We start from the raw sequence: 115,343 nt of genomic DNA, 5'->3' as shown, positions 1-115,343 counted from the left end.
TCCGGGCGCCGGGTTCTGCTGCAACATATTCAGTACCAGCCAGGCACTTTCCGGGCTTAATAACCGCCGACTGGCTGACTTCAACTCGCTGGCATTGATGTCAGAATCCAGCACCGTATTTAATGGTCGTAATTCTCCTGCCGATGACAACATCGTATACAGCTGCGCCAGTTCAAGCATGCTGACATCCAGTCCACCCAATACCAGTGACATGCCATAGTGTTTTTCAGTTTTAAGATGGGCAATGCCGACCTGCTGTAGCCATGGATAAAACCCTGGACTGGTTAGCTGCGTCGCCAGCGATACCGCCGGTACGTTACGACTGGTAATTAATGCATCAGTGGCCGTCACTGGTCCGGCAAATTGTTTGTCGTAGTTCTCCGGCGTATAGGCACCATACCGCTTTGGAACGTCTTTCAGTAGCGTTTGCGGGTGTATTAATCCCTGATCCATCGCCAGACCATACACAAACGGCTTCAGGGTCGAGCCTGGTGATCGTTTTGCGGTAACAATATCAACCTGACCGAGGATATCGCGGTTATTAAAATCTGCCGAGCCAACCCAGGCTTCAATATTATGATTGTGGTTATTCACCAACACCGCTCCGGCATTGTGAATCCCCAAATCATGCTGAGATTCGACCCAGGCATGAATGTGTTTTTCCAGTTGTTGCTGGTGTGCCAGTGTTAATGTGGTTTTGATATTTCCGCTTAAATAGCGATAACGCTGATCAAGGTAACGGATAAAGTGTGGTGCACGAAATGGCAGATCTGCACTGCGGTATACCTGTAAGGGTAACGACATCCACAATTTTACCAACCGTATTTTCTCTGAGTTTTCGTGGTTATTTTCCTGACTTTTTTCAATCGACTCTTCCGCTGTTTGGGACGCAATAGTCAGCCAGCGCCGATAGAGAATATCGCGCGCCCGCAACATATTACGATAACCACTGGTCGTCTGAGGATTACGTTTAACTGGGTTTTGTGGCACCACTGCCAATGCCATGGCTTCACTCAGATTCAGATCACGTGCGTGCTTATGAAAATAAATCAGACTGGCAGCACCAATACCTTCGATGTTACCGCCATAAGAAACTGAATTCAGATAAGCCGCAAGAATTTCAGCTTTGTTGTAATGTAATTCAATCCAGATCGCAGCAACAATCTGCTGAATTTTCCCGGCGATAGTACGGGACTCAATCCGGAAAGCATGACGGGCAACCTGCATGGTGATGGTTGAACCGCCAACACGTCGATCATTATTTACATAAGTGGTAACAAATGCCCGCCATAACGCAACTAGGTTAACGCCAAAGTGATGATCAAAATACTGATCTTCGTACAGGGTAGTAGCCTCGCGAATCTGCGGACTGATTTCATCCAGCGCCAGCGGCAGACGATAGCGATCGTCGTCTGCCAGTGTTAGCTTCAGCAGTTCATTATTCTGATCATAATAAGCCGTTGACCAGCTTTGCCAGGCAAACAGCGTCGGTTTAGGCAATAACACCAGAGCCAGCCATAACAGCATAGCGACTGACAAACTGCCCGTCACCGCAACCCGGAAAAAACGTTTCACGGATTTAATCCAACCGATTATTCATCGTTAACGACGGTGATGTTTGCCGGTGCTGATTGCGACCAGATATCCGGATTGTACATAGATTCAGCGTAAGCCGGCGGTACCACAAATTCACCCGCAGCAGTCGCTTTAACACGATATTCCAGTTCCGTAACGGATGAATCGAATCCACCATAAAAAATCACTCGATCTTCACGAACATCCACATAATCGCTGTTCCAGTTATTGCTCTGACGGGGTACGGATTCACGGATCACTTCAAAACCACCCGGCAATAAATCAATCACTGCAATGTTATCAACCTGTCTGCCGTTAAGAGTACGGATGCGTAAACGTACCACGGCTTCTTCACCCTGTTTCAACGAGGTAATTTCATCACCGTTCTTATTCAGCAGCTGATGCAGCACTTCCAGATTGCTGTTTTCTGCAGCCGGTATCACTGCCGGGAAGCCCGATTGGCTGGCCTGGTAAAACACCGGGTTATCACCACGAATTAAGATCTCGCCAGATATTGGCGCGCTCTGGTTCAACGGAATATTCGCAGTTGGAAAAATCACCGTCGAAGATAGCGCCAGATTATTCAGCTGAATATCCTTGCCATTATGATCCTTAACCATAAAACGGAATATATCTGCGTTTTCATCCCCATAACGTCTGCGATTCTGGCGACTGTAAGCTTGTAACGCCATAATGGTATACGAGGCACTGATGGTATTAAAACGACCACGCATCAGCGGTTGTAACAAAGGCATAATGGTATTTTTTACGTCCAGCTGTTGCTGAATTTCCGGGAAATGGGCCGACACCAGATACACATACTGTGCGTTAACCGTCAGGTCTGACTGGAAATCGGTTGGTTCTTCCACTTTATTGTCAAAACCAAACTGCTCCACCATCGCAGCCGCTTCATCGTGTTTTTGTAGTAACTGGTAAGTGGCTGCTATATACATCGCCGCTATATCTTTTTGCCAACTCTCGCCCTGTGACTTCAGAGTGTCGTGCAGATCAATCAGGTAATTAGTTGGCATTTCTTGTGCCCGGGCCAGCAGATAAATTGCCATCGCACGGTGACGTTGTGCCACAAGACCATCAGCCTGCTCACGGGCAATACGCCGCAGGTATTCCACAGTAGAACGGATCAGTTCATTCTCTACCGCATAACCATACGCTTTGGCATCCAGTAAAAAGTGAGTTGCATACAGGCTGGCAAAATGACTGCCATAATATCCCGGCCACATATTAAATCCGCCTGCACCGGTCTGACGTGAATATAACGTGCCAATCACCCGCTTAACATGATCGCGGGTATTCTGTTGCATCTCGGCATTGGTTTGTGATGCTGCCAGACCAAGCCAAGGAAACACCCGACTGACAATCTGCTCGGTACAACCATGCGGATAATTGTCGAGGAACTGGCTCAAGCCTCCCGCCATGACCATCGGGCTGGATGACGCCGAAATGCTCTGCGAAGCGAAGTCCGGGTAAAGGGTATATGGCAACTGTGTTTCAGCATGACCACTGTCGTCAAACCCGGAACTAACGCGGGTACGGAACGTTTGCGCGGGTCTGACACTTAATGTTGCCGCACGGCTGGTTTTTCTGCCCGCTACACCCTGTTCATCAATGTATTGAGCAGTAAATACCAATCGCCCTTCGCCGGGATTATTCAGCGCTTTAATGCGGAAATCTGTACGCCCCTCGTTGCCTTCCGTGATGTTTAATTCGGTTGTTAAACCCGCTGTCGCATTACTATCAGCTAACGCCAGATTGTCGGATAACTGCAGCGATACACGAACCTTCCCGTTATCCGCTGCTCCCGGAACAAGGTTCGCGACGCCGAGCGTAACATCAAATTCGTCACCCGGTGCTGCCACCGAGAGTACATTCGGTGACAATACAAACGATCCGCGCACCAATGTATCTTGTTGGGCAACACCCAATGACGATTCATTAGCTGCAACGGCCATAATTTTCAGATTGCCGCTAAATGAATCCGGTACCGTAAATTCGGTACTGCGGGTTTTACCATCAACGCCCAGTACTCCTGACCAGAACACCGCAGGCTTATCCAAAGTGCGGGCAAATGGGTTAAGATTGGCGCCTAATAAGTCGGCCACCGGCGAACCACCACCGACACCGGCAAGGTCGCGGAATACACTGTATTCCGGCAAAATCATATCGAGAATCTGGAAACTGCTGACCTGCAAAGCTCTTTTCTTCATAAAGTGGTTCAGCGGTTTAGGCTGCTGATAATCGGCCACCTGTAAAATCCCTTCATCCACTGCAAACACAATAATATTGCCTGGTTTATCAGAGCTGTAGTTAACAGTAACTTTCTGCCCCGGTTCTACACGACTTGGTGCCTGCAACTTGATATCCATTACCCGGCTACTGCGATCGATATTGAATGGCACGACAGCATAGCTCAGCGGGCTGGTGAATATTTCCTGTGAATCCAGAGAACGCACAAATGCCACATTGACATAAGCATTGCCTTCTAGACCCGGTGGAACCTGAATGGTTTGTACCGAGCTATTGGTGGTGGAAGTAAACCATTTCTGCGCGTGCACTGTATTGCTTTCGATACTGATCAGACCAGAGCCGGAATAAGGCGCAATGATATTGACTTCGATTTCTTCTCCGGCCTTGTAATCCTGTTTATTCAGGCGGATCGAAAGCTCAGCATTTTTCTCCAGCCGGCCGGCCAAGTTAGCACTGCCAGCGACGTTATATTCAAAGCGCGATAATAATTCATCCTTAGCGGAATACAGCGATAACTGATAATCACCAGGTTCCGACGTGTTCAGAGCGTATTGGCCGCCGTTCTGGTCAAACTCAAAATCTTCGGATGATATTTCAACGTCACGAATCACTGTCTGATAGGCGTACAAACCATTTTTCTGGCGAACCAATGACGAAATGGGTTGTTTCTTAATGCGAACCAGCTTTAACCCCGCCATCGCTTGTTTTTCCAGCTGAGGATTTACCGCAATAAAATGTACGTGGCGTTGCTGATCTTTCTTAAGATAATTAAGTTGTCCATCGGCCTTGTGTCCGACCAGGATATTTAATGGCGACACCAGAATTTCACTTTGGGCGTTGACACTACGACCACCACCTGGCTCGTAACCCTCACCATAGAAGGTCAAACGATAGGTACCTTTATCGAACTGCTGAAGCGAAAGGTCGAACTCCGCCATCCCATCACCATCTGATTGAGCGCCAGGTAAGGTTTGGTTCAGACGACCAGTGCGGGCTTTGTTATGACGTAAGGGGTCGGTAAAACGATAGTCACTGAATTCACGGAAAGCGAAAGTGACGGGCTTCAGTTCTATCGTGGCTTCAATCCGGCGATCTTGTGCTGGCGTTCCGAACAGATTTTTCAGTTGTACCTTCGCCTTCAAATCGGACTTCGGACCAGCCGTCAGGTCGGCATCGGTTGCTGTTTCACTCTGCGCCAGACTAAACCAGCCTTTGCTGATTCCCGGCACCAGTTCCGTGCGAATTTTCATGCTGTCTGGCTGGAATTCTTCCACCGAGAAATTGGTTTGCCCCAAATGTACGGTGGTGTGGCCGCGTTTATTAACCCGATATAAATGCGCCTTATAGTTACCCGTTGGTGTCACAGCAGTGGTTGGCATATCCAGATCAAACAAGCCATTTTCAGGTACTGCCATCCTCTCTTTTAATACCACATTACCTTTAGGATCATGAATACTCAGCTCCAGTGGGATACCGGCTTTTACCTGCATATTTTCCTGTCGCACCATCACACCCAGGTTGACGGTCTCACCCGGTCGATAAATACCCCGATCCGAGAACAGAAATCCTTTCAGGTTTTTGCCACTCTCATTACCACCATATTCACCATCAATATCAAACCCGGAAAAATCAATTCTGCGTTGATGACGGTTATACGGCAGGTAAGCGCTGTCTTTACCATAATTCACCAGATAAGCAACTGGCTGACGCTCCTTGCGGTACCGATCTGCACTGGCAAAAGTAACCTGTCCTTTAGCATTGGTTGTCCTAGAAAATATCGGGATACCGTTACGACCCAATAGCTTTACCCTGGCACCGGCAACGGGTTTTCCGGTTTTAACCGATTGAACATAAATAAATTGCTGACCATTGGTCGCCTTTTTCACCATGATGCCGAGATCCGTAACCATCACAATACGCTTGTCTTTTACGACACTGTAGTCACGGCCCGTCTGGTAACCATCGGCTTCGATGATAAAAATACCTGCCATTCGATTCTTCAGGTATTGCGCCAATGACAGTGATGCATATTTTACTTTTTTAGCTGATGTGCCTGAAAGATAAAGACGCTTTTGAAAGGAGCGGGTCAGATTATATTTGCTGAAGCTGTAATTACTGAATTTCAGCTCATCGATATCTCCGTAAGTTTGCGTCACAAAGTGATTCAGTTGATCGTCTAACAAGCGATAGATACTGACGCGAATCTCATTAATTCCACGCGCACTGAAGCTCAGAGTTTTATCACCGGTCAGTGATAGCAAGCTGCCTTCACCAGCAATATTCAGCTCCTTTGGATATTCTGGGGTCGACAGCACATCTTCATACACATTGGTCATGGTAAAACCACTGACCGACTTCAGACCTTTTTCAACTCGCAGGTAGAGATATTTTCGACCGGCTTCGTTAATACGGAGATTATAAACATCCGATGTTGGCTCAGCATTGGGAATCAGTTCATAACGAATTTTACGGGCATTACTGTAACCGTTTTCACGGATATAACCCACTGAACGGTGACGCGGCAAGCTATACATATTCAGGCGTTGCTTAACTTCATCTTCTGACACATGGTCTGTCAGAGAAACGGTGATAACCTGCTCTGGTTCGTTATCCTCGTTGCGAACAATCTGGCTGCGTGCATCGCGTACTTTCATAAAGCTTGAAGTATCGGGCAACAGCATTTTTTGTGTGACTTGTGTGCCTAGTGTGGTGGTCTTTGCTGCATTAGTAACATCATTACTGATAGTCAGGAATACATACGCTTCCTGCTGGGGTAATTTAATCGGCGCTGATTTGATATAAGCGTCGTAACCATTATCGCTGAAGGTCACATCAAAGTTAAAACGACGGCCAGCAGTCATACCATCGTGTTTTTCCTGCAAACTGATTAATTCGTGAAGTGCTTGTTGCTGCACCGGATGAGAGAAAGACACAGTGGCAACCAGATTTTTCACTGAACGATCTAACGGATCGTTATACAGCTCCATATCTTTAATTTTGGCGGTGAACTTGTGGGTCTCGAAACTGTACTCAGTTTTAGCCAGCTGAAGATCTTGCTGAATCAGTTGTGGGGTTAAGGTAATCTCATATTCCTGCCCGGCAGGCCAATGCTGTTTTGGAGTGAAGATCAACGTATTCTGACTGTCCCAATGCCAAACACCGGCTTTCTCCGGAAATATACGGATACCACGGGTAACTTGTTCACCGATACGATTCAGTGGCGCAGTGGATGGGGACCAGCTGGTTTTATCTTCACGCTGACTGAGGCTACGTTTATCGAAACGGAAATCTAGCCGCAGCGTTTTCGGTTCAGCACTGTGATGACGACCGGGTAATTCCGGAACTGAAACCTCAGCATACACCGACAAAGGTTGTGGCCAGAATTTATGATAAAGCTCATAGAAGTACTGATGCTGATAACCAGTAAAGACAATAACCAGTAAAAAGTAGAAAGCCAGAGGCTTTGCACGGCGAAATTCATTGATCCATTGCAACCAGGTTGGTGCGCTCCAACTCACCGAACCCAATAATATCCTGAACAGCATTCGCAGAGGTGCGGTCAATATCAGAAGAAGTCGGGTTACAATGCCCTTTTTTCCGGAATCGCCATCCTTTTTTTGGGTTGCGCTATCAGTCATATCCGCACTTTCCTAGTTAATCAGTAACGGGGGGAGTATAGCCGTTTAGGGTGTTGATAGAAATAACACCAAAGAGGCCCCATCACTCATCGAAACCCAGGTAGTCATAACAGATAACGGATGGCGTCATAAAAATTCGTATTAAATAGTTTGACTTAGCGGTTATCAGTCTATACTGTGTCCATAGTTTGAAAGAAAGCCTCCTATTTATACTCTTCATCTCGTAGCATTCCAGTAGTTCTTCGTCCTGTAGTTTTTAAATCTTAGTCTGTTTTTCCCTCTATTCATGCCTCATGAAGGCACACTTATACTTTATCTACAGGATATTATCTTATGTCTACTACAACTACCGGCACCGTAAAATGGTTCAACGAGGAAAAAGGCTTCGGTTTTATTGAACAAAAATCTGGTCCTGATGTTTTTGCACACTTCAGTGCGATTGCCAGTGAAGGCTTTAAAACACTGGCCGAAGGTCAGGCTGTTGAGTTTAAAGTAACTCAAGGTCAAAAAGGCCCTCAGGCTGAGAACATTGTCGCAATTTAATCACTGCGACAATCTCCGGACACACGGCTCATAGCCGGGTGCCCGGGTATTTCCTGGCTTTCAGCAGAAGATCCTCTGTTCCCTATCTTTTGTAACACATCCACACAATTCCCGTCGCTTTCTGTGACAACAGCCTACCTTTCTTGTTTCACCAATCTGATTGGTGCACTAATTACCTTTGTTATCGTACAAGTTTCTGGCTGACTTCCTGAGAAAAATAATATGAATACTGCCATGAAACCAGCAATAAGCTTGCTGGATCGTCAAACCTATCAACATCCCATTCCGAATCGTGACTATATCCTAAATATCCTGAAGAAAAGCCCGACAGCACTGAGTCGAAAGCAACTGGCCAATCTTCTTAATTTATCCGCCAGTGAAGAGGTTCATGCACTGAAGTTACGCTTGAGAGCAATGGAGCGTGAAGGTCAGGTTGCTTTTAAAGGGCGTCAGGGATACAGCGCTCTGCAAGAAAATGAATTAATAAGTGGTCGGGTTACTGGTCACCCGGATGGCTTTGGTTTTCTTATCCGCGACAACACCGATAGCACTAAGAGTGACGACCTGCTTCTGTCTCAGAAAGATATGTTACAACTCTTTGATGGTGATCGTATTCAGGTTCGTTTGAACGGATCCGATCAGAGAGGTCGCGATAAGGCAGCATTGGTGAGAGTAGTAGAACGGAATACCTCTCAACTTGTCGGACGGTTAAAAAAAGACAATGACTCATTTTACGTCGAGCCAGAAAACAGTCGTAATTCACACGACATTGATCTCGATGAAAGCCAGCTGAATGGAGCTAAAATAGGACAATATGTTGTCGTAAAAATTACTGACTACCCCTGTCATCGATACAATGCCTATGGTGTTGTTACTGAGATTCTGGGTGATCCCCAAACTCCTGGGATAGAAAGCGATATCGTGATGCGTAAACACAATATCCCGAACCAATGGCCTGATAGTGTCACTAAAATCCTACATTCCCTTGACGATGAGGTGACGGAACAAGACAAGTTACATCGTCATGATCTGAGAAGACTCCCCTTTATAACCGTTGACGGTCAGGATGCGAAAGATTTTGATGATGCGGTCTACTGCGAAAAGCAGCGCGATGGCTGGCGTCTTTGGGTAGCGATTGCTGACGTATCACACTATGTTCAGCCCGGTTGTCCACTGGACCAGGAGGCACAAAAACGCAGTACATCTGTGTATTTCCCGGGAAAGGTTGTTCCTATGCTGCCGGAAAAGTTATCCAATGGCCTGTGTTCATTACTGCCGAATGTTGATCGTTTAGCAATGGTATGTGAGATGGACATTAACGCTGCCGGAGTTATGGAAAGCTACACATTCTGCGAAGCGGTAATACGGTCACATGCGCGATTGACCTACGACCAGGTTAATTTTATACAGTCCGAGCCCAACTCTGTTCAGGGTAAAAAACTGCGTCGGCAATACCAGGCACTCACTCCGCATATCTGCTCTCTGTATCAACTCTATGGCGCATTAAAACAGACTCGGGAAAAACGCAGTTCAATTGATTTTGATACTCAGGAAGTGACTTTCCACTTTAATACAAAGGGGAAAGTAGACGGCATTCTGCCCATCAGTCGTCATGATGCTCATAAGATGATTGAAGAATGTATGTTATGCGCGAATGTCGCAACCGCACGTTTTTTGCAAAAAATGGGAATGCCAGCACTGTTTCGTAACCATAAAGGTCCCAGCGATAAAAAACTGACAAGCCTGCGCGAATTCCTTAGCGGTAAACAACTTCATCTGCAGGGGGGTAAAAATCCCTCGCCAAAGGACTATGACAGACTCTGTCGTGAAATTTGCCAGCGATCTGATGCCGGGGTTATCCAGGCTATGATGTTACGTTCTTTTAGCCAAGCAGAATACAGTGCAATCAATAAGGGGCATTTCGGGCTTGCTTATAGTACTTATGCGCACTTCACCTCCCCAATCAGGCGCTACCCCGATTTATTAACCCACAGAGCGATCCGCTCCGTTATTCGCAGAAAAGAAAGCGGTAATTTTTTATTCAGTGTATTTAAATCTCTGACAGGCAAATCGAAAGACCCGGTTTTACGGATAACATCTTCTGAACGAATCAATCCTGAAAGCAGTTACCCCTATGACAAGGCCGAGGTAAATTTACTGGCAGCGCAGTGCTCTGACTTGTCTCGTCGTGCAGACAAAGCCAGCAGGGACGTAGATGCCTGGCTCAAGTGTGATTACATGAAACAATCAGTTGGCAAATCATTCAGAGGTACAATTTCTACCGTTACCGGGTTCGGCCTATTTGTTGAGTTAGAGAATATCAAAGTAGATGGGCTGATTCATATCAGCGATCTGTCGAGTGACTTTTACCGTTTCGATTCCCTCAGCCAGAGCCTTATTGGTGAACGTTCAGGCAAGAGCTACCACCTGGGTGAAAAAATTGGTGTAACCGTTAAGTCTATTGACATGTCACAAAAGAAAATCGCCTTTACTTTATAACGTTGCGATTCTTCATGCACTGTCATTACAACGCTATCTGAACCTAAACCCAGGCTGAACAGATTTATCTGAAACAGTTAAGTCGGGGTTAACCGATACCTCATTAGACTGATGAGAATCTGTATAATCCGCTCGTCAGAGGTTTCATCATGTCGTTCAAGTTATTCATCCCGAAGTTTTTGTCTGCATCCGTATTGGCTGCCGTTGCTGGCGGTTTCACCCTGTCAGCTCTGCCCTCTCATACATATGCCACTAACGAAGGGGCAGTTGCATGGATACTTTCAGGTGACGAATGGAAGACCTTTGAAACAGAACATTTCGTATTTAACTTTCTCTCACAACATCAGGAAATCGCACAACGTGCGGCCACCGTATCCGAAACTCAATGGCCCATTCTTACCAAACGTCTGGGTTGGACACCGAAAGACAAAGTGCAAGTGGTATTAACCGATGATTTCGATGTCTCCAATGGTTGGGCTCACGTTGACCCTTGGAATCAGATGCGGTTATTCCTCAGCCCACCGGATGGTAGCACCACTCTAGAAGCCTATGATGATTGGTTGAATTTATTAATTACTCACGAATTAACCCATGTTATTCATCTTGATATGGCTCGGGGCCTGCCAGCCACCGTGCGTCACGTTCTCGGGCGTCATGCTTCAACATTCCCTCACGCCTATCAGCCTGGCTTTTTAATTGAAGGGTTAGCGGTCTACACCGAAACTGATCATGAACTGGGCTTCGGCCGTGGCCAGAGTAAAGCCTACAACATGCAAATGCGTATGGAAGTACTAAATGGCATTGATGATATCAACCAGGTGACCATTAACTTACGCGACTGGCCAATGGGTAAACACTACCTGTATGGCGCTCATTATTATCAGTTTCTGACAGATACCTATGGCGAAGAAAAACTGCGTGCCTATCTGGCTTTGTACTCACGCAATCTGGTGCCGTTTAACTTTCTATTCCTGAACCCGGATGCACGTAAGGTCTTTGGAAAAGACTACGAACATTTATGGGCAGAGTTCCGCAGCTGGTTGGTTAAAAAATTTCAGCCACAAATTGATGAAATTAAATTATTACCCATCACACGTTTAGCATCCGTCAGTAATGAGGGTTATTCGCTGGATGCCAGCACCAGTGACGGCAAAAACTATTATTACCTGTATCGCAATGGCGAGGACCGTCAACGCATTGTGAAAGTGAATGAACAGGGCGAACATCAGACTCTTGCTGAAGTTCAGGATGCCACGAATATCGACGTCAGCTCCGATGGCACACTGATTTATACCCGCTTAAGTCACCGTGCCGACGGCCGCGTCTGGGCCGATATTTATCAGCTCGTCGATGGTGACGAACACCGTAATACTCGCGATCAGCGTTATCGAGACGTCCGTTGGATGCCGACAGAATCCAATCAGCCCAAACGATTATTAGCCAAACGTTTAAAAGATGGCATCAGCCAAATGGATTTATTGACAGCCGATGGCAAGGTATTGCGCACGTTATGGCGCGGCTCGATTGATGATGTACTGGGAGAATACTCCTTATCCGTTGATGGTCAGCGTATTGTGGCAACCATTAAACGTAAAAATCAGGGTTGGAATATCGAAATATTCGATATTAAATCGGCCAGCTGGCAGAAGATTACCAACAGCAAAGCGATCGAAACCGGACCGCAGTTCCTCGATAACAACACCCTGATTTATGCAGCTGACTATGGTGAAACCTACAACCTTTACACTCTGGATTTAACCAGCAAACGGATTAAGCAATTAACGAATCTGATGGGTGGCGCACTGGCACCACAACCCGTTGGCGGAACCGTATTTTTACAGAGCTACGACGCCAATGGTTATGAGCACAGCAAGTTGGAGAACCTCCGAATCGTTAACGAATTTTCTCTGAGTGCAACTGAGGGTCAGTACAACTATCCGGACCCTTACAGCACTCAGGTCAGCCATAGCGAAATTCGTGATTACAGCCCATTTGCTACCCTGGCGCCTACCCGTTGGATGCCAATTTTTGGCAGTGATGATAACGCCACTCTGATTGGTGCATCAATCGACGGGAAAGACGCACTGCTTCGACACAGCTATGTCACCACACTGGCTCACGACACCCAGAACGGATTAAGCTCTGGTGTGTTGCAATATTTTTACGATAACAAATGGCAGTTCACTCTGGAGCGTGAACACATTTATACCGAGCACAATATCGGAAACCAGCAGCGCTTGCAGATTCGTGAATCGGACAACGTCGAAATCGCCCGTATTAATCTGTTTAATGCCTTCGAAAATAAACTTCAATTCAGTTTCGGAGCACGCAGCGAAACAGAAAAAGACGTTAAGGGAAAAAACAGCGATAAAAAGTACGTGCAATATCATGAAGCCAAAAAAGAAGGGTTGCTCGGTGCTCGCCTTGATTTCTCCAATATCGAAGCATTCCTGAATGCACCTGGTATCAGTTGGGGCCAGCGTGCGTCATTAGTTTGGGAAACGAATGATGTGATCGACAGTGATTTCCATGGCGAAGTGATTAACGTTAACTGGAACAGCTATGTCGATCTGCCCGGTACACAGGTTCTGGCGTTTAATACCTCGAACGCTTATGGATTCGACAAACCTAAATTGTTTGGTCTCGGCGGTACTATTCTGCAAACCAGCGACACCTTATTCGGTCGTGATCGCTGGGCTTTAAGGGGATACAGCGATAACGTACAAACTGGTACCCGGATAAACGTTAATACCCTGGAATGGCGTACCACATTAGGCGTCATTGAACGCAACTGGGATATTTTCCCACTTGGCCTCGGTAATATGGGCGCTAACGTTTTTGTCGACCACGGTGCCGCTTGGCGCGAGGGTAATGAGGCCAAATATCTGACCTCTGCCGGTGTTGAATTAAGCACTGAACTGGTTGTAATGTACGCCATACCCATTCCGGTGCGTCTGGGTTATGCCCACGGTTTTGATCAGGAAAAAGGCAAAGACGAAGTGTACATCAGTGCCGGTTTCCAATTCTGATCATTATCTTTCATGCTCTCCTGTGGTGCTTTTACGCAGGAGAGTGTTTATTTCCTCCTCTTTTTTCTGTCACCTGTTACCGATAAATACAAAGGTCTGTTAGCAAGCCCGATATTGTTGCGCTGAGAGTGATAGATCGTTTCAGTTGGATACTCTTGTTGTTGCTATTGCTCGTTCTTACATTATTAAAAACACAACGAGATCAGCTTCAGGAACAAATCTATGTCCAGTATTCCAACCACCCCAAAGTCACTGTTCACTCCAATTACCCTGGGTGACATTGAGTTACCTAACCGTATTATTATGGCGCCACTCACCCGCGTTCGTGCCGAACAAGGTAATATCGCAGGGGAACTCATGACAGAATATTATGCTCAGCGTGCCAGTGCCGGTTTACTCATTGCAGAGGCGACCATGGCGATGGAAAACGGCTCGGCTTTTATTAACGAACCGGGTATTCATTCCGCCGAACAAATCGCAGGTTGGAAAAAAGTGACCGATGCGATTCACGCAAAAGGTGGCCGAATTGTTCTGCAAATCTGGCACGGTGGGCGCGCTTGTCATCCAGATATGAATGACGGCAATGAGCCGATAGCGCCAAGCGCTATCGCCATTGACGACGAAGTCCACACACCGAAAGGCAAAAAACCCTACACGGTGCCACGCGAACTGAGCGATGATGAAATTCCGACCATAGTTGCAGGTTTCCGTAAAGCGGCAGAAAACGCCAAAGAAGCTGGCTTTGATGGTGTTGAAGTACATGGTGCTAACGGTTATTTGCTGGATAGTTTCCTGCGCGATGGCAGCAATCAACGTAACGGAGACTACGGTGGCCCGCTGGAAAATCGCGCACGATTATTATTGGAAGTAATTGAGGCTGTAGTGGGTGTTTGGGGCAGCGGCCGCGTGGGTGTTCGCACCTCGCCGTTAAACAGTTATAACAGTATGAAAGACAGTGATCCGATTGGTATGACGGAATATCTGGCAAAACAATTTAATCGCTTTAATCTGGCTTACTGGCACTTGATGCGTGCTGATTTCTTTGGTGTACAAACCGGCGATGTGGTCACTCCGGCAAGGGCAGCCTATAACGGTAATTTAGTTACCAATATGGGTTATAGCCGTGAAGAGGCCGACGTTACCATTGCCAATCAACAAGCCGACGCTGTTGCCTTTGGTGTACCGTTTATTGCCAATCCGGATTTGGTTGAGCGTTTTCAACAAAACGCAGAATTAAATCAGGCAAATCCAGATACTTTTTATACGCCGGGACCGGTGGGTTATACCGACTACCCAATATTAAGTAATTAATCAAAGGCTGTAATATCAGGCAATCGGTGGCCAGGTATGGCCGTCGGTTGCAGCGCCTTCCGGGTTGCAATTAACGTCATGATAAAAACACACTGTTTTATCGACGGCCATCCAGAGCCTGAATCAGAGTTTCTTCCAGCGATTCCAGTAACAATGGTTTGGATAAATGGAGATTCATACCCGACTGTAAGGCCAGTTTTTTATCTTCTTTACTGGCATTGGCGGTCAGAGCAGCAATTACAACCGGGTTTAGCCGGTGTTTACCTTCCCATTCGCGAATCATCTCACTCGCCTGATAACCATCCATCACCGGCATCTGACAATCCATTAAAATCAGATCATATTTATTGTTCTGGTAATGCTCCACAGCCTGCTGACCGTTCTCCGCAAAGTCCGGTTTCACACCGAGCTTCGCCAGCATCTTTTCTACCACCAAACGATTCACAGAATTATCCTCGGCCACTAAAACCGATAACTGACCAACATCTCCGGAGCTTTGATTCGCCTCTGGTTTTAGTTGTGCCTCAGCCACCGTCGCTTCAAGCGGCAATGAGCACCAGAAAGTTGAACCTTGTCCGGCGCGACTGGAAACCCCAACATCGCCATTCATCAGCTCACTGAGCATCTTACAGATACTCAGCCCCAGGCCTGTACCACCGTATTTTCGGCTAACCTCTGCACCGGATTGACTGAATTGCTGAAACAACCCCTGTTGCTCCTGCTCGCTGAGTCCAACCCCTGTATCAGTGACCCGAAACACCGTCTGATGTCTCTGTTGACTGACATGCAGAATAATTTTTCCGTGTTCGGTAAATTTCACCGCATTATTAATAAAGTTGGTTAGAATTTGCCGTAAACGGGTTGGGTCTCCAGACACCCAGACCGGTACATTGCCATCGGTAATCAGCTCGAAACGGACGTCTTCTTTCAGTTTCAGAGTCATCTGATACAACTCTGTTACGTCGTTTAATAATTGCTTCAGATCAAACGGAACCTGCTCAATGGGCATTTTTCCGGACTGTATTTTAGAAAAGTCGAGCACATCATTAATAATAGCGACCAGTGTTTGCGCAGAACCGTCCATCACTTGCAGGAGTTCTTTTTGCTTATGATCCAGGTTGGTATCGCGCAGCAACTGAAGCATTCCAACCACACCGTTCATGGGTGTACGGATTTCATGACTCATGATCGACAAAAATTCATCCTTAGCCTTGGTTGCTGCCTGTGCTGAAGCGGTTTTTTCTTTCTCAAGGTAGGTTTGTTTTTCAGCAGCAAACTTGGCCTGTCGCTCGGAGTTAATCCGGTCAGCCAAGGCAAAAGATAAAAGCACAACCTCCATCGCCGAACCGATTTTTGCACCGTGTTCGGTAATAAAATTGATGGGTAAAATGCCCAATACCATCAGTGATAACAGCAGACAGCCTAACAGGAAGGTGGTCCAGCCAAGTAAAAAGAAACGTGCATGACGAACGCCACGCTTGAGCAAATAAGCACTGCCTGCAAACATCGCCAGACTGTTCACTATGGTAAAGGTTGCAGCAATAGCAATAATGGAGGCATAGCTGACCCAGAAGCAGGCGAACAACAATAAGCTACAGACCGACAGATCGACCAACACAAAACGATAAAACAGCGTTGTATGTCGTTTCAGATCGAGAAAGCGAATTGCGAACAGCAGCGCTGTAACATTCGTCAGCAGCACGGTGAATGGCACACTCAGATCATTCCAGTTCGGGCTTTCCGGCCACAAAAACTGATAGGACAAGCCGGTGAGCGAGGCCTGAAAAATACAAAATGCTCCAACATACAGGATGTAATACAGGTAACTGACATCCCGAATCGAAAAGTACAGAAACAGGTTGTAGGCGATCATTACAATAATAAAGCCAAAGTACAGCCCGAAACCGAGAGATAGCTCGACTTCGTGCTGATAAAAATCCTGTTCCTGCCATAAAAATGCCGGAAGTAATGCGGCGCTGCTGGTTCTGAGAAAGAAATAAACCTGCACCTTGCCGTCAGCCGGAATATCCACAGGTACAACAAAGCGACGATTGTTCACTTCTCGAACATGAAATGGCATTCGATCGCCCATCACCGCGTGCTTTATGATGTTTTTATCTTGCACCAGAAAGATTTCAAGATGGTCGAGCAACGGGTAATCCACCGTAAGCAATCGTCGCTGCGAAACGCCGGTATCGTTATAAATTGGCGCTTTCAGCCAGAACGATTTCCGGGTGAAGCCAAAGTTGGGTGGCGTTTTATCCGGCACCTGCCAGGGGAGCGCATACTCGAGTGCTTCATCGATCGCCGCACGCTCACTGAACGTTGAAAGGTAAGTCAACTCCAATGCAACCGGATCGGCATGTCTGTTTTCGCTCAACGTCATAGCCTGGGATGAAGAACACCCAAGGAAGAGAATGACGGCTAATGAAAACCAAAGATGCAGCATGAAACGTTGCCAGGCGATGGGTAGATGGGCTAGAAAGACTAGTGACCCACTAATCATAGTCAAATTTATCGGCCAGTCATATACAGATTGGCTCGTTAGTTCAGTTTTCGCGGCAAGTGGCCCGCTCAAGCGCCCCCTTAACTAAGCTGCCATGATCGGTTAAGCGATGAAATCAGCTTATTTCGTACAATAAATTTCAACGTTCCATGGAGCATAAAAAGCCAGAAATGCAGAGGAAAATATTACAGAGTCTATGGCTGCATTAGCTACGCCACCAACCAGACCATTTTTAAAGCGGAACTCTACCGTCGCAGACTTCCATGGCTTGCCGCGGCAATCCCGATAGAGGTTCGCCGGTTCACTGACTTCGACCATGCCGTTGATGATAGTATGATGCCAATGTTGCACTTTTTCCCGCTTCAGCGGCCGATCAGGTACATCCTGAGTAAACTTCATAGTGGCACAGCCTGATAGTGCTGAAGCAAGCAAAGCAACAACGATTAAAGCCGCACTCCGGGCTTTTCTGTTCAATACCATCACCGTTTTTCCTCGCACCAAACTTTGGCTGTACGCGGAAAATAAATCCCAATGGTCAGCGTTTGAAAAATCCAGTCAGATAATGTGCTGACCGACTGCATCTGCATGACCCGACGGCCTTGGCAAATCTCACTGGTGTTAATCTGATATTTATTACGCAGCCCCCACCAGTAATAATCTTTACTACTCTGATAAGTGGGCTTCGTGGTAATTTTTTCGCCACCGTATGGTCGCATAGTGACACTGGAACAGGCGGTGAGAAAACACAGCATCAGCATCGTAATCAGCTTTTTTGTATTATTCGTTGTCATATGTCCTTACCTGCACAGATACTCACTGGGGGAACGTTATTCTGAAGCAGGCCCCTCCTAAGGGTGATTGTTCGATAATAAGTCCGGCCCGATAACTATCAAGAATTTCCTTCACCAATGCCAGACCAAGGCCCTGACCGGCTTCAACAGTATCTAATCGACGACCACGCTGCAATACAAGATTCCGTTGCTCTTCCGGGATACCCCGGCCATCATCCGATACTGTAATGGTCAATTGTTGCGACTCCTGAAACACCGCAATTTCAACGGTCTGGTTACCGTACTTGCAAGCATTATCAACCAGGTTGCCCAGCACTTCCAACAAGTCATTTTCATCGCCATTGAATATGGCTGGTTCCGATACATCAAGGTGAATAGCCATACCTTTGTTGGCATACACTTTATCCATCGCAGAGCAAACCGATTGCAATAATGGCAGCACGTCTATTTTCTGAATACTTAAGCCGGATGACCCCTGCACCGCTCGTTGCAACTGATAACCAATAGTCGAGTTCATTTTATCAATCTGATAACAGAGTTCATTTAACTCTACCGTTTTCTCATGCTGTTGTTGTTCGGTCACAATGCCAGACATCACTGTCAGCGGGGTTTTTAAACTGTGAGATAAATCGGCCAGCGTGTTTCGGTAACGCTCACGCTGTCCGTGTTCGGAGGAAATCAGACGGTTAAGGTTAGATGTCAGCGGTTTCAGCTCTCGCGGATAGTCTCCGGACAATTGTGCTTTCTGCCCATGCTGAATATCTTCCAGATCGGAACTGACCTGGCGCAGCGGCCTTAAACCCCAACGCAAAATTAAAAACTGCATCAATAGAATAAAGCTGGACAAGCTCAACAATAAAATCCCCAGCTTTTGTCGGTAAAGATCAACCTGAAGATGCAGTTCCGACATACTTTCAAGCAGTACAATATTATAAACCGGACCACTGATACCCGATTCCGACCAACTCACACCAAATCGCGCCATAAAAAATTGTTCGTCCGTCCGGGCAACGGTCGAATAGATCCATTGCCCCTGTTCCGCCCAGCGGCTGCTCCCCAGTGATAATGACCGCGCGGACAACGATGACCAGGCCTTAGTGGCATCCGATTTTACGACTTGGGCGTACAAACCCGACTCCGGCTTATTAAAACGGCGTTCCTGCAGAAAAACGGGCAAATACAACTGGCTGCTGTGGTAATCCGCAACCGATAAAATCGAATAACTGTGCAGCTTTAATCGCTCCTGCATTGCACTCAGCTGTGAGCTGTAAAACGAATGCTGCAATAAAAAACCCAGGCCCGTCATTAATACGATCAACGTCAACGTCGAAAACGCCATCAGCCGTCCGATTAATGAGTTGAGCATATCGTGCTTCAGCCCTGCTTCTGAAACTGATAACCGCGACCACGCAAGGTAACGATTGGCGCAAATCCACTATCTCCAGCGAGTTTCTTCCTTAAGCGACCAACCAAAACTTCGATGACGTTACTATCACGCTCAAAATCCTGATCGTATAAATAGTCGGTCAATACGGTTTTAGATATGACCTCGCCACCGCGACGCATCATGTATTCAAGAATTTTGTATTCAAACGCCGTCAGGTCCATCAGCTCGTTATTCAGAGTGACTTGCTGTGTGGTGAGGTCCAGTTGCAGCGGGCCAGCCTCAAGAGTATTACTGTTGCCCGTGGTACGCCGTAATAAGGCCCGGCATCGAGCTGCCAGCTCCTCGATGTGAAACGGTTTTTCCATGTAGTCATCAGCACCGGCGTCAAGTCCCTCAACCCTGGACTTCCAACCATTACGGGCGGTTAAAATCAGGATCGGAAACTTACACCCGTCTGTTCGCAACCGGCGAATTAATTCAATGCCATCAATTTTCGGCAGTCCGAGGTCGATCACAGCCATATCAAACGGGTACTCGCTGGCATGGAAGTATCCTTCCATACCATCTGCAGCTTGCTGGCAATTAAAGCCATTTTGTTCCAACTGCTGCACCAGCTGCTGGCGCAGCAACTGGTCATCCTCAACGATCAGAATTTTCATGACTCATCTCCTTTTCTTGATTTGGCTGTGCGGCTGTCTGTTTTAACGGCGGACGATTCTCCAGTAACGTTCCGTCGGTAGCATCCATGTAAAAACCTGAAATAGACCCCTGCTCCGACAACAACTTAATGCTGTAGGCTGTAGGTTGGGTATTTAATAACTGAACTCGCAGAACCTCTCCGGGAAATAACAGGGTAAGCAGACGAGCTGCCTCAGTGGGGGAGATTACATGTGAGGGTAAGGTGGCAACTTCAGGGGCTTCATGAACAATCGGAGCGCTGTGCTGACTACCCTGAATACGTTGCTCCATCCAGCGACTGACCGGACTAACAACCTGCTCCAGCCACTCCGTTTTAATAACCGGCTCTTCGACCCATTTGCCGTCGGTATTATCGTCGGCCACAGCTATTGGCGCAGCAGCCAGCATCAAAGCAATGATAAAGCTGCGCTTACAATAGCAAATGAACATTAACAGGGTTTGCCAGGCTCCGAACATTACCAGTCCCGAAATTGAAGTACGTTCATAATAACCCATTTATCTGAACTTTCGCTGAATCCTTCGATCAAGCCATTGAAGCGCGATTCAGATTCCGTTCAGCCAACTCATTTATGATAGCGACAATCATGGAGATATTAGGGCTTATTCAGGCTCAGGAGAAACTTATGCAGCACGCCTATTACGATAATCTATTGCAGGTTCAGCAGCAGACTCGCAAGCGGGTTCAACGAAACCTCGCCACGCACAACAGCACCGGCAAAAATACACGGGTACGAACGGCAAACAAGCAGTCGTCCGCTGGCTTACGAATAACCTTAAACTGATAGTGGCTTAATCATTTCCCTGAGCGAAACAAATTATCAGTTACTGCACATACCAGTGCATAGCCGGCACAAGCAGCGGGGAAATCATCGATATTGAAAATTTTATTAGTAGCTTCAGAGGAGGATTGGTCTAGAATAATGATGAATTAGTCAGAAACTTCATGGAATGATCTGGATAACGTGATGCCTGCTCCACAGACCATCAATCATCAATATAAATCTTGTGCCCATGTTCGGATTATATCCATCCTCTTTATCGTAACTTTTCTGATTCTGGTCAACCTCAGCCTATCGACCACACGCGCCATCGACAACCTCAACAACGAATGGCATGAATACAGTGCTCAAACCCAACACAAATTTCACCTGATCAGTCAGATCCGTGCCTCTCTTGGCTATGCCGGTTTTATCCATCACTATAAAAACTACGTGATACGTCGTGATGCCAATTATCTGGTTCAGGCTAAGCAATCGATGACTGACACTCAGAGGCTATTGCGCCAGTACCTTGAACTCCCGATTCATCAGGAAGAAATGCACGCACTGAATGGCCTGGCCACTATTATGGGGAACTACAAACGAAAGCTTCAGGGTATCAATCACGCGCTAGCTACCAGGCTGAGTGTCAGTAAACTTGATGAACGCATCCACGTTGATGACAGGTTCGCAGCGGAAGCTTTGGCAACCCTGAACATACACTTGGAGAATAACTACCACAAAGTAAAGCAACAAACCGATAGCCTACTGAATACAGCGCAGAACAGGGTACAGATTCTGACCTGGCTGGGTATTCCAGCACTGATTGTTTTTACGCTGTACAGCAGCTATCTGGTTATCCGCACCACCTCCGCAAAAAACAACCTGGAAACACTGTTTTCCGTCATCCCTGACGGCTTATTAGTCGTTGATAGCCGCGGAAAAGTCATACGCGCTAACCCTAAAGTGAGCGAAATCTTTGGTTACAGTGAAGACGAAATCAAAAGCCGGTCAATACGTGACCTGTTGGATCACGGCACTATCGGCGATGCACCCAGCAATCCGCTTTCTTTGGTCCGCACTGGCAGCGAGCATTTTTACGGTACCCATAAAAGTGGTGAAAGACTGCCTCTCGATATTGAAGTGGCGACGTTCCCGGACAAAAAGAAGGCTCACACTATCGCTGTCATTCGCTCACGCAAAGAGGAGCTGGAATTAAAACAACGTTCCGAAACCGACCACCTGACAGGCACGCGCAACCGCTCTGGCATCGATCGTCGTTTTTGTAGCGAGATTGAGCGCAGCCGTCGTTATCAGCACGACATGTCGCTCATTCTGATCGATATCGATCACTTTAAACCGATCAATGACATCCTTGGCCATCAATCCGGAGACAATATTATCCGCGTGGTTGCTGAGTTACTGGTGACCAGCTCGAGACCATCCGATGTGATTGGTCGATGGGGGGGGGATGAGTTTTGTATTATCTGTCCGGAAACCAATGCCGAACAAGCCGAAGATCTGGCCCGCCGCCTGCAACTGCAGCTCGAGACATTCCCGATCGCGCACCCAGAAACCGGCAATCCACCCACACTGAGTATCGGTATTTCCGAGTTTCAGCCTGGTGATACGCAAGACAGCATGTTCTCGCGCGCCGATGCTCAACTGTATAAATCGAAGGAGCGCGGTCGCAATACGATCAGCGCCTGATCGCTTTCCCTGGCAATGTCAGCTGAGCACGCCAGGATACATCAAAATTCGATAAATCGGCATCCAGGCGAAATAATGACTGATCACTTAAACGGTATTTACGTTCAAAAGGTGTGATATCTCTGGCATCTCCATTCTCACCTTCAAACGTCAACGGCGAAAACTCACCAGCTAAACCCGCCACTTTCAGCGCCTGCTGGAATTCCTGCAAATACAGTGGGAAATTCGAACGCATCTGCAGCTGCCCACCCAACAGCAACAAATATGGAAATACCGGCGCACCGTGCCAGCGACGTTTCAGGTGAGCTGCCTTTGGCCAGGGATTTGGGTAGAGAATATAGTGATGCGTTGGCTGCCAGCTATCTGCAGCGGCCAAGCGCCAAAAATCATTTAAATCAACACGCGCTAATAAATAGTTATCTGCCGTACGGCGGTAGCTATCGTGCTTTTCAATACGACAACCGGATTTATCTAACCCAAGAATAAAAGCATCCGGATGGCGCTCAGCTAAGTTCACTGTACTTTCGCCCACACCGCAGCAGGAATCCAGGATCAGTGGGCGACCATCCGCCTGCCAGACTTCTTTAATGCGATAAAATGCCTCCACCGTCGCATCATGAAAGGGTTTACGAAACGGCTCTTGGAGGTGTTTTTTCACCACCTGTTCCAGACGCTCATGCAAATCGTGCTGGTTGGTTTCGACCATACGGGAATCCGTTCGGGCTGCAGAGTCAGACATAATACACTCGTCAAAAATCAGCGATAAAAAAACCGCCAATGGGCGGTTTTTTTGATTTTTTTAGGCAAGGCCACCGAAGTGGTCGAAGTAAGGTAAAGTTAGCAATCACACACAACCACCCGATATTAAACGAACGTTGTTCAGCTAACTCTTAACACTCCCTACCAATACTAGACGTGTTCCGTTAAAGCTCGAAGCTATGACGCAGCACAATAGTTTGTACGCGGTCAGGACCTGTAGAGATAATATCAATTGGCGCTTCGATCGCTTTTTCAACAAAACGAATATAAGCCTTAGCATTTTCCGGAAGATCCTCAAGCTTCTGTGCACCCACTGTGCTCTCAGTCCAACCTGGCAGCTCTTCGTATACCGGGGTAATTTTGTCGAACTGATCAGCGCTTGCCGGAACGTTCATGCGGTTACCATTTTCGTCTTCGTAACCAACGCACACCTTAACGGTTTCCAGACCATCCAGTACATCCAGCTTGGTCAGGCAGATCGCGTTGACTGAGTTCACACGGATTGCATGTTTAACCAGTGCGGCATCGAACCAGCCACAACGACGGGAACGACCCGTGGTAGTACCTTTCTCATGACCAACAGTCGCCAGATGTTCACCCACCTCATCGAACAGCTCCGTTGGAAAAGGACCGGAACCAACACGAGTGGTATACGCTTTGGTGATACCCATGATCTGATCCAGATACAACGGGCCCACACCAGAACCACAGGCAACACCGCCAGCGGTAGTATTTGATGAGGTAACAAACGGATAGGTACCGTGGTCAATATCTAACAGAGTACCCTGAGCACCTTCGAACATGATGTCACCGCCCTGCTCGCGGATGGTATGAACCATATCCACTGCATCAACAACGATGTCTTTAATTTGCGCAGCCCACTCATGACAAGATGCCAGAGTGTCTTCGTAGCTGACTTCATCAACACCGTAGTAGTTCTTCAGCGAGAAGTTGTGGAATTCCATCACTTCTTTCAGCTTGTCAGCAAATTCCGGCTGGAACATATCACCAACACGCAGACCACGACGAGATACTTTATCTTCATAAGCCGGGCCAATACCACGACCGGTAGTACCGATCTTAGCGTTACCACGCTTGATCTCACGCGCCTGATCCAGAGCAACGTGGTAAGGCAGAATGAGTGGGCAGGCATGGGAAATACGCAGGCGCTCCATTACCGGTACGCCACGCTCTTCCAGAGAGCGCACTTCTTTTAACAGCGCGTCCGGTGCCAACACGACACCATTACCGATAATACAGCGCACGTTATCGCGCAAAATGCCAGACGGGATCAGGTGCAGTGCGGTTTTAACACCGTCGATCACCAGGGTATGACCCGCATTGTGACCGCCCTGAAAACGCACAACCGCAGTCGCCTTCTCTGTCAGCAGATCAACAATTTTACCTTTACCTTCGTCACCCCATTGGGTGCCCAGAACAACAACGCTTTTGCCCATCTCGGTATCTATCACTCTGTTAGGGCCTTGTTGATTCACTCAACTCGGCCTGTTTTCAATAAAAAATGAATTCTCTCAGGCGTCGACCAGTTGCCACTGACCTGCCTGAAATTGCAGAGTCTGATCCGCCGGGATCGCTTCTGCGTTCAGCTGTACCAGCACACGAACACCCTGCTCGCGCAATTGCTGAATTTTTTCCCACAACAGTGGATCGTCACTGCCAGGGGCGACGACGGTTTGCTTTCTGGCCACCGGCTGAGTGCCGAAACGTGCCAGCACTTTTAAATCAGCACTGAACCCGGTTGCCGGACGCGCACGTCCAAATACGGCACCGGTTTCATCGTAACGACCGCCCTGAGCGACGGCATCACCGTAACCCGGAACATAAGCCGCAAACACCAGACCGGTGTGATAGTCGTAACCACGCAGTTCGGTTAAATCAAAATAGAACGGCGTATTCGGGAAACGCATCGCCAGCTGATCCGTCACCTTCTGAATGTGTTGTAACTCCGCTGAAGTTTCCGGTACCAACTCAGCCAGGCGAGCGATGGATTCATCTAACAGCTTCCGATCGCCCTGCAAACGAGTGAGAAGTTTAAAAGCCTCACACAATTTAGCGTCTTTGATTTCACGATCGGCCCAGGCATCCAGGTCAGAAGCACATTTCAGCTTCAGCAGATCAAATAATTCGTTCTGTTGCTCAGCGCTGATACCCGCTTTATCAGCCAGGGCACGGAAAACACCAACGTGCCCCAAATCCAGGTGGATATCTTTGATGCCGGCCTTGTCAATCATCGCCACCATTAAACTGATGATCTCAACGTCAGCCGCGACACCCGCTTCACCGTATAATTCCGCACCGATCTGGGTTGGCGTTCGGTTGGCAAGCAAGGATGGCGCTTTAGCATGAAAAACCGTGCGGCAATAGCTCAGGCGGCTAACCCCTTCCGGAGCGAGGCTGTGAGCATCAATACGAGCAACCTGAGGCGTGGTATCGGCACTCAGACCCATCATGCGACCCGACAATTGGTCGGTCACCTTAAAGGTACGCAGATCCAGATCTTTGCCAGTACCGGTTAACAAAGAGTCCAGATACTCCAGCGCCGGCGGAATCACAAAGTCATAGCCCCAATGATCCAGCAAATCGAGCAGGTGACGACGTAAAACCTCGATTTGCCGCGCCTGAGGCGGCAACACTTCATCAATACCATCCGGCAATAGCCAACGGTCAGCGCGTGTCATGATTCAGCCTTATCAATTGATCAGATAGAGAAGCCCCAGCCCCAGCAACATGCTGAACAGACCGGTCATTCGCATTGTGCGGTCATCCACTTCGGCAAGCTGCTGTACCAGTGTTCGCCAGCGGGCAGGGTATAAAAACGGTAACGCCCCCTCGAGGATAAATACCAGGCAAACAGCGATGGCGATTTCCCGCCAGAAGTCGAGTTGCACTGTTGTTTACCTTTTTAACCGCACAAAAAAACCGGGCGTGTCGCCCGGTTGCAGGATTCTACCAAAGCCATAAGGCAATGAACATAATTTAGGCGCAATTCCTTTGAATCCGCTTTGCTTGTGTCAATTGGTAAGAACACCCCCGTTGCATATAACTTCAGGTTCTAGCCAGACGAATAAGTAACTCAGAAACAAAAACGCCGGAACCCGCAGAGAGTTCCGGCGCTACGATTACTGACTATGCAACCGCCTATTGGCCTGCGGCATCCTTCATGTAACGGAAGAAGTCGCTGTCGGGCTTCAGCATAATCACGTCGTTCTGCTTGAAGGTCTCTTCATAAGCTTTCAGGCTGCGCGTGAATGCATAAAACTCAGGATCTTTGGTATACGCCTGAGCGTAGATCTTGGCCGCTTGTGCATCACCTTCACCTTTGGTGCGCTCTGCATCACGATAGGCTTCCGCTTCGATAACCGTCTTTTGACGATCCGCATCTGCTTCAATACCTTCAGCAAGCTCTTTACCTTGAGATCGGTGCTCGCGGGCTTCACGCTCTCGCTCAGCCGACATTCGGTTATACACCGAGTTACTCAGATCATCAGGAAGATCCACTGCTTTAACCCGAACATCCAGAACTTCAATCCCCAGATCATCCTGAGTTTCGGTATTCAGCGCCGTGGTCAACTTGGTCATCAATTCGTCACGTTCACCGGAAACCACCTCATGCAGAGAGCGAGCAGCAATTTCATCACGCAGACCTTTGTTTACCAGGTTGGCTAACAAGTTCGAAGCCTGGAAACGATCGCCAGAGGTGGCCTTGTAGTAAGCACGCACATCTTTAATGCGCCATTTAGCGAAGGAATCAACAATCACGTATTTTTTACCGGCCGTCAGGAAGCGCGATGGATTGGTGTCGAGTGTCAGTACTCGTGCATCAAAGCGTTTGACCTCCTGAATCAGCGGACTTTTCCAGTGCAGACCGGGCTGAATATCAGCCTCAACGATTTCACCGAACTGAAGCTTAATCGCACGCTCAGTTTCATTCACCACGTAAAGGCCCTGACTGGCAACCAGTGCAACGATGCCCAGAGCGATGACAGCTAACATAGCTTTAGGAGACATTAGCGACCCTCCCCACGACGAGATGATGAAGAAGAAGAATTCTGACGGGCACGTACTTCATTCAATACGCGATCGGTCAGACGTGAAATTTCATTATCAGAAATAGCACCGGTTTTGCTTTGCGCCGGCATATTTTTAACAATCTGATCTAATGGCAGATACATCATATTGTTACCACCATCAACGTCCACCATCACCTTGCTGGCTTTGTTGTAGACCTCCGTGATCGACTCAATGTAAAGACGCTCACGGGTTACCTTCGGCGCATTTTTGTATTCGCTGTAGAGGTTATCAAAACGAGCCGCCTCACCTTCTGCGCGAGCAATGATACGTTCTTTGTAAGCCGACGCTTCTTCCAACTGACGCTGAGCACGACCACGTGCTTCCGGAACAATCGAGTTTGCATAAGCTTCCGATTCGTTAATAAAGCGCTCTTTATCCTGTTTGGCTTTCTGAACATCATCAAACGCAGCCTTCACCTGAGCCGGTGGGCGGGCATCTTTAATGTTGACATTGGTCAGAACCATACCGGTCTGGTAACGCTCCAGATAATCCTGCAGACGCAGCTGAACTTTCTCAGCCAATTCAGCACGACCGGTGGTCAGAATCGGGTCCATCTCAGTGGAACCAACTTCATGACGCAGCGCACTCTCGGCAGCAGACAATAAAGTACGTTCCGGCGCCTCAACACGCAGTGCGAACGAGACCGGATCAACCACACGGTACTGAGCGTTTAATTCAACTTCGACGATGTTTTCGTCTTCCGTCAGCATCCGTTCTTTGATTTCAGCTTCACGAACTTTGGTGGTATTAACCGGAATCACGCTATCGACCAGCGGGATCTTGAAACGCAGGCCGGGCTGTTCTGTCTTCAGGTATTCACCCAACCGTAAAACCACACCCCGTTCCTGTTCATCCAGGGTGTAAACGGCGTTAAAACCTAACATCACTACCAGCACAACAGCAGCAATGCCGAACATGCCACCGGCACCGCTGCCCTGGTTGTTATTATTGCGGTTGTTGTTACCGCGACCACCGAACATGCCGTTGAGCTTGTCCAGCAGTTGTTTTAATGCTTCATCCAGATCGGGCGGCTGATTACCACCGCGATTGTTATTACCGCGGTTGTCATTTCCACGATCGCCGCGATCGTTGTTACCCCATGGATCTTTGGGGCCATTACCGCCAGGCTCATTCCAGGCCATAAGTCTCTCCAGTCAGGCAGACAGTTCAAAAAGCGCCTCAAAGCGCTCAACAATGATATACGTTTTAGGCACGATAGACAGTCTCCATCGGTCAAAGACTGTCAATCCAAGCAGATTATTTCGTTGCGACTGCATTTATCAGTACGGTTATTGCCAGGGTTCTTTTTGCTGCGGCAAAAATCGGTGTTCTGTTATTCCTGCTTTGGCGATTGCACGACGAAAATCCTGACGTTGCATACGGATTTGCAACAATATATCGCCGTCATCCGTATAAGCCTCTTCACGAATGGCGCCCATGTCATAAAGAATAGCGCGCAACTTGGATTCTGCAGGTCTGAGTCGAATTTCTTCAGCAAATAAATCGTCACCAAGCAGCTCCGCAATCGCTTTATTCAGCAAATCGAAACCTTCGTGTTCACGTGCCGATAACCACACCGCAACAGGCAACCCCTGATCATCACGATCAATACGGGCTTCACCGTGTTCTAATAAGTCGATCTTATTATATACCCGCAACTGAGATACTTCGTCGGCTTCGATTTCGCCCAGCACCATCTCCACCTGTTCAATATTGGAATCACGCTCATCTGCTGCACAGTCAATTACATGCATCAGCAAATCCGCCTCTGCCGCTTCCTGCAAAGTTGCGCGGAAAGCTTCCACTAATTTATGCGGCAAATGACGAATAAATCCGACCGTATCGGCCAGCACCACCTCTCCGATATCATCAACACTATGACGACGCAGGGTTGGGTCCAATGTGGCAAATAACTGATCAGCGGCATACACCTCGGATGTCGTTAACGCATTAAACAAGGTCGATTTACCGGCGTTGGTATAACCCACAATGGCAACCGTTGGAATGGATGAACGCTGACGCGCACGACGGCCCTGATTGCGCTGGGCACGCACCTTTTCCAGCCGTTTATGAATTTGGCTAACGCGATTACGTACTAAGCGGCGGTCGGTTTCCAACTGAGATTCACCAGCACCACGGGAGCCAATACCACCCTGTTGTCGCTCTAAGTGAGTCCAACCACGCACCAGCCGCGTCGATTGATACTGTAACTGGGCCAACTCAACCTGCAGTTTACCCTCGTGAGTTCGGGCACGCTGAGCAAAAATATCGAGAATCAGACCAGTACGGTCTACCACACGGCACTCCAGTGCCTTCTCAAGATTGCGCTCCTGGCTGGGCGATAACGCATGATTAAACATCACAAGCTGGCAGTCATGCAGATTCAGCATGTCGCGAATCTCTTCCACTTTACCCAGTCCAATAAAGGTTTTTGGGTCGGGAGTAGAGCGCTTTGCGGTTACCAGTTCAAGCGGATCAGCACCGGCAGAAATCACCAGCTCACGAAACTCATTCAGATCTTCGCGGTTCAGGCCTTCGGGAAAATCGATATGAACCAGTATTGCGGTTTCGCCACCCTGCTTTTGGCCTGAATTGTTAGTTGGCCGTTCAAAGAACAAAGTCAGCTAAGCCTCTGATAAAAATTCGGAAAGGAATTACGCCGGGAAAGGTCCCGGCATAAAAAAGAACTTACTCTTCCGCCGCTTCAACACCGCTGTCGGCTGGCGCCAGACGAACGTTACGAGATGGCACAACAGTAGAAATCGCATGCTTATACACCATCTGGCTTACGGTGTTTTTCAGCAAAATTACAAACTGGTCAAATGATTCAATCTGGCCCTGCAGCTTAATTCCGTTTACCAGGAAAATGGAAACCGGAATACGCTCTTTGCGCAGTTGGTTCAGATAAGGGTCTTGTAAAGAGTGCCCTTTTGACATGGTTGTCTCCTTGAAATTTAAGGTGTCGTCCAATGTGGGGACGACCGAATAAAAAAATGCCCCATACCGCTCTGACATCGGGCTTAGTGCTAAGGTAAGCAGATAAATCAGGTCGATGCGCTAAATATGGCGTTCGCTTCAAGGATTTTCAAGGCACTTTGCAGAAGTTTTGGATCATTTGTATCCAGCCAGTGCAAATCGGGCCAACTTCGCAGCCAGGTAATCTGACGTTTTGCCAGCTGACGAGTCGCAATGATGCCCCTTTCTTCCATTTCCTCGTAGCTACAATTACCCTCTAGATAATCCCATGCCTGACGATAACCCACCGCTCGAATCGACGGTAACGAAGGGTTGAGATCATCTCGCTGAAACAAAGTTCGCATCTCATCAATAAAACCTTCACGCAACATTTGCTTAAAGCGAATAGCAATACGTTCATGGAGCTGCTGACGTTCTGGCGGACAGACTGCCAAATTCACTACATGATAAGGTAGTGGCTGAGTTTGCTGCTCAGCCCAGAACTGACTCATGGTTTTGCCCGAGATTTCATAAACCTCCAGCGCACGCTCAATGCGCTGAGAATCCATCGGCTTCAGTCGTGCAGCCGATGCAGGATCAATCTCTGCTAACTTGTTATGCATATGTGGCCAGCCAAACTGCTGTGCTTCCGCCACCAGCCTGTCACGCACATCAGCATCCGCTTTAGGCAACTCCGCCGCGCCATCTCGCAGAAATTTGAAGTACATCATGGTACCTCCTACCAACAACGGTATTTTACCGGCGGCGGTAATTTCGGCCATTTCATGCAGCGCATCGTCACGGAAGTTCGCGGCAGAGTAACTTTCAGCCGGGTCAATCAGGTCGATTAACCGGTGTGGCGCACGCTTCAGCATCTCGCCATCTGGCTTGGCGGTACCAATATCCATCCCCTTGTACACCAGCGCTGAATCAACACTGATGATCTCGCAGGGATATTTCTCCACCAGTTCGAGCGCCAGCGCGGTTTTACCCGATGCCGTTGGCCCCATCAAAAAAATCGCCGGAGGCAATGTATTCGGGTTATCGCTCATCATCGGCCTCTTAAAAACAGTTTATCCAGTTCGGGCAGTGTCATTTGCGTCCAGGTCGGACGCCCATGGTTGCACTGGCCACTGCGTTCCGTCGCCTCCATGTCACGCAGTAAAGCATTCATTTCAGGCAGGGTTAATTTGCGATTTGCGCGCACCGAACCATGACACGCCATGGTCGATAATACTTCGTTACGGAAGGCCAGAATGCGGTCTGAACGGCCGTGCTCCATTAAATCTGACAACATATCGGTGATTAGTTGAGCAACGTTTGCCTGCTGCAATAACACCGGAATCTGACGAATTAAAATACTTTCAGGACCTACCCGGGCAATTTCGACACCCAAGTGACGAAACTCGTCGCCATGCTGTTCAGCGGCATCCGCCTCACGTTCACTGACCGCCAGTGTTTCCGGCACCAACAATGGCTGACTTTGCACACCTTGCTCATCCAAAGCGACCTTTAAGCGCTCGTAGGTAATGCGCTCATGAGCGGCATGCATATCCACCACCACCATACCCAGCGCGTTTTGCGCCAGGATATAAATACCGTGCAACTGCGCAATAGCAAAACCCAGAGGCGGCATATCTTCACCGGTGGATTCCGGTAGCGACTGCACCGCCCCATTGCTGAAAGGCTCAACATTATTAACGGCTCCCGCCAGCGGTTGCGCCATGGTTTGATAAGCCTGCAGCTGTTCAGCAACGGCATTCTGACTGATGCCCTCACGAGCCTGACTTGCGCCCGGATGTGTCTGATAGCTATTACTCTGGAAACCCGATGTTTGCGCTGGTGCTGATGTGGCCGCCGATTGCCAGTTTAATCGGGTCTGTTCACTGAACTCTCCTGCTTCCACGCCACTGGCTGGTGTATTTTGTTGCGTCAGGCTCTGACTCGCTGGCCCGCCATCATCGAGACGGCCGCCCGGCGGCAACTGAGCATCCGGACGCACATCCGCCAGAGCTTTGTGTAACGTGCGGAATAAGTAATCGTGCACAAGACGGCCATCACGAAAACGTACTTCGTGTTTGGTTGGATGTACGTTCACATCCACCAGCTTCGGATCAAGCCATAAGTAGAGAACAAAGGCAGGCTGACGGCCGTGATACAATACATCCCGGTAGGCCTGCTTAATGGCATGCACCACCAGTTTGTCACGCACCACCCGACCATTGACGAAGAAATATTGCATATCCGCCTGGGAACGGGAAAACGTCGGCAAGCCAACCCACCCCTGCAAGTTCAGACCGGCGGCTTCTCGTTCAATATGCACCGCACTGTCCATGAAGGTTGGATTTAATAGCTGTGCAACCCGCTTTTCGCGGTCAATCGGTCGTGTTGCCGGACGCAACGAATGAATCACTTTGCCATTGTGACGCAAAGTAAATCCAACATCGTAACGACTCAATGCCAGACGTTTGACTGTCTCTTCAAGGTGGGAAAATTCGGTTTTCTCTGTACGTAGGAATTTTCGTCTTGCCGGGGTATTAAAAAATAAATCACGCACTTCGATGGTCGTACCCACTGGATGAGCAGACGGCGAAACACTGGCGACCATATCCCGGCCTTCGGCAGTCACCTGCCAGGCTTCTTCCGCATCTTTTTCACGAGAGCTTAATGTTAACCGGGTAACCGAGCTGATACTTGCCAACGCCTCACCGCGAAAGCCGAGGCTGCCGACGGCTTCAAGATCGTCCAGGGTGATGATCTTACTCGTCGCATGGCGGCTCAAGGCCAGTGGCAGATCGTCTTTGCCGATCCCATAGCCATTGTCGCGGATACGCAATAGCTTTACACCACCTTGTTCGGCGTCGATTTCAATACGATCTGCACCGGCATCGAGTGAGTTTTCTACCAGCTCTTTGACAATATTGGCCGGGCGCTCGACCACTTCACCAGCAGCGATCTGGTTCGCCAGACGTGGCGATAATAAATGAATTCGGGAGGTCATGAGGTTGGGATTTTCAGTTTTTGTCCGACCCAGACATTGTCAGACTTTAATTTATTCAGGCGGCGTATTTTCGACATGGCAACACGATTCTTAACCGCAATACCAGACAACGTATCGCCTCGACGAACGACATAGGTACGATAGCCAGCTGGGCTATTTTTCTTACCCGAAACCGATTGCCAGTTGTTAATCGGACTGTTTTTTTTCTGTGAGGACGCAAGTAAAGTGCCGCGTGGTGGATAGCTTTTAAAATAGGCTCTAATGCCATTGAAGATCGCCTTAGCCATTTTTTTCTGGTAGCTGCGACCCGCCAGTTTTTTCGCTTCCCCGGGATTGGAAATAAATCCGGTTTCCACTAACAATGCGGGCATATCCGGGGCCTTGAGTACTACAAATGACGCTTCTTCCACTTGTTTCTTGTGCAAGCGCGAGACTTTCCCCATCTGCTTAAGAATACCCGCACCAATTTGTAAGCTGGAGTTGCGTTTAGCCGTCATGGATAAATCCAGTAAGGTCATCGCCAGATGATCTTCTTTATCTTCCAGGCTTACGCCACCAATCAGGTCAGATTCGTTTTCTTTATCCGCCAGCCAACGTGCAGCCTCACTGGTTGCTCCCCGCTCAGACAATACAAAGACCGAAGAGCCATGTGCACTCGGGTGTTTAAACGCATCCGCATGAATTGAGACGAAAAAATCTGCATTAGCTTTTCGTGCCTTGGCCGTACGCTCACGCAGGCCAATATAATAATCACCGGTTCGCACCATAAAAGGCTGAAATCCGGGTTCGTTTTTCAACAGTTTTTCCAACTGTCTGGCAATCGCCAACACAATGCGTTTTTCATAAATTCGGCCAGGACCAACCGCTCCCGGATCTTCACCGCCGTGGCCAGCATCAATCGCAATAATGATGTTACGCTCCGAGGAGCCACTGTGTTTGGTGTGCTTTACCGGGGCAACAACCGCTTTCACCGCCTGTTTATTTTCCAGATCAACAACCAGTCGATGATATGGATATTTCTTATTCGGTTTCAGTGGAAAACTTTTGGGTGACAGTGACTGATTAACGTCCAACACAATGCGCAGATCTTGCTTGTTACGCTTGCCGGAGCGAATGGCTTTTACGTTCGTGCCTTTAACATCGATGGCTGCAACGTTCTTAAGACTTTTAGCCGCCATCAGATCGATCACGACCCGATCTGGATTACTCAGGGTAAAAATTTTATGTTCTGAGGGTTCGGTAAGATCAAATACCAGACGAGTTTTATCCGGAGATTGCCAGACACGCACATCTTTTACGTCAGCCTGAGTCAGGGCTGACATCATCATCGTCAGAATGAAAAGCAGACGTACCATCATAACTTCATTAATAAGGTATGTTCCCGTTACAGCGCGCTCAGTTCAGCGACCCAGCTTTGTGACCGCTCAGAGTCTGACTGCCAGATTAACCTGCGGCTTTCACCCAGATCATCAATGCTCAGAACCAAATCGGCTGCGGGTAAAATCCCCCGCCCCTTGTCGGCCCACTCGATCAGGCATAATGCCCCATCGCTGAGATAATCGCGAATCCCCATAAACTCCAGTTCTTCAGGATCTGCCAGGCGGTACAAATCAAAGTGGCAGACCTTCACACCCGCCAGCGCGTAATCTTCTACCAGAGTGTAGGTCGGGCTTTTTACCGCTCCCAGGTGGCCCAGGCCCTGAACCAGGCCGCGGGAAAAAGTGGTTTTCCCGGCGCCTAGAGTACCTTCGAGAAAAATCACCAGACCAGCATCGGTTAATTGCTGCTGCCTTAAAAACTCTGCCACCTTTGCGGCATACGCCAGCATTTCCGGTTCGCCGGTTAACTCAATGGCAGGTGAATGATTCTTCTCAGCAGGGCACATCAGTTCATTAACTCTCTTAAATAGGGCATTAAATCGGTGGCCAGCAAACCGCGCTGACCATTTATTGCCGCAGCCAGGTCAGCTGCGCCACTGTGGATACAGACACCGTAACGAGCGGCCTGCCAGGGAGACATCCCCTGGGCCAGCAACGCAGCAATGACGCCAGTTAAGACATCCCCCATGCCGCCACAGGCCATGCCAGGATTACCATCTGTGCACAAAGCCACGTTGCCTTCTGGTGCTGCAATCAGCGTTCCCTGACCTTTTAACACGACAACAGCGTCGTAGTCCTGTGCCAGCTGGCGTGCGGCAGCAAATCGGTCTGCCTGCACCTGCTCAATGCTGGTCCCTAATAAACGGGCAGCTTCACCCGGATGCGGGGTAATAATCACGTCACGCTCAGTAAAACTGCGCTTCCAGCCGGGTGATGCCAGCAGGTTCAGACCATCAGCATCGAGTACCAGCGGAGATTCCGCATGTAATACCTGCTGCAGCAACAACTCAGACCAACTGCTCTGACCCAGACCGGGGCCACACGCAATCACGGTGCTTTTTTCCAACAACGGCTGCAATTCGAGCCCAGATTCGACGGCACGCACCATGGCTTCCGGACGACGCACCAGAATAGGCGTCACGTGCTCGCTGCGGGTAGCACAGCGAATCAATCCCGAACCACATCGACCGGCAGCGTCAACCGCCATCGCAACGGCGCCTCCCATACCATGATCGCCTCCCACCACCACGACATGACCAAACTCGCCTTTGTGTGAGTTACCTCGGCGCGCAGGTAAACGCTGCCCCAGACGCTCAAGACGATCCCAACTGATACGCTCACAGTTCGCTCGCTCCTGATGATAAATCAGAGGATCGATCGCCAAAGATGCAAACGCCACTTCTCCGGAAACATCCGGACCATCAGACGTGAGTAAACCCTGTTTCACACCGATGAAGGTCACCGTCAGACTGGCTTCCACTGCACAACCCATAATCTGACCGGAGTCTGCATTCAGCCCCGAGGGTAAGTCGAGCGATAACACATCGGCCAGATGAGCATTCATGGCAGCGATCGCCTGGGCGTACTCACCCTCAACCACTTTATTGAGGCCAGTCCCCAACAGACCATCGATAATGACACCGCCTTCGTACACCAACTCATCGCGAAAGACTTGTGGCTCAACACCGGCTTCCAGCGCCATTTCTCGCGCTTTACTGGCAGTGGCCGACATCTGGCTGTGATCACCCAGGGTATAAAACACAACGTCCAGACCATGATGACAGGCCAGTGCCGCCAACACATAAGCATCACCACCGTTATTGCCCGGTCCGGCAAAAACACAGACCGACCCTTCTTCTGGCCAGCGCTCCAACATGCAGGCAAAGGCGGCTTCTGCCGCACGGGACATCAGTTCGAACCCACCATCATCACCGCTTTCCTGATGAATCTGAGCAATCGCCAGAGCATCCAGCTCCTGTACCTGGGCGGCACTGTAGAGTTCGCCGGGTAAATGATCTTTCGCTGAGTAAGGTCGGTTCATCCCTGCTTGGCCTTCAATGTGGTAAATTTGTCGGAATTATATCGACAAGTACCTTTCAAGTCCTGCACATGACCTCAGATTTACCCCATTTTACTGTTGCTTCAGACCTGCGTGAGCAGATCGAACAATGGGCTCAGGAACTGGGCTTCCAGCAGCTTGGGATTACTGATATCAATCTGGGTGAACACGAACACCGTCTGCAGCAGTGGTTAAAGCAGGGCTACCACGGTGAAATGGCGTATATGGCCGATCATGGCAATATGCGTTCACGACCCGATGAACTGCAACCGGGCAGCATACGTGTCATCAGCCTGCGGATGGATTACCTGGCTCCGGGCATCGAACTTACCAGCCAACTGCAGAATAAACATCATGCCTACATCTCACGCTATGCCCTCGGTCGCGATTATCACAAACTGATTCGCAAGCGCCTGACGCAACTGGGTAAAAAAATTCAGCAAGCCATCGAAGCTGTGAATCAACAGCAAGGTATGAGCTATCGCGCTTTTGTTGACAGCGCGCCACTGCTGGAACGTGCGCTGGCCAATAAAGCCGGACTGGGGTGGATTGGTAAGAATACCATGTTGATAAATCGTCAGGCTGGCTCGTATTTTTTCCTCGGTGAAATTCTGACCGACCTGCCACTACCAACCGACGATAGCTACCAGAAAGAACACTGTGGACGCTGCACATCGTGTTTGGACATTTGCCCGACTCAGGCATTTGTTGGGCCGCACGTATTGGATGCACGCAAATGCATTTCCTACCTGACCATTGAACTCGACGGACCGATTCCGCTGGAATTGCGCAAAGGCATTGGCAACCGTATTTTTGGCTGTGACGACTGCCAGATCGGTTGCCCCTGGAATCGCTTCAGCAAGACCACCGAAGAACCGGACTTTTCTCCTCGTCATCAACTCGACAAAGCAACGCTGCTGGAACTATTTGCCTGGGATGAGACCACGTTCCTGAAACGTACCGAAGGCATGCCAATTCGCCGCACTGGATATGAAAACTGGCAACGCAATATCGCCGTAGCACTCGGCAACGCCCCTGCCAGCCTCGAAGTAGTCGACGCCCTGGAAAAGGCAAGACCGTGCGCTTCCGAGCTGGTTCAGCAACATATCGACTGGGCTTTGCAACAACACCAACTTCGCTCGTAATCTACAATACCAACTGCACTCGTAATCTATCGATACGTTAATACATCACACACCACACCGTCATAACACAAGAAAGACTGTTGCATCCGCTGGTCATAAATCCCTCGATAAAAGACACGTCCGCGTCATCGAATTGCTTTATTCTGACAACGGCTGATATTTATTACAGGAGCAGTTCTTTATGTCATCGCGGGGGCTATCCGGACCCATCGGGTTATCACTGTTATTACGTCATTTCCCACATCAGATAGGGATTACCTGGCTATTAGTCGTGATCGAAAATGCCTTACTGGCGTTAATTCCACTCTTAATTGGCTTTGCAATCGATGGATTACTGCAGCAGAAACACGACGATTTGCTGAATCTGGCCGTGGTATTTTTCGCTCTGATTCTTATTTCCGTCGGTCGCAGAATTTACGACACCCGAGCGTATGGTTCGATTCGCGTTCGGCTCGGCATTGAGGTCGATCAACGTCATCATAAAGAGAGCGTGTCGGTTCGTAGTGCACGTTTGGATATGGCGCGTGAGCTGGTTGATTTTCTTGAAAACAATGTCCCTGAATTATTCACGGCGGTTATTCAGTTAGCGGTCTCTCTGATCATTCTTGCCCTTTTCGACTATCGTCTGGCATTAGCAGCAGGAGTACTGTTACTAGCAATGGTTATTTTATACGCCGGCTTCCACGCTTTGTTTTATCGCCTTAACCGTGCACTGAACAGCCAGATGGAGCGTCAGGTGAATATTCTGAACGGTGTATCTTCGATGCGGCTGATTTCTCATCTGCAGGCACTGCGTCGGCATGAAATTCATTTATCCGACAGCGATGCAATCCTGTATGGTCTGATTTTTACCATGATTGGTGGTTTTATTATTTTCAATTTATGGTTATGTGCGTCAATGGCAGATGCCACTCCCGGCAAGTTATTTTCCATTATCAGCTACTCATGGGAATATGCTGAGGCAGCGATCGCGTTACCGCTGGCGATGCAAACGTTATCGCGCCTGAAAGAGATTAGTCAGCGACTCAACGCCTTCAGTTGAGGTTCAGGCTGAATAACTACACTGACCAACCGACACTTACATTCATAAATCTAACAACAGGAACGTCATGACTATGCCTGCAGCATCAGCCAACCGAAAATGGCTATACTCGTCGATTCTGATTTTTATTACGGTGCTGGCCTGGCTGGTGTTTATGGCACCGGAGCCTGAAACCCCAATCGACGAAGAAAACGTTTTGCTACCGGTTTCTGTCGTATCACTGCAACCGCAGAATTATCAGGTTCAGATAGACGCCAGTGGAATTACTCAGGCACGCTGGCCAACCCGATTGGTTGCTGCAGTAGACGGGCGTATCAGTGAACTGTCTGCGCTCCTTGAACCGGGTGTATTGGTCAGTGATGGCCAGTTATTGTTAAAGATTCAAGACAGTCAGTATCAGGCGCAACTTGACAGTGCGCGCAGCCGTCTGGCGAATGCGCAACTTAATCTGGAAAAAACACTACACGAACAAACCGTCGCTAAACGATCAGGCGGCAAACTCCGAACCCCTTATGCTCGTTATGAACCACAGGTTGAATCAGCACAAGCGGATGTTAAAGCAGCAACCAGTGAGTTAAATAACGCACAACAACGGTTGCAAGACACAGCAATCCACGCACCTTTTTCAGCCATTATTCTGCAGCGTCTGGTGACACCAGGGCAGTGGTTACCCAGCAACAGCGAAACGTTTGTCATTGCTGCCAGTGAATCTATCGATATCAAAGTTGAAATGCCGGAAAGCGATTGGGCGCAGCTGCCGCAACTCAGCAAAGGCGATGCCGTATTGGTTACGACCAATAATGGCAAAAAATGGCAGGGGAATGTGCGCTACATCAGTCCGGTACGAGAAAAAAGTACGCGCCAGCGCAGTCTGATTGTTAAAGTCGATTCACCGTATCAACCCCAACAACAGCAACTGCCATTATTGCCAGACACTCAAGTTGATCTGACTTTTAATGGCAATGAACAACAACAGGCATTTATCGCACCCGCGTCCGTTCTGACAGAAGACGGTAACGTCTGGAGTATCAATGCACAAAACCTGTTACAACTGGAAGAAGTTGAGCTGTTAGCGCAAAGCGTGGAGCAGGTTGTTGTACGTTTTAAACAGCAATCGAGTTTGCCACGACAGATTGTGCTCTACCCTCTGGGTTCAATGATTAATGGTCAGCAGGTTAAACCACAATCAGCAACAGCAGGGACAGCCCAATGAAATGGTTAACCAATTGGTTTATCGATAATCCGGTTGCTGCCAATTTGTTGATGGTGATGATTCTCGCCGGCGGTATTCTGTCGATAGCAACGATTCGAGTGGAAAGTTTCCCTCAGATTCCTCCCAGCCGAATTAACATTTATGTGGTGTATCCCGGTGGTACCGCAGCTCAGGTAGACGAGAGTATCACTCAACGTGTCGAGGATGCGATCAGCTCAATTCCCGGTATTGAAAAAATCACTTCTGTTTCTCAGCCAGGCTTATCGCGCGTTACCGTTAAAAAAACCACAGATACTGATTTAAGTCGCCTGCTCGATGATATCCGCAATAAAGTGAACGTTATTCAGGGATTTCCCCTCGCAGCCGAACAACCACAAGTGGTGCGGGACGAATTCACCAACCTCGCGGCTTATGTGGTGGTTTATGGTGATGTCGATAACAAGACTCTAAAACAATCTGTCATTCGCACGGTTCAAGCGTTAAAAGCGCACCCGGACATTTCTCAGGTCACAAATCTGGCCGATTCCCGCCAATTATTAACCATTGAGCCGGACCCGGAAAAATTACGTCGATACAATCTTGATATCAGTGGTTTGAATCAGCGCATTAAGCAATGGTCACTGGAATATCGAAGTGGTGAATTAAAGACAGCACAAGGGACTCTGGTGCTGCGTAGCGATATGACCGCGGATACCCTACTAAAATTACGTAACTTACCGGTAATTAACACTCAGGAAGGTACCATTTATTTAAAAGATATTGCCGACATTAAACGCGATTTTAATCAGGGAGATTCCGTTGTTCGTTATCAGGGAAAATCTGCAGCAGCGATTCTGGTATCAACCAGCCGTAAGGATAATCTGCTACACGTCAGTGAAGCAATTCAGCAGGTATTGAAAGATGTTAAGCCAGCATTACCGGCAAACGTAGAACTCGACGCCATGGCTGATATGGCACCGTATATTAAAGATCAGCTCAATCGTTTAGGTAACAATGCCTGGCAAGGGCTGTTAATTGTTCTGCTATTACTGGGACTGTTCCTGAACATCAAACTGGCTTTTTGGGTTGCCGTTGGTATTCCGGTGTCTCTGGCTGGTGCGTTGTGGTTAATGGGGCCGTTAAACTACACCATCAATGATATTACCTTATTCGGTATGATTCTGGTTTTAGGCGTCTTGGTTGATGATGCTGTGGTTGTCGGTGAAAGCATTCATACCGCAAGAGGAGAAATTGCTAATCCGCGTGACGCTGCCCGAACCGGCGTTGAAGCCGTTGCCACTGCCACTGTTTTTGGTGTACTGACAACCATCGCCGCTTTTTCACCCATGCTTTGGATTAAAAATGAACTGGCTCAGGTATTGGCTGGATTTTCAGCCATTGTCATTCTCGCGCTGATTTTCTCATTGATTGAAAGCAAATTTATTTTGCCGGCACACCTGGCTCACTCCAAAGCGGGTAAAGACAACAGGTTCAGCCGCATAATTAATCGCGTAAGGGTGGCATGCCTCGCGGCGCTCGACCATTTTGGTGAACGATATTACTTACCCGCATTGCGCTTCTCGCTACATAACAAAGCAGCGGTGTTGCTATTGTTTGTCAGCTTTATGGTATTGGCCTATGGCTTATGGGGTCACGGTACCATTAAAGCCGCATTTTTTCCGGAAATCCCCGGTCGCTTTGCCCAGGTAAAGGTAACCATGAATCTGGATGCTCCGGTACCTCTGGCAGTGAAAGGCAGTGTTCAGTTAGAGCAGGCGTTAAAAGTTACCGACGAGTCACTGCAGCAGGATTATGATTTATCGGCTTCAGCAATTGAGCGGGCGTTTGTGTTTACCGACGCCGCGAAATCGGTTGAAGTCGTAGCTGAACTGACCACAGAAGCGTTATCAGCCATACCCGCAAATGAACTGCTAAAACGCTGGCAGATGAATACCGGCATCATCGAGGGTGCATACTCAAGTCAATTTACCGCAGCGGATGAGCCTGCCGGTGGTACCGCATTATCCATCACCTCCCGCGACAGAGAACTGTCGCGCCGCGTTGCACAGCAATTAAAACCATTATTGCAGCAACTGCCCGGCGTTAATGATGTCTATGACGACAGCCAGGGTGGACAGCGTCAGCTGCGTCTGAGCATCAATCAACAAGGCCGGCAACTGGGTTTAACGCAGGCTGATCTGGCGCTCATCGTTGGCGGTGCGTTCGGTAACCTGGAAGTGCAGCGATTGCTATACCAGGGGGAGGAAACCCGTATTCAATTGCGCTTCCCGGATAATCTGCGTCGTACACAAGAGCAACTGCATGCGACACCGGTGCGGGTTGATGATAATAAATATGTATCGCTGGCGGAAATTGCCGACATTGAGTTCACGCGCGAAGCTCAGGTTCTGTATCGCCGTGACCGAGAGGGTGTTGTCAGTGTTTATTGGCGTCAAAACCGCAATATCGCAGCACCGGAAGAGGTGTTAGATAGGTTGAAAAAAGAGAGCATTCCACAGCTTGAGAAGCAATACCCTGGCGTAAAAATCAAAGCGGCTGGCGAATTTGAGGAAATCAGCGACGTAAAAGGCGGATTCAAAAAAGCCATGCTCCTCACTTTGTTACTTATTTACATTTTGCTCGCCGTGCCGCTGAAATCTTACTATCAGCCCTTTATTATTATGTCGATTATTCCTTTTGGCTACGCCGGTGCCATTTATGGTCATGGACTGATGGGGCTACCGGTAAGCATCCTGTCGCTGTTTGGTATGATGGCGATGACCGGCGTTGTGATTAATGATTCTCTGGTGTTAATGACACGCTTCAATCGAAATTACCATGAACAGGGAATGTCGGTGAAAGACGCTCTCATTGATGCTGGCCGAAGCCGCTTGCGGGCTATTTTTCTGACCACCGTTACAACCGTTTGTGGATTGTTACCGTTATTAATGGAAACATCGGAACAAGCACAGTATTTAAAACCTGCTGCGGTTTCATTAGTGTTTGGAGAGTTATTTGCCACCCCAATTACACTGATCCTGATTCCCGTTCTACTGGCAATGGGAAAATATAAACGCGATCCGCACAACCGTATGAATAACGCGCAGCAGCCAGCAGAAAATTAGGAGGGAGACCCTTTATTCGTCCTGCGCCCTCTCTCTGCGCAGGATAGAGCAAGCATGCTCGGCCAGCTCCATATCTCTCATGGATTTTGGCCGGGCGCCCAGCCAAGGTACAATATCGCATTCTCAACCAGACAATGGCTACCATGAAACTCGACGACATTAAAAAACTGCATCAGAAAAAGTATCGTACTCAGTTCGGTCATTATCTGGTGGAAGGTGAGCATCTGATTCTGGAGTTGGAGAAAACATCCATTGAGCGTTGTGAAATTCTGGTCACAGAGACTTATCAGGATTGGCCAACACGCTTTAAGAAAACATTGATCAGCAGCAAAAAAATGGCTGCTATTTCAGATACCAAATCACCTCAGGGCATTATTGCGATTGTCCCACTGCCCCGAACTGATCACGGCAACAACGAACCAACCCGCAACAAGTCGATCTATTTATATGAAATACAAGACCCGGGAAACCTCGGGACGATCTTGCGCACGTTAGGCTGGTTCGGTGGCTATCGCTGTATTCTGAGTCCGGGCAGTGTTGATCCGTTTAACCCCAAAGTGGTGCGTTCCAGCATGGGAGCCATCTTCCATGTTGAGATTGATCAGGAAGTGACGCTGCAACAACTGCAACAACGCTACCCACGAATTGCAACCCTGGACATGCAGGGATCACCACTAAATGAACCGTCTTTCGGGGAGTTTGAGTGCTATCTGTTTGGCAATGAAGCACGTGGGGTACCGAGGGACGCATTGGCCGGATTCGATACCGTACCGTTCACCATCACCGGCAATGGTGCCATTGAGTCGCTGAACCTGGCCACGGCCGTTAATATGACGATGTATGAACTAAACCGCTAACGCCCAAGCTCAGCCAGTGCTGAGCTGATACCCACCAACGTTAACGACCGTAAGCAGCCTCAATACTCTGCAGTTCACCTTGCTGGCGCAGTGCATCCAAAGCTTGTTGCAAGCTATTGATAACTTTCTCTGGGGTCTCTTTGTTCATTGCAATGTACATAGGCGTGCTACGGAAAGTCAGCACCTCTTTTAACGATTCCATCTCGGTCACATTCGCTGCGGTATAAGGTCCGGTTAGCTGATCGGTCACCCACAGGTCCACCTGATTTAATTCCAGCTTTCGTGGAACCATCTGCGAAGAGTCTGCCAGCACAACCTTAAAGCCCTTACTGATCAGATAATTGCTCATTACATCCCCTTTGTAGCCGCCAATAGTGTATGCACGAGCATCTTCGAGGGTATTTAACGTGATATCAGAACCGGGCTTGGCGAATAAAGTCCAACGTAAGTCCGTGATGGGGCCGACCCAATCGAACAACGCCTCCCGATCTTCGCTGCGCACAGCGCAGAATAACCCGGTGTTGGGTTTACGCGTTGTCCGATCCAAACCGTAGCGCCAGTTACGTAATTTGATACGCGATTGATAAGGCACCTCTTTAAGCACAGCTTTGACAATATCGGTACACAGGCCACTGATATCTTCCGCCTTGTGAGCAAATGCGCTGCCATCGTCGGACATATTGTAAGGCGGATACTGCTCGGTGAAGAAATACAGCTTCTCTTTGGCCTGACTAACACCGTTAAGAGCCAATAACAGTATAAAAGATAGAGTTTTAGATAGAATATTCATGGACATTATCCGGTTAAAAATGATCATCACGCTTTAGCTAAAAGAAAGTCGACCGAGCAGTCAACTCAACAAATGTAATATCTGACCGACTGCCTACACTCGCGTCATCTTCGACCGTCTTGGTAACAACAACGGTCATTCACCAAGTCACCTTCTGACCACCTGTCGGCAACCAGCAAGTGGTATCGACAGAACCTGTGCCAATAAGCTAAAAGCTGTTTGCTGCAAATGCCAATCTGAGCGACAATGGCGCCTTTCTCGATCCGCAACAAAAGACTGATCGTTTTTTGACCGGATTACGGGCTGAAATTTAACGTTCAGCCAGACTAAAACGCATTCTTTATCGTATTATTCAGGAGCCGTACATGACCTCTCGTTCCGAACTGGCCAATGCCATCCGTGCATTGAGCATGGACGCCGTTCAGAAAGCTAAATCTGGCCACCCAGGCGCCCCAATGGGGATGGCCGACATCGCCGAAGTGTTATGGAACGACTACCTAAAGCACAACCCGGAGAATCCCGATTGGGCAGATCGCGACCGCTTTATTCTCTCTAACGGTCATGGGTCAATGCTGATCTACTCGCTGCTGCACCTGGCCGGTTACGGCTTAAGCATCGACGACATCAAAAATTTCCGTCAGCTGCACTCAAAAACGCCGGGCCACCCTGAATACGGTTACGCCCCTGGTATCGAAACCACCACAGGCCCTCTGGGTCAGGGCATCGCTAACGGTGTTGGTATGGCAACCGCTGAAAAAGTTCTGGCGGCTCAGTTCAACCGCGACGGCCACAACATCGTTGACCACCACACCTACGTATTCCTCGGTGATGGCTGCATGATGGAAGGTATCTCACACGAAGCGTGTTCTTTAGCGGGTACTCTGGGCTTAGGCAAACTGGTTGCGTTCTACGACGACAACGGCATCTCCATCGACGGTGAAGTCGAAGGTTGGTTCACTGACGACACGGTTAAGCGTTTTGAATCGTACGGTTGGCAGGTGATCCCACGTGTTAACGGTCACGATCCGGAAGAAATCAAACAAGCAATCGAAACCGCTCGCGCAAACACCGAGCAACCAAGCCTGATCTGCTGCAAAACCATCATTGGTTTTGGTTCGCCAAATAAAGAAGGCAAAGAAGACTGTCACGGCGCACCGCTGGGCGATGATGAAATTGCACTGACCCGTGAACGCTTGGGCTGGAACCACGGCGCCTTCGAAATTCCTGACAATGTTTATGAAGGCTGGAGCGCAAAAGCGAAAGGCGCTGCGGCTGAGCAAAGCTGGAATGACAAGTTCGCAGCATACGAGGCTGCTTACCCAGAGCTAGCAGCAGAATATAAACGTCGTATGGCCGGTGACCTTCCAGCCGATTTCTCTGAAAAAGCCCAAGCTTACATAGAAGAATGTCAGGCAAAAGGTGAAGAAGTCGCTTCTCGCAAGGCCTCTCAGAACACCCTGAATGCATTTGGTCCGCTACTGCCGGAATTCCTCGGCGGCTCTGCTGACCTGGCTGGCTCCAACCTGACACTGTGGAAAGACGCACAAGGCGTGAGCGAAACCGACGCTTCCGGTAACTACCTGTTCTACGGCGTACGTGAGTTCGGCATGAGCGCCATGATGAACGGTATCGCGCTGCACAAAGGTTTTGTCCCTTACGGTGCAACCTTCCTGATGTTCATGGAGTACGCCCGCAACGCCGTACGTATGGCGGCGCTGATGAAGCAACGTGCCATCTTTGTTTACACCCACGATTCTATCGGCCTGGGTGAAGACGGCCCAACTCACCAGCCGGTTGAGCAAGTAGCCAACCTGCGTAACACCCCAAGTCTGGAAACCTGGCGTCCATGTGACACGGTAGAATCGGCAACGTGCTGGAAGGCAGCCGTTGAACGTGCCGACGGCCCAAGTGCGCTGATCTTCTCTCGCCAGGGTCTGCAGCACCAGCAGCGTACTGCTGAGCAGGTAAATAACATCGCTAAAGGGGGTTATATCCTGCGTGATTGTGAAGGTACGCCGGATGCCATCATCATCGCTACCGGTTCAGAAGTGAAGCTGGCGATGGAAGCGGCTGAGCAATTAGCTGGCAAAAACGTACGCGTTGTTTCTATGCCTTCTGCGGAAGTGTTCTGCAAACAAGACGCTGCTTATATCGAATCGGTACTGCCAGCCGCTGTCACCGCTCGTGTAGCCGTTGAAGCACTGCACAAAGACTTCTGGTACAAGTTTGTTGGCCTGCAAGGCAAGATCATCGGCATGGAAACGTTCGGTGAATCGGCACCAGCGGGTGAACTGTTTAAAGAGTTTGGCATTACTACCGATGCTGTGGTTGAAGCTGTAAATAGCCTGGTTTGATCATCCATTAGAACCCGCTGTTTCGCTCTAGCAAACGCTAAAATAAAAGCCGCAATGGTTAACCAATTGCGGCTTTTTTATTTCCCAAAGTCTTGTTAGCATTTCCACAGCAGATTAACACGCAAGTCACTGCCCGCTTCAGAAGCTTATTGATACCCAACCTTTGGGATGCTTCTGAATTCCCTGATACGGGAGTGACGTAAGTGCTGTCCAACCTATAGAACCAGCCTCGTCATTCCTTAACCTTTATTGTGAGGAATTGATATGTCGACGAGCGCATCTGAATCAAGCGTTACAAAACAAAACCTGTGGATAAAACAGCCACTGTCCTGTTTTACCGCCAATAACAATGATGCCGCAAACGGCGTTGTCATTTGTGGTGATCGGATTATTGAGCTGGTCGCCGAAGGCCAGCAACCGACATCTGACATTCATCAGATATTTGATGCCAGACAACATGTATTACTGCCCGGTTTAATTAATACCCATCATCATTTTTACCAAACTCTGACTCGTGCCTGTCCACCTGCGTTAAATAAAAAGTTATTTCCCTGGCTTCAAACTCTGTACCCGATCTGGGCCAAGCTCACACCGGAAGCACACGCAACGGCAACAGAATTAGCCATGGTAGAGCTGATGTTATCCGGCTGCACTACGGCAGCCGATCATCACTATCTGTTTCCACACGGAATGGAGCACGCCATTGATCAGCAAGCAAAAGTCGCCCTGAAATTAGGTATGCGTGCCACGTTTACCCGCGGTTCAATGACATTAAGTCAGAAGGATGGAGGATTACCGCCGGAAACCGTGGTTCAAACCGAACAACAAATTCTTGATGACAGTGAGCGCCTGATTAAGCACTGGCACCAGCAAGATGAAAAATCTCTGGTCGAAATTGCTCTGGCGCCCTGCTCACCGTTTTCGGTAACACAAGACATTATGAAAGCCAGCGCGGTATTGGCTGAAAAATACAACGTTGGTTTGCATACCCATTTAGCCGAAACCGAAGATGAAAATGATTTTTGTCTGAAAATGTTCGGCTTACGTCCATTGGATTATCTTGAGTCCGTCGGCTGGCTGAATAATCGCACCTGGCTGGCCCATGGGATTCATTTTAACGATGAAGAAATTCAGCGACTGGGCAAAGCAGGCACCGGGATTTGTCATTGTCCGTCTTCTAATATGGTTTTAGCGTCTGGTATTTGCCATGTGCGAGAATTAGTTCAAGCTGGCGCTCCGATCGGCTTAGGCGTTGATGGTAGCGCATCCAATGATCACAGCAATTTAATGCAGGAAATACGTCAGGCTTTATTAATTCAGAGACTGCGTTATGAAGCTGATGAATTTACCCATTTTGATGCTCTTACACTGGCAACTAAAGGTTCAGCCTCAGTGCTACGCCGGCCAAACATCGGCGAACTGGCAGTTGGCAAACAGGCAGATTTCGCCTTATTTAAATTGGATGAGCCAAGATTCAGTGGCGCTCACGATCCGCTAGCCGCGCTGGTTTTGTGTGGCGCCTCACAAGCCGATGCAGTAATGATTAATGGCCAGTGGAAAGTGAAGAATAAAGAGTGGTTAGACGGTGATATAGAAGCGCTGATGGCTCAACACCAGCAAGCGGCAAAAACCCTGTATAACTGACAAACAAAAAACGGGTGCCTGTATGCACCCGTTTTTCTCCAGCTCAGTAATTACTTACCAACGCCAGGTTGCGTGGATTGCAGAAGCAAAATCGTCCGCCAGGAAGTAACGGAGCTGAACTTCAGCGCCCTTATTTTTACCGAAGATCGCACCAAACTTAAGGTAAGTAGCGGCGCCCAGTTCAATATCTTCGCTTGGGCAGTCTGAGCAATTAGAAACAGTACGTTCCAGTGAATACTTCACGACACCCGCACCAGCAACGGCACGAACAGACTCGTGAACAGCATAACGGTAGTTTACATCGGCAAAGAGCGATAAACCGGAAACGCTTTCTTTTTTGGTTTCAACCCGTCCGGTAGTGGCATTCACAACACGGACTTCATTTTCTTCATTGTCGTCCCCGCCGGTCAGTCCAAAACCACCACCGAGTGCGATTTGAGAGGCGTCATCCAAGGGCCAGGCCGCTTCACCAGACAAGCCCAGAGAAATCAAACTGGTGCCGATGCGGGAAGCCGTTGCAGGCTCATCTTCAATCGTTACACTCTCCAGATATAAACCACCGGCTAATCGAGCGTCTGAAACAGCTGGAAGTGCGAAAGCGCACAGTGAGATACCAACTAATATCCCTTTCATAATGTACTACCTTAAATGGTCGGTTTTATTGGGGGCGGGATAATACCAACTGACTAAGTATTGACGCAATCCTTACATACTGGCGTTCAGCTGATTTTATTCTTCGTCTGATTCCTGACGTAACTTCTCACGGATATTCATCAGGATCTTTCCGAACTGGTTTTCCCCACGGCGGTCACGGCCACAGCCCCAGAAGTAATCGTAACTGTTGTTTTCCACCAGGGTTTGATCGCCGCTGTTGAGCAAAGCGGCAGCGACTTCCGGGTGAGCCTTACACTTGGTGTACATGGCGCGGGTCATTAACACCTGGCGGCGTTGTTTCCAGTCTTTGCGGCGTTGCCAGAAACGCCACTTGGTCATTTTAATCGCATCTTCCGCAGTTTTAGCGTTGCGGATTTTTTCCTGGAAGGCAGGGTTATCAAACTGCATCGCCTGGAAGTAATGCTCAACACTGGGCCAGTCTTGCTCATCAAGATAGAAACCATGCAACGAGGCACTGCCTAATAACTCATTGGCATCGTGGCGTGAGAAAAAGTGTGAGTTCAGGTTTTCTTCTGGAAACAGTCCCATGGCGGTGTTGTACCTTTGATTGGTAGCGTCTGGTGTTAGAGAAGCATTATGAGGGAATTGAGTTGGGTTTTCATTGCGCGGGAGAGTTCGACAGGCCTTTGAGGTCAATTAGAACCCGCAACTACTTTTGGTTTGAGCCTGATTCTCCATCCAAATTTTCTCTGTATAAGTTAAAAACATTTGAAATAAAAGATGCAAAGAAGTATGAAAAGGAAGCAACAGGAACTACCACAAAGAAAGCAAAAGCCACCTTGCTAAAAACCATATAACTGCGACCTGTATTATTTTCCTTTGACGGCCTAAACTCTTCGGAATCCACAATATTCCATAGAACCACTTGCATAATCACTGCACAGACCAAAGACACAAATTGAGCTGCTATCTCTCTTTTTTTGTACACTACTCCCTTAAGGATTCTCCGATTCACACCGAGACAATAAGGAATTAAAATCAGCCAGGATGCTATAGCCCCCCAGAGCATCGATAACATCATATGAGCATCTGAATTATGCTTATAAATCTCCTTGAACAATAAAAAGTCACCAAGATCGGACATTGGTTTTGTCTCGAAGAACAATCCGACCACAACACTCATTGCAATAACTACAAATATATAAAACTTCATAACTAACTCCCTTTACAAAAAACGCCCAATCAGCTTTCACTGATTGGGCATTTTTTATTTTCTGTAAAGACCGGCTATTAGCCCAGCTCAGAAAGCTTCTTCTTCAGAACTTCCATTACAACCTGCGGGTTAACACCTTTCGCGGCTTTACGGGTTGCACCAATAAATGGTCCCATCGCTTTGCCGCGTTTTTCTTCCGGTGTTGCCAGGTAGGTTTCAACCAGCTTAGCGTTATCCGCTAATACCTGTTCTACGATCGCTTCGATCGCGCCGGTATCAGACACCTGTTTCAGACCTAATGAATCCACTAAGCCATCAACGTCATCACCTTTACCTTCCAGCAGCGCGTTAAAGACTTCTTTCGCGCCACCGTTATTCAGGGTGTTGTCTTTAATCAGCACCAGAATACGACCCAGCTGTTCTGCATTAACTGCCAGCTCAGTGACATCAATCTCTAAACGGTTCAGTGCAGCCGATACATCTGCCTGCACCCAGTTAGCCGCCAGCTTGTAATCGTTAGCCGCTTTTGCTGCAGCTTCGAAGTAGTGAGCCAGATCGCGGTTAGACGCAATTACCGCCGCGTCGGTTGCGCTTAAGCCATGATCTTTCACAAAACGAGCACGCTTAGCATCCGGTAATTCCGGCAATGTTTCACGAACCGCTTCGATGTAGTTATCGTCGATGATAACCGGCAATAAATCCGGGCACGGGAAATAACGGTAATCGTTCGCCACTTCTTTCGAGCGCATAGAACGGGTTTCGTTTTTATCTGCATCGTACAGACGCGTTTCCTGAACGATCACACCGCCGTCTTCCAGTACGTCCATCTGACGTTCGATTTCTACTTCAATCGCACGTTCAACGTTACGGAAAGAATTCACGTTTTTAATTTCAGTACGGGTACCGAATTCTTCCTGACCTTTCGGACGCAGAGACACGTTACAGTCACAACGCATAGAGCCCTGAGACAGATCACCGTCACACACACCTAAGTAGGTCACGATGCTGTGCATTTTACGGAAATACGCAGCGGCTTCTTTGGCGGAACGTAATTCCGGCTCAGAAACAATTTCGATTAACGGCGTACCGGCACGGTTTAAATCGATACCAGAAAAGCCGTCGAAACCTTCGTGTACCGATTTACCGGCATCTTCTTCCAGATGCGCACGGGTTACGTTGATTCGTCTCGTTTCGCCATCGTCCAACTCAATATCGATATGGCCCATACCGACGATTGGGTGGTGCAGCTGAGTGGTCTGATAACCTTTTGGCGAATCCGGGTAGAAATAGTTTTTACGATCAAACACGGATTTTTCACCAATTTCCGCATCGATCGCTAAACCGAATTTCACCGCCATACGCAGTGCTTCTTCGTTAAATACCGGTAAAACACCCGGTAAACCCAGATCAACGGCGTTAGCCTGGGTGTTGGCTTCGGCACCGTAAGCGGTACTGGAGCCAGAGAAAATTTTGGATTTAGTCGACAGCTGAGCGTGGATCTCAAGGCCGATTACAACTTCCCATTCCATGATGTAGCCCCCTTAAATGCCAGCCGGTGTTTTTAAATGCCAGTCGGTTGCTTGCTGGAATTTATGGCCAGCATTTAACAGACGTGCTTCGTCGAAATAATTACCAATTAACTGCAGGCCAACCGGTAAATCCTTCCCACCTTCAACACCCACTTGACCACATGGGATCGACATACCCGGCAGACCCGCCAGGTTTAATGCGATGGTGAAAATATCTTCCAGGTACATTGCCACCGGATCATCACCTTTTTCACCGGCTTTAAAGGCAGGTGTTGGTGTTACCGGACTCATGATCATGTCGACGTCTTTAAAGGCTTCAACAAAGTCATTTTTAATTAAACGACGAACCTGTTGTGCTTTTTTGTAGTAAGCATCGTAGAAACCCGCAGACAGCGCGTAAGTGCCCACCATAATGCGGCGTTTAACTTCATCACCAAAACCTTCACCACGGGAGCGAACGTACAGATCGTTAATGTCTTTTGGATCTTCACAACGGTAACCAAAACGAACGCCGTCCATACGAGACAGGTTGGCCGAACATTCCGCCGGAGCAACGATGTAATACGCAGGAACCGCCAAGTGAGTATTTGGCAAAGAAATCTCTTTCACCTTCACACCCTGGTTTTCGTATTCTCTAATGGCGTTCATTACCTGCTGCTGCATTTCCGGCGATAAATCATCGCGGAAATATTCAGTTGGCAGACCCACCGTCATACCTTCTAACGAATCATTCAGCGTCGCGGTGTAATCCGGAATTTCATGATCAACACAGGTCGAGTCTTTGTTATCAAAGCTCGCCATTACGTTCATCATCATCGCCGAGTCTTCAGCAGTACGGGTCATGGTACCGGCCTGATCCAGACTGGAAGCAAACGCAATCATGCCGTAACGAGAAACACGACCATAAGTTGGCTTCAGACCGGTAATGCCACAAAGCGCTGCTGGCTGGCGAATCGAACCACCGGTATCGGTTGCGGTAGCACCCGGCACCAGACGCGCAGCAACTGCGGCCGCCGAACCTCCGGAAGAACCACCCGGAACACAATCGGTATCCCACGGGTTTTTCACTGCACCGTAATACGAGCTTTCGTTGGATGAACCCATAGCGAATTCGTCCATGTTGGTTTTACCCAAACACACCGCACCGGCTTTATTAAAGTTGTCGGCCACGGTGGAATCGTATGGCGCTTCAAAGTTGCTCAGCATTTTCGAGGCACAGGTGGTTAGTACCCCCTCGGTGCAGAAAATATCTTTGTGAGCCATCGGTACACCGGTCCAGGCTTCGGCGTTACCCGCAGCGCGACGTTCGTCGGCGGCTTTTGCCTGAGCCAGCGCCTGTTCTTCGGTGACGGTAATAAAGCTGTTGTAGTCGCCGTCTTTATCTTTAATACGGCCTAATAAATCCTGCGTGATTTCAACACTGGAATATTCACCAGCCGCTAACTCGCGGGAAATATCAGCAATTGTTTTGTTATGCATGTCTCAATATTCCTTCGCTGATCATTCAACCACTTTTGGCACGATGTAATGGCCCTCAGCCACCTGTGGAGCCACTTTCTGGAAGCGCTCGCGTTCGTTGGTTTCGGTGACAACGTCGGCACGCAAGCGCTGTACCGCGTCCAGAGGGTGAGCCATTGGCTCAACGGCCGAGGTATCGACGGCAGCTAACTGGTCTACCAAATCGAGAATATTGCTCAGGTTTTTCTGATATTCGCTGACTTGCGTATCATCGATTTGTAAACGCGACAATGCCGCGATATCACGAATCTGATCCTGATCCAGAGCCATACGGGTACTCCAGTAAATTAGATAATGAAAATTGGCAACCCTGTTTAAGCGTCTTACTTGATAAAACAACAGAGATACATAAAAGAAAGCGGAGAAGACTAGCACAAATCCCTGTTCCTCTAAATAACTCTGCGCCCTTGCTCTAAATCCCCACCGTTGCTAGAGTTACTTCAATTTTTTTACCCGCCCCAAGTTGGGGATTAGTGCAGGGAAATTTTGGATGTTTAAGAAGTTAAGAAGCATGTTTTCCAGCGATCTGTCGATCGACTTGGGGACCGCAAACACGCTGATTTACATGCGTGATCAGGGAATCGTACTGAACGAGCCATCAGTGGTTGCGATTCGCATGCAGGGCCACGCTAAGAGCGTTGCAGCCGTTGGTGCTGAAGCAAAGCGCATGCTGGGTCGGACGCCGGGTAACATTCAGGCCATTCGTCCAATGAAAGACGGCGTGATTGCAGACTTCGAAGTCACTGAAAAAATGCTGCAATACTTCATCAAAAAAGTACACGAAAGCAGCTTCCTGCCACCCAGCCCACGCGTTGTTGTGTGTGTTCCTTACCAGGCGACCAAAGTAGAGCGTCGCGCGATTATTGATTCGGTGATGGGGGCAGGCGCCTCTCGTGCTTATCTGATTTACGAACCAATGGCGGCGGCCATCGGTGCTGGTCTGCCAGTGGACGAAGCACGTGGTTCAATGGTGGTTGATATCGGTGGCGGTACCACCGAAATTGCCATTATCTCGCTGAGCGGCGTAGTTTACGCAGAGTCTGTTAAAGTCGGTGGTGACCGTTTCGACGAAGCCATCGTGGCTTATATCCGCCGTAACTACGGCAGCCTGATTGGCGAGGCCACAGCGGAGCGCATTAAACAGGAAATCGGTACCGCTTACCCAGGCGGCGAAGTGCGCGAAATTGATGTACGCGGCCGTAACCTGGCAGAAGGTATTCCACGCAGCTTCACACTGAACTCCAATGAAATTCTGGAAGCTCTGCAAGAATCTCTGGCAGCCATCGTTCAGGCGGTAAAAGGCGCATTGGAGCAATCGCCACCCGAACTGGCTTCCGACGTTGCTGAACGGGGCATGGTATTAACCGGGGGTGGTGCCTTGTTGCGCGACTTGGACAAACTGCTGAGTGAAGAAACCGGCTTACCAGTGCTGGTCGCGGAAGATCCGCTGACGTGTGTTGCTCGTGGCGGCGGTAAATTCCTGGAAACCGCCAGCGAACAACAGCTGGAAATGGCAGCGATGGATTAACCCTCAATGTCAGCTTCTGATCGATGGCGTAAATAAACGTACAATCGATTGCTTAAAAAGGCGGAGCTTTTATGCTCCGTTTTTTATGTCTGATGTTCCGGTTCAGTACCGCATTAAGGGAAGTTTAATGGCAATTCGGGTATTAATTATTGGTTGTGGAGATGTCGGCAGCGAATTGGGTAAACAATTACTGAGCGCTCATAATCAAGACATCGAAATCATTGGTGTACGCCGTAATGGCGATAAATTACCAGAGTCTTTTACCCGCATCAGTGCCGACTTTACCGAAACAAGTACTTTTATCGGAATTATAAAACAGCAACCCGCTGATTTTGTGATTTACAGCGCTGCCGCCACTCAACACGACGAGGCCGGTTACCGCAGCGCCTATATCGATGGTTTAAACAACACGCTGACAGCCATCGATTACTGGCCACAAGCGCCACAACATATTTTCTTCACCTCGAGCACCGGGGTCTATCATCAAGCCGATCACTGCTGGGTCGATGAAACCTCCACCACGGAACCCAAGCGTTTTAGTGGCGCCATAATGCTGGAAGCCGAACAACGACTGGAAAACCACGGTATTTCCTCCTCCGCCGTTCGCTTTTCCGGAATCTATGGCCCGGGTCGTAATCGTTTACTGGAAAATGTCCGCAGCGGCAAAGGCGCACCACAACAGCCACTGAGCTACAGCAACCGCATTCACCGGGATGATTGTGCCGGTGTATTAGCGCATCTGATTCAATTAAAAATGGCTGGCAAGGCCCTCGATACTCTTTATCTCGCCAGTGATTGTTTACCGGTCAGCCTGCACGATGTGACGCAGTGGTTGGCTCAGCAGCTGGATGTAGAACTTACCGATCTCAGTATGGGTCGTTTCGCCGGCAGCAAACGATGCAATAATCAGCGCTTACTCGACAGTGGCTACCACTTTAAATACCCCGATTTCCGCGCTGGCTATCAGGAATTGCTCAAAGGCATAAACACTTCTCATAATGACGGTTAACAGCCTATCAGCGAGTCGGTATAGTAAGGTCTTTACATTTAGCAGCGTCAGCTTCATTCGTTGTTCTGGACATCGCTGACGGTAAGGAAAACATCATCAAATCTCAGTTTCAGATCCCCCGGCAACAAGGGCAAAAAGTGGCCATGATTGTTGTGCTTGCGATGGCACTGATCTGGTTAGACAGCCACGCGCCCTGGCTGCAACCGTTGCGCCAGGCCAGCGGTTACCTGATTTTGCCACCGCAAAAAGTGGCCGCTATTCCAGCCACAATGGCGAACTGGTTCGGCGAGTCGGCCGCTACCCATCAAGAGTTACTCAACCAAAACAAAAAACTCACTGCCCGTAATCTGATCCTGGAGACTAAAGCACAACGACTGGCGTCGCTGGAAGCCGAGAATATCGAACTGCGCGAGCTGCTGTCAGCTTCCGAACAGGTGGATGACCGCATACTGGTGACCTCCCTGACCGCCGTCGACCCCGATCCGTTTTCTCAACAAATCCTGATTGATAAAGGTGTTCAAGACGGCGTATTTATTGGTCAGCCGGTGCTGGACGCGTTTGGTTTATTGGGTCAGGTCATCGATGTACTGCCACGCAGCAGTCGGGTATTAATGATTGCCGACCCGAACCACGCTATCCCGGTGCAGGTGAATCGAAACGGCGTGCGTGCGATCGCTGCCGGTACGGGTAGCCTCGATGTGCTGGAACTGATTTACGTACCCAACACGGCCGATATTGAGGTCGGTGATTTGTTGGTCAGCTCGGGGCTGGGTGGTCGTTATCCGAAAGGTTATCCGGTTGCCTCCGTCACCTCGGTCGAAAACATCTCAGGCAAATCATTTGCCACGGTAACCGCTAAGCCCAGCGCTCACCTGGATCGCAGTCGGCACCTGCTGCTGGTATTCCAACAAGGATCCGGCCAGGTACCGGCTGAATCCTTATGGAATGAGAAATAAGAGCCTGTTATGAATATTCGACAATGGCTGGTAATTGCCACCACGTTATTTTTTGCATTTGTACTCGAGCACCTGCCAATGCCAGATATCTTATCCTGGCTACAACCAGCCTGGCTGGTGCTGGCGGTTACCATTCTGGTGCTACGTGCGCCTAATCTGTTCGGCCTGTGGTTAGCAATTCCGCTAGGCTTGATGCTTGATGCTGAAAAGGGCTCATTTCTCGGGCTGCATATGCTGACACTCACCGTTCATATCTATTTACTGCAACGTCTGTATAAGCGGGTATCGATTTTTAATTTTGCCCAACAAATGGCCGTGGTATTTCTGCTGGTTACTTTACAGCAGGTCCTGAGTTTCTGGGCGTTGTCAGCATTGACCGATGAAACCCGCCCCGTTGATATCTGGACGCCCGCATTTACCTCCGCGTTGATGTGGCCATGGGTCTATGCTCTGGTATCCATCGCCATGCGCAAAACCCGTCAACAATAAGGAAGGCACATGTTTTATCTGGCATCGGCTTCCCCGCGCCGACGTGAATTATTAACCCAGATTGGCGTTCAGTTTGAACTGGCTCCGGTGGATATTGATGAAACACCTAAGCCTGGCGAAGGCGCCCAATCCTACGTTGAACGATTGGCACGGGAAAAAGCCGTTACGTCTCTGGCCGCTATTCGTGCTGACGGTGACAACAACGATGCCAGCCGTGCGGTTGTTCTGGGTTCTGATACCAGTGTCATTATTAACAACGAAATCCTGACTAAACCTGAAGACACAGCCGATGCCAAGCGTATGTTGCAACGTTTATCCGGTAACTCACATCAGGTTTTTACCGCAGTGGCAGTGGTCAGCCAGCAAAAACAAAGCATCATCAGCGTGACGACCGACGTGTGTTTCCGTCCACTCAGCGATGATGAAATCGACGCTTATATCGCCACAGGCGAACCCATGGATAAAGCTGGTTCATATGGTATTCAGGGTAAAGGGGCGATTCTGGTCGATAAGATCAGCGGCAGCTACAGTAATGTGGTGGGGTTACCATTAACGGAAACCGCCGCCCTGTTAAAATCTTTTAACATTGAAGTCTGGTCCGGTGATCAGCAGGGTTAATCCATGAATGCAGAAATTCTGATGAACGTCACACCAACCGAAACCCGGGTGGCTGTGGTTGAAAATGGTGTATTGCAGGAAATCGTTATCGAGCGTGCCAATCATCGTGGCATCGTTGGTAATATCTACAAGGGCAAAGTGGTGCGGGTATTGCCCGGTATGCAGGCGGCGTTTGTGGATATTGGTCTGGAGCGTGCGGCGTTTATTCATGCAGCGGAAATTGGTGATGGTGACAACAACCAATCCAATGCCAATACCCCAATCAACCAGTTAGTTCATCAGGGCCAGTCTCTGGTAGTGCAGGTGACCAAAGATCCGATTGGTACCAAGGGCGCTCGCCTGACCACACAGCTGGCGATTCCATCACGCTATCTGGTGTATATGCCGGGCGCAGACCACGTTGGTGTTTCCCAGCGCATCGAGGACGACGAAGAGCGTGATCGCCTCAAGGTGCTGGTTAACAAATGCATGGAAGAGGAAGGTCTGACTGGTGAAGCGGGCTTTATTCTGCGTACCGCTGCTGACGGTGTTGGTGAGGATGAGATCCTGGCAGATACACGGTACCTGCGCCGCTTGTGGCGTAAATTGGAAGAACGCATCAAAGAATTTAATCCGCCCACTCAGATTTATGATGAGCTGCCATTATCGCAACGTTCTCTGCGCGACTTTGTGCGGCCGGAAATCGACAAGATCCTGATCGACTCGCGTGAAACTTCACAAAAAATGGCGACCTTCACTGAGCAATACATGCCAGAGATTGAAGAGAAACTGGAGTACTATCCAGGCCCTCGCCCGATCTTCGAACTAAACAGCGTAGAAGATGAAATTCAGCGAGCACTGGAACGCAAAGTAACACTGAAATCCGGCGGCTATCTGGTGATCGATCAGACTGAAGCGATGACCACCATCGACGTTAATACCGGTGGTTTTGTTGGCCGCCGCAATCTTGAAGAGACCATCTTTAAAACCAATCTGGAAGCCGCCAACGCCATTGGCCGCCAGGTACGGTTGCGCAATCTTGGCGGCATTATCATCCTCGACTTTATCGATATGGTCGACACCGAACACCAGCGCCAGGTGCTGCGCATGCTGGAAAAAGTCCTGGAAAAAGATCACGCTAAAACCAAAATCAGCGGTGTATCTGAGCTGGGTCTGGTCGAAATGACCCGCAAGCGCACTCGTGAAAGCCTTGAGCATATGCTGATGGAACCCTGCTCCGCCTGCGACGGGCGCGGTTCAGTGAAAACCGCTGAAACGATTTGCTACGAAATCTTCCGTGAAATCCTGCGTGAAGAACGTGCTTATGAAGCAGGTACTTATCTGGTTCTGGCCAGTCAGCAAGTGGTTGATCGCCTGCTGGATGAAGACTCAGACGGACTTGCAGACCTCGAAGCCTTTATTGGCAAAGCCATAAAATTGCAGGTAGAAAGCCTGTATACTCAAGATCAGTACGATATTGTTCTGCAATAATCGTTGTTACTGATTATTCAAAGGCAATCTTTTGCGCTGGCTTTCTCAACTCTGGACTCAAATATGGATCACGCTGGTGGTTGCCACCGTGTCCCTGGCGCTCTACGCCAGCTTGGGTCGCCAGCTGATTCCACTGATTGAAACCCTGCGCCCGGATATCGAGCAACAACTTTCAGCCGCGCTGGGGCAACCGGTAATCATCGGCGAGCTTCAGGGTGACTGGCACATTCTTGCTCCCGTCGTGAGATTTCAGAATATTATTCTCGGCGAAGAACAAAGCGGCTTGCGCATTGGTCAGGTTGAAGCCGAACTGGATGTCTCTGCAACCGCTTTTTACCAGCTACCTGTTTTCAAACGTATCGAAATTTCCGATGTCCGTGGCCATGTCAAAGAGCTGCCGGATCATCGCTTTATCGTGGCCGAAGGCTGGCAGTTGGATCTGTCTCAGCTCAACAATAAAAGCAGCGATGAGGTAGCCGATGATACGCCGGACGAATCAAAGAATCGTTCTGAGCGGCCGTTATGGTTGACCTTACTGGAATTGCAGCAATCCATCGTATTCAGCGACTGGCGGATCACCAGTGAGAGCGACGACTACAACGATCAACTGGAGATAGCACAACTGGTGTGGCGCAACCGCGCAGACAGTCATGCACTTGAAGGTACCGTTGCCTGGGGTCTGAACGAACTGACTGAAATTCAGGTGAAAGGTCGAATACAAGGACAACTGTGGCCATGGAAAGATCAGAGTGGCGAGTTGTATTTGTCGGTCGACAATCAGGATTGGATGCGCTGGGTACCCAATAGTCTGGCGGAAAACTATCAGCTGCAGTCGTTCACGGCTGGTATTCAGGGTTGGGCGACGCTACAGAATGGTGGGCTGAGTAGCCTGTACGCCAACCTGACTGTTCCCTCACTGCGCCTTAAAACACCAAAACAACCATTGGTGTTGTCCAACGGCACTATCAGCATGCGGGCACAACGCAATAAAGACGACTGGCATATGCGTGTCGTGCCTGAGTTTGAACAACCCCTGCCACTGGAACAAATGTCCGTCAGCGCCATCAATCTGGATGATCGTAAAGGTTGGCAGTTGGGTATACCGCGAATCAATCTGGCCAGCACTGCCAACATAATCACCGATCATGCCCTGCTGCCAGAGCCGTACCTCAAGTACATTACCCACCTTAATCTGACAGGCCACGCCAATAACTTGCGTGTTTCTCTGATTCCGCCTGCGGATAACCGCGAGCTGCAACTGAATCTCAGTACTGATATCGAAGAAGCCAGCAGCAACAGTTACATTGGCATTCCGGCATTCAGTAACATCAGTGGTGAACTGAGTCTGAACCCTTACGCTGGCAAGCTGACACTGAAAGATGATGCCTTTGGCATCCATCTGAAAGACATCTATGACGAGCACTGGCAGCTGAACCAAACCCGCGGTACGTTTTATTGGCAGATCCGGAAAGACCACTACCGCTTACAGGTCAGCGATCTTAAAGCTGAATTAAAAGGCGTCCCACTCAGTGCCAATGTGGGACTTCGTATTCCGGCAAGAAACAGTGATGTTGAAGCCAACACCAGTGTTCTGGTGAGCTTTAAATCGGCTCCGGATTCTCTGAAACAAGACCTGGTACCGAGCCTGTTAGACGACTCAATTCGAGACTGGATTAACAACAGTATTGTTGCCGGACACTTCAACAATGGAGTCTTTGCTCTGAACGGTCGTCTCGGGAAAGACCGTCCGGAAAGCAGTAACAGTATTCAGTTGTATCTGGATGTCACCGATGGCGAACTGCAATACCTGCAAGACTGGCCGGCAGTGACAGACCTGAATGCCCGTTTGATGATGAACGCGCCGGAGCTGGATATCTGGATTGATCGCGGTAAAACCCTGGGAGGACAGTTTGTACCTCGTTCAGCTCGGGTAAAACTGCGCCCAGAGGGCGATACCACTCATCTGCATGTCGCGGGTCGCTTAACCGGTGAAGCACAGCAAGGCCTGCGCTACTTCACCGAAACACCGCTGCAAAAGGTGGTGAAGAATGCCTTCGATCAGTGGCAGGCCGACGGTGGCCTGGATGTCAGCATGGTACTGGATATGCCATTGGGTGAGGAAGGCAGTGAGCCGAACATCAACCTGGATGCCCACTTTACCGATGCCAATCTGTACCTCGGTGAACTGAAACTGCAGCTGGAAAAGCTGAATGGCATACTGAACTTCAACAGTCAGCACGGTATTACCGCCAATCAGATCAGTGGTTCCGTATTTGGCGGCGATTTTACCGCAGGTATTGAATCGGATGCTTACGCAGACGGCTTTGACATGATGCTACTGGCAGAAGGCGATGCTCAATGGCAACCCTTTAAGCAATGGCTACCGCTACTCCTGCTTGATCCGCTGAATGGAAAACTGAATTATCAAGCCGCGCTATCGATGAAATCGAAGCAACACGGAGGCATCGAGTTCAGTTTGAATACCGACCTGGTTGGCTCGGTTATCAACCTGCCTGATCCGGTTGGCAAAACCGCAGAACAACACCGCCCCCTCAGCCTGAAAATTGTTCCGGGTAACGAAACACGTATCAACATGAACTACGACGGCCTGCTGAAAGCTGCCCTGGCCCTGGATGAGGACGGGATCGATCGTGGTCAGGTGTACCTGGGAGGCCACGATCCGTTTTTGCCGAGTGATAAAGGGGTTTCGGTGCGCGGTAAAATCGACAGCGAGATAGAAGCGCGGGAATGGTGGGCAACCTGGCAACATTTGCGCCGTATCCTGAATACCCAGGAAGCAGCGGAAAACGCCGACAGTATGGCATTTGATACCGCAGACAAAGCCACCAGCAACCAGCAGCAAAGCCCTGCCAGCCATCACCTGCTGCGTAAAATTGAACTGCAGATCGCCTCGGTTGACTCCTGGGGAGTTCCCATGGGGCCAGTAACCATTGACGCCAGTCAGCAGTGGAACGAATGGCAACTCAATCTCACTAGCGACCTGACCAAAGGCCAGATTACGCTCAAAGCTGATGATCAACCAATCGATATGCAACTGGATTACATTCATATGCCTTTCAGCGACGACGACGCTGAGAGTAATGCTGAAGGCGATATTGAGCAATCCGATCCGTTACAAGCACTCGATCCGCGAGACTTCCCACCGATGGATATGCAACTGAAAGAGTTCTACCTTGGCAGTCGTAACCTCGGCAGCTGGAAGGTAAGTTCGCGTCCGGCGTCCGATGGCCTACATATCTCTCTGCATGAAAGTAATATGAAAGGCATGAATATCGACGGGGATGTGTACTGGCGTAAGCAAGGAGAACTGCACAGCACCCATCTGGACACGTTGCAGATACGCTCCAAAAACATCGGCAAAGTACTGCGTGACTTCCGCCAGAAGGACATTGTAAATGCCGACAAAATGAAGTCTGCCGTCAAGCTCCACTGGCAAGGCTCACCCATGAATTTTAACCTGGAAACCCTCAATGGTCTGACCAGCCTGCGCCTGGAAAAAGGTACCGTAAATGCCGAGGGAACGGATGCACTAAAAGCGTTTGGAGCATTAAACTTCAACTCCATTAGCCGCCGTTTACAGCTCGACTTCTCCGACCTGTATCAATCCGGCCTGGCATTTGATGTGATGAAAGCCAAAACCAGAATTAATGACGGTGTCCTTACCCTGACAGAGCCTCTGTCATTAGAGGGACCCGGCGGCAAATTCCTGATGTCGGGCAATACCAACCTGATGAGTCACCAACTGGATATGAAGCTGGCAGTAACCTTTCCAGTCACCGGCACCTTGCCAATGGTTGCGGTTCTGGCAGGTTTAGCGCCGCCCGTTGCCGCTGCTATTTACGTTTCTGAAAAACTGGTGGGGGATGAACTGGAGCGCTTCACCAGTGCCAGTTATACGGTCAAAGGGAGCTGGGAAGAACCGGATTTAAAAATCGACAAAGCGTTTAATAACGAAGTCGAAGGAAAAGAAACCCGCAGCTTTAAAGATCGAATCCTCAGTATTTTTGGCCTTGATGATGACTGATTCCCTCCCCAAAGTAGCCGCCATTCAAATCAATAGCGGTGACGACGTTGATGCCAACCTGAACCAGGTGGAAGCCTTGTTAGCTCAGGCACAGCAACAAGGTGTGCAACTGGCGCTGATCCCAGAGATGTTTGCCACCCTGGATGGTAAACAATACCGCACCATTGCCGACGATGAAGCACTGTACCAACGCATTGCCAACTGGGGAAACCAATACAATTTATGGCTGATTGCCGGTGCGTACCCGCAGCCCAGTCCCGATGGCGACCCAAGAGTCAGCTCTGCCTGCCTGGTATTTGATAATCATGGTGACCTGAAAGCTCGCTACAACAAGATTCACCTGTTTGACGTTGACGTCGGTGATGCCCACGGCAGCTATCGAGAATCGGATCACTTTGCTCCGGGAAATCAGGTGGTCGTGGTCGATACGCCAGTTGGCAAAGTGGGTCTGGCGATTTGTTACGATCTGCGTTTCCCGCAATTATTTATGCAAATGCGTGCAAAAGGTGCGGAGATCTTTACCCTGCCAGCTGCGTTTACCCACAAAACCGGCGAAGCCCATTGGCAAAGCTTGCTGCGCGCCCGGGCCATTGAACAACAGTGTTATGTGATTGCAGCCAACCAATGTGGCTGGCATGACCCTCTAGATCAGCCACAGCAACGCCAAACCTGGGGCCATTCGCAGATTATTGATCCTTGGGGTAGCGTATTAACCGAACTGGAGGAGCAACCCGGGCTGGCGATCGCTACCATCGACAAACACCAGATACAGCAGCTGCGTCAGACCATGCCAGTGTTTGAACATCGCAGATTCACACCCAAAGACTGAAGCCGGTATCGTGAGTGCGCAGAGCAGTTAACTTGTAAAACAGGTTTTACAACATCGCCGCCACGGACCGTATTTTTCGCGGCTCTTCTTAAGCTACCATGCTTTCATTATTCTGATTTTTGCTGGATAACCATTCAGCACACAACCTGATGGAAGCCGCTATGAAAGATTATCTGCAGAATCTCGACAGCGACGCCTTGTTGCAAATGACCTTGCCGCTGGCGACAAATCTGATTATTGCTTTGGCTATATATGTGATTGGCCGCTGGCTGGTGAAACGTTTAATAAAACTGACTGCCGTTATTATGTCGCGCCGTAAGCTGGATGAAGCACTGGTGGAATTTATCACCAGTATTGCATCGGTATTACTCAGCTTTGTGGTTGCCCTGATCGCACTTGAACAGCTGGGCATTGATACTACATCACTGATGGCATTGCTGGGGGCAGCGGGCTTAGCCATCGGCCTGGCATTAAAAGATTCGCTCTCCAACTTTGCTGCCGGCGTTATGCTGATACTCTTTAAACCTTTCCGGCTCGGAGACTTTGTCGAAGCGGGCGGCGTTGCCGGGGTGGTGGAAAAAATCAGCGTCTTCAGCACCCAGTTCCGTACCGGGGATAATCGCGAAATCATTGTGCCCAATTCCGGTATTTATGGCGGCGTAATCACCAACTATTCTGCCAAGGCCACACGCCGTATTGATCTCACCATTGGCATTGGATACGACGACGACATTAAAAAAGCACGCGAAGTACTGCAACACATTCTGCAACAAGACAACCGTATACTGGCAGAACCTGAGCCGGTTATTGCAGTGGCTGAACTGGCTGACTCCAGCGTTAATTTTGCCGTACGTCCCTGGGTACACAGCGCAGACTACTGGGCGGTTCAATGGGATTTACTGGAAACCATCAAGCTGACTTTTGACGAGAAAGGCATCAGCATTCCATACCCACAACAGGACATACATCTGCGAAAACCCAATGAGTGACCCCGATAGGCGCCTCAGCTGATTAGCCTCAGCCGCGCATAACAACAATCGCTTTACCAACCTAACCATGGCACTTTTGACTGAATCACACATTTTGTTCCATTTTTGTCCTCGTGTCCTCTGCAGGCTCATGCTAAGGTTTTAACTGTTGATTAAATAACCAACTACATCTCCCATGGAAAGGGGCCAAATGCGGCATTTGTCGTTATTTGGCGTCGAATGCCAGCAAGCACCCGACACTACGCTAAGCTCAATAACGATACCAACCCATCTATGGGGTGATTAGCCATGCTTTACCGTTTAAATGCGCAGATCATGCATGCCATGCAACCCATGCATGTTATGGCCCGCCAGACCCGACAGTACTTTTATCAGCCCTGGAACCCTCTGAATTACACCTGGTTTTATAAAACCGTTCGTGCGTCGCTGGAACTGTTTGAACGCCTGACCGACTATTATGAAGAACCGGAATGGCAACTGGATTCCACCCGGATTGATGGCCGCGAAGTTGGCATCGAATATAAAAAGGTGCTTGAAAAGCCATACTGCAATTTGCTGCATTTTCGTCGTCGTACCCGCAAATTAGAGTCACAACCTAAAGTGTTGATGATCGCCCCTATGTCCGGTCACTTTGCCACACTGCTGCGTGGAACCGTACGGGAGTTTTTACCGGATCACGAAGTGTATATCACCGATTGGCGCAATGTCCGTGACGTTCCCACCAGTGAAGGCGAATTCCACTTCGACGACTACGTCGAATATCTGATCGAATTTCTTAATGAACTCGGCCCGGATACCCATGTTCTCGCAGTGTGTCAGCCCTGTGTTCCGGCAATGGTGGCTGCCAGCGTCATGGCCACCGATAAAAATCCTAACCTGCCTTCCACAATGACATTGATGGGTGGCCCGATTGATACCCGAATCAGCCCAACAGAAGTGAATGATTACGCTTCCGGTAAAGACCTTGAGTGGTTTGAAAAAAATGTCATCTGCAAGGTTCCTCCAGGCTTTAAAGGCAGAGGACAGTGGGTGTACCCGGGCTTTATTCAGTTATCCGGGTTTATGTCGATGAACATGGATAGCCACATCAGCAAACATTTTAAATTCTTCAATGATTTAATTAAGGGTGATGGTGATAGCGCGGAGGCTCATCGCCAGTTTTATAACGAGTACCTCGCGGTGATGGATATGCCTGCGCATTATTATCTCGATACGATTCGTAAAGTCTTTCTCGAACATCAGCTTCCTCGCGGTGAAATGGAGTACCGGGGCAAAAAAATCAATCTTAAGGCCATCAAAGATATGGCATTAATGACGATTGAAGGTGAACTGGACGATATTACCGGCAGAGGCCAAACAGGTTGTGCTCAGGATTTGTGTAGCGGTATCGCTAAAAGCAAAAAGTTGCACTACGAAGCAAAAGACGTTGGCCATTACGGTATTTTTAACGGTCGGAAATTTCGTGAATCGATTGCCCCAAAAGTAAAAGAGTTCATGCAAAAACACGCTCAGGGTTGAGTCTGGCGACAGAGCAGAATAAAAAAATGCCCGGCAGTTTATTTCATCCTGCCGGGCATTTTTTATTTTCAGGGCGCTGAAATCTCACCGTGTAGTTACCAGCTTTGATATCCCTTCCGCAACCCACCGTGACTTGGATGCTCTTCGTAGCTGTTTTTGTAATACTCTTCATCACCATCACGTTGTTTGTCGTGATGCCAACGCTTCTTAGATTTGGCCTTCATCGCCTGCCATTGTTGCTGCTGGTCTGATGTTAAAATACCCGCCATCGCGGTATCGAAAGTAACGCGTGCCTGCTGTCGCTGCTCCTGATCCATCGGCCACTGATATTGCTGTCTCTGGGTCTTCAGGGTCTGCTGTAACTGAGACTTTTGCTCTTCGGTCATATCTAGTTTACGCGCCAGTTTTTTCAGTCGCTTTTCCATCGCCTGATGGCGTCGCTCTGTCATTAGCTTGCGTGCCTGAGCACGTTGCTCTTTTGTCAGCACCTGCTGAATTTCCTGACGCATTTGTTTCATTATTGTCGCGGCATGTTGGTGGCGCTCGTGGCGCTGACCTTTGCCCTTTTTCATCTCATGAAACTGTCCCTGGTAGCGGTCTTCAATCGCTTCGATTTGATCTTCTTGTTGTTCGGTCAGATCCAGTTCTTCCTCCCAGTCGATGCCACGCTGATGGCTACCAAATGCCATCGCCTGCACACTGATCAGAGCACCGACAGCGAAAGTTGCCAGAGGTTGAATAAATATTTTTCTCATCACGTGTCTCCACGAGGTATTAACTAAAGACCTGAGTTATATTACGACCATGGAGTTATAGTTGTGTGCGAGAGCGCAAAGAAGTGTCACACCTTCTGGCAGGCAGGATATAATGCCAGTCGCGAGCACCAGATAGTTGAGTAGTCGGCATGAGCGACAATGAGTTAAATGATGACGACCTGTTCCTGCAGGAAATGCAAGGGGTAGAACCCATACAGGCGAAAGAGAAAGTCACCCTAAGCAAGGGTGATATCAATAAAGCGAATGCCGCTGCGCGTAAACTGGCAGCAGCGACAGAAGCTCCCTCAGAAGATAAAAACCATCTCCAAACCAGTGACGTAAAACGCATTGGCCCACATGACATCATGGGATTTAAACGTCCGGGGATTCAGGATGGTGTATTTCGTAAACTGCGGTTGGGGAAATACGAAATTGAAGCCCGGCTCGATCTGCACCGTCGCACGGTAGAACAGGCACGCAGCGAACTGTTTCGGTTTATCCACGATTGTATGGATCACGACATCCGCTGCATTCTGGTATTACCAGGAAAAGGCGATCGCAATATCGACGACCCGGGTATTCTCAAAAGTTATCTGGTGCACTGGCTGGAAGACCTGAATGAAGTTCAGGCGTTTCATACGGCACAAAAGCATCACGGTGGTTCCGGTGCTTTTTATGTATTGCTGAAAAAAAGTGAGCGAAAAAAACAGGAAGCCCGGGAGCGCTACAGCAAAGGTCGGCTATAAACCTGAACCAAGATCTCGCCCGATACTGATCGGGTTGTCCACTCAACCTGGCGCTCTGGTTTGCCAGAGCTCCAACGCTTGCTGCAGAAACTGCTGCATAACACCTTGTTGCTGGGCCTGCTCCAGTGCTTTTGTTAACTCGGCCCTGAGTTCTGGGGTATTACATGGTGATCGCTTTGACACGGTCAAAAACAGATCTTCACTACTGACGGCATTTTCCAGAGGTTTGATATTTTCCAGCATGCCAAGCTCGGCAGCATAAGCGCGAGCGGGAAGGTCTTCGTAGAGAAAGTAATCGACCCGCTCTCCCAACAGCATGCGCAAGCCTTGCGATAACCGCCCGGCCTGATGAATATTCAGATGCGTGGCAGCGTATTGATCAAACGTCTGGCCAAAACTGTTATTGATGACTGTAACACCGGATTTCCCCACCAGATCAGACCAGCCGTCGAATTTAAAGAGGCGATCTTTATGCACCCAGACCGATGTCTGTGTGCGCTGAAACGACGGTTGAATGTAATCCATACGATAACTTCTGGGTTCGGTGTAAAACGCGCCGGAAAGCAGATCAATATTGCCTTCCGCCACCTCCTCCTGAACCCGCCCCCATGGACCAAGGTATTTCACTTCTATATCAATCTTGAGCTGCTTCGCAACGTAATCCATGAGCTGGGGAATCGCGCCATGCATCTCAACAGTGGTTTGACTGGCGCGCCATAGGTACGGCGGATACTCGGCATTGCCACTGGCAATCAAACGAGAACAGTCCCTTGCCGAAGCAGACGAACATGCAATCATCAACACGCTGATGAGAATAATCCTTACAAACACCACACTAACTGACTCCCATGCATACCGGAATAATGTATTAGTTATAGACCCATAACGTTGCCAGCGCATTCTGAAAAACCAAAGGGTTATAAGTTGGTAAATCACACTTAGAAACGGAAATAACAACTCCTTGATCATTATTTTGTACACATTAAACAATTCGGTCTTTCGTTTGCACAGATACACTGACCGTGTCTTGACTGGGAAAACATACCAATGGCTACTACCCAAATAACCATCAATCATGACCTGTACATCAACACAACAGACGGTTTTCAACTGGCGGCCAGTGAATACCGACCACAACACTGTAACGGCATTGGTGTCATCATTAATGGCGCCACAGGAGTTATACGTAAATATTATCAAGCCTTCGCAAGCTACCTCTGTGAACAGGGCTTTACCGTTTTGACCTATGAATTCCGGGGGATTGGTAACAGTAAAGGCAGAACTGAAGAATCTCCGGAGCCGAGTATGCTGCATTGGGGCCAGCGCGATATGGAAGCAGTATTAACCTTCTTCAGCCAGCGCCATCCGGAGTTGCAGATAAAAGGTGTCGGCCATTCTATTGGGGGCCAGCTACTGGGGATCGTGCCCGACAATAACCGCTATACAAGTTTTCTGAATATCGCTTCCCAACATATTTACTGGAAAAACTGGCCACTGCGAGACCGCCCTCTGACGATTCTTTTCTTTTTCGCCGTATTACCGTTGTTCTACAAGTTAACCGGTGGTCTGCCAAGCTGGGTATTGGGGGCAGAATATTTGCCTAAACAGGTTGCACGCGACTGGAGCCGCTTCGGCCGCAAAAAAGCCTACATTGCCAATGAACGGGGCAGACCTCTGCGCCAGGGTTTTAGTGACTACACCGGCAGCATGATGTTTTATGCCATGGCCGATGATCGCCGTTTTGCACCGCCCTCCTGCGTGAGGGAGCTGGCAAAGTTATTCCACAACGCGGACAGTGAAGTCAAAGTATTGCACCCTCGTGATTATGATATGAAAGCGATCGATCATTTCGGTTTTTTCAAAAAAGACATGAACCGTCAGATCTGGCAAGAAAGCGCCCAATGGCTCGCCAGCCAACATTAATCGAGATTCAGGGGCTGATAACAGCCCCTGCTCGGTTATACTTAGGAACCAGAATGATTTCATCCGGATCCCAAGACTTCCATGGCCACAACTTCCAATACACTGTTCACCGGTACACTATTTATTTTTTCCGCACCTTCTGGTGCCGGTAAAACCAGCCTGGTTAAAGCACTGCTCGACAAAACTTCGTACATCGGTGTTTCGGTTTCTCACACCACTCGCGCACCACGCCCGGGAGAAGAGAACGGCAAAGACTATAACTTCGTCAGTCAGAATGAGTTTCAAGCGCTGATTGAACAAAGCGCGTTTCTTGAGCACGCTCAGGTGTTCGACAATTTCTACGGCACCTCTCAACGCTGGGTTGAACAAGAGCTGCAAGCCGGTCGCGACGTTATTCTGGAAATCGATTGGCAAGGCGCACAGCAGGTACGCCGCCTGATGCCAGACGCTGTCACCGTGTTTATCCTGCCGCCATCCATCGAAGAACTGGAAAAGCGCCTGAGTAACCGCGGCCAGGACAGCGAGGAAATCATTGCCCGCCGAATGCGCGATGCCCAAAGCGAAATGGCCCATTACGCTGAGTTTGACTACCTCATCGTCAACGACGATTTTGATAATGCCCTTGAAGAACTGTGTGCCGTTATCATTGCCCGCCGCCATCGCTTGAGTGCGCAACAGGCCCGTCACCAGCAGACTCTCGAAGCATTACTGGCCCCACGTGCATAAAATACACGCAAGCGCTTAAAAAACATTCAAATTCCCGCTCTGGCTCTTCCCTTACGGCGGGAATTAACTAAAATGTCCGGTTCGAAGTTTCAGAATCCATAACCGTAGGAATCCAAATGGCACGCGTAACTGTAGAAGACTGCTTAAACAACGTTGATAACCGCTTTGAGCTGGTAATGCTGGCAACCAAACGCGCTCGTCAGATTGCCGTCCAGGGTGCCGAGCCTCTGGTTGAAGAAGAAAACGACAAGCCAACCGTATTGGCTCTGCGCGAAATTGCAGAAGACCTGGTGACTCCAGAAAGCATGGCGGCTCAGGAAGCTGCTGAACGCGCTGAAGAATACTAAGAGGCTGCTGGCAAACAGTGCCCACGCTTGATTCTTTAGAGGAGCGGCTTGCGCAATATCTGAGCCCCAGCCAGATTAAGCAAGTAAGCCGCGCTTATTATTACGCTGAGCAAGCCCACGAGGGTCAGCGTCGCCGCAGTGGCGAACCTTACATCATTCATCCACTTGCCGTGGCTAACATTCTTGCTGACATGAATCTGGACCATCAGAGTCTGATGGCTTCCATGCTTCACGATGTGATTGAAGATACCGGCATTCCCAAAAGTGCACTCGCCAAACAATTTGGTGATGTGGTCACGGATCTGGTGGACGGCGTTTCCAAGCTGACCAACATCCATTTCGAGAGCAAAGAAGAGCAACAAGCCGAGAACTTTCAGAAGATGGCGATGGCCATGGCGAAGGATATTCGCGTCATTCTGGTTAAGCTCGCTGACCGCCTCCATAACCTCCGTACGCTGGGTTCATTACGCCCGGAAAAACGCCGCAGAATTGCACGCGAAAGTCTCGATATTTATGTCCCGATTGCCAATCGTCTAGGACTTAATGACATTCGGGTCGAAATGGAAGAACTGTGTTTCGAAGCCGTCTACCCGATGCGCTCCGGACTGATCGCGAAAGCGGTTAAAGCCGCACGTGGCCATCGCTCAGAAATGGTCGACAGTATCTCCTCCGCTGTGCGCAGTAAGCTGAACGAAGTCAACATTCAGGCACGCGTGGTAGGCCGGGAAAAGCACCTGTCGAGCATCTACAACAAGATGCGCGAGAAACGTAAGTCGCTGGCTGACATTATGGATGTGTACGGATTCCGCATCATTACCGACTCAGTTGATGACTGTTACCGCATACTCGGGGCCATGCATGCCCTGTACAAGCCAATTCCGGGTCGCTTTAAAGACTATATTGCCATTCCGAAAACCAACGGTTATCAGTCGCTGCACACCACATTGATCGGTGTGGCCGGTGTACCAATTGAAATTCAGATCCGCACCGAAGAAATGGAAGCCATGGCCAATCATGGCATTGCCGCTCACTGGTTGTATAAATCGGAAAGCGACCAGACCAGCGGCACCCAGCGCGCACGTCAGTGGGTGCAGAATCTGCTTGAGTTACAGAAGAATGCTGGCAGCCCAATCGAATTTGTTGAACACGTAAAAGTCGACTTATTTCCGGAAGAAATTTACGTATTCACACCCAAAGGAAAAATTCTTGAATTACCGGCTGGTGCAACCGCCGTTGATTTTGCTTATGCCGTTCACACCGATGTGGGTAATCGCTGTATCGCCTGCCGCATTAACCGTCAACTGGCGCCTTTGAGTGCCAAGCTGCAAAATGGCCAGACGGTTCAGGTCGTTACTGGACCCAACTCCAGTCCGAATCCTGCCTGGCTTAACTTTGTTGTTACAGGCAAAGCACGTTCGAATATCCGTAATTATTTGAAGAATCAGCGCCGCAGTGAATCGGTCTCGCTGGGTGAGCGCTTGTTGAATAAAGCGCTGAATGATCTCGGCAAATCGATCAGCGACATCGATCAGCAACATGTGGATCTGGTGCTGAAGGAAACTGGCCTGGAAACGTTCGACGATATTCTCGAAGAAATTGGTGCCGGTAGTCGCATGGCGCCAATTCTTGCGCGCCGGTTACTGGTCGCGAATAAAGACACCGATATCGACCTTAATGCATTCGAGCAGTCGCCATTGGCAATTCGTGGTACCGAAGGTTTGATCGTCAGCTTCGCGAAATGTTGCAGCCCTATTCCGGGTGACGCTATTGTCGGTCACTCAAGCTCTGGTCGTGGCCTGGTGGTACACACCGAAGCCTGCAAAAACGTCGAGGAATTCCGCGACAACCCGGAAAAATGCGTCATTCTCTCCTGGGATAAAGACATCGACAGTGAGTTCACTGTTGACCTTAAGGTGTTTCTCGAAAATCGTCGTGGCATCGTGGTTGAGTTGGCCTCTGCCATCAATCAGGCGGACGCCAATGTCGAACAGATCAGTGTCGAGGAGCGTGACGCCCGACTGAGCGTGACTCATCTGAAAGTCAGTGTTCAGGGTCGTCGCCATCTCGCACGCGTTATCCGCCGCCTGCGCAATATTCATGGCGTAAATAAAATCGTACGAAGTAAAAATAAGGATTAATGCATGGCTCGCGAAATCATCGCTACCGACAATGCTCCTGCAGCAATTGGTACTTACTCACAAGCAGTAAAAGTCAACAACACGGTTTACCTGTCTGGCCAGATTCCTCTGGTACCAGCCACCATGGAAATGGTTGATGGTGATATTGAAGAGCAGATTCACCAGGTATTTAAAAACCTGACGGCAGTCTGCGAAGCCGCTGGTGGTAAACTGCAGGATATTGCCAAGTTAAATATCTTTCTGACCGATCTGAGCAACTTCGCAACAGTCAATCAGGTAATGGCTCAGTACTTTGAACAGCCTTACCCGGCACGCGCCGCTATTGGTGTTGCCCAGCTGCCGAAAGATGCCGGTGTTGAAATGGATGGTATTTTAGAGCTGGATTAATTTTTCAACGCTGTCCTCTCCAAGCCCCGAAGGTTTCAACGTTCGGGGCTTTTTATTGCCATCAGATTATTCAGACGAGTTATGAATAAAGCTAAAATCACCATCGGTTTAACCAATCCGAAAAGTCCATCTAATGTTGGCTCAGTGATGCGAGCAGCTGGATGCTTCCGGGCCGAAGAAGTGTATTACACCGGACGCCGATACGATCAGGCCGCTAAGTTCCACACTGATACACGGAATATGAGCAATAAAATCCTGCTCGAAGGTGTCGAATCGTTAATTGCATGCGCCGACCCTGACGCCAAAATTGTGTGTGTCGAACTGGTAGAAGGTGCAACCTGCTTACCCAACTTTGAACATCCGTATAACGCCCACTATATTTTTGGTCCGGAAGATGGAAACATCAGCCAGGATATTATCGACCAGGCCGATGAAGTGGTTTATCTGCCAACCGTTGGCTGCCTGAACCTGGCTGCAACGGTCAATATTGTTTTATACGATCGCATAGCTAAAGCCGATTTAAGTTTTGCCGGCGATGAATTAATTCGTTCCAGCCGCGATGTGAATAACCGTGCGAAAGTAAAAATCTGAGCTTCCGAAAGAATTAAAATGCTAGCGGAGTTCTTTCAGCCGCCGTTCAGAGGGCACCTCTCTGTACCTGCTGAGCTACCGCAACATTCTGTTGCTGCTTTTGAAAGAACACTCGCCAGCATCTCTAAATAAACGAGAGAACTATGCCCACAGAAAGAGTCGCTATTCTGGTTGATGTACAAAACATCTATTACACCTGTCGCCAGGGGTTTGGCCGCAATTTCGACTATAACCAGTTCTGGAAAATGGCGACTCACAGTGCGGATGGAACGCCGCGCGAAGTGGTTAAAGCCATCGCTTATGCTGTTGATCGTGGTGACGAAAAACAAAAACAGTTTCAGAATATTCTCCGAGCGATTGGCTTTCAGGTAAAACTCAAACCTTATATTCAACGTGCCGACGGCACTTCCAAAGGCGACTGGGACGTCGGCATCACGTTAGATGCGATGGAATACGCACCAGAAGCTGACTCTGTCGTATTAGCTTCCGGCGATGGCGACTTCGGTATTCTGGTGCAACGTATGCAGCACAAGTTCAACACACACGTGGAAGTGTATGGTGTGGAGCAATTAACTGCCGATTCGCTGATCAGTGCTGCCAATAAATACGTTCCGATACACAACGATTTGTTACTCGGGCGCTAAACCCCAAAAGCCAATAGGGTTGGCCTTCACATTGTACTGCCCGGTAACGCATACGGTTCTGGCCACAGAAGACGTCTGGGAAGTTTGAGGTTTTGACACTCGGAAAAGGAGAGCGTTAGCTCTTTACAGCCAAACTCAGCGCATATTCCGCCAGCTGTTCCAATGTCATTTCACCATCCGGTTTATACCAGTTAGTGGTCCAGCTCAACGCACCCGTGAGGAAACGACGCAGGATAAAGGCATCAATCTGCACCATCCCAGCGTTACGAGCTTCCTCTAAAGTATCCAGCCAAATCTGTTCGTAAGCATCACGTAACGTCAGAATGTGTTTTTGGCTTTCGGCTTTTAACGAGCGCCATTCGTAAACCAGCACACTCATAGCCTCGCCGGTTTCACCCAGAATAGACTGCAATTCACACCGAACCAGTGCCAGTACTTTATCACGCGGGTTATCTGTTAAAGCCAAAGCATCTTGCATCAGTGCGGTATTCAGAACGATGGTTTCTTCCATCACCGCCTGCAAAATCGCTTCTTTTGATTTGTAGTGATGAAAAAGGCTACCCGATTGAATACCAATCTCGGCTGCCAGATCACGTACGGTCGTACGCTCGTAACCTTTGTTTTTAAACAGGCGTGCGGCAGCAACCAATAACCGGCCTTTGGCGCTGTTCGGGTCAGTAATCTGTCCCTGATCAATCAATTGCTGCACTAAGCTCATATTTCGTTATTCCGACTAGCTCTTCAGAGAACCGCCGGATTATCGCGCAAAGCGCGCTGGTGATCACTTACTAAAGCACGTTGATACACCCATCTGGCGGATTGGTTTTATTGTAACCATGAATTAGGGATTTACAAACCAAGCGCTTGCTTGGTAGCCTATTTCAACCGTTATTCATAAGAATCCCAAACGTCGATCAATGGGATGGGACATTAACATGAGCAAAAGCATTCGAATCGGTTGCGCATCAGCCTTCTGGGGCGATACCAGCGTCGCCGCTCACCAGTTGGTCAATCAGGGGAAGTTGGACTATCTGGTGTTTGATTACCTGGCCGAGGTCACCTTGTCGATCATGGCAGGTGCACGCCTGAAGAATCCAGAGGCTGGCTTTGCTCCGGATTTTGTACAGGTGCTGAAACCACTGCTGTCTGCCATTGCCACGCAAGGCATCAAGGTTGTCAGTAATGCTGGCGGTATCAACGTATCCGGGTGCGCTCAGGCACTGCAGGCGGTCATCGACAGCGCAGGCCTTCAACTCACCGTAGCGGCAGTTGAAGGCGACAACCTGACGATGGATCAGGCGCAGTTCATCGAAGCCGGTGTAACCGAAATGTTTTCAGGTGCAGCACTACCAGGGCAATGTCTGAGTATTAACGCCTATCTGGGTGCCCCTGCTGTCGCCCAGGCACTGGCTGCCGGTGCCGATATCGTAATAACCGGTCGCTGTGTTGATTCTGCCGTTACGCTCGGGCCGCTAATGCACGAGTTTGGCTGGCAAACGGACGACTACGACAAACTGGCCCAGGGATCCTTGGCAGGCCATATCATTGAATGTGGTACCCAGTGTACCGGCGGTAATTTCACCGATTGGCAATTGGTCGCTGCCGGTTACGCCAATATGGGATTCCCAATTGTGGAATGTTACGAAGACGGCAGCTTTATTGTTTCAAAACCGGACAACACCGGTGGCCTGATTTCTCACCATACGGTTGGCGAACAGCTGTTATACGAAATCGGCGATCCGGCAAACTATTTGTTGCCCGATGTAAGCTGTGATTTCAGCCAGGTACATCTCGAACAGGTCGGCGATAATCAGGTGAGAGTCAGCAATGCCAAAGGTCGCATGCCCAGCGACCAATATAAAGTATCAGCCACGTATATGGACGGCTTCCGTTGTACCGCCACGTTTATGATTGGTGGCAGAGAAGCCGCACAAAAAGGTCAGGCCGTTGCTGATGCCATTATCCAACGAGTCAGCACATTGCTGACCGTGCAAAAATTTGGTGATTTCAAAGACAAAAACATCGAAATTCTCGGCAGCGAAACTACCTATGGTTCTCACTCTGCTGGATCCGATAGCCGTGAAGTGATCGTAAAAATTTCGGTACAACATGACGACAAACACGCGTTGGCCATTTTCGCTCGTGAGATTGCCCAGGCAGCCACAAGTATGGCACCGGGAATTACGGGGTTGGTTGGCGGTCGTCCAAAGCCGGGGCCAAGCATTCGTTTATTCTCGTTCCTGTGGCCAAAAGAAAAGCTGTCGGTAAGCATCAAACTGATGAACGCAGAACAAAGCCAAAAGACCAACACTCCTGTTGATATTGATACCAATACCCGATTGGAGTATACAACCACGCGTATCGATCCGGAAAATAATGCGGATATTGCTACCCTCCATACTGAAATTCCGCTGATCTACCTGGCAGTAGCCCGCAGTGGTGATAAAGGTAACCATTGCAATATTGGTGTCATGGCGCGTGACGCTGAATACCTTCCTTATATCCAACAAGCATTGCGCCCGGATGCTGTATCCAAATATTTACGTCATTTATTAGATGATCACCACAGTACTGCGACCCTGTTCGAACTACCGGGTTTAAATGCCTTCAACCTGCTACTGGAAAATGCGCTGGGTGGCGGTGGCATTGCCAGTCTGCGAATTGATCCACAAGGTAAAGCCGCTGCGCAACAACTACTGGATATGCCGGTTAAAGTGACGGAAGTAATTGCCCAAAAAGCGACCTCGGCTTACAACAAATTAATCAATAAGTGAACTTCTAATGACTCATTTATCTTCAGATATTGATAGCAATACTGCCGAATTTCAGGCCAATCGTGATGCGATGCTGACGGCTCTGGACGAGTTCCGCACCATTGAACAAAAAGTGTTGGAAAAAGCGCAACAGGCTCAGGAAAAATTTCATAAGCGTGGCAAATTATTACCCCGCGAGCGCCTGAATCTATTGTTGGATCCAGGCTCTGAATTTATCGAATTATGTTCGCTCGCTGGTTTCCGTATGCACGATGATAAAGACGGTAGCGCAGCAGGTGGTGGCATTATTGCAGGCATGGGTCATATCGCCGGCATTCGTTGTGTTATTCAGATAAATAACAGCGCGATCAAAGGTGGCACTATTTCTCCTGCTGGTCTGGATAAAACACTGCGTATTCAGGAAATTGCCCGGGCTAATAAACTACCAGTGGTCACTCTGGCAGAAAGTGGTGGCGCCAATCTCAACTACGCGACCGATGTATTTGTTCCGGGAGCTCAGGCTTTTGCCAACCAGGCACGTTTAAGTGCTGCAGGTATTCCACAAGTAACGGTTGTTCACGGTAACGCTACTGCCGGTGGTGCTTACCAACCGGGTTTATCTGATTACGTGATTGCCGTTCGCGGTAAAGCTAAAATGTTCCTGGCGGGCCCCCCCCTGCTAAAAGCGGCTACGGGTGAAATTGCCACCGATGAGGAATTAGGCGGTGCTGAGTTACATGCACTGGATGCAGGCACGGCAGATTACCTGGCGGAAGACGATGCCGATGGTATTCGCATTGCACGTGAAATCATGCAGTCGATACCGTGGAATGAGCAACTGCCAACAAAAAATGAGGTGCCATTTGAAGAACCACGGTACTCCCCCGAGGAACTGATTGGTGTGGTCCCGGCAGACTCCAAAACGCCTTACGACGTACGCGAAATTGTTGCCCGAATTGCTGACGGTTCGAAATTTCAGGATTTTAAGCCCGAATTTGATCATCAAACTGTGTGTGGTTTCACACATATCGGTGGAAAAGCCTGCGGTATTATTGGTAACAATGGTCCAATCACTGCCAAAGGCGCAAATAAAGCAGCGCAATTTATTCAACTGTGTAATCAGAGCAATATCGCACTGTTATTTCTGCATAACACCACGGGCTTTATGGTGGGTACCGAATCTGAGCAGAATGGAATTATTAAACATGGTTCCAAGATGCTACAGGCCGTCGCAAATGCGACAGTACCGAAAATTTCTATCGTTGTGGGTGGTTCTTACGGAGCGGGAAATTATGCTATGTGTGGCCGTGGCTTAGATCCTCGTTTTATTTTTGCCTGGCCAAACAGCAAAACAGCCGTCATGGGTGGTGCTCAGGCAGGCAAGGTACTGCGTATCGTTACCGAAGAAAAACAATTAAAAATGGGAATGGAACCGAATCAGGAACAACTGGATCAGTTAGAGCAAATAACAGCTGCAAAACTGGACGCCGGTTCGACGTCCCTGTTCGGAACCGCACGCCTGTGGGATGACGGTTTAATTGATCCGCGGGATACCCGCCGCCTGATGATTCATCTATTAGATATATGTAATGAAGAGAAACAACGCTCGTTACAGGCCAATAGTTTTGGTGTAGCGCGTTTCTGATACTCGAATAGCAAACTCAATTAAAGAAATTAAATAGTAGTACCCAGCTAAAACGGAGCAAACCATGATCCTGACACAAGAACATAAAGAGCTGAAACGTACCGTCCGCAACTTTGTGGAAAACGAAATTAATCCGTACGTAGAGCAGTGGGAAAAAGAAGGTATCTTCCCGGCCAAGGAGCTGTTCAAAAAAATGGGAAATCTGGGACTGCTGGGCATCAGTAAACCTGAATCTGCTGGCGGTATGGGCCTGGATTTCTCCTATGAAATGGCAGCTGCGGAAGAATTCGGAGGTATTTTATGTGGCGGCGTGCCCATGGCAATTGGAGTACAAACCTGCATGGCAACGCCGGCACTGGCCCGCTTTGGCTCTGATTACATAAAAGAAACTTTCCTGGCACCAGCTGTTGCTGGTGACATGGTTGCTTGTATTGGAGTGAGTGAGCCGGGTGCAGGCTCCGACGTTGCTGCTATTAAAACCACAGCAGTCAAAGACGGCGACGATTACATCATCAACGGTACGAAAATGTGGATCACGAACTCCACTCAGGCCGACTTCGTTTGTTTATTAGCGAACACATCTGACGATAAAGCGCACAAAAATAAATCTTTGATTGTTGTCCCCCTGGATCTTGAAGGGGTTAGTTTCTCCGAAAAACTGAATAAACTCGGAATGCGATCTTCGGACACGGCACAAATATTCTTTGACAACGTACGTGTACCACAGAAGAACCTTATTGGTTCAGAGGGTGCTGGTTTTATGATGCAGATGATGCAATTTCAGGAAGAACGTTTGTATGTGGCAGCGATGTCGCTCAAAGCGATGGAAATCTGTATTGACAGTACGATTGACTATACCCGCGATCGCCACACTTTTGGCCAGCCAATTATCAATAATCAGGTTGTTCACTTTCGCTTGGCAGAACTACAGACCGAGATCGAATCTCTGCGGTGTATGGTTTACCAGGCCTGCGAAGGTTACCTCAATAAAGAAGATATGACGCGCCTGGCATCCATGGCAAAACTGAAATCTGGTCGTTTATCCCGTGAAGTTACCGATGCCTGTATGCAGTACTGGGGAGGAATGGGCTTTATGTGGGATAACGTGGTTTCACGCTTTTATCGTGATAACCGCCTGGGTTCCATTGGCGGTGGGGCCGATGAAATTATGCTGGGTATTATCTGCAAATATATGGGCATTTTACCAAGCCGGTCGAAGTAACCGATAAATAATAGCGTCAGAACAGGTAGAAATATTAAAACTGGTAATGTCATGACCGAGTTAACACAACACTTTAATACGCTGGAAATTGTCGATCAGAAGCCTCTGCTGACGATACGTCTGAACCGACCACAACTGGCTAACGCCATGAGCCTTGAGATGGTCACAGAACTGGTTACCGTGATGGATGCTGTAAAAAACAGTGGTCATCGGGTTGTACTACTTGAAGGCGCTGGCGATCACTTTTGCGCCGGTGGCGATATTAAAGATATGCAAAGTGCCGGGGGCGATTCACAAAAGCTACGTGATTTTAACCGCGCTTTTGGCCATATGATCGAAACAGCTGACCAGTTACCAGCCGTCGTTATCTGCTCATTAAAAGGTGCGGTGATGGGCGGTGGATTCGGTCTGGCGTGTGTCAGTGATTATGCCGTAGCCGATAAAAGTACCCGCTTTGCTCTGCCTGAGACATCTCTCGGTATTATCCCGGCGCAAATCGCTCCGTTTGTCGTGAAGCGAATGGGTATGACACAAGCACGTCGCTTGGCTCTATTGGGTCAGAAGATAGGCGCTGAAGAAGCATTACATCTGAATTTAATCCATCAGTTGGCACACTCTGATGAGCAACAGCGGGAACTGATTCAGCAGGGTATTCAGTCGGCATTGAAATGTGCACCACAAGCAACAGCCCAAACTAAGGCACTGCTGCATGCGGTTAACAACAGTGTCGATACAGAAAATGGAAAAACCGTCAGCAAGTTATTAGATCAGGCTGCTGATAATTTTGCCGCAGCCGTGGTCAGCGAAGGGCGTGAAGGCGCCAGCGCTTTTATGGAAAAACGCAAACCAAATTGGGCGTCTGATAATGATAAGTAACTCCCCTTTCAGCAAAGTATTAGTGGCCAATCGTGGCGAAATTGCAGTGCGTGTGATCCGCACCGCGAAAGCACAAGGCTATCGTACAGTTGCGGTTTTCTCGGAAGCAGATCGAGAAGCGCCACACGTACAAATCGCAGATGAAGCCGTTTGTATTGGTCCCGCTGCTGTTGGTGAAAGCTACTTATGCAGCGATAAGATTCTTGCTGCTGCGATAAAAACCGGCGCTGATGCGATTCATCCGGGTTACGGTTTTTTATCCGAAAATTCTGATTTTTCCCAGGCTGTGGAAAAAGCCGGGATGGTATTTATTGGCCCAACCGCAGCCGCCATCGAATTAATGGGCAGTAAGCGTCAATCAAAAATCGCCATGATTGAAGCTGGTGTTCCCTGTATTCCGGGTTACGAAGGTGCTGATCAATCTGATCAGGTGCTGAAGAAAGCGGCATTAGAGATTGGCATGCCGGTCATGCTGAAAGCCAGTGCCGGTGGTGGCGGCCGTGGCATGCGTTTGGTTACGGATGCTGACACATTAGACGAGCATATTCACTCTGCACGATCGGAGGCACAGAATGCCTTTGGTAGTGGTGAATTAATTATTGAAAAAGCGGTAATGCAGCCGCGTCATATCGAAATTCAGGTATTTGCCGATTCCTTTGGTAATACCATCTATCTGGGTGAGCGCGATTGCTCGGTACAACGCCGCCATCAGAAAGTCGTAGAGGAAGCGCCTTCCCCCTTTGTTGATGACGCCCTGAGAAAGACCATGGGTGAGGCAGCCGTTGCGGCTGCTAAAAGTTGTAAATACCGTGGTGCTGGTACCGTTGAATTCCTGGTTGATAGCGATAAGAACTTCTACTTTCTGGAAATGAATACCCGCTTGCAGGTGGAGCACCCAGTAACGGAATTGATCACAGGTCTCGATTTGGTTGCACTGCAACTACAGGTTGCTGCTGGTGAGCCACTGGGCTTAACACAAAGCGATATCCGGTTGAACGGCCATGCTATGGAGGTGCGTTTATATGCCGAAGATCCTGCCAATAACTTTGTGCCGCAAACCGGTCAATTATTACAGTGGAACCCGGCAGATACCGGAGACGGTTTACGCATCGACAGTGGTATTAAGCAAGGTCAAACCGTAACACCCCACTACGATCCGATGCTGGCGAAATTAATCAGCTTTGGAAACAATCGTGAGCAATCACGTCGCCGTCTTATACGCCTGGTTGAAGATTCCAGCTTATTAGGTATTCAGGATAATCGCGCTTTTCTGGCGAACTGTTTAAAACACCCTGAGTTTATAGCAGGCGAAGCGACCACAGCCTTTATTGCTGAGCATATGGAAGCATCAGAGTGTATGCAGCCATTAAAAGCACGCTCTGAAGACGTCGCTCTGGCCGCTTTAATTCTCAATGCACCAGACGGTTTCCATAACAACCCTTTAGGTACTCGCTTTGGCAAAATTGCTCATAACGACGATGTTGCAGAAGTTGAAATTCAACAAGATCGCGTTGATCGCAGTTTGATTTATGTGAAGTTAGTTGCGACAGAAGAGCGCTTCTGTCTGCGGACGGTATCCCGCAACAGCCACCAGCTGCGTTACGAGTCAGACGGTATTCAAAAGACGGTCAGTATTGTTCAGTCTGCTGAGAACGAGTGCTGGATTAATACCACACGAGGTAACTTGTGCCTGCGTGATGTCACTCTGACTTCTGCCAGCACTCAGGCCGGAGGTTCAGATCAGGTTCGTGCTTCGATGGACGGCGCCATGATTGCAGTACTGGTAGAAGCGGGTCAGCAGGTTGAACAAGGGCAAACCCTGACGGTGCTGGAAGCGATGAAGATGGAGCATCCGTTAAAAGCAGGCGTAAGCGGTATCGTTAAAGAAGTACTGGTTAACGAAGGCGATCAGGTTAAAGGTCGTCAGCTATTAATTCAGTTAGAAGCATCAGAATAAACGGGTGACCAACCCATTACCCTTAATAATTACTCGATAAGTTGCCCCATGCGACTTAAAAGAACAGGTATACACAATGGCTAACTTAAATAACAAAACCATTATAATTACCGGTGCCAGCCGGGGCATTGGTCGTGAAATTGCGCTGACCTGCGCACGTGACGGCGCCAATATTGTGATTGCAGCCAAGTCTGATGAGCCGCACCCAAAACTCAAAGGTACCATCCACAGTGTTGCCAAAGAAGTAGAAGAAGCCGGTGGCCAAGCGTTAGCCGTCAAAGTTGATGTTCGTTCCGAAGAGGATGTCGATAACCTGATTGCCAGAACCGTTGAACGTTTTGGTGGTATCGATGTCATCATTAATAACGCTGGTGCTATTGCTCTTGCCGGTGTTGAAATGACGCCGCTGAAAAAACTCGACCTGATGATGCAAGTCAACTTCCGTGCTGTATTTCTGTTAAGTCAGAAAGCACTGCCGCATCTGAAAAAATCTGAACAAGGCCATATTTTAAGTCTGTGCCCTCCCCTCGATCTGGATCGACGCTGGTTGCGCAATCACTCGCCATACACGTTAACGAAATACGGTATGTCGATGTTGACCCTGGGTATGTCGGATGAATTTAAGCGCTATGGTATTGCAGTAAATGCTTTGTGGCCGCGTACCGTTATTCATACCGACGCAACATCGTTTGGTGGTAAACAATCTTTTGATCGTGCCCGTGGTCCAAAAATCATGGCCGACGCGGCGTATATTCTGCTGCAAAAAGCCGACCGTGAAGTGACAGGTCAGTTGCTGATCGATGAGGAGTTTCTACGCGGTGAAGGGGTAACAGATTTTGAACAATTCCGTGCCAATCCGGAAAGCGATAAAACCGATTTAATGCCGGATTTATTTGTTCAGGAACCGGAGGTATATGTCCGTGGTACGTTACCGCCACTCGCTGGTTTAGAAAGCGAGTAATTTCCTATGCCATTACTGAGTCTCAAAAACGATGGAAAAGTGGCCATTATTTCGATGGATAATGGTAAAAACGCCAACAATCTGGAGTTTGCCCAGACATTATTAGCGTTGTTGCAAGACGTTGAGGCAGAAAAATCGAATAAAGCACTGATTCTGACTTCCAGTGATGAAAAGAACTGGAGTCAGGGGATTGATGTCATGTGGCTGATGTCCAGTATTCAGGGTGGTCAACACGATGATGTCAAAGCGTTTTTATCCACGATGGATGAAATCTACACGCTGATGATGCAATACCCGATGCCGATTATCGCCGCGATGAACGGCCACACCTTTGGTAACGGTATTGTTATCGCCGCCGCTTGTGATTTCCGTTTTATGCGCTCCGATCGAGGTTATGTTTGCTTCCCGGAAGTGGATATGAATATCCCGTTTGTTCCAGGCTTGATTGATGTCATTCTGAAAGCGATTCCGAAGCATACATTTAACGAGATGATTCTGACCGGTCGTAAGATGAGCGCAGTGGAAATGGCGCACGCCGCCTTCATCGACAAAACCTTCGATTCGGTTGAAACCCTGCAACAAGGTGCACTGGAGTTTGCACGGACCTTCAATAAGAGTCGTCCGATTTTTGCTGAACACAAGCGGCGTTTGCATCAACCAGTACTGGCAGCCTTAGCGCAGAAAAACCCTCCCGTAATCGAAGAGCTTAAGATATTACTGTAAGTCTGAGCGAATGATTGCGGTCTTCAAAAACAGCCTCCGTCTGAGAGGCTGTTTTTGTTTCTGAAAAAGTCACGGTGCGACTCCTCTTAACCAAATTACATTCTCCTGAGCCTGATTATATCCCGCTATACATCAGCCCCCTGAGCCTTTGTTGCTCCCCCCGCGACGACCACCCTACTTGACTATTGCAGCGTGACGCCCTATAAATACGATCAATTATCATTTAGATTTCTCTAAAGGGGTTGGTGATGGTACCTGAAAGAAGCCTGTCAGATAGCAATATAACCCCATTTGTTAGGCAACTGCGTCATAAGATCCGCCATGCTCAGGAACCTGATAACCCATGCCTGTTAATGACCTGGTTTCATCTTGAAGAGAGCGAATGCAATCACTGCAATCAAGAGCAACAATGGCTGCGCTATAAATCTTCCGTTGAACTGTTACTCGATACCTTCACCGATGAACTTAATCCGGCCCACTGGCGAGCATTATGCCTGGATAATCTGATCCGACCGCTCAGCTGCTTGCAACGTCTGGTGAAGAGTGACCACCAAGCTGCTGAACTGCGCCAGCTATTGCAGGACGTCAGCACCCTATCTCATTACTTCACACCCAATTTTTCGCAGTCCCATTAAATTTAATTCATTAACCCGAATCGATTAAGGAATCCTTATGACCACACGTATTGAACGCGACAGCATGGGCGAACTGGAAGTTGCTGAAAACGCTTTATATGCAGCCCAGACTCAGCGCGCGATCAACAACTTCCCGGTCAGCGGTCAGAGCATGCCTCAACCGTTCATCCGTGCTTTATTACTGGCCAAAAAAGCGGCGGCACAAGCAAACACCAAACTCGAATTGCTCAATGCCGATACCGGCGCCGCGATCTGTAAGGCGGTCGATGAAGTGCTGGGCGAAGAAGGCTACATGAAACACTTCCCGGTTGATGTATTTCAGACCGGGTCCGGTACCAGTTCGAATATGAATGCCAATGAGGTACTGGCGACGCTGGCAACCCGCACAGCGGCCGAGCCGGTTTCTCCCAATGACCACGTGAACTATGGTCAGAGCAGTAACGATATTATTCCATCCAGTATTCACATCAGTGCAGCACTGGAAATTCATGAGAAGCTGATCCCTGCCCTTACCTACCTGACCGACGCCATCAAGGCCAAAGCTGAGACGCTGAAAGATCAGGTTAAGACCGGCCGTACGCACCTGATGGATGCCATGCCTGTCCGTATGGAACAAAGCTTAATGAGCTGGGCGACTCAGATTGATCAGAATATTGAAGCGATCAAGAATACTCTGCCAATGCTGCAAAGCCTGGCACAGGGCGGCACGGCCGTTGGCACAGGCATCAACGCGCATGAGGACTTTGCGGATAAGTTCAATCAAGAGCTGACCGAGCTGACTGGCGTGCCATTTACTAAAGCCGCCAATTTGTTCACCCACATCGGTACTCAGGACATTGCGGTATCGGTATCAGGTCAGCTTAAAATGACGGCGGTTTCGCTGATGAAAATCGCTAATGACCTACGCTGGATGAACTCTGGTCCTCTGGCTGGACTGAGCGAAATTGAATTGGAAGCACTGCAACCAGGGTCTTCCATCATGCCGGGGAAAGTAAACCCGGTCATACCGGAAGCCACCGCGATGGTTGCTGCTCAGGTAATGGGCAACGATACCACCATTACCATTGCTGGCCAGTCGGGTAACTTCGAACTGAATGTGATGCTCCCACTGATTGCCCGCAATCTGCTGGAAAGTATTGAACTGATCGCTAACGTGTCTCGCCTGCTGGCAGACAAAGCCATCACCAGCTTTAAAGTGAACGAAGACAGCCTGAAGCAGGCTCTGTCACGTAACCCGATTCTGGTGACGGCGCTGAACCCAATCATTGGTTACTTAAAAGCGGCTGAAATTGCCAAGCAGGCTTATAAAGAGGGTCGCCCGGTGATTGATGTCGCGCTGGAGAATACCGACCTGTCTCGTGACGAGTTAGAGCGCTTGCTGGATCCGGCAAAACTGACTCTCGGTGGTCTGTAATTTCGCCTTTCATTTAAAAGGCTGAAAGCAAGAAGGTATGTCTTTCGACGGCAGCGGCAGGCACAGGGATGTGCCTTCGCGACGGCGGCAGAAAGATGTCCCTTTCTGCTGTAATAGTTTGGTTTAAACCATCGTTTCCTTAATAAACTGAAACAACTTCTTATAACCCGATCCCGGCTTCGGTGGCTCCGAACTCATTTCTTTAGTGGCATTCCGCACCAAATTGCGGAGGTGTTGACGATCAACATGTGGATATTCATCGATAAAAGTATTCATTGCCTTATCGTCTTTGATTAAACGTTCCCGCCATCTTTCCATCTGACCAACACGGCGACCGAACGCTTCGCTTGAAGGGTCTAACAAATCCACCTGCTGTTGAACCAGTTCCACATCCTCATCACGCATCAGCTTACCGATATATTGCAGATGGCGGCGTCTGGCTTCGTTGTGCTTCAGGCGCTTACTCTCAACCAATGCATCCCGCAGCACTTCTTTAATGGTCAGTGTTTGCCACTGATTGGCATTTAATTCCGTCAGACGCTTACCTAGCTCCTGCAGGCGATCCATCTCACGCTTCATTTCAGTTTTGCTGACAATTTCGTATTCAATCTCGTCTTCGAACGAATCTTTTTTTCTGGCCATGATGATATCCGGATAACAGTAGGCTGGCGTTAGAGATAAAAAATAGTCGCCAGACCGAGGAAAGAAAGGAAGCCGACGACGTCCGTGACGGTTGTCAGAATGACAGAGCCAGCCAGCGCCGGGTCGATTCCCTGAGCTTTGAGAATCAGGGGCAGTGCTGCGCCGCTAATCGCAGCAACCAATAAATTAATAATAATCGCAGCACCAATAATGCTGGCGATGATCGGATCCTGGAACCATGCCAGAGTAATCAAAGCAATGACGACGGCCCAAAGGATGCCATTAATACCGGCCACCACCAGCTCCCGGTTAAACAACCATCGGAAGTTTGCACCGCTCAAATGGCCAAGAGCCTGGCCGCGAATTACCAGAGTTAAAACCTGGCTACCGGCGATTCCCCCCATACTGGCGACGATCGGCATTAAGACCGCTAACGCAACCACTTGTTCGATGGTTTTATCGAACAACCCAATCACCGCAGAAGCAATAAAAGCCGTGATTAAATTGATACCAAGCCACACAGCACGGCGGCGACTGGTTTTCATTGCGGGAGCGAAAGTGTCTTCCTCTTCATCGAGGCCCGCCATACTCATTAATGAATGATCTGCGGTTTCACGAATAACGTCGACCACATCATCAATGGTAATACGGCCGAGCAACACACCTTCGCTATCCAGCACCGGGGCAGATACCAGATCGTGACGCTCAAAGACTTTCGCCACTTCGGTTTCATGCTGGTCGGCGTGAATGATTTTACTGTCGGTATTCATCACTTCCCGAACGGTTTGGTTCGGGTCGCTGACAAGAAGTTTGTTAATAGGCAGGACGCCAATGAACTCATTCTGACGATTAACCACCAGCAGATTATCAGTCATAGCCGGCAGTGTTTTATGGCGACGCAAATAACGCAGCGTCGCTTCCAGAGAGATATCCGGACGAATGGTCACCGTGTCGGTGTTCATCAGACCACCGGCACTGTCCTCTGGATATTCCAGAATCGTTTCAATACGCGAACGATCCTGCTGGTCCATCGAGCGCAGAACCTGCTGAGTGACCCGCTCAGGCAATTGCTGCAGAATGTCGGCAACATCGTCGGTATCGAGGTCGGCCGTCACATCGGCAACTTCTTCGGCACTCATATCGCTTAAGAAGTGGCTTTGCAGCTCATCGCTTAAGTGTTGAAGAACCTCACCCTCAGAGTCTTTATCAACCAGCTCCCAGAGAATCTTGCGCGCTTTCGGCGGAGAGGCCTCAATCAGATGTGCAATATCCACCGGCGCCATTGAATTGAGCATCCGGCGAACTTTCGCCAGCGCACCACTTTCCAGTGCGGCGGTGAGGCTGTGTAACTTAGCTTTTGCCTTTTCCGTCTGCTGCGCCATGCTGAAACTCTGAGCGGGTGAATGAATACAACCAGACATCCAGTGATAAACCGGCTCATGGTTGTGGGGGGATACATTGAATTCTAGCCTGAATGTCTCTGCGAGACCATGAAACCACTCGCAAAAATCTTTCTAATGATTTGATTTAGGTGGATTTATTCATCTTCGTCAAAGCGGCGATTAATCAGATCAACCAACGCTTCTATAGCGGCCTCAGAATCACTGCCATCGGCATGTAACTCAATGTCCGTGCCTTTGCTGGCCGCCAACATCATCACCGCCATGATGCTTTTACCATCCACCATGCGATCCTTATAGCCTACTTTAATCTGGCTTGAGAAGGCAGACGCCGTGGACACCAGCTTGGCAGCTGCACGGGCATGCAAACCCAGCTTGTTGATGATAGTAATTTCGCGGCAGATCATTCCCAGACTCTCTTATCCTTCATTTCAGGGCTACTCGATAGACCCTAACTCTCTGTGGCGTACCTGAACATTAGCAAACAACTGCCGGAACTGCGCTGTCAGCTGCTCAGCGATAAATACGGAGCGATGTTGTCCACCGGTGCATCCGATAGCAATGGTCATATAGCTGCGATTGGCATCAATAAATGCGGGCAACCAATTACCAACAAAATTCGCAATATCCGTTTTCATTTGCTGAACTTCTGCTTTCGAACTGAGAAAGTTCTGAATCTCTTCGTCCTGACCGGTGTACTGACGCAGTGCCGGGTCCCAGTACGGGTTCGGTAAATTACGCACATCAAAGACATAGTCGGCATCCTTTGGAATGCCGTACTTAAAGCCAAAGGACTCAAACAGAATAGCAATGTCGTTGTCATCTTTATCGGCAACACGTTTCTTAATCAGAGAACGCAGCTCGTGCACCGACATACTGGTGGTATCCAGTGTCAGGTCAGCGATATTGACGATAGGGTCGAGCAGTTCTTTTTCTTTTTCAATGGCCTCAGCCAGAGAGACAGAATCACTGGTCAGCGGATGCTTGCGACGGGTCGCACTGAAGCGCTGTAACAACACGTCATCGGCCGCATCCAGATACACCACATCCAACTGATATTCGTCTTTCGGAAGACTGTGCAGTACTTCCTGTATCTGTTCAAAGGTATGAGCCAGATTCCGGGCATCGACACTTACAGCAACCTTGGCAAGGCGCTCTTCGTGATGAGTCTCCATCACCAGATCGTCGAGTAACCCGATAGGCAGATTGTCGATACAATAAAAGCCAAGATCTTCAAGCACGTGCAATGCACTGGATTTGCCAGAGCCGGAACGCCCGCTGATCACCACTAAACGCATGAAAGTTACCTTGTGTTAAGCCTGAACAGTCAGACCCGATTACGACGAATACTCCGGGTATAGCAGCTGTTTATTGCCTGAATATGAATTCTGCTCAGATGGCTTTTAAAGCTCGTTGATAAAGTTGATTACTGTCCGGTGCATTTCGTAATGCCTGACGGAATTCCGCGTCACTGAAGTTGCGTGCCAGCATTGACAGTACCTGAAGATGCTCGTCCGTTGCCTCTTCTGGTACTAACAATGCAAACACAAGGTCCACTGGCTGACGGTCTATCGCATCGTAATCGATGGCCTGCTCTAACCGCAGCAAGACTCCGAAGGCCCTATCACATGAAGGTAACCGGCAATGAGGAATAGCAATTCCCTCGCCAATACCTGTACTTCCCAAGCGTTCGCGGTTTAGTAGCCGCTCAAAAATATCGTCCGCCGTAGTGGCCGGCAATTGCCTCGAAATTTGCTGTCCCAAGTACTCCAGTAACTTTTTCTTACTGGAAACTGAAATATCAATTTCCGTGCATTCAACGCTTAGGATATCGCCAATACCAGAGCTCATGATAAGACCTTACTGCTGAAACTCAGTGACCGTGATTACGGGCTACCCGTTTTTCTTTGTGTTTAAGTACCTGACGATCCAACTTATCGATCATCGCATCGATAGCGGCATACATATCATCGCTGTCAGCACTGGCATTCATATCGGCACCACTGACGTGAATGGTTGCCTCTGCCCGGTGGCGCTCGTCGTTCTCAACGGTCAGCGTCACTTGCGCTTTGGTTACATTATCGAAATGACGACTGATCTTGCCCATTTTTTCTTCCACATGGGCTTGCATTGCTTCCGTAATCTCAACGTGATGGCCGCTCACATTAATCTGCATAGTTCAGACTCCTTCTTCATTGTCTGAGGTGTTTTTCAGCTGCAATTAAATCAGCTGTTTACGTTCGTTAGAAGGTGGGATCTGCATCGCCTCACGGTATTTAGCCACGGTACGACGCGCAACTTTGATCCCCTTCTCGCCTAACATCGCTGCAATTTTATTGTCACTCAGAGGTTTGCGCTGGTTCTCTTCAGCAATCAGCTTTTTAATCATCGCTCGAATAGCCGTTGAAGAACACTCACCACCGCTATCGGTACTGACGTGACTGGAGAAGAAATATTTCAGCTCAAAAATACCACGGGGTGTGTGCATGTACTTTTGAGTAGTCACCCGGGAAATGGTTGATTCATGCATGCCAACTGCTTCTGCAATATCGTGTAACACCAGCGGCTTCATTTTTTCTTCGCCTTCTTCGAAAAATTCGATCTGGTATTCAACAATCTTAGTGGCTACTTTCAGCAAAGTGTCGTTACGACTCTGCAAACTTTTGATGAACCAACGGGCTTCCTGAAGGTGATCTTTGATAAAAGTGTTATCGGCACTGTTGTCAGAACGTTTTACCAAAGAAGCATAACTTTCATTGACCCGCAGTTTAGGCGCAATATCCGGGTTCAGTTCAACACGCCATTCATCACGGATATTACGCACAAGTACGTCAGGAACAACATACTCAGCCTGATCCGGAGAAATATCAGCACCTGGCTTTGGATTCAATTCTTTAACCAAACGCAGAACCGCTTTCAGACTGTCTTCTTTCAGCTTGGTTTTACGCATCAGCGTTGGGTAATCTTTACTGCCCAGCATGTCGATGTAATCACCGATCACCAGCTGAGCTTCTTTCAGCCACGGGGTTTCTGTTGGTAACTGTGCCAGTTGCAGCAACAAACACTCACGCAGATCACGACAGAAAACACCAGCCGGATCAAATTGCTGCAAGCGACGAAGCACCACCTTCACTTCGTCTTCCTCAACCTCAAGCTCCGGATCCATACTCTCAAGAACATCTTCGATGCTGGTGTGCAGGTAACCATCACTGTCTACCCCATCGATAAACATCAGAGCGATTTCACGGTCTGTGTCGGTCATTGGGGTCAGATTTAATTGCCACAGCAAGTGGTCTTGCAGGTCATCGGTTGTTGCATGGCGGGAGTCGTAGTCGAAGTCATCGTCTGCCGGACCTGCACTGGAAGCAACACCCGCACTGGGTTGGTAAGTGTCATCCCAGTTGCTGTCCATTGGTAAATCTTCGGGGAGCTGTTCGTTCGACAAGTGATCCGTGACTTCCTGATTGTCTGGGGTCGTGACGTCATCCATTCGTTCTGGGACATCATTGCTGTCGCTATCGCTGGCGTTCGCGCTGTATTCGTTCAACTCGGCCGATTCGCCGCTGGCAGCTTCTGAGTTATTATCGCCGGCGTTTTCTGCAGGAATATCATCCGGCCCATGCTCTTCACTTTCGAGCATGGGATTAGAATCCAGTGCTTCTTGAATTTCTTGTTGCAGATCCAGTGTGGACAGTTGTAACAGGCGGATGGCCTGCTGCAACTGGGGTGTCATGGTCAGCTGCTGACCCATCTTTAACTGGAGAGATGCTTTCATAGATGTCGCTATTCACCTGCTGTTTGCGACCCGCTAACAAAAATCCGGGCCAACCAATCTATTGCATTATAGGCAAAGCTGCGGCACTTGGAATCCCTGTTGTTACTGATATGTCATAAATATTGCTTGACCCCCGGTTTAACGGGGTTGCTTTAAGCAGAGGCAGGCAAATTACAAACTAAAATCATCACCCAGGTAGATTTTACGCACCTGCTCATTGGCAAGCACCTCGTCAGCCCCACCCTCAGCAATAATGTGGCCGCCACCCACGATATACGCCTTTTCACAAATCGCCAGCGTCTCGCGCACACTGTGATCGGTAATCAGAACGCCAATTCCACGGTCTTTCAGCTGCCGAATAATATCCATAATGTCGGACACAGAAATCGGATCCACACCGGCAAATGGCTCATCCAGCAAAATAAAGGAAGGTTCCGCCGCTAAGGCCCTGGCAATTTCTACCCGACGGCGCTCGCCCCCCGATAAGGCCATGCCCAGACTGGAACGGATATGCTGAATATGAAACTCATCCAGTAAGCCTTCAAGACGTTGCTGACGTTCCCCACGGGTCAAATCTTTACGGGTCTCGAGAATCGCCATGATATTATCTGCCACTGTCAGCTTGCGGAAAATTGATGCTTCCTGCGGCAAATAACCGATACCCTTTTGAGCACGGCCATGCATCGGTAAATGACTGATATCTTCATCATCAATTTTAATCCGGCCTTTATCAGCTTGCACCAGATTAACGATCATATAGAAACACGTCGTTTTTCCAGCGCCGTTAGGGCCGAGTAAACCCACTATCTGGCCACTCTGAACCGACATGGAAACATCTTTTACCACTTCACGGCCGTTGTAGCTTTTAGCCAGATTTTCGGCTTTGAGGGTTTTAATCATGGCTGTTCTTTTTCCGGTTGAATAACCACTTTGATGCGTTGCTGTGGATCGACTTCAGCGCCAACATCATCGGCTTGCGTCGATTTTGCGCGTACTGTCTTGTTAGCGATGTCATAGATGATTGTTTCGCCATTGAACTCATTGCCTTCCTGCTGCATGCGACCATCACCGGTAATATGTACTTTTTTGCGAACAGCAAAGTAATCAATCCGATCCCCCTGGGCATGAGTCAGACCCTGATCAATACTGATCTGTTGTTGAAAACGGGCGGGGTTACCTTCAGCAACGGCTTTTTCCAGGACATTGCCGCTGCGGATAATCATCAGACGATCCGATTCAATTCTTAATGTGCCCTGGGTCAGCACCACATTGCCTTTGTAAATATAGATACCGGATTTACGATCAAGCTCAGCACTGTCAGACAAGATGGTTATTTCTTCTTTAGCATCTTCAGGTAACCCCTGAGCAGCAGCTGCCAATAAAGCAAGCACAACCACCACAAAAGCGCGAAAATTATTGCGGTACATATTGGGTTTCAACCTTAGCCTTTAATTCCATTCGTTGTTTCTTCATATCCATGACCATACCCACAGCATCGACCCGGGTAAGTGGATCCGTGATAATAACCGGTTGTTCCGTTTGCGCCAGCTGGCGTTGAGTAAAGTAATCTAAAGACTGAGTCTGAATGACCAAGCCATGGCTGTTGTCAGAGTCCAGCGGCCGTACTTCAACATTACGACGCAAACTTAATACGTCGTCCTGATCATTCATTGAGCCTTCATCCGCAACAACCTGCCAAACCATGCCATCCTCATCCTGAACATGGATTACCGGGCCCTGAAACACAGTATTATCAGAAACCGGATAGTGAGTTGAACGCTCTGCCGAAAAGCTCTGTTGCATACGACCCTCGTCATCATAACGACGGTTAAACAGAACCTTGCCATAGTAATCCGGTTCAGACGCCTGACGTTCAGACAAAGCCGCGGTGGATTCCTGGGTATAGTTATCCACCGCCAGCAGAGCAACGCCGAAAAGCAGAGTCATCACCAGCAGCAGATAACGTTTACGCATCAGATTACTCCGGCACGCAATAAATCGTGCATATTAATCACACCGGCAACGTCGTCACCGTTCATAACCACCAGCGCATTAATTTTGTTGTCTTCCATCACCTTCAACGCTTCTGCAGCGAGAATACCAGGTTCGGTAGTTTTACACCCGGCAGTCATGACATCAGCAATGGTGGCACTGTGAATATCAACGCCATGATCAATCGCACGACGTAAGTCGCCATCGGTGAAAATACCCTGCAGGCTGCCGTCCTGCTGCACCGTGGTCATACCCAGCCCTTTTGACGTTACCACCAGCAATGCTTCCGACATCGGAGTGTCGGGCGTTACAACCGGAATCTGTTTACCGGCATGCATAATGTTTTCGACTTTCAACAGCAGGCGACGCCCCAGACTTCCACCAGGATGAGAGAAGGCAAAATCTTCGGCGGTAAAACCGCGGGCTTCTAACAGCGCAATCGCCAATGCATCTCCCATCACCAGAGCGGTTGTGGTTGATGATGTAGGGGCCAGATCCAGCGGGCAGGCCTCTTGCTCTACACCGGTATTCAGGTGAGCATCCGCAGCTTTCGCCAAACTGGAGGTCGGCTTACCCGTCATACTGATCAGACCACAATCAAGACGCTTAAACAGCGGCAGCAGGCTGGTTACCTCACCACTTTCACCGGAATTAGACAGGGCAATTACCACGTCTTCCGACTGAATCATGCCCATATCACCGTGACTGGCTTCCCCCGGATGAACAAAAAAAGCGGGGGTACCGGTGCTGGCTAACGTCGCCGCAATTTTATTACCAATATGACCCGACTTACCCATGCCGGTAACCACGACACGGCCTTTGCAGTCGAGAATCATCTGACATGCTTTGACAAACGCTTCATCAATGCGGGGCTTCAGATTAATGATGGCCTGCTGTTCTAACTCAATCGTGCGCTGCCCGGATTTAATAAAATCAAATGCAGTGGAGGTGTCTGTATTCGGGGTGTTTGTGTTGTTGATGCTCATTGGGCACTCATATAAAACAAAGTAACTAAATATCCGGCATAGCAGGCACTTAAAAAAGCGCCGGAAGCACGGCCCAGAGTGCCTTTACGATAACTGATTAAAAACAGAATCAATAGCGCACAGGTTAATGCCATCATCACACTGTAATCACGATACAGCGCCATCGGCTCAACCGCAGTGACTGCAACCAATCCGGGAATCGGCATCACCGCTAATAAATTAAACATGTTGGAGCCAATCACATTACCGATGGCAATATCGTGATGGCCTTTCAAGGCACTGGCAACAGAGGCTGCTAATTCCGGCAAACTGGTACCGATCGCCACAATCGTTAAACCAATCACCAGATCACTGACACCATAGGCACGAGCAACTTCCGTGGCGCCCCATACCAGCATTTTAGAACTCAGCATCAACGCTCCCAATCCTACCAATAGCCAGAGCAGCGCAGATTTAAGATCGGTGTTCTCGATTGCTTCAGCTTCCTCTTCATCCACAATGGCTTCACCGGATTCCTGAGAATCCTGAAACATCAGATACAAAGCAAAAATCAAAGCCGCGATTAATATACTCGCATCGATCCAGTTTAATTCCAGATCCGCTAATACCAGCCCCCCTATAATAGAAATCAGCACCAGCAGCGGCAGCTCTTTCTTGAGCAACTTTTTTTGCAATGGGATCGGGCTCACCAGCGCGGTAACCCCGAGCACGAGCGCGATGTTGGTAATGTTCGAGCCCAAAGCATTACCAATAGCCAGATTCCCCGCTCCATCCAGCGATGCCATCGTCGAGACAAACATTTCAGGCGCCGAGGTGCCAATGGATACGATGGTCAGGCCGACCAGCAATTGTGACATGCCCAGTTTTCGCGCCGTTGCGGCAGCACCGATTACAAAACGATCAGCACTCCAAACCAGTATCACCAGGCCAACGATGATGGTCGCGTACGCCATTAACATATTGTTTAGTTTCCAGATATTGCGGGGACGAAAAATAAACGCGTCATTGTACCCGAGCATGACCACTTGGCAATTGCAACAATGCGTTTTGTGGGCTGGTACCAGTATGTTGTGTTTACACAGAGTTACAGCATTGGTTCTGTCATAACATTCGGCTATGCTTGCTTCATCAAAGTACTGAGAGATAAGGACGTATTCATGTCCTCGGATAAGCCCTACGTTTCGATACGCGGAATGAGTTTCAGCCGAGGCGACCGGCTGATTTACGATAATATGGATGTTGATTTTCCACGCGGAAAAGTAACGGCCATCATGGGACCCAGCGGAACCGGGAAAACCACATTGCTGCGACTGATTGGCGGACAGCTGATGCCGGATAGCGGCAGCATTGTTGTTGATGGCCACAGCATCCCACAATTGTCCCGCAAAGACCTGTTCAATTTTCGTCGAAAAAATATGAGCATGCTGTTCCAGACCGGAGCGCTGTTCACCGATCTGAATGTTTTCGATAATGTCGCCTTTCCGTTAAGGGTTCATACTGATATCCCGGAAACCATGATTCGCGATCTGGTATTAATGAAACTGGAGGCGGTTGGTTTACGCGGCGCCCACGATCTTAACCCAGCGGAATTATCGGGCGGCATGGCTCGACGGGTGGCATTAGCACGTTCGATTGCTATGGACCCGGAAGTCATCATGTATGACGAACCCTTTACTGGCCTGGACCCTATTTCAATGGGCATGATTGTGAAACTGATCCGTGGTCTGAACCAGGCATTGGGGCTGACCAGCCTGCTGGTCTCCCACGATATCGAAGAGTCCTGCAATATCGCCGACTATTTATGCGTGCTGTCAGGTGGCAAGGTGATTGGTTTCGGTACGCCGGAAGAATTACTGAACGACGGCAACGACGAAGTCAAACAATTCCTCAAAGGTAATCCAGATGGGCCGGTGCCGTTCCATTATCCAGCTGCAGATTATCGCAGCGAACTGCTATCCGGAGGCGTTAAATAATGAATATATTTAAACGCTATCTGGCGATGGGCCGCCATGGGGTTGAATCGATTCAGTCGCTGGGACGCGCGACGATGTTGATGGCCAACTCCGTTACCTGGGGCGGCCCGGGGAGCGCTGGGTTTTCTGACCTTGTCAGTCAGATTCACTCTGTTGGCGTTCGATCGCTTTCTATTATTCTCGTCGCGGGCTTCTTTGTTGGCATGGTACTCGGCCTTCAAGGCTACACCATTTTATCTGACTTTGGCTCAGAAGCAGCACTCGGCACGATGGTGTCGCTGACATTACTGCGCGAGCTTGGCCCGGTGATGACCGCTCTGTTGTTTGCGGGTCGCGCCGGTTCTGCGCTGACGGCCGAAATTGGCCTGATGAAAGCAACCGAACAATTATCCGCCATGGAAATGATGGGTGTTGATCCACTGAAACGGGTGATCACACCACGCCTCTGGGCAGGCCTGATCTCAATGCCAATTCTGGCGTTGCTGTTCAGTACCGTCGGCATCTGGGGTGGTGCATTTGTCGCGGTCGATATGCTGGGCATTGATGAAGGTGCCTATTGGGGCAATATGCAGGCCTCTGTCGATTTTTATGAAGACGTAATCAAAGGTGTCATCAAGTCCGTTGCGTTTGGCTTAGTCGTCACCTGGATTGCGGTTTATCAAGGTTACGACTCAATACCAACATCTGAAGGTATTGGTAAAGCAACAACTCAAACCGTTGTGATTTCATCACTGGCGGTACTGGGACTGGATTTTGTATTGACTGCCGTCATGCTGGGAGGCATTTAATTATGCGCATGCGTTTTGTAGAACTGACCGTTGGCACCTTTATGGTTTTGGGCGTTATTGCTCTGGTATTAATGGCCTTAAGGGTCAGTGGCTTATCAACTCAAGGGAATGGCAGTACCTATACCCTGAAAGCCCGCTTTGAAAACCTGGCTGGCTTAACCGAGCGTGCTAAGGTTTCCATGTCAGGTGTGACGATTGGTCGGGTAACCAAAGTTTACCTCGATCCTGAGTGGTATTCCGCAGTGGTGGAAATGGAAATTGACACCTCAATGAGCACCCTGACACTGGACACATCGGCAGCCATCCTGACTGCTGGCCTGCTGGGTGAAAAATACATCGGCCTGACCGTGGGCGCCGAAGAAGAGTACCTCGAAGACGGTGATTGGGTCGAAGACACCCAATCGGCCCTGGTCCTGGAGGAATTGATTGGCCGCTTCCTGTTTAACAAGGCAGAAGAAGGTTGATTGCCACGGTAGCAAAGGACTAGGAGAGAAAGATGCGCGCACTGTTACTGTTAATGACATTGTTGTACAGCCAGCTCAGCCTGGCCTCGGGGCAAGAGCTGGCCGAGCAGGCACATGAAGTTGTGAAACGGACAACAGAAGAACTGCTGGAAACCATCAACAATAATCGCAACTACTACGAAAGCGATAAGGCCAAGTTCTTCTGGGAGCTGGAAGACGTACTGGGGCCGATGGTCGACTTCAAACGCCTCACCCGCCGTATCATGGGCAAGCACTACCGCAAAGCCAGTCTGGATCAGCGCAAACGCTTCGCCCGAGCCTTTAAGCGCAGCTTGCTGAGTTCTTATGCTACCGGGCTGATCGAATTCAAAGACTACGATGTGCGGGTAATGCCACCTAAAACCGGGGTGAAAAATACCCTGCGTAACACATTGGTGGATCTTGAAGTAGTCACCCCGAGCGGCAAGGTTTTCCCGATTACACAAAGTATGTATTTACACCACAGGCAACGCCGCTGGATGGCCCAAAACGTCATTGTTAATGGCATTAACGTCGGCAAACTCTTCAACGAGCAATTTTCTCAGATGGTGTCGCAAGCAGATGGCAACATCGGTCTGGCCATCGACAACTGGATTGACGCCTTAAAACAACAAGGGCGTAAGCTGCGCAAAAAACAGCAAGCGGGGGAATAATATGGTTAACGCCGAGTTACGCATGATCAGCGCTTCCAGTGCCAGTCTCAGCGGTGACCTGCTGAACAGCACAACGGTTGGTGTGATCGAGCCGGGCAAACATTTGCTATCGAAAGCCGGGTCAGAATGGACAGTCGATATGTCGGGCGTTGGCCGGGTCTCCAGTGTTGGCGTGGCGCTGATCCTGGAATGGCTGCGCGCAGCCAACGCGCAAAATATTGAACTCAAAATCAAGAATCTGCCACAACATATGCGGCCGATTATCGATATCAGTGATCTGCAACCTGTGATTGAACCACTTCTCGACTGATTCCTCTGCGCCAAATAGCGATCGCGCTGCTACGGCGGCGCTTTTCCCTTCGGTTTATCGTACAAATCCGCTATGATTGGGCGTTTTCTCAAGCTGACTAGTGAAGTACTTATGACCCCGGCGGAAATTCTGCAAGTTCTGCAATCTGAAGCTCCTGAAGTGAACTGGTTTGTTGACGGTGACGGCTACAAATACGAAGTAGAAGCCGTGGCTGATGTCTTTAATGACCTCAACGCAGTTAAGCGCCAGCAGTTTGTTTACAAAATTCTTAATCCATATATTGCCGATGGCCGCATTCACGCGGTTACCATCCGCGCTCTGACCCCTGCCGAAAAAGCAGGAGCCTGAGTTATGGATAGCCTGCGAATAGTCGGCGGCAACCGCCTCGACGGTGAAGTACGCATTTCTGGCGCAAAAAACTCCGCACTGCCCATTATTGCAGCCACCTTACTGGCCGATGGCGTCATGCATGTTGGCAACCTGCCGCACCTGCATGACATCACCACCATGCTTGAATTGTTGGGTTGCATGGGCGTTCAGGTTGCCATCAATGAAGATATGTCCGTTGAAACCGACTGCGGCAATATGAACAGCTGCGTTGCACCGTACGACCTGGTGCGCACGATGCGGGCATCCATTCTGGTGCTGGGTCCATTGCTGGCGAAGCACGGTGAAGCTGAAGTGTCGCTGCCCGGAGGCTGCGCCATCGGTTCCCGCCCGGTGGATTTGCACATTCGCGGCATGGAAGCCATGGGCGCAGACATCGAAGTAGTGGATGGTTATATCAAAGCCAAAGCACCGGGTGGTCGTTTAAAAGGTGCCCATATCTTCTTTGATATGGTTACCGTAACCGGTACCGAAAACGTATTAATGGCTGCCGTGCTGGCCGATGGTAAAACCACCATCGAAAACGCAGCGCGAGAGCCAGAAGTGGTTGACCTCGCCAATTGCCTGGTTGCCATGGGCGCTAAGATCGAAGGCATTGGCACAGACACCCTGGTGATTGAAGGCGTTGAAAGCCTGCAGGGTTGTTACTTCGATGTCCTGCCTGACCGTATCGAAACCGGCACTTATCTGGTCGCAGCTGCTGTAACCGGCGGTCGCGTTAAGTGTAAGGACACCGACCCATTATTAATGGAAGCGGTGCTGCACAAGCTTGAAGAAGCCGGAGCTAAAATCACCACTGGTGACGACTGGATCGAACTGGATATGGAAGGCCGCCGTCCGCAAGCCGTTAATGTTAAAACAGCCCCACACCCGGCATTCCCAACGGACATGCAGGCCCAGTTTGTGGTACTGAACGCCATTGCCCAAGGTACGGGTACGGTTATTGAAACCATTTTCGAAAACCGCTTTATGCACGTCAATGAACTGATGCGGATGGGCGCTGACATCCACGTCGAAGGCAACACTGCGATTGTGACCGGCAAAGAGGGTTTAACCTCTGCTCCCGTTATGGCAACCGACCTGCGAGCTTCTGCCTCGCTGGTGATTGCTGCTCTGGTTGCCAATGGCGTAACCGACGTCAACCGTATTTACCACATCGACCGTGGTTACGAATGTATTGAAGAAAAATTCCAGCAACTGGGCGCGAACATCCGTCGTGTCTCAGGTGGAAGTCGCTAAATCTGTTAATTAGAGAAGAACTGATGACTCAACCGCTAACCATTGCCCTCTCCAAAGGCCGTATTTTAGATGACACCTTACCTCTGCTGGCAGAGGCGGGTATTCATCCGGTGGAGGACATTAAAAAGAGTCGTAAGCTGATCTTCGATACCAACCATGATCATATCAAGCTGATCGTACAACGCGCCGTGGACGTACCGACCTACGTCGAATACGGTGCCGCCGACCTGGGCATTGCCGGAAAAGACGTATTAATGGAATACGGCAGTGATAATTTGTGTGAACCACTGGATTTGAACATCGCGACCTGTCGTTTAATGACAGCAGCCATTAAAGAGGCAGAGATGCCGGCAGGCCGTTTAAAAGTAGCGACCAAGTTCGTCAACGTTGCTAAGCGCTACTTTGCTGAGCAGGGTCGTCAGGTGGATATCATCAAGTTATACGGTGGAATGGAACTGGCGCCGATTATGAATCTGGCCGATATGATCGTTGATATTGTTGATACCGGTAACACCCTGAAAGCCAATGGCCTGGAAGCACGAGATCTGATTGCCCCCATCAGCTCGCGCCTGGTTGCAGGTCGCGCGGCAATGAAGGTAAAACACGCTCAGATCCAGCCAATCATCGATCAGATGGCAGCAGCCGTAGAGCGTCAGCGTAACGCCGGTTAATTCCCTTTTCGGTCTCTGAATTGTTCAGAGGCCCTATTTATTCAGGTACACCTTATGGCCATTGATATTCGTCGTTTAAGCTCGGATCAGGCTGATTTTGCCGAGCAAATGGATGCCTTACTCGCCTGGGAAGCAGTCTCCGATCACCAGGTTCAGCAAATTGTTACTGATATTCTTACCCAGGTGAAAGCTCGTGGTGATGCGGCGGTGGTGGAATATTCCAACCGTTTTGATCACCTGCATGCCACCAGCATGTCGGAACTGGAGTTAAATCAGCAACAACTGCAGCAAGCACTGGATACACTGCCGGAGAATCAGCGCAGCGCGCTGTTAAAAGCCGCAGAACGGGTAACGGCTTATCACGAGAAGCAAAAACAAGATTCCTGGCAGTACACCGAAGCTGATGGCACCGTGCTGGGGCAGAAAGTAACCCCGATGGACCGTGTCGGTATCTACGTACCGGGCGGTAAAGCGGCTTACCCATCGTCGGTATTAATGAATGCGCTGCCTGCCCACGTGGCGGGTGTGCAGGAAATTATCATGGTGGTGCCAACACCGGGTGGTGAAGTTAACCAGTTGGTTTTAGCCGCTGCGGCTGTCGCAGGCGTAACACGCGTATTTACCGTCGGGGGCGCGCAGGCCGTTGCAGCGTTAGCGTACGGCACAGAAACCGTTCCCAAGGTCGATAAAATTGTTGGTCCGGGCAATATTTTTGTTGCGACCGCTAAGCGCCAGGTCTTTGGTGCGGTTGGTATCGATATGATTGCAGGCCCATCGGAAATTCTGGTGGTATGCGATGGCAAAACCGATCCTGACTGGATTGCGATGGATTTATTCTCCCAGGCAGAACACGATGAAGATGCCCAGTCGATTTTGGTTTCTCCAGATGGCGATTTCCTCGATCAGGTAAAAGCCAGCATCGATAAATTACTGCCGGATATGCAGCGCGCCGACATCATTCGGGCTTCTCTCGCTGGCCGTGCGGCATTAATCAAAGTGGCGGATATGGATGAAGCGCTGGAAGTGACTAACCGTATCGCTCCTGAGCACCTGGAATTATCGGTCGAAGACCCACAAGCCTTGTTGCCGGGTATTCGTCATGCTGGCGCCATTTTTATGGGTCGTCACACATCGGAATCACTGGGTGATTATTGCGCCGGACCGAACCACGTACTACCAACGTCGGGTACTGCGCGGTTCTCTTCGCCACTGGGGGTATACGACTTCCAGAAACGTTCGTCGTTAATTATGTGTTCTCCAGACGGTGCATCTGAACTGGGCAAAGTGGCTTCGGTTCTGGCTCGTGGCGAGCACCTGGAAGCGCACGCTCGCTCTGCCGAGTACCGAATTAAAAAATAGTACGTATTAAAAAACAGCTATCCGCTTTGCGGAGCTTATAAATAAGGAAGGCAGTACTTTTAAAAGCAGCAACATGGATGTGCTGAGTGACGCACCTTGCGATGTGGGCGGCTAAACGTATTTCCTTTCTTGTTTTGCGTATTTCAAAAAGATCGATCAGTATCTCAGCTCAACACGCCGTATACACATCCCTGCGGACTCTGTTATGGCATCCACGCCATAGACGGTTGATCTTCAGATAACCATCGATCTTTTTTCAGAATCAGAAACCTTCGAGACAATTATGGCCTCCATCACAGATCAGGTAGAACAATTAATCCGCCCGGAAATTCGTGCATTACAGGCGTATCCGGTGGGCGACGCCAGCGGCATGATTAAACTGGATGCGATGGAGAATCCATTCACCTGGCCCGGAGACATGGTCAACGAGTGGCAAGGTATTCTCGCCGAATGTGCCCTCAACCGTTATCCCCATCCAACGGCGCCCGAAGTGTGTGATGGCTTGCGCAACGTAATGCAGGTACCAGAGCAATACGATATTTTGCTGGGTAATGGTTCTGATGAAATTATTCAGTTACTAGCCATGGCGGTAGCCAAACCTGGTGCAAAAATTCTGGCGCCGGAACCGGGTTTTGTAATGTACAAAATGATCGCTACCTTTATTGGTATCGATTATGTCGGCGTGCCATTAAATGCCGATTTTTCGTTGGATATCGACGCCATGCTGTCGGCTATTAACGAACAGCAGCCAGAATTAATTTTCCTCGCCCAGCCAAACAACCCAACCGGTAATTTATGGGCAGAAGACGATTTACACGCCATCGTTAAAGCCAGCAATGGCCTGGTCGTTCTGGACGAAGCGTATCTGCCGTTCTCCAGCCGTAATCATCTGAACTGGTTGGATCAATATGACAATGTATTGGTAATGCGTACACTTTCCAAAGTGGGTCTGGCTGGCCTGCGCCTGGGCATGTTATTTGGTCGCCCGGAATGGCTAAACGAAATTAATAAAATCCGCATGCCATACAACATTAATGTTCTGACTCAGGCATCGGCTGCGTTCGCGCTGAAACACTATGACGTGCTGATTGATCAGTGCCAGCAATTAAAAGCCCAACGCAGCTGGCTGAATGAAGAGCTGAACAAGCTGGGTTTTGAAACCCACACCTCTGAGGCCAACTTTATCCTCGCACGTTGTCCTCACGGGCAACAGGCAAAAGCGATCTTTGCTACGCTGAAGCAACAGAAAATCCTGATCAAATGCCTGGACGGTGGCCACCCACTGCTTAATAACTGCCTGCGCTTTACCGTGGGTAAAGCGCCGGAAAATCAGGCCCTGATTCAGGCATTAATAAACGGTTAAGCAACCGAACTCCGTTTCAAAGAGTGCAACGTGGAACGTCTCAACCTTAATCTGCTCCGTGCGCTGTTGGTATTGCTGGAAGAACGTAACGTTACCCAGGCAGCCAACCGCCTGCACCTGACCCAATCAGCCATGAGTCGCCAGCTGAGCCAGCTGCGCGACTACTTTGGTGATCCATTACTGGTACGTGAACAAAACGATTACCTGCTCAGTGCCCGCGCCAAGCAGCTGTTACCCAAAGTGGATGCCATTCTTGCGGATGTGGGTAACCTGAAACAGGAAGAATTTAAACCAGAGACTTGCCAGCGCCGGTTCAGTTTTGCCTGCACCGATTACGTTGCTCAATATATTTTTCCGGCAGTCATCAACCGCCTGCAACGCGAGGCCCCGGGAATCGATCTGATTTATGAAGTGTGGAAGCCGGAACAGATCACTCAGCTGGGGCATTTACCCATGGATCTGGTGTCTACTACGCTGTCGGTCTTACCGGAAGGTTTATGCAGTATTTACCTTGGTGCCGACAAGCCCGTCTGCCTGATGAGAAAAGACCACCCATTAGCAACACATCAACACGTGGTTTTGACTGATGTGATCGACTACCCGTTTGTTCGCCTGAACAGCGGTGGCGATAAAGATTCCTTTATCGATAAAGCACTGGAAGATCAGGGATTAAATCGCCGAACGCTATTTGAAGTCCCGTATTTTTCCGCTGCATTTTCAGTCGTGGCGAGTAATCATAGCCTGATGATTTTACCGGAGCACATCGCTGATACCGCAATGCAGCATTTAGCACTGGATTACCGGCCACTGGATATTCGTGCGCCGGAAAACCACTATCACCTGTGTTGGCACGAACTCCATGATAAAGACCCGGCTCACGCCTGGTTGCGCGAGTGCATCGCCGAAGAAATGAAGCTGTCAGATTACTCTCCAAACTAAAAATTTCTCCCGGAAAACTGTTTGATTGTATCCCGGATGTCCATTTCGCCGTTTGGGACTTACTGAACGGACTGGTTTTTGAGGGTATAACTCAACGTCGTAAAGTACTGTTGGAAGCAACGATTAATCCTCAAGCGTTGCGCTCCCTGAGGATATAACCCGGCTTTGGCTTCCGGCGATTCTTTACTGCCTTTCACCAGAAAGTGATTTTTAACCGATGAGTCCTGAATGAAGGCTTCGAAAGCACGGGCACAAATTTCTTCCGGCTGACTGTAGTAAAAACTGTTCTGTTGTTTGTCTGCAGCAACCGATGCTTGAAATAAATCGGAAGGTGTTTCGCCATCTTCACGAATCAGAATCGCCTGATAACAAGCGGCTAATAACTGATTCAAGGGGTGGGTTATCATGTCATGATCATCCACCCACAACCTTGACGCAAAGTCCGTGTCTGGTTTCAGGCTATCCGGTTCAAACATTTTTCCAGCGATATAATGATCAAAGGCATGAAACCATTCATGGGCAATACTGCCCGGCCCGGCGTTTTTTGCCAGCGCAAAATTACGCTGCAGTGGCGAGTAGTGAGCCGACACACCGGGACGACCGCCGGTACCATATTGCAACCCCAGCGTGCCACGTAGCGAGATCAGTTCACGGCGGATTTTCAGCACTTTGGAGGTTGGATAAGCCGATCCCTGTGGCCCGGCCAGAATCTGAGTTAAGTCGCACAAGGCGTCGAAAAATAAACCCGCAGCTTTTTCCTGTTCTTTCACAGAAACCCAGCGACCAACATCCACCCCGCGAAAGCCAAACAGCTGACGAATGGTAAGAAAATCCGGAATCACGCCACCCAGAACCTGACGATGATCCGGGCCATTGCGGTAAAACTCTCGTTGATTAAAACGGCTCATATCACTCTGTATCAGAACCCGCTACCGGGTAAACTCTGGCCATTATATGCGATTCACCGTGCTATCTGTTCTGCCATGCAAAAAACTCATAACGGGTATCGCAAGCTTTTGTTTCCGCGTCTCTGGCACAACTTCTAAACTGCCGTCTGTACGACTTAATCAATCAGCGATGCAGACCCTGAATCGCTGATGTGAATACAGAACAGAGATCAACGAGTAAACCGATGACGTTAACCAGCTGGCTTTCCCTGGTCGCTATATGTGTATTAGGCGCTTTGACACCAGGCCCAAGCCTCGCCGTGATACTTAAGCAAAGTATGAATAACGATGCCAAACACGGCATGGTTGCGGGCACTAGCCATGCCATGGGCGTTGGATTGTGGGCCGTTTTAACCATCTTTGGTTTGGGCGTACTGGTGAACGAATCGCCGTTGCTGTTCAGCATCCTGACGTATGCCGGTGCTGCGTATTTAGCCTGGATGGGCGTTCAGGCGCTGCGAGCCGGTAGCAATGAAATTCAGCCGCTCACCAATGGACGCAGCGAATATCTGCAGGCAGCACGCGATGGGTTAATGATTTCATTGCTCAATCCGAAACTGGCCATCTTCTTTCTCGCCTTGTTTTCACAATTCATCTCGGCCAATGACAGTATGGCCGACCAGCTGCTGATGATTGCGACGGTTACCCTGATCGACGGCTGTTGGTACGCACTGGTGGCACTGGTTCTGAGTCGTGCGGGGCTGCTACAGACATTGGCCAATCATTCACAACCGATTAATAAACTGACCGGTATTATTTTTATTGCTCTGGCGGTCAGGGTGATTACGCTCTGATGCGCAGAGTGTGTATCACTCGAAAGTGACAAGCCGAAATACCGCAGGAACCTTATCGACCGCTGCCAATCTAAGGTACAATGCCGCCCGATTTATAATCAGCTGGTGAATTTATTATGTTGTTAAAAGTAATTCGTAATGCTCTGGGCTACAGCATTGCAGCTGTGGATGTTGTTACCCGTGGCAAAGGCCAGCAGCGATCGGCTGAGCAACAGGCCAACGTCAATACAGAGACACGCAATATGGCGCTGTACCAATTCACAGCCTGCCCGTTCTGCATTAAAACCCGCCGCGCCATCCACAAACTGGGACTGAATATCGAAAAACGCGATGCAATGAACGACGCCCAGTCACGTACCGAGCTGGAGCAACAAGGCGGTCAGATAAAGGTGCCCTGCCTGAGAATTTCGGAATCCGGTAAAGACGATGTCTGGATGTACGAATCCGGAGATATCATCGCTTACCTGCAACAGCGCTTCGGCTGATCAAAGCGCAGAATAGCTGCCGAGCCCAACCATTCGACAGCCTCAGCAGTCCACTCTGCGGAACTACAGCTTCAGCCCCATGCCAATCATCGGGCTGCAGCTGCTATCGCCATCGATATACAAGCAGGTTGCCCCCAACCCCAGACGAACCCGATCACTGGTGTTTATATTCACACCAACATCTGTCTGCCAGTAATAGAATGTCTGATCATCAATTTTAAAATCTGACCAGATATCATCTTGTTCAGTGCTACTGAGGTCATCAATTCCGTCCCAATAAACCCGGTTATAGCGAACGGTCGAATACAACTCGGTTTTACCTGTGGAATAGCTGAACGTCGGACCCAGATAAAATCCCTGGCTGTGAGCACCATCGCCGGATTTAAAAACACCAGCGAAACCGGCTGCCGAAAAACCCTGAGGGTTATTCAGCACACTGTGCTTTAACCAAAGTCCGTAATTACTGGATATCTGCTGTTCAACTACCGCCCCCACGTCCGTGTTATCACGTACACCGAATGCAAAGCTAACCGACGGTGCTGGCATCGCATTAACACTAAGCTCCTGAACGCCCTTCCCCAGAGTCGTTCCCCCGTTTGGTGTTGCCATCGGTGCAATGCCGCAAGCGGTCAGGCTTAACGTAATAACGGGTATCAACAAACGCTGTATCATGGCTTCGGTCTCTCAGTTCGCGTGCCGATCAGAATAATAATGCAACCTGAACATCAGCTGAAATAGCAGCCGGTCTGATACTAAGATCCAACCAACCAATCTGGTTTTGGTGATAATTGCTGCTGCAACTCTTCAATTTGTTCACGGTATTCATCAGTCAGATACGGTCGTTCCAGAGTAAATACCTGATAAATCCCACCCCACAACATCTGCTGCGAGATTTCGTCCTGACTTTCAGTGAGTAAATTACAGCGCAGGAAAGAGAACCAGGAGGTCACCAGAATCCAGGTATTTAATGCCAGTGCGTCAACATCATCTTCGCTGACGGTGATCATACCTGCCGCCCCCAAACCGCGGTAAATTTTACGCACCTGTTGCTGACATACCTGAAAGAAATCCCGGTAACGCGCCCGTAACGTCTCATCCGAACTTAACAGATGCTCCATATCACGGTGAATAAAACGGTAATCCCATAATCCGGTAAACACGTTTTTCAGGTAGTTAAGCTTATCCGTGGTGGTCAGCTGGCGATCTTCCGGCACCTGCAGGTTCTCAGAAACCCGTTGTTCATAGGCCAGAAACAGTTCGAAAATAATCGCCTGCTTATTTTTGAAATGGTAATAGAGATTCCCCGGCGAGATTTCCAGCCGCGCAGCGATATGGTTGGTGGTGACCGATCGTTCGCCGTGCTCATTAAACATGCTCAGGGCGGTATCCAGAATTCGCTGTTTTGTACTCATTCACACTCTCATTGATCAGGATCTTCACCGTCTCCCGACCCGCACCACGTCAACGGTAACAGGCAGAGCCGGCGGGCGACTATATCACGCTTGCAGTGACTTCCGGCCAGGCAATGGGTTCCTACCGGTCATTTACCGCTTTCAGGGCGTTTGATTCGGCCAATTTAAGCTCTTATGCGGCCAGAAGCGCGTTTGCCTGTTGACGTTTTAGAGTAATAACTCTAATAATGCAAACTGCAATGCTCAAGTTAGACCAAAGACAATAAAAAATGCGCTAGCCAGGGAGCCCGATATGGTTGCTACAGTTACTGATATCCACGAGGCACACGCCGAACTGGAACGTTTACACACTCTATTCCGCCAGCAGAAGCAGGCGTTCCGCAATGATCCCATGCCCAGTGCTGAACGTCGCATTGAGCAGTTGGAACACCTGCGTAGCGCCCTGCTGAAGCATCAGGACAATCTGGCAGAAGCTGTAAATGCCGATTTCAGCTGTCGCTCCCGCGACGAAACCAAAGTCGCTGAAGTATTAACCACCATAGAGAGCATCAAATACGCCAAGACGCGCATCCGCGGCTGGATGAAGCCGGAAAAACGTCACGTCGGCATGCTGCACGCACCGTCTTCCAATCAGCTGATTTACCAGCCGTTGGGGGTTATTGGCATTATGGTGCCGTGGAATTACCCCATTCAGCTGGCGTTGATTCCGTTAATGACCGCCCTGGCAGCGGGTAACCGCGCCATGATTAAAATGTCGGAGTTCACCCCGAAAACCAATACGGCATTGAAAGTCATGCTAGCCGAGGCGTTCGATGAAACCCAGGTAGCAGTGATTGAAGGGGAAGTAGAAATCTCATCCGCTTTTTCTGAACAGGCCTGGGATCATCTGATCTTCACCGGTTCCACCGCCGTCGGTAAAATTGTTATGGCCGCAGCCGCGAAAAATCTGACACCGGTAACACTGGAACTCGGTGGTAAATCACCGACGATTATCGCCCCCGACATGCATATGAAGGATGCGGTTGAACGTATTGCGTTTGGTAAATCGCTCAACGCCGGTCAGACCTGCATTGCCCCGGATTACATCTTGTTGCCAGAAGGCAAGCAACAGGCATTTATCGATACCTACCAAGCCACTTTTGCTCAGATGTACCCGAGTGTGCGCGACAATGATGATTACACCGCCATTGTCAACGAACGCCAGCACGAACGGTTACAGGCGTGGGTAAAAGATGCCGAAGAAAAAGGCGCCAGAATTACTGTGGTAAACCCAAAAGGCGAAACCTTCTCCGGCACCCGGAAAATGCCATTGCACATCGTCGAAAATGGTAACGACGATATGAAAGTGCTGCAGGAAGAGCTGTTCGGCCCGATACTCCCCATCGTTACTTATCAATCGCTGGATGAAGCGATTGATTACATTAATGACCGCGACCGTCCGTTAGCCTTGTATTTGTTCAGTTACGACAAAACCACCCAGGAAAAAATTCTCAGCCATACCCATGCTGGCGGTGTATCCATCAACGATACCCTGATGCACATCGCGCAGGACGATATGCCATTTGGTGGCATTGGCCCCTCAGGAATGGGTCATTACCATGGCAAAGAAGGCTTTATCGCATTGTCGAAAGCCAAAGCGGTACACAAAAAAGGTAAGTACAACAGCGGTAAATTTATTTACCCACCGTATGGAACCGCCATACAGAAAATGATTTATAAAATATTTGTTCGATAAATATTTATGCAGCAGACGAGGTCTGCTGTGTTCAGATAAAAACTGCTTGTAAAGGCAATAATAATGATATCAAACGTTTCACGCCGTGATTTTATGAAACTCAGTGCCAGCAGTGCCGCCGCATTATCGGTCGGCTCCAGTGTGGCACTGATGACCGGTTGCTCGCGCCAACCGGATAATGATCTGGGATTAATCTTTCTCACCAAAGACGATGCCGAATTTATTAAGGCCATCGCACCGGTCATTTTAAATAACAGCTTCCCGGCTTCTCTTACCGAAGAAGAAGCCAATGTTCGTCTGGTGAAAGCCGTCGATGAGTTAATTAATACCCTGGGTGAGCATTCCAAAGCTCAGCTGGCGCAACTCTTTACCATTATGAGTTCTGCACCATTACGATTAGTGGTTGGCGCTCCGGTGGGTGGGTGGAAAGACGCATCTGCGCAAGACATCGAGTCTTTCCTCGATGCCTGGAAGAACAGCATGATGGGCATTAAAAATATGGGCTATGCATCGCTGAGCAAAATTGTGTGTATTTGTTGGTACTCGCAGCCAGAGTCGTTCCGATTCTCTGGCTACCCGGGACCACCCAAGAAAATCCCAATGCCTGTTTGATCGCTCGCCGTGAAAATGCTGTTCATAAAAAAATTACCGAGATAAGTAAGATGACTGAGAGAACACCTCCAATTCCAATGGTAGCAGGCATTAGCGATCCGATGCTGGAAGGGATTGCCGATGGCTGGAAAGTCCACGACGCCGCCGACTTACAAGATGGCAGCTTATTAGAAGCCGATGTCATTATTATTGGTACCGGTGCCGGCGGTGGCACCAGTGCGGAAATTATCGCCGAGGCAGGCTTTAAAGTGCTAATGCTGGAAGAAGGCCCGCTGCGCTCTACCAACGATTTTAAAATGGATGAGCGGGAAGCCTACCGAGACCTGTATCAGGAAAGCGCCGGCCGCATGACCAAAGATGGCGCCATGTCGATTCTGCAGGGCCGCTGCGTTGGTGGAACCACGGTTATTAACTGGACCTCCTCATTCAGAACCCCGGACGAAACACTCAACTTCTGGGGCGAAAAATTCGCCACCCAGGGTTTCAGCCCGGAAGAAATGGCACCCTGGTTTGAACGCATGGAAAAACGTTTAAACGTATCTGACTGGCAGGTTCCACCAAACCCGAATAATGCCGTGTTAAGTGAAGGCGCAACCAAACTGGGCGTTGATTGGAAAGTCATTCCACGTAACGTAGCAGGCTGCTGGAATCTGGGTTATTGCGGTACCGGTTGTCCAACCAACGCCAAACAATCGATGCTGGTTACCACTATCCCTGGTGCGTTAAAAAATGAATCGGAACTGGTCTACTCCGCCCGCGCTGAAAAATTATTATTCGACGGTAAAAAGGTTGCCGGTGTAGAGATTACCGCACTGGGTAACGATAAAAATCCGACTGGCTCTAAATTAATTGCCCGCGCTCCGCACGTGATTATGGCCTGTGGCGGTATTAATGGCCCGGCACTGTTAATGCGCTCCAACGCGCCAGATCCGAAAAAGCGCGTTGGTAAACGTACCTTCCTGCATCCGGTGGCATTTAACTTTGCGAAATTCGATAAAACCATCGACCCATATTACGGTGCGCCGCAATCAATCTATTCCGACGAATACCAATGGGAAACCGTTGATGGCCCGGTGGGCTACAAATTAGAAGTACCACCACTGCAACCGGGCCTGGTTTCTGTACTGATGTTGGGTCACGGTGCGCGCCACTTTGAAGACATGCAGGACCTGCCAAATACCCACTCCATGATTGCACTGCTGCGCGATGGCTTTAACGAAGAAAGCCAGGGTGGTGAAATTGAACTGGCTTCTGACGGCTCCCCCGTGGTTAATTACGAAGTAAACGACTATTTGTGGGATGGCTTCCAACGTGCCTTCCTGAAAATGGCAGAAATTGAGTTTGCTGCCGGAGCGAAAGCCGTTCGCGCTTCTCATCTCGATTCACCGTGGTACACCAGCTGGGAAGAAGCCAAAGAAGGCATTCCCAAGTTAGAATTTCGCCTTAACGCCTTTACTGCTGGCTCCGCTCACGTAATGGGTGGCTTATGTATGGGAGAAGATCTGGAAACCTGCGTGGTCAATTCTGAAGGCAAATACCACTACCTGGATAACCTGTGGGTGTTTGATGGCTCAGCCTTCCCAACCAGTATTGGTGCTAACCCTCAGTTGTCTGTGTATGGAATGGCCTGTAAACAGGCGAATGGTTTGGTTGAAAAAATGCGAGCAGAGAAAGCGACTGCTAAGCAGGCTTAATCGCAATCAATCTAAGGTTAAAAAGCCGCTGAAAAACTGGATAGGATACCGGTTATCAGCGGCTTTTTTATGGCTCTTTAGTGGCCATATCGACCAATATCTACCAGGTAAAGACACACTGTCATTATAACCAGTATGATTCACGAAAAGGCCTTAAAGCAGCCACACTTTGCTTTCAGGCTTGCCCGTATTCCTCTCCGGTGATATTTTAAACACTAAAGAAATCAGTGGCTTACGTACGTGGTTTACAAGATAGTAGGCGCGTCGCAGCCAAAATAGTGTGCACGCACGCTTTTCTGGAAGGGAATGATCTTGCTAAGGAAGGTTTCTAAATGAAATCAGTTAGTTACATGACTAAGTTCGAAAGACGCTCGCCAGAATATCAGGCACGCACATGAATAAGCTGTTATGTTTCGAGGTAGGCCATGAAATTTATCGAAGAGGTAGAGGACGTTTTTGAGATAAGTAGCAGGGGTTGTGTCATTGTTCCTGGCATTCCCTACACTTTCGAGCCTGTAATCGGCAATGGGGCTCAGCTAGAGTTTCATAATCCAAGTGGCCGGGTTGTTTCAGCTACATTAAAAGGAATTGAAATGGTAAACCGAGGCAAGCCCATGAATCATGCTCCTTTCAGCGTGAATCGTGATGTTAAAAAAGGTGACATCGAAATTGGGGCTAAATTGTATTTAGTTAGCTATGAGCCAAAAACATAACAAGCGCAGGTTGTCGGAACGTGATCCTCCCCCGCTTTAACGGACACCAAAGTCAAACTGACGAGGTGTCCAATGCCCAAATATATTCAGCCAAGGA

General features: G+C 49.2%; 103 protein-coding genes (1 of these 103 running past the window's edge). 57 read left to right on the top strand and 46 right to left on the bottom strand.

What is annotated here, in order from left to right; translation table 11 throughout:
* Together pbpC and MK185_11690 are read right to left on the bottom strand one after the other, a co-directional pair.
* Nucleotides 1-1,575: the 5' portion of a penicillin-binding protein 1C gene (gene pbpC, locus MK185_11695; protein ID MCH2041289.1), read on the bottom strand. 831 nt of this gene lie to the left of the window's left edge; 1,575 of the gene's 2,406 nt are visible here — the first part of the coding sequence; the start codon lies at nt 1,573-1,575; its stop codon lies off the left edge, out of view.
* Between the two features lie 17 nt (nt 1,576-1,592).
* Complete coding sequence (locus tag MK185_11690; protein MCH2041288.1) at nt 1,593-7,478, bottom strand: alpha-2-macroglobulin family protein; 5,886 nt, start codon at nt 7,476-7,478, stop codon at nt 1,593-1,595.
* Between the two features lie 333 nt (nt 7,479-7,811).
* Between MK185_11690 and MK185_11685 the strand changes: the two genes are divergently transcribed.
* The 4 genes from MK185_11685 to MK185_11670 all read left to right on the top strand — a co-directional run bounded on the left by MK185_11685 (nt 7,812) and on the right by MK185_11670 (nt 14,860).
* Nucleotides 7,812-8,021 (top strand): cold-shock protein, encoded by a 210-nt coding sequence (locus MK185_11685; protein ID MCH2041287.1) that lies wholly within the window; start codon nt 7,812-7,814, stop codon nt 8,019-8,021.
* Nucleotides 8,022-8,255: 234 nt separating this feature from the next.
* Nucleotides 8,256-10,520 carry a ribonuclease R gene (gene rnr / locus MK185_11680; GenBank protein MCH2041286.1) on the top strand — a complete coding sequence of 755 codons (2,265 nt, stop codon included), beginning with the start codon at nt 8,256-8,258 and terminating at the stop codon, nt 10,518-10,520.
* Nucleotides 10,521-10,669: 149 nt separating this feature from the next.
* Nucleotides 10,670-13,549, top strand: a complete 2,880-nt coding sequence (locus MK185_11675; protein ID MCH2041285.1) for a hypothetical protein — start codon at nt 10,670-10,672, stop codon at nt 13,547-13,549.
* 222 nt (nt 13,550-13,771) lie between these two features.
* On the top strand, nt 13,772-14,860 hold the full coding sequence (locus MK185_11670) for an alkene reductase (GenBank protein ID MCH2041284.1): 1,089 nt from the start codon (nt 13,772-13,774) through the stop codon (nt 14,858-14,860).
* A gap of 97 nt (nt 14,861-14,957) precedes the next feature.
* On the opposite strand, the gene MK185_11665 is transcribed toward MK185_11670, so the two are convergent.
* The 6 genes from MK185_11665 to MK185_11640 form a co-directional block, all read right to left on the bottom strand.
* A complete protein-coding gene (locus MK185_11665; protein ID MCH2041283.1) occupies nt 14,958-17,240 on the bottom strand; it encodes an ATP-binding protein in 2,283 nt (760 codons plus the stop codon).
* 246 nt (nt 17,241-17,486) lie between these two features.
* Entirely contained in the window at nt 17,487-17,846 is a 360-nt protein-coding gene (locus MK185_11660; protein MCH2041282.1) for a hypothetical protein, read from the bottom strand.
* Complete coding sequence (locus MK185_11655; protein MCH2041281.1) at nt 17,846-18,157, bottom strand: Bor family protein; 312 nt, start codon at nt 18,155-18,157, stop codon at nt 17,846-17,848. Before MK185_11655 ends, MK185_11660 begins: the two co-directional genes overlap by 1 nt.
* A gap of 22 nt (nt 18,158-18,179) precedes the next feature.
* Complete coding sequence (locus MK185_11650) at nt 18,180-19,523, bottom strand: ATP-binding protein (protein ID MCH2041280.1); 1,344 nt, start codon at nt 19,521-19,523, stop codon at nt 18,180-18,182.
* A gap of 8 nt (nt 19,524-19,531) precedes the next feature.
* Nucleotides 19,532-20,203, bottom strand: coding sequence for a response regulator transcription factor (locus MK185_11645; GenBank protein MCH2041279.1), 672 nt, complete (start codon nt 20,201-20,203; stop codon nt 19,532-19,534).
* Nucleotides 20,184-20,738, bottom strand: a complete 555-nt coding sequence (locus tag MK185_11640) for a hypothetical protein (protein MCH2041278.1) — start codon at nt 20,736-20,738, stop codon at nt 20,184-20,186. Before MK185_11640 ends, MK185_11645 begins: the two co-directional genes overlap by 20 nt.
* A 128-nt stretch (nt 20,739-20,866) precedes the next feature.
* Here MK185_11640 and MK185_11635 point away from each other — a divergent pair, with 128 nt between their 5' ends.
* Nucleotides 20,867-21,025, top strand: a complete 159-nt coding sequence (locus tag MK185_11635; protein MCH2041277.1) for a hypothetical protein — start codon at nt 20,867-20,869, stop codon at nt 21,023-21,025.
* 183 nt (nt 21,026-21,208) lie between these two features.
* Entirely contained in the window at nt 21,209-22,711 is a 1,503-nt protein-coding gene (locus tag MK185_11630) for a sensor domain-containing diguanylate cyclase (GenBank protein ID MCH2041276.1), read from the top strand.
* Here MK185_11630 and MK185_11625 read toward each other — a convergent pair.
* From MK185_11625 to MK185_11565, 13 genes are all read right to left on the bottom strand, one after another.
* Nucleotides 22,701-23,450 (bottom strand): SAM-dependent methyltransferase, encoded by a 750-nt coding sequence (locus tag MK185_11625; protein ID MCH2041275.1) that lies wholly within the window; start codon nt 23,448-23,450, stop codon nt 22,701-22,703. The two genes, MK185_11630 and MK185_11625, sit on opposite strands and share 11 nt — an antisense overlap.
* Before the next feature lie 184 nt (nt 23,451-23,634).
* Nucleotides 23,635-24,927 carry an adenylosuccinate synthase gene (locus MK185_11620; GenBank protein MCH2041274.1) on the bottom strand — a complete coding sequence of 431 codons (1,293 nt, stop codon included), beginning with the start codon at nt 24,925-24,927 and terminating at the stop codon, nt 23,635-23,637.
* Between the two features lie 75 nt (nt 24,928-25,002).
* Complete coding sequence (locus tag MK185_11615; protein ID MCH2041273.1) at nt 25,003-26,169, bottom strand: ATP phosphoribosyltransferase regulatory subunit; 1,167 nt, start codon at nt 26,167-26,169, stop codon at nt 25,003-25,005.
* Nucleotides 26,170-26,181: 12 nt separating this feature from the next.
* A complete protein-coding gene (locus MK185_11610) occupies nt 26,182-26,379 on the bottom strand; it encodes a DUF2065 family protein (GenBank protein MCH2041272.1) in 198 nt (65 codons plus the stop codon).
* Between the two features lie 250 nt (nt 26,380-26,629).
* On the bottom strand, nt 26,630-27,499 hold the full coding sequence (gene hflC / locus MK185_11605; GenBank protein MCH2041271.1) for a protease modulator HflC: 870 nt from the start codon (nt 27,497-27,499) through the stop codon (nt 26,630-26,632).
* Nucleotides 27,499-28,704 carry an FtsH protease activity modulator HflK gene (hflK, locus tag MK185_11600; protein ID MCH2041270.1) on the bottom strand — a complete coding sequence of 402 codons (1,206 nt, stop codon included), beginning with the start codon at nt 28,702-28,704 and terminating at the stop codon, nt 27,499-27,501. Before hflK ends, hflC begins: the two co-directional genes overlap by 1 nt.
* Nucleotides 28,705-28,851: 147 nt before the next feature.
* Nucleotides 28,852-30,180, bottom strand: a complete 1,329-nt coding sequence (gene hflX / locus MK185_11595) for a GTPase HflX (GenBank protein ID MCH2041269.1) — start codon at nt 30,178-30,180, stop codon at nt 28,852-28,854.
* Nucleotides 30,181-30,250: 70 nt separating this feature from the next.
* Nucleotides 30,251-30,499, bottom strand: coding sequence for an RNA chaperone Hfq (gene hfq, locus MK185_11590; GenBank protein MCH2041268.1), 249 nt, complete (start codon nt 30,497-30,499; stop codon nt 30,251-30,253).
* Nucleotides 30,500-30,606: 107 nt separating this feature from the next.
* Nucleotides 30,607-31,569 carry a tRNA (adenosine(37)-N6)-dimethylallyltransferase MiaA gene (gene miaA, locus MK185_11585; GenBank protein ID MCH2041267.1) on the bottom strand — a complete coding sequence of 321 codons (963 nt, stop codon included), beginning with the start codon at nt 31,567-31,569 and terminating at the stop codon, nt 30,607-30,609.
* Nucleotides 31,569-33,518, bottom strand: coding sequence for a DNA mismatch repair endonuclease MutL (gene mutL, locus MK185_11580; protein MCH2041266.1), 1,950 nt, complete (start codon nt 33,516-33,518; stop codon nt 31,569-31,571). Before mutL ends, miaA begins: the two co-directional genes overlap by 1 nt.
* Nucleotides 33,515-34,876 (bottom strand): N-acetylmuramoyl-L-alanine amidase, encoded by a 1,362-nt coding sequence (locus tag MK185_11575; GenBank protein MCH2041265.1) that lies wholly within the window; start codon nt 34,874-34,876, stop codon nt 33,515-33,517. Before MK185_11575 ends, mutL begins: the two co-directional genes overlap by 4 nt.
* Before the next feature lie 26 nt (nt 34,877-34,902).
* Nucleotides 34,903-35,403: a tRNA (adenosine(37)-N6)-threonylcarbamoyltransferase complex ATPase subunit type 1 TsaE gene (gene tsaE / locus MK185_11570; GenBank protein MCH2041264.1), complete on the bottom strand. Its 501-nt coding sequence runs from the start codon at nt 35,401-35,403 to the stop codon at nt 34,903-34,905.
* On the bottom strand, nt 35,403-36,938 hold the full coding sequence (locus MK185_11565) for an NAD(P)H-hydrate dehydratase (protein ID MCH2041263.1): 1,536 nt from the start codon (nt 36,936-36,938) through the stop codon (nt 35,403-35,405). Before MK185_11565 ends, tsaE begins: the two co-directional genes overlap by 1 nt.
* A 68-nt stretch (nt 36,939-37,006) precedes the next feature.
* Here MK185_11565 and queG point away from each other — a divergent pair, with 68 nt between their 5' ends.
* The 5 genes from queG to MK185_11540 all read left to right on the top strand — a co-directional run bounded on the left by queG (nt 37,007) and on the right by MK185_11540 (nt 44,317).
* On the top strand, nt 37,007-38,101 hold the full coding sequence (gene queG / locus MK185_11560; protein MCH2041262.1) for a tRNA epoxyqueuosine(34) reductase QueG: 1,095 nt from the start codon (nt 37,007-37,009) through the stop codon (nt 38,099-38,101).
* Between the two features lie 181 nt (nt 38,102-38,282).
* Nucleotides 38,283-39,143 carry an ABC transporter six-transmembrane domain-containing protein gene (locus tag MK185_11555; protein ID MCH2041261.1) on the top strand — a complete coding sequence of 287 codons (861 nt, stop codon included), beginning with the start codon at nt 38,283-38,285 and terminating at the stop codon, nt 39,141-39,143.
* 67 nt (nt 39,144-39,210) lie between these two features.
* On the top strand, nt 39,211-40,356 hold the full coding sequence (locus tag MK185_11550) for an efflux RND transporter periplasmic adaptor subunit (protein MCH2041260.1): 1,146 nt from the start codon (nt 39,211-39,213) through the stop codon (nt 40,354-40,356).
* Nucleotides 40,353-43,460, top strand: a complete 3,108-nt coding sequence (locus tag MK185_11545; GenBank protein MCH2041259.1) for an efflux RND transporter permease subunit — start codon at nt 40,353-40,355, stop codon at nt 43,458-43,460. The genes MK185_11550 and MK185_11545 overlap by 4 nt, the downstream gene beginning before the upstream one ends.
* A gap of 134 nt (nt 43,461-43,594) precedes the next feature.
* A complete protein-coding gene (locus MK185_11540) occupies nt 43,595-44,317 on the top strand; it encodes an RNA methyltransferase (GenBank protein MCH2041258.1) in 723 nt (240 codons plus the stop codon).
* A 40-nt stretch (nt 44,318-44,357) separates the two neighbouring features.
* Here MK185_11540 and MK185_11535 read toward each other — a convergent pair whose 3' ends face one another.
* Nucleotides 44,358-45,107, bottom strand: coding sequence for a transporter substrate-binding domain-containing protein (locus MK185_11535; protein MCH2041257.1), 750 nt, complete (start codon nt 45,105-45,107; stop codon nt 44,358-44,360).
* Nucleotides 45,108-45,472: 365 nt separating this feature from the next.
* On the opposite strand from MK185_11535, the gene tkt reads away from it, so the two are divergent.
* Together tkt and MK185_11525 are read left to right on the top strand one after the other, a co-directional pair.
* On the top strand, nt 45,473-47,461 hold the full coding sequence (gene tkt, locus MK185_11530; protein ID MCH2041256.1) for a transketolase: 1,989 nt from the start codon (nt 45,473-45,475) through the stop codon (nt 47,459-47,461).
* A gap of 264 nt (nt 47,462-47,725) precedes the next feature.
* The gene (locus tag MK185_11525; protein ID MCH2041255.1) at nt 47,726-49,105 is read left to right on the top strand and encodes an 8-oxoguanine deaminase; all 1,380 of its coding nucleotides are present in this window, start codon (nt 47,726-47,728) and stop codon (nt 49,103-49,105) included.
* Between the two features lie 54 nt (nt 49,106-49,159).
* Here MK185_11525 and MK185_11520 read toward each other — a convergent pair whose 3' ends face one another.
* From MK185_11520 to gatC, 6 genes are all read right to left on the bottom strand, one after another.
* Complete coding sequence (locus tag MK185_11520; GenBank protein MCH2041254.1) at nt 49,160-49,738, bottom strand: hypothetical protein; 579 nt, start codon at nt 49,736-49,738, stop codon at nt 49,160-49,162.
* Nucleotides 49,739-49,834: 96 nt separating this feature from the next.
* Nucleotides 49,835-50,308 (bottom strand): NADAR family protein, encoded by a 474-nt coding sequence (locus MK185_11515; protein ID MCH2041253.1) that lies wholly within the window; start codon nt 50,306-50,308, stop codon nt 49,835-49,837.
* Between the two features lie 121 nt (nt 50,309-50,429).
* On the bottom strand, nt 50,430-50,933 hold the full coding sequence (locus MK185_11510) for a hypothetical protein (GenBank protein MCH2041252.1): 504 nt from the start codon (nt 50,931-50,933) through the stop codon (nt 50,430-50,432).
* Nucleotides 50,934-51,010: 77 nt separating this feature from the next.
* Nucleotides 51,011-52,462 carry an Asp-tRNA(Asn)/Glu-tRNA(Gln) amidotransferase subunit GatB gene (gene gatB / locus MK185_11505; protein ID MCH2041251.1) on the bottom strand — a complete coding sequence of 484 codons (1,452 nt, stop codon included), beginning with the start codon at nt 52,460-52,462 and terminating at the stop codon, nt 51,011-51,013.
* Nucleotides 52,463-52,474: 12 nt separating this feature from the next.
* Nucleotides 52,475-53,941, bottom strand: a complete 1,467-nt coding sequence (gene gatA, locus MK185_11500) for an Asp-tRNA(Asn)/Glu-tRNA(Gln) amidotransferase subunit GatA (GenBank protein ID MCH2041250.1) — start codon at nt 53,939-53,941, stop codon at nt 52,475-52,477.
* 21 nt (nt 53,942-53,962) lie between these two features.
* Entirely contained in the window at nt 53,963-54,250 is a 288-nt protein-coding gene (gene gatC / locus MK185_11495) for an Asp-tRNA(Asn)/Glu-tRNA(Gln) amidotransferase subunit GatC (protein ID MCH2041249.1), read from the bottom strand.
* 220 nt (nt 54,251-54,470) lie between these two features.
* Here gatC and MK185_11490 point away from each other — a divergent pair, with 220 nt between their 5' ends.
* The 10 genes from MK185_11490 (at nt 54,471) to phaZ (ending at nt 67,431) form a co-directional block, all read left to right on the top strand.
* Complete coding sequence (locus MK185_11490; GenBank protein ID MCH2041248.1) at nt 54,471-55,508, top strand: rod shape-determining protein; 1,038 nt, start codon at nt 54,471-54,473, stop codon at nt 55,506-55,508.
* A gap of 85 nt (nt 55,509-55,593) precedes the next feature.
* Nucleotides 55,594-56,517: an SDR family oxidoreductase gene (locus MK185_11485; protein ID MCH2041247.1), complete on the top strand. Its 924-nt coding sequence runs from the start codon at nt 55,594-55,596 to the stop codon at nt 56,515-56,517.
* A 143-nt stretch (nt 56,518-56,660) separates the two neighbouring features.
* Nucleotides 56,661-57,473, top strand: coding sequence for a rod shape-determining protein MreC (gene mreC, locus MK185_11480; GenBank protein ID MCH2041246.1), 813 nt, complete (start codon nt 56,661-56,663; stop codon nt 57,471-57,473).
* A gap of 9 nt (nt 57,474-57,482) precedes the next feature.
* Nucleotides 57,483-57,962, top strand: a complete 480-nt coding sequence (gene mreD, locus MK185_11475; protein MCH2041245.1) for a rod shape-determining protein MreD — start codon at nt 57,483-57,485, stop codon at nt 57,960-57,962.
* A 9-nt stretch (nt 57,963-57,971) separates the two neighbouring features.
* Nucleotides 57,972-58,580: a Maf-like protein gene (locus MK185_11470; GenBank protein MCH2041244.1), complete on the top strand. Its 609-nt coding sequence runs from the start codon at nt 57,972-57,974 to the stop codon at nt 58,578-58,580.
* 3 nt (nt 58,581-58,583) lie between these two features.
* Nucleotides 58,584-60,050: a ribonuclease G gene (gene rng / locus MK185_11465; protein ID MCH2041243.1), complete on the top strand. Its 1,467-nt coding sequence runs from the start codon at nt 58,584-58,586 to the stop codon at nt 60,048-60,050.
* A 31-nt stretch (nt 60,051-60,081) separates the two neighbouring features.
* Nucleotides 60,082-64,095 carry a TIGR02099 family protein gene (locus MK185_11460; protein ID MCH2041242.1) on the top strand — a complete coding sequence of 1,338 codons (4,014 nt, stop codon included), beginning with the start codon at nt 60,082-60,084 and terminating at the stop codon, nt 64,093-64,095.
* Nucleotides 64,088-64,924 (top strand): carbon-nitrogen hydrolase family protein, encoded by an 837-nt coding sequence (locus MK185_11455; protein ID MCH2041241.1) that lies wholly within the window; start codon nt 64,088-64,090, stop codon nt 64,922-64,924. The genes MK185_11460 and MK185_11455 overlap by 8 nt, the downstream gene beginning before the upstream one ends.
* A gap of 161 nt (nt 64,925-65,085) precedes the next feature.
* Complete coding sequence (locus MK185_11450) at nt 65,086-65,913, top strand: mechanosensitive ion channel (GenBank protein MCH2041240.1); 828 nt, start codon at nt 65,086-65,088, stop codon at nt 65,911-65,913.
* 288 nt (nt 65,914-66,201) lie between these two features.
* Nucleotides 66,202-67,431 carry a polyhydroxyalkanoate depolymerase gene (phaZ, locus tag MK185_11445; protein ID MCH2041239.1) on the top strand — a complete coding sequence of 410 codons (1,230 nt, stop codon included), beginning with the start codon at nt 66,202-66,204 and terminating at the stop codon, nt 67,429-67,431.
* A 95-nt stretch (nt 67,432-67,526) separates the two neighbouring features.
* Here the strand turns inward: phaZ and MK185_11440 are convergent, their stop codons facing one another.
* Nucleotides 67,527-68,186, bottom strand: a complete 660-nt coding sequence (locus tag MK185_11440) for a Spy/CpxP family protein refolding chaperone (protein ID MCH2041238.1) — start codon at nt 68,184-68,186, stop codon at nt 67,527-67,529.
* 149 nt (nt 68,187-68,335) lie between these two features.
* Here MK185_11440 and smrA point away from each other — a divergent pair, with 149 nt between their 5' ends.
* Nucleotides 68,336-68,932, top strand: coding sequence for a DNA endonuclease SmrA (gene smrA / locus MK185_11435; GenBank protein MCH2041237.1), 597 nt, complete (start codon nt 68,336-68,338; stop codon nt 68,930-68,932).
* 42 nt (nt 68,933-68,974) lie between these two features.
* Here smrA and MK185_11430 read toward each other — a convergent pair whose 3' ends face one another.
* Nucleotides 68,975-69,766 carry a transporter substrate-binding domain-containing protein gene (locus tag MK185_11430; GenBank protein ID MCH2041236.1) on the bottom strand — a complete coding sequence of 264 codons (792 nt, stop codon included), beginning with the start codon at nt 69,764-69,766 and terminating at the stop codon, nt 68,975-68,977.
* Between the two features lie 213 nt (nt 69,767-69,979).
* On the opposite strand from MK185_11430, the gene MK185_11425 reads away from it, so the two are divergent.
* The 7 genes from MK185_11425 to MK185_11395 all read left to right on the top strand — a co-directional run bounded on the left by MK185_11425 (nt 69,980) and on the right by MK185_11395 (nt 75,688).
* Entirely contained in the window at nt 69,980-70,855 is an 876-nt protein-coding gene (locus MK185_11425) for an alpha/beta hydrolase (protein MCH2041235.1), read from the top strand.
* Between the two features lie 81 nt (nt 70,856-70,936).
* Nucleotides 70,937-71,581: a guanylate kinase gene (gmk, locus tag MK185_11420; protein ID MCH2041234.1), complete on the top strand. Its 645-nt coding sequence runs from the start codon at nt 70,937-70,939 to the stop codon at nt 71,579-71,581.
* 116 nt (nt 71,582-71,697) lie between these two features.
* Entirely contained in the window at nt 71,698-71,928 is a 231-nt protein-coding gene (rpoZ, locus tag MK185_11415; GenBank protein MCH2041233.1) for a DNA-directed RNA polymerase subunit omega, read from the top strand.
* 17 nt (nt 71,929-71,945) lie between these two features.
* Nucleotides 71,946-74,066, top strand: coding sequence for a bifunctional GTP diphosphokinase/guanosine-3',5'-bis pyrophosphate 3'-pyrophosphohydrolase (spoT, locus tag MK185_11410; protein MCH2041232.1), 2,121 nt, complete (start codon nt 71,946-71,948; stop codon nt 74,064-74,066).
* Nucleotides 74,067-74,069: 3 nt separating this feature from the next.
* Entirely contained in the window at nt 74,070-74,453 is a 384-nt protein-coding gene (locus MK185_11405; GenBank protein MCH2041231.1) for a RidA family protein, read from the top strand.
* Between the two features lie 81 nt (nt 74,454-74,534).
* Nucleotides 74,535-75,044 carry an RNA methyltransferase gene (locus tag MK185_11400; protein ID MCH2041230.1) on the top strand — a complete coding sequence of 170 codons (510 nt, stop codon included), beginning with the start codon at nt 74,535-74,537 and terminating at the stop codon, nt 75,042-75,044.
* Nucleotides 75,045-75,187: 143 nt separating this feature from the next.
* Nucleotides 75,188-75,688, top strand: a complete 501-nt coding sequence (locus MK185_11395; protein ID MCH2041229.1) for an NYN domain-containing protein — start codon at nt 75,188-75,190, stop codon at nt 75,686-75,688.
* Nucleotides 75,689-75,803: 115 nt separating this feature from the next.
* Here the strand turns inward: MK185_11395 and MK185_11390 are convergent, their stop codons facing one another.
* The gene (locus MK185_11390) at nt 75,804-76,406 is read right to left on the bottom strand and encodes a TetR/AcrR family transcriptional regulator (protein ID MCH2041228.1); all 603 of its coding nucleotides are present in this window, start codon (nt 76,404-76,406) and stop codon (nt 75,804-75,806) included.
* Nucleotides 76,407-76,623: 217 nt separating this feature from the next.
* Here MK185_11390 and MK185_11385 point away from each other — a divergent pair, with 217 nt between their 5' ends.
* The 9 genes from MK185_11385 to MK185_11345 all read left to right on the top strand — a co-directional run bounded on the left by MK185_11385 (nt 76,624) and on the right by MK185_11345 (nt 87,874).
* Nucleotides 76,624-78,462 carry a DUF1446 domain-containing protein gene (locus tag MK185_11385; protein MCH2041227.1) on the top strand — a complete coding sequence of 613 codons (1,839 nt, stop codon included), beginning with the start codon at nt 76,624-76,626 and terminating at the stop codon, nt 78,460-78,462.
* Between the two features lie 7 nt (nt 78,463-78,469).
* Nucleotides 78,470-80,086: an acyl-CoA carboxylase subunit beta gene (locus MK185_11380; protein MCH2041226.1), complete on the top strand. Its 1,617-nt coding sequence runs from the start codon at nt 78,470-78,472 to the stop codon at nt 80,084-80,086.
* Nucleotides 80,087-80,150: 64 nt separating this feature from the next.
* The gene (locus tag MK185_11375) at nt 80,151-81,308 is read left to right on the top strand and encodes an acyl-CoA/acyl-ACP dehydrogenase (protein ID MCH2041225.1); all 1,158 of its coding nucleotides are present in this window, start codon (nt 80,151-80,153) and stop codon (nt 81,306-81,308) included.
* 51 nt (nt 81,309-81,359) lie between these two features.
* Nucleotides 81,360-82,184, top strand: coding sequence for an enoyl-CoA hydratase-related protein (locus MK185_11370; GenBank protein MCH2041224.1), 825 nt, complete (start codon nt 81,360-81,362; stop codon nt 82,182-82,184).
* Nucleotides 82,174-84,141 carry an acetyl/propionyl/methylcrotonyl-CoA carboxylase subunit alpha gene (locus MK185_11365; GenBank protein MCH2041223.1) on the top strand — a complete coding sequence of 656 codons (1,968 nt, stop codon included), beginning with the start codon at nt 82,174-82,176 and terminating at the stop codon, nt 84,139-84,141. Before MK185_11370 ends, MK185_11365 begins: the two co-directional genes overlap by 11 nt.
* 76 nt (nt 84,142-84,217) lie before the next feature.
* Nucleotides 84,218-85,102, top strand: a complete 885-nt coding sequence (locus MK185_11360) for an NAD(P)-dependent oxidoreductase (GenBank protein ID MCH2041222.1) — start codon at nt 84,218-84,220, stop codon at nt 85,100-85,102.
* 6 nt (nt 85,103-85,108) lie between these two features.
* Nucleotides 85,109-85,825, top strand: coding sequence for an enoyl-CoA hydratase/isomerase family protein (locus MK185_11355; GenBank protein ID MCH2041221.1), 717 nt, complete (start codon nt 85,109-85,111; stop codon nt 85,823-85,825).
* A 248-nt stretch (nt 85,826-86,073) separates the two neighbouring features.
* The gene (locus tag MK185_11350; GenBank protein MCH2041220.1) at nt 86,074-86,460 is read left to right on the top strand and encodes a hypothetical protein; all 387 of its coding nucleotides are present in this window, start codon (nt 86,074-86,076) and stop codon (nt 86,458-86,460) included.
* A 37-nt stretch (nt 86,461-86,497) separates the two neighbouring features.
* Complete coding sequence (locus MK185_11345) at nt 86,498-87,874, top strand: class II fumarate hydratase (protein ID MCH2041219.1); 1,377 nt, start codon at nt 86,498-86,500, stop codon at nt 87,872-87,874.
* 123 nt (nt 87,875-87,997) lie between these two features.
* On the opposite strand, the gene MK185_11340 is transcribed toward MK185_11345, so the two are convergent.
* The 12 genes from MK185_11340 to MK185_11285 all read right to left on the bottom strand — a co-directional run bounded on the left by MK185_11340 (nt 87,998) and on the right by MK185_11285 (nt 97,628).
* Nucleotides 87,998-88,516, bottom strand: a complete 519-nt coding sequence (locus MK185_11340) for a DUF615 domain-containing protein (GenBank protein ID MCH2041218.1) — start codon at nt 88,514-88,516, stop codon at nt 87,998-88,000.
* Nucleotides 88,517-88,545: 29 nt separating this feature from the next.
* Nucleotides 88,546-89,898, bottom strand: a complete 1,353-nt coding sequence (gene mgtE / locus MK185_11335; protein MCH2041217.1) for a magnesium transporter — start codon at nt 89,896-89,898, stop codon at nt 88,546-88,548.
* Between the two features lie 155 nt (nt 89,899-90,053).
* Nucleotides 90,054-90,323, bottom strand: coding sequence for an HPr family phosphocarrier protein (locus MK185_11330; protein ID MCH2041216.1), 270 nt, complete (start codon nt 90,321-90,323; stop codon nt 90,054-90,056).
* 30 nt (nt 90,324-90,353) lie between these two features.
* The gene (gene rapZ, locus MK185_11325; protein MCH2041215.1) at nt 90,354-91,214 is read right to left on the bottom strand and encodes an RNase adapter RapZ; all 861 of its coding nucleotides are present in this window, start codon (nt 91,212-91,214) and stop codon (nt 90,354-90,356) included.
* Nucleotides 91,215-91,308: 94 nt separating this feature from the next.
* Nucleotides 91,309-91,767 carry a PTS IIA-like nitrogen regulatory protein PtsN gene (gene ptsN, locus MK185_11320; GenBank protein MCH2041214.1) on the bottom strand — a complete coding sequence of 153 codons (459 nt, stop codon included), beginning with the start codon at nt 91,765-91,767 and terminating at the stop codon, nt 91,309-91,311.
* Between the two features lie 22 nt (nt 91,768-91,789).
* The gene (gene raiA / locus MK185_11315; protein MCH2041213.1) at nt 91,790-92,092 is read right to left on the bottom strand and encodes a ribosome-associated translation inhibitor RaiA; all 303 of its coding nucleotides are present in this window, start codon (nt 92,090-92,092) and stop codon (nt 91,790-91,792) included.
* A 45-nt stretch (nt 92,093-92,137) separates the two neighbouring features.
* Entirely contained in the window at nt 92,138-93,691 is a 1,554-nt protein-coding gene (locus tag MK185_11310; GenBank protein MCH2041212.1) for an RNA polymerase factor sigma-54, read from the bottom strand.
* A gap of 171 nt (nt 93,692-93,862) precedes the next feature.
* Entirely contained in the window at nt 93,863-94,591 is a 729-nt protein-coding gene (gene lptB / locus MK185_11305) for an LPS export ABC transporter ATP-binding protein (protein ID MCH2041211.1), read from the bottom strand.
* Nucleotides 94,588-95,118, bottom strand: coding sequence for a lipopolysaccharide transport periplasmic protein LptA (gene lptA, locus MK185_11300; GenBank protein MCH2041210.1), 531 nt, complete (start codon nt 95,116-95,118; stop codon nt 94,588-94,590). Before lptA ends, lptB begins: the two co-directional genes overlap by 4 nt.
* Nucleotides 95,105-95,665, bottom strand: coding sequence for an LPS export ABC transporter periplasmic protein LptC (gene lptC, locus MK185_11295; GenBank protein MCH2041209.1), 561 nt, complete (start codon nt 95,663-95,665; stop codon nt 95,105-95,107). Before lptC ends, lptA begins: the two co-directional genes overlap by 14 nt.
* A complete protein-coding gene (locus tag MK185_11290) occupies nt 95,665-96,669 on the bottom strand; it encodes a KpsF/GutQ family sugar-phosphate isomerase (protein ID MCH2041208.1) in 1,005 nt (334 codons plus the stop codon). The genes lptC and MK185_11290 overlap by 1 nt, the downstream gene beginning before the upstream one ends.
* Nucleotides 96,666-97,628 (bottom strand): calcium/sodium antiporter, encoded by a 963-nt coding sequence (locus tag MK185_11285; protein MCH2041207.1) that lies wholly within the window; start codon nt 97,626-97,628, stop codon nt 96,666-96,668. Before MK185_11285 ends, MK185_11290 begins: the two co-directional genes overlap by 4 nt.
* A 198-nt stretch (nt 97,629-97,826) precedes the next feature.
* On the opposite strand from MK185_11285, the gene MK185_11280 reads away from it, so the two are divergent.
* The 11 genes from MK185_11280 (at nt 97,827) to MK185_11230 (ending at nt 106,854) form a co-directional block, all read left to right on the top strand.
* A complete protein-coding gene (locus tag MK185_11280; GenBank protein ID MCH2041206.1) occupies nt 97,827-98,642 on the top strand; it encodes an ATP-binding cassette domain-containing protein in 816 nt (271 codons plus the stop codon).
* Nucleotides 98,642-99,430: a lipid asymmetry maintenance ABC transporter permease subunit MlaE gene (gene mlaE / locus MK185_11275; protein ID MCH2041205.1), complete on the top strand. Its 789-nt coding sequence runs from the start codon at nt 98,642-98,644 to the stop codon at nt 99,428-99,430. The genes MK185_11280 and mlaE overlap by 1 nt, the downstream gene beginning before the upstream one ends.
* Before the next feature lie 2 nt (nt 99,431-99,432).
* A complete protein-coding gene (gene mlaD, locus MK185_11270; GenBank protein ID MCH2041204.1) occupies nt 99,433-99,894 on the top strand; it encodes an outer membrane lipid asymmetry maintenance protein MlaD in 462 nt (153 codons plus the stop codon).
* A gap of 32 nt (nt 99,895-99,926) precedes the next feature.
* On the top strand, nt 99,927-100,586 hold the full coding sequence (locus MK185_11265) for an ABC transporter substrate-binding protein (GenBank protein MCH2041203.1): 660 nt from the start codon (nt 99,927-99,929) through the stop codon (nt 100,584-100,586).
* Between the two features lies 1 nt (nt 100,587).
* The gene (locus tag MK185_11260) at nt 100,588-100,896 is read left to right on the top strand and encodes an STAS domain-containing protein (protein MCH2041202.1); all 309 of its coding nucleotides are present in this window, start codon (nt 100,588-100,590) and stop codon (nt 100,894-100,896) included.
* Between the two features lie 111 nt (nt 100,897-101,007).
* Nucleotides 101,008-101,244 carry a BolA/IbaG family iron-sulfur metabolism protein gene (locus tag MK185_11255; protein ID MCH2041201.1) on the top strand — a complete coding sequence of 79 codons (237 nt, stop codon included), beginning with the start codon at nt 101,008-101,010 and terminating at the stop codon, nt 101,242-101,244.
* 3 nt (nt 101,245-101,247) lie between these two features.
* Nucleotides 101,248-102,522 carry a UDP-N-acetylglucosamine 1-carboxyvinyltransferase gene (gene murA, locus MK185_11250; protein ID MCH2041200.1) on the top strand — a complete coding sequence of 425 codons (1,275 nt, stop codon included), beginning with the start codon at nt 101,248-101,250 and terminating at the stop codon, nt 102,520-102,522.
* Between the two features lie 23 nt (nt 102,523-102,545).
* On the top strand, nt 102,546-103,193 hold the full coding sequence (gene hisG, locus MK185_11245) for an ATP phosphoribosyltransferase (protein ID MCH2041199.1): 648 nt from the start codon (nt 102,546-102,548) through the stop codon (nt 103,191-103,193).
* A 54-nt stretch (nt 103,194-103,247) separates the two neighbouring features.
* Nucleotides 103,248-104,552, top strand: a complete 1,305-nt coding sequence (gene hisD / locus MK185_11240) for a histidinol dehydrogenase (GenBank protein ID MCH2041198.1) — start codon at nt 103,248-103,250, stop codon at nt 104,550-104,552.
* Between the two features lie 283 nt (nt 104,553-104,835).
* A complete protein-coding gene (gene hisC, locus MK185_11235; protein ID MCH2041197.1) occupies nt 104,836-105,915 on the top strand; it encodes a histidinol-phosphate transaminase in 1,080 nt (359 codons plus the stop codon).
* 30 nt (nt 105,916-105,945) lie between these two features.
* Complete coding sequence (locus MK185_11230) at nt 105,946-106,854, top strand: LysR family transcriptional regulator (GenBank protein ID MCH2041196.1); 909 nt, start codon at nt 105,946-105,948, stop codon at nt 106,852-106,854.
* Nucleotides 106,855-106,913: 59 nt separating this feature from the next.
* Here the strand turns inward: MK185_11230 and MK185_11225 are convergent, their stop codons facing one another.
* Nucleotides 106,914-107,762 (bottom strand): hypothetical protein, encoded by an 849-nt coding sequence (locus MK185_11225; protein ID MCH2041195.1) that lies wholly within the window; start codon nt 107,760-107,762, stop codon nt 106,914-106,916.
* A gap of 224 nt (nt 107,763-107,986) precedes the next feature.
* Between MK185_11225 and MK185_11220 the strand changes: the two genes are divergently transcribed.
* Together MK185_11220 and MK185_11215 are read left to right on the top strand one after the other, a co-directional pair.
* A complete protein-coding gene (locus tag MK185_11220) occupies nt 107,987-108,595 on the top strand; it encodes a LysE family translocator (protein ID MCH2041194.1) in 609 nt (202 codons plus the stop codon).
* Nucleotides 108,596-108,711: 116 nt separating this feature from the next.
* Nucleotides 108,712-109,080 (top strand): glutaredoxin, encoded by a 369-nt coding sequence (locus MK185_11215; GenBank protein ID MCH2041193.1) that lies wholly within the window; start codon nt 108,712-108,714, stop codon nt 109,078-109,080.
* Nucleotides 109,081-109,143: 63 nt separating this feature from the next.
* Here the strand turns inward: MK185_11215 and MK185_11210 are convergent, their stop codons facing one another.
* Nucleotides 109,144-109,752, bottom strand: coding sequence for a hypothetical protein (locus tag MK185_11210; GenBank protein ID MCH2041192.1), 609 nt, complete (start codon nt 109,750-109,752; stop codon nt 109,144-109,146).
* Nucleotides 109,753-109,832: 80 nt separating this feature from the next.
* On the bottom strand, nt 109,833-110,492 hold the full coding sequence (locus MK185_11205) for a TetR/AcrR family transcriptional regulator (protein ID MCH2041191.1): 660 nt from the start codon (nt 110,490-110,492) through the stop codon (nt 109,833-109,835).
* 292 nt (nt 110,493-110,784) lie between these two features.
* Here MK185_11205 and MK185_11200 point away from each other — a divergent pair, with 292 nt between their 5' ends.
* From MK185_11200 to MK185_11185, 4 genes are all read left to right on the top strand, one after another.
* Entirely contained in the window at nt 110,785-112,227 is a 1,443-nt protein-coding gene (locus MK185_11200; GenBank protein ID MCH2041190.1) for a coniferyl aldehyde dehydrogenase, read from the top strand.
* Nucleotides 112,228-112,290: 63 nt separating this feature from the next.
* The gene (locus tag MK185_11195; GenBank protein MCH2041189.1) at nt 112,291-112,839 is read left to right on the top strand and encodes a twin-arginine translocation signal domain-containing protein; all 549 of its coding nucleotides are present in this window, start codon (nt 112,291-112,293) and stop codon (nt 112,837-112,839) included.
* A gap of 50 nt (nt 112,840-112,889) precedes the next feature.
* Nucleotides 112,890-114,533, top strand: coding sequence for a GMC family oxidoreductase (locus MK185_11190; protein ID MCH2041188.1), 1,644 nt, complete (start codon nt 112,890-112,892; stop codon nt 114,531-114,533).
* A gap of 425 nt (nt 114,534-114,958) precedes the next feature.
* Entirely contained in the window at nt 114,959-115,246 is a 288-nt protein-coding gene (locus MK185_11185; GenBank protein MCH2041187.1) for a hypothetical protein, read from the top strand.
* Nucleotides 115,247-115,343 lie beyond the last annotated feature (97 nt).

This window comes from Saccharospirillaceae bacterium (genome assembly GCA_022448365.1).
Classification (GTDB): domain Bacteria; phylum Pseudomonadota; class Gammaproteobacteria; order Pseudomonadales; family Oceanobacteraceae; genus Bacterioplanoides.
The sequence above is the reverse complement of the archived record's forward strand: the minus strand, read 5'-3'. Positions and strand labels throughout refer to the sequence as shown.

Bases quoted from the DNA above. Each gene is read 5' to 3' on its own strand.
- MK185_11470 (MCH2041244.1), top strand. From the start codon at position 57,972: ATGTTTTATCTGGCATCGGCTTCCCCGCGCCGACGTGAATTATTAACC.
- rpoZ (MCH2041233.1), top strand. From the start codon at position 71,698: ATGGCACGCGTAACTGTAGAAGACTGCTTAAACAACGTTGATAACCGC.
- MK185_11200 (MCH2041190.1), top strand. From the start codon at position 110,785: ATGGTTGCTACAGTTACTGATATCCACGAGGCACACGCCGAACTGGAA.
- MK185_11440 (MCH2041238.1), bottom strand. From the start codon at position 68,186: ATGAGAAAAATATTTATTCAACCTCTGGCAACTTTCGCTGTCGGTGCT.
- MK185_11195 (MCH2041189.1), top strand. From the start codon at position 112,291: ATGATATCAAACGTTTCACGCCGTGATTTTATGAAACTCAGTGCCAGC.
- queG (MCH2041262.1), top strand. From the start codon at position 37,007: ATGACCTCAGATTTACCCCATTTTACTGTTGCTTCAGACCTGCGTGAG.
- MK185_11285 (MCH2041207.1), bottom strand. From the start codon at position 97,628: ATGTTAATGGCGTACGCGACCATCATCGTTGGCCTGGTGATACTGGTT.
- gatA (MCH2041250.1), bottom strand. From the start codon at position 53,941: ATGCATAACAAAACAATTGCTGATATTTCCCGCGAGTTAGCGGCTGGT.
- MK185_11225 (MCH2041195.1), bottom strand. From the start codon at position 107,762: ATGAGCCGTTTTAATCAACGAGAGTTTTACCGCAATGGCCCGGATCAT.
- raiA (MCH2041213.1), bottom strand. From the start codon at position 92,092: ATGCAGATTAATGTGAGCGGCCATCACGTTGAGATTACGGAAGCAATG.
- MK185_11290 (MCH2041208.1), bottom strand. From the start codon at position 96,669: ATGAGCATCAACAACACAAACACCCCGAATACAGACACCTCCACTGCA.
- MK185_11655 (MCH2041281.1), bottom strand. From the start codon at position 18,157: ATGACAACGAATAATACAAAAAAGCTGATTACGATGCTGATGCTGTGT.
- MK185_11260 (MCH2041202.1), top strand. From the start codon at position 100,588: ATGGTTAACGCCGAGTTACGCATGATCAGCGCTTCCAGTGCCAGTCTC.
- mutL (MCH2041266.1), bottom strand. From the start codon at position 33,518: ATGACCTCCCGAATTCATTTATTATCGCCACGTCTGGCGAACCAGATC.
- MK185_11485 (MCH2041247.1), top strand. From the start codon at position 55,594: ATGTCTGATGTTCCGGTTCAGTACCGCATTAAGGGAAGTTTAATGGCA.
- MK185_11345 (MCH2041219.1), top strand. From the start codon at position 86,498: ATGACCACACGTATTGAACGCGACAGCATGGGCGAACTGGAAGTTGCT.
- MK185_11490 (MCH2041248.1), top strand. From the start codon at position 54,471: ATGTTTAAGAAGTTAAGAAGCATGTTTTCCAGCGATCTGTCGATCGAC.
- hisG (MCH2041199.1), top strand. From the start codon at position 102,546: ATGACTCAACCGCTAACCATTGCCCTCTCCAAAGGCCGTATTTTAGAT.
- ptsN (MCH2041214.1), bottom strand. From the start codon at position 91,767: ATGAGCTCTGGTATTGGCGATATCCTAAGCGTTGAATGCACGGAAATT.
- MK185_11365 (MCH2041223.1), top strand. From the start codon at position 82,174: ATGATAAGTAACTCCCCTTTCAGCAAAGTATTAGTGGCCAATCGTGGC.
- MK185_11450 (MCH2041240.1), top strand. From the start codon at position 65,086: ATGAAAGATTATCTGCAGAATCTCGACAGCGACGCCTTGTTGCAAATG.
- MK185_11185 (MCH2041187.1), top strand. From the start codon at position 114,959: ATGAAATTTATCGAAGAGGTAGAGGACGTTTTTGAGATAAGTAGCAGG.
- gmk (MCH2041234.1), top strand. From the start codon at position 70,937: ATGGCCACAACTTCCAATACACTGTTCACCGGTACACTATTTATTTTT.
- MK185_11390 (MCH2041228.1), bottom strand. From the start codon at position 76,406: ATGAGCTTAGTGCAGCAATTGATTGATCAGGGACAGATTACTGACCCG.
- MK185_11190 (MCH2041188.1), top strand. From the start codon at position 112,890: ATGACTGAGAGAACACCTCCAATTCCAATGGTAGCAGGCATTAGCGAT.
- MK185_11640 (MCH2041278.1), bottom strand. From the start codon at position 20,738: ATGGGTTATTATGAACGTACTTCAATTTCGGGACTGGTAATGTTCGGA.
- MK185_11670 (MCH2041284.1), top strand. From the start codon at position 13,772: ATGTCCAGTATTCCAACCACCCCAAAGTCACTGTTCACTCCAATTACC.
- hflC (MCH2041271.1), bottom strand. From the start codon at position 27,499: ATGTCTCCTAAAGCTATGTTAGCTGTCATCGCTCTGGGCATCGTTGCA.
- MK185_11380 (MCH2041226.1), top strand. From the start codon at position 78,470: ATGACTCATTTATCTTCAGATATTGATAGCAATACTGCCGAATTTCAG.
- lptC (MCH2041209.1), bottom strand. From the start codon at position 95,665: ATGCGTAAACGTTATCTGCTGCTGGTGATGACTCTGCTTTTCGGCGTT.
- MK185_11540 (MCH2041258.1), top strand. From the start codon at position 43,595: ATGGCTACCATGAAACTCGACGACATTAAAAAACTGCATCAGAAAAAG.
- phaZ (MCH2041239.1), top strand. From the start codon at position 66,202: ATGCTTTACCGTTTAAATGCGCAGATCATGCATGCCATGCAACCCATG.
- murA (MCH2041200.1), top strand. From the start codon at position 101,248: ATGGATAGCCTGCGAATAGTCGGCGGCAACCGCCTCGACGGTGAAGTA.
- MK185_11370 (MCH2041224.1), top strand. From the start codon at position 81,360: ATGACCGAGTTAACACAACACTTTAATACGCTGGAAATTGTCGATCAG.
- MK185_11220 (MCH2041194.1), top strand. From the start codon at position 107,987: ATGACGTTAACCAGCTGGCTTTCCCTGGTCGCTATATGTGTATTAGGC.
- MK185_11310 (MCH2041212.1), bottom strand. From the start codon at position 93,691: ATGAAAGCATCTCTCCAGTTAAAGATGGGTCAGCAGCTGACCATGACA.
- MK185_11535 (MCH2041257.1), bottom strand. From the start codon at position 45,107: ATGAATATTCTATCTAAAACTCTATCTTTTATACTGTTATTGGCTCTT.
- MK185_11215 (MCH2041193.1), top strand. From the start codon at position 108,712: ATGTTGTTAAAAGTAATTCGTAATGCTCTGGGCTACAGCATTGCAGCT.
- MK185_11425 (MCH2041235.1), top strand. From the start codon at position 69,980: ATGGCTACTACCCAAATAACCATCAATCATGACCTGTACATCAACACA.
- MK185_11455 (MCH2041241.1), top strand. From the start codon at position 64,088: ATGACTGATTCCCTCCCCAAAGTAGCCGCCATTCAAATCAATAGCGGT.
- MK185_11210 (MCH2041192.1), bottom strand. From the start codon at position 109,752: ATGATACAGCGTTTGTTGATACCCGTTATTACGTTAAGCCTGACCGCT.
- MK185_11630 (MCH2041276.1), top strand. From the start codon at position 21,209: ATGCCTGCTCCACAGACCATCAATCATCAATATAAATCTTGTGCCCAT.
- rapZ (MCH2041215.1), bottom strand. From the start codon at position 91,214: ATGCGTTTAGTGGTGATCAGCGGGCGTTCCGGCTCTGGCAAATCCAGT.
- MK185_11340 (MCH2041218.1), bottom strand. From the start codon at position 88,516: ATGGCCAGAAAAAAAGATTCGTTCGAAGACGAGATTGAATACGAAATT.
- MK185_11650 (MCH2041280.1), bottom strand. From the start codon at position 19,523: ATGCTCAACTCATTAATCGGACGGCTGATGGCGTTTTCGACGTTGACG.
- gatC (MCH2041249.1), bottom strand. From the start codon at position 54,250: ATGGCTCTGGATCAGGATCAGATTCGTGATATCGCGGCATTGTCGCGT.
- MK185_11205 (MCH2041191.1), bottom strand. From the start codon at position 110,492: ATGAGTACAAAACAGCGAATTCTGGATACCGCCCTGAGCATGTTTAAT.
- MK185_11385 (MCH2041227.1), top strand. From the start codon at position 76,624: ATGAGCAAAAGCATTCGAATCGGTTGCGCATCAGCCTTCTGGGGCGAT.
- MK185_11255 (MCH2041201.1), top strand. From the start codon at position 101,008: ATGACCCCGGCGGAAATTCTGCAAGTTCTGCAATCTGAAGCTCCTGAA.
- MK185_11575 (MCH2041265.1), bottom strand. From the start codon at position 34,876: ATGATGGTACGTCTGCTTTTCATTCTGACGATGATGATGTCAGCCCTG.
- MK185_11615 (MCH2041273.1), bottom strand. From the start codon at position 26,169: ATGACACGCGCTGACCGTTGGCTATTGCCGGATGGTATTGATGAAGTG.
- MK185_11525 (MCH2041255.1), top strand. From the start codon at position 47,726: ATGTCGACGAGCGCATCTGAATCAAGCGTTACAAAACAAAACCTGTGG.
- MK185_11330 (MCH2041216.1), bottom strand. From the start codon at position 90,323: ATGATCTGCCGCGAAATTACTATCATCAACAAGCTGGGTTTGCATGCC.
- MK185_11515 (MCH2041253.1), bottom strand. From the start codon at position 50,308: ATGGGACTGTTTCCAGAAGAAAACCTGAACTCACACTTTTTCTCACGC.
- MK185_11555 (MCH2041261.1), top strand. From the start codon at position 38,283: ATGTCATCGCGGGGGCTATCCGGACCCATCGGGTTATCACTGTTATTA.
- hfq (MCH2041268.1), bottom strand. From the start codon at position 30,499: ATGTCAAAAGGGCACTCTTTACAAGACCCTTATCTGAACCAACTGCGC.
- MK185_11620 (MCH2041274.1), bottom strand. From the start codon at position 24,927: ATGGGCAAAAGCGTTGTTGTTCTGGGCACCCAATGGGGTGACGAAGGT.
- MK185_11360 (MCH2041222.1), top strand. From the start codon at position 84,218: ATGGCTAACTTAAATAACAAAACCATTATAATTACCGGTGCCAGCCGG.
- MK185_11405 (MCH2041231.1), top strand. From the start codon at position 74,070: ATGGCTCGCGAAATCATCGCTACCGACAATGCTCCTGCAGCAATTGGT.
- rng (MCH2041243.1), top strand. From the start codon at position 58,584: ATGAATGCAGAAATTCTGATGAACGTCACACCAACCGAAACCCGGGTG.
- MK185_11625 (MCH2041275.1), bottom strand. From the start codon at position 23,450: ATGTCTGACTCTGCAGCCCGAACGGATTCCCGTATGGTCGAAACCAAC.
- MK185_11375 (MCH2041225.1), top strand. From the start codon at position 80,151: ATGATCCTGACACAAGAACATAAAGAGCTGAAACGTACCGTCCGCAAC.
- gatB (MCH2041251.1), bottom strand. From the start codon at position 52,462: ATGGAATGGGAAGTTGTAATCGGCCTTGAGATCCACGCTCAGCTGTCG.
- lptB (MCH2041211.1), bottom strand. From the start codon at position 94,591: ATGATTAAAACCCTCAAAGCCGAAAATCTGGCTAAAAGCTACAACGGC.
- MK185_11690 (MCH2041288.1), bottom strand. From the start codon at position 7,478: ATGACTGATAGCGCAACCCAAAAAAAGGATGGCGATTCCGGAAAAAAG.
- mreC (MCH2041246.1), top strand. From the start codon at position 56,661: ATGATTGTTGTGCTTGCGATGGCACTGATCTGGTTAGACAGCCACGCG.
- MK185_11685 (MCH2041287.1), top strand. From the start codon at position 7,812: ATGTCTACTACAACTACCGGCACCGTAAAATGGTTCAACGAGGAAAAA.
- smrA (MCH2041237.1), top strand. From the start codon at position 68,336: ATGAGCGACAATGAGTTAAATGATGACGACCTGTTCCTGCAGGAAATG.
- MK185_11545 (MCH2041259.1), top strand. From the start codon at position 40,353: ATGAAATGGTTAACCAATTGGTTTATCGATAATCCGGTTGCTGCCAAT.
- MK185_11675 (MCH2041285.1), top strand. From the start codon at position 10,670: ATGTCGTTCAAGTTATTCATCCCGAAGTTTTTGTCTGCATCCGTATTG.
- MK185_11565 (MCH2041263.1), bottom strand. From the start codon at position 36,938: ATGAACCGACCTTACTCAGCGAAAGATCATTTACCCGGCGAACTCTAC.
- MK185_11660 (MCH2041282.1), bottom strand. From the start codon at position 17,846: ATGGTATTGAACAGAAAAGCCCGGAGTGCGGCTTTAATCGTTGTTGCT.
- MK185_11635 (MCH2041277.1), top strand. From the start codon at position 20,867: ATGCAGCACGCCTATTACGATAATCTATTGCAGGTTCAGCAGCAGACT.
- MK185_11355 (MCH2041221.1), top strand. From the start codon at position 85,109: ATGCCATTACTGAGTCTCAAAAACGATGGAAAAGTGGCCATTATTTCG.
- hflK (MCH2041270.1), bottom strand. From the start codon at position 28,704: ATGGCCTGGAATGAGCCTGGCGGTAATGGCCCCAAAGATCCATGGGGT.
- hisC (MCH2041197.1), top strand. From the start codon at position 104,836: ATGGCCTCCATCACAGATCAGGTAGAACAATTAATCCGCCCGGAAATT.
- mlaD (MCH2041204.1), top strand. From the start codon at position 99,433: ATGCGCATGCGTTTTGTAGAACTGACCGTTGGCACCTTTATGGTTTTG.
- lptA (MCH2041210.1), bottom strand. From the start codon at position 95,118: ATGTACCGCAATAATTTTCGCGCTTTTGTGGTGGTTGTGCTTGCTTTA.
- MK185_11510 (MCH2041252.1), bottom strand. From the start codon at position 50,933: ATGAAGTTTTATATATTTGTAGTTATTGCAATGAGTGTTGTGGTCGGA.
- MK185_11645 (MCH2041279.1), bottom strand. From the start codon at position 20,203: ATGAAAATTCTGATCGTTGAGGATGACCAGTTGCTGCGCCAGCAGCTG.
- MK185_11520 (MCH2041254.1), bottom strand. From the start codon at position 49,738: ATGAAAGGGATATTAGTTGGTATCTCACTGTGCGCTTTCGCACTTCCA.
- mgtE (MCH2041217.1), bottom strand. From the start codon at position 89,898: ATGGCGCAGCAGACGGAAAAGGCAAAAGCTAAGTTACACAGCCTCACC.
- hisD (MCH2041198.1), top strand. From the start codon at position 103,248: ATGGCCATTGATATTCGTCGTTTAAGCTCGGATCAGGCTGATTTTGCC.
- mlaE (MCH2041205.1), top strand. From the start codon at position 98,642: ATGAATATATTTAAACGCTATCTGGCGATGGGCCGCCATGGGGTTGAA.
- MK185_11280 (MCH2041206.1), top strand. From the start codon at position 97,827: ATGTCCTCGGATAAGCCCTACGTTTCGATACGCGGAATGAGTTTCAGC.
- tsaE (MCH2041264.1), bottom strand. From the start codon at position 35,403: ATGTGCCCTGCTGAGAAGAATCATTCACCTGCCATTGAGTTAACCGGC.
- MK185_11400 (MCH2041230.1), top strand. From the start codon at position 74,535: ATGAATAAAGCTAAAATCACCATCGGTTTAACCAATCCGAAAAGTCCA.
- miaA (MCH2041267.1), bottom strand. From the start codon at position 31,569: ATGAGCGATAACCCGAATACATTGCCTCCGGCGATTTTTTTGATGGGG.
- MK185_11265 (MCH2041203.1), top strand. From the start codon at position 99,927: ATGCGCGCACTGTTACTGTTAATGACATTGTTGTACAGCCAGCTCAGC.
- tkt (MCH2041256.1), top strand. From the start codon at position 45,473: ATGACCTCTCGTTCCGAACTGGCCAATGCCATCCGTGCATTGAGCATG.
- MK185_11395 (MCH2041229.1), top strand. From the start codon at position 75,188: ATGCCCACAGAAAGAGTCGCTATTCTGGTTGATGTACAAAACATCTAT.
- rnr (MCH2041286.1), top strand. From the start codon at position 8,256: ATGAAACCAGCAATAAGCTTGCTGGATCGTCAAACCTATCAACATCCC.
- MK185_11350 (MCH2041220.1), top strand. From the start codon at position 86,074: ATGGTACCTGAAAGAAGCCTGTCAGATAGCAATATAACCCCATTTGTT.
- mreD (MCH2041245.1), top strand. From the start codon at position 57,483: ATGAATATTCGACAATGGCTGGTAATTGCCACCACGTTATTTTTTGCA.
- MK185_11550 (MCH2041260.1), top strand. From the start codon at position 39,211: ATGACTATGCCTGCAGCATCAGCCAACCGAAAATGGCTATACTCGTCG.